Genomic DNA, 115,343 nt, shown 5'->3' with positions numbered 1-115,343 from the left:
CTTCATCGGGGTGGGACTGAGCATAGCCATCACCTAAGTAAGTAACATATTTTTGTGAATAAAATTTTGGGATATAGCTAGCAGGATAACGTTTATCAGAATCGCCAAAAAGATTTTGTCTTTCTTCAAAAGTTCTCAATTTAAAAGCATTATCGATTGCATGTCCCAACTCATGTCGAATTATTCTCAAACATTCTCTTTTGGTACTCCCTTCGGCCTTACCAATTTCTTGCTTTTCTATTTTGATTAACTCAGGTGTCAAAAGATAGAAAGGAATGCCGATACCTACAACTCCATCAGGGCAGAACCAGTCATCGCTTATCCAAAATGAAACATCTAACTCTAAATTATGAGTTTTTAATTCTGCCTTAACGATCTCAATGCACTCACCTACCCAAGAATCGTACAAAGACAGTGTCAAATCACTAATTTTTGTGTCCATATCCATGAAAAATGCCCCTCTGATTTAATGGATATTTCTACAAGATTGATACCAATTTTTGGCCTAAAAAATAAGGAAAAAGGGCACAAATTGATTAAAAGTTGTTCAGATGATGTTCGTATTGACATACCGAGCTGGGTCTTATCGATTTTTTTGTTTTTTTAACGAAGATGAAAAGTTAATAATAAAACCTATGATCTCAATGCTTTCAAATACAGATGAAACCGCTGAATGAAACCTACCCAAAACTACTCACGTAATTCTGGTGTTCATTTCCTAGTTCATCGATGCTGGTTTTATCTTTAGATAGTTTCCAAAGATCAATTGCCGTCATCTCCTTAGGCGTAAATTCCGAGGCAGCTCCCCGTATTCTATGATTAACAAAACTTTCTAAGTTAATTGCCGCGTTTAAATCTCTGTCAATATCCAATCCACAGTGGGAACACTTATACTGACCATAAACCCAAAATTTAGTCCATTCTCAGAGTGAGTCTCACTGTGTTAAAAACTAAACAAGGAGACAATAAAATGAAAGGCAAAAAATTTTCAGAAGAAGTGATTTTCAAAATTTTGAAGGAATATGAATCGGGAATACCAGCAAAAGAACTTGGACGCAAATATGGAATGGCCGAGCAAACAGTTCATAAGTGGAAGAAAAAATTTCACGGGATGCAGGTATCTGATGCTAAAAAACTAAGAAGTCTTGAAGAGGAAAATCGACGTTTAAAACGACTCGTTGCTGATTTAAGTTTAGATAACCAAATGCTCAAGGAAGTTGCCAAGGGAAACTTTTAAGGCCCAAACAAAAGAAAAATGCAGCTAAAATGCTCATTGATAAGTTTGGGGTCAGTGAGCGGCTTTCGTGCCAAGTTTTAGATATTAACAGATCAAGCTATCGATATGAATTAACTTTGATTAAGAATGACCAAATTGTTATTAATCGAATGCAACAAATTGTTCATAAACATCGAAGGTATGGATATCCACGAGTTCATGTGATTCTAAACCGAGAAGGAATAGTTCAAAATCGCAAGAGAACCCAAAGAATTTATTTTGAGCAGGGATTTTCTTTAAAATTGAAACGAAAAAAGAAAAAACAATTTTTTCCACGGATAGTAAAACCTTCGGCATCTAAAGGGGGCGAAGTTTGGTCTATGGATTTTGTTTCAGACTCACTTGCAAATTCAAGAAAGATTAGAATATTGACAGTTATAGATCATTTCACAAGGTATTCTCCAGGTTTTTATATTGATCATTCAATCTCAGGAATAATTGTAACCAAAGAACTTGATCGAATGATCAATCAACATGGAAAACCAAAAAGAATTCAAGTAGACAATGGGCCTGAATTTACATCTAAGGCCATGTTGGAGTGGAGTTACAGGAATAATATTGAAATAGATTTTACTCGTCCAGGAAAACCAACTGATAATGCTTATATTGAAAGTTTTAATGGTAGTTTTCGAGATGAATGTCTGAATCAAAATTGGTTTTCGACTTTGGCTGAAGCTCGAGTTGTAATTGAAAGCTGGAGAAAAGAATACAATGAAGAGAGAATACACAGTTCATTAAAATATTTAACACCTAAAGAATTTGTCAAAAAGGAACGAGAAGATGTACAACACAGACTCAGTGCAACTCATCTTTAGACTGGACTAGTCAATGGTTTAAGGTCACAACCCTCTTGTTTCCATCTATAAAAGGATGATTCGAGATAATGTGAAACATATAGGCCGATGCCATTGAAAAAATATCTTGATGTAAAAAGTTTCCGTCAAAGGTTGTTTCTGGTTGTGCAAGAGCTGCTAGAAGTAAACCTTTGTCTCTAACTCCAAGACTACCACCATATAACTCAATTTGGTTTTCATGTATTTCTAAAACTTCGAAGATAGTTAAAAATGCGACATCATCCATTTTTAGGCCATATTCTTGAGCGCACGACCGTATTTCTTATTTGTTTTTTCAAGTGCTTTTTGGAACTGCTTTAAACGTTTCTCATCTTTTACAGGAGATATTGTAAGTGATTCTCCGTTAGTTGAAATTTCAAGTGGTGTCCCCTCAGAGATATTGAGAAGATCTAAGATAGGCCTATCAATTATGAGGGCCATACTATTTCCATGCTTGGTTAGGTTTTTTATCATTGTGTCCTCCTATTTTTAGGGTTTACATTGTTATTACATTATATATCCATATGTATGTCGGATCAAGGTCAAAAAACTTTAAAATGCCATGTCATTACAGCTAATTCGCTACATTTACCTACAAATTTAATCTCATTTCCTTGTCTCTTGGCGTTTAGGCAGTTAATGCGTTTTTCCTCTTCATCTACTGGATCAACCTTGTTCCAGGCCTCAAAAAGCTTTTTGTTTTTGTTAGAAATAATCTTCACTCCGTATTTGTCCTCCATATAGAACATGATACGGGCAATATCGCCTTTGATTTCATTCCTAGGTTCTATTTTTTTGTCTGAAATCTCATAATGGGGTCCTACCCACTTTTTGAAAACATCAAAGGATTTGAGATGGTAAACTATTGTTAATTTTACGATTGTTTCTCTTCAAACCGTTCTCAATGCACAAAGAAGGCCATCATAAAATTCAATTTGTAGCATGGACATTCTATTGCTTAAAAGCGAATTTTAAAATGCAAGGATGCATTAATGCAAATTCTCGTTGATAAAGTACCTGACAAAAAAATCTAACCTAAATAATTTATTTAAAGACGTTTTTTAATTTCATCAAATCTATTTGAAGATACCTTCTTACCTTTTAAAGGGTATTGATTAGACATCTGCTTCATTTGCGTGACCCTATCCTCCCCTGGAGGATGAGTACTCAAAGCATCTGCAAAAGAAGCTAATAATTTGTTGTTTCCCTTGGAGTGTTTTTTTTCCATTTCATAGAGCTTTGTGTAAAAACCACCCACATAGTCTTTGTGATAACCTGCATTCCAGGCCGTTTTAAAACCAATTCGATCAGCTTCCATTTCATCTTCACGAGAATTGGCCATAAAACCAAATTTTTGAATGAGTAGACCTCCACCCGCTCCGGCCAAAGCTCCATATTTGGCCGCTCTGGCCAAACACTCTCGATCTTGTTTATTGCAAATCAGTTTTCCAAGTCCAAAACCCGCCGCTCCTCCAAGAATTGCTCCACCAAGTCCATAAAGAATTGAATTCTTAGTTTCACTTTTGGATTTTTCAATCCTCTCAGCAGTATGTCTTGCTTGTACATGGCCAATTTCATGGCCTATCACTCCAGCAAGCTCTGCCTCTGTGCTGGCCATTTTTATAAGTGGGGCCGTCACAAACACTGTTCCAGCAGGAAGAGCAAATGCATTAACTTGATTTGTTTGAACAACAGTAAAATTATACGTATAAGGATTATTATTAAGTCCACTGGAAGCTACTATTTTTTGTCCAATAGAATTGATGTAACGTTGAACTTCTTGATCGTTATGTGCAGGATATTCTTGACTCATTTTGGGTAAATATTCCTGAGTCATTTTTCTTTCATCATCATAAGTCATTTCTGTCTTTTGTCCGGTGTTATCACCTTCTCTGAGACGATGTTTTGAAGAACTAGAACAAGCAGCTATTAGCATAGGCATGGCCATCAAAAAAGCTCGCCTACCATGAGTGGTTTTCATCAGAATTCTTAATTCTTTTTCAAGAAGAATTTCTGGATCATTCATTGCAAAACTCCTCATATAATTAAGAAATATCTACAATTTCAAAAGTCTCTTATTAAATTTACCAAGAGACTTTTGAACCAATCAAATTCTAGTTTTATAGATTTGGCAGGAAACCAAAACATAGCATGGCAATGATCGTTGGTAATATAGCGGCCTTTAACAAACCAAGAGGAGTTATTCCACTTTCTCCAAAAGAACCTTTTAAGATCCCAAAACCTGCAGGGTTTGGAGCGTTAGCGATTACAGTTAAACCTCCACCACAAACAGCACCAGCAACAAGAAAATATTTTTTAGCATCAGATGCAATACCCGCAACCCTTCCAAGGTAAGTAAGAAGGGCATTATCAGTAATAGCAGTAAGTGCTGTCGTTCCTAAAAAGAGAGGTACAGTTGAGAGTGATTCAATCAGTGGTTGTATCCACCATTTTTGCATCCCACCAAGTGTCACCAAGCCTGAAAGAAAGAAACCAACAAGTAGAGATTCTTTTAATTTAATGGGATCCTGATATTCTTGAGTGACTTGAGTAAACCCAAGGAAAAAGAGAAATAATCCAAGAAAAAACTTCGGATGGTGGGCAGTCATAACAACTAAACCAAGAAACACCAAATGGATTAAAATGATCCACCAAGAAGGAACCATATAATTTTCATGTTTTTGCTTAACTTCTAAATTACCTCTAAGCTCATCTTTGAAATAAAATGCGACAATAAGGGTCCCCATAATAACAGCAAAGGCCGCTTTGTAACCAAAAAAGGCCAGCATATGCATTGTTCCCCATTTCCATGCGCCTGCAACCATCAGAACTGGAGGTGCTGCAAAGTGAGTCAGAGTTCCACCGATTGACACGTTCACAAAGAGTAAACCCAAAGTCGCATATTTAAATTTTTGTGAAATATCTGAAGAATAAAAGTAATCAAGTAAAATGAGGGCCGTAACTGTCATCGCAGCAGGTTCTGTAATGAAAGAGCCAAGTAATGGACCTAATACAAGGGTAGATACATAAAAGGCCATTTTGCTTGGTAGAGGTATTAATTTTGAAAATAACATAATACACTTTTCTGCAGTGATAATAATTGGTCTAGTTCCTGCTACACACATAATGACAAAAACAAAAGCTGGTTCAGTAAAGTCAGTTGAGTCTAAATAATGAAGGGCCCCTCCAATCACGTGATGATGTTCGGTATCCCATACTGCAAATCCTTCCAAAATCGAATAACCCAAAAGAAAGATTGAGGACCAAAGTCCGAAAACAACTTCAACTTCTCCAAGAAAGTGAAAAAGATTTTCTCCCATTGAACCTACAGGATAATGGTGCGCCATGTTTTCAAATTTCTTTGCGACGAATGTGTGAATGAGAGCGAGAGCGAAAATTACAGTCGCCAAGATTTGGATCGTAGTAGGCGCCACTGCTGCTGTTTTTACAACAGCTGCTGCTGTTTCTGAATGCATTGATAAACCTCTTTTAAAGTTATTCTTTGTTGGTATTGTCCCAAACATGGACCGACACGTAAACAATTTTTCAATATTAAAAGTAACTTAAACACTAAAAATTCAGAAATATATCTGAATATTTTACTTTGCCTCTTTTAAGATTTTAATATTTTATCTATAAGGATTGGATGAAAATGTTAAGAGTAATTATCCTAAGTTTTAAAATATTTTATTTAAGTTTTTCAGCTTACTCCAGTGAAACGAGTATAGACAGTAAAACAAAAGCACTAATTGAATTGGCCCCACAGATGGCCAAGGCACGTAATTTTCCAGATGTTGTTTACATCACTCATGCGATAGGAATTGATCAGAGTTCAATTCAAGAAATTTTAAAAAGTGATAATTCTGCTCAAACAAAGTACTTAAAAAAAATAATTTCTAGGTATCACAAACTACTTCAACCACCCTATATTGATTTAATCACTCAGCAAGAACAGAGCGTTATTAACAACGCACAACTACATCTTATTCACAATATAAGAAAACAACTTCGTCATTCGCAAAGAAGTTCCACAAAATTTGAAAAATATAAGGAATACTTACGGCGTCGAGATAATCAATTTGATTTTGAAATCAGTGACTTAATTAGATTAATGAAATATTTCAATGCTCATATGAGTGTAGCACAGTATGACAAAAAAAGAGGTTTTATTTGGGCCATAGACAACATGCTGAGCATTGGTAGAGAAGTTCATCAGGAATTTCTTTATCTCAACAATAAATCATCCCATGTCTTTGAACAAATAATTCTCTATGAGAATTCAAAGTCTAATTCTTCTGAACTTCTAAGTGATTATTTCATAACAATGTCATTGCTAGGACCTGAAAGCACTTCTCGTTTAGGACACGAATATCTTAGAGAGGCACTTGTTAAAATTGAAAATTACATTCTTAAGGAAAAACCGCTTTTAATAAATAGTGAAGAGCAAAAAAAGTTGATCTTAAAAAGACTATTTAAGTATATTAAGCAATTTGAAAACCAAACCACTTTTATCAAAAAAAACCCTCAACAAAAGCTAAGGTTCCAAAACATTTTTCTCTTCTTATCCATTTATCCTACCGAAGAATTTGTGAATTATATTCTTAGTAGTCTAAAATCCAAAAGAACAATGAAGATCTACTCACAAATGAGTGGTCTTGATAATTTATTAGCTTCTGCAATTTTGAAGATGACTGATCCTAGAGAAAATTATCTTGGTAAGTCAGAAGTTTCGAATGCTTTGAAAAGTGAAATGCACGGCCTTAGAACAAATGTGTTACAATATCTTAATGAAAACGGTGATTTCAGATATTTTGAAAAATCTAAGCAAAAAGGGATGACACTATCCGAGCTTAAGGGGAAAATCACATCCCCCCTTAAGCGTTGTCAAGAATGGTTCGAAGATAATTTTTAACCATTATCACCAATAGACGCAACCGGACAAGCTTCCATTTGCTCAACGCATAAATCAATTTCTTCCTGTGTTGTAGGCTGCTTTTTAACAAAAGCATTTCCATCATCATCTTCAGCAAAAAAATCTGGAGCTCCTGTATAACAAACATTACACGCAATGCATCCTTCTCCATTCTCATCATCTGGATCAGTGCAATAAAACTTTCCTTCAACATTTGAAGAATGTTTCATATCCTTATTGGCCATAAATTCTCCTTCTAAAACCTTTTTGTACCGACATAATAGCATGGTATTTGCCATTTTTTTACATTTTTGAGACATTGCCATTCTATTTTTTTGGAGTGTTAAGGAGAAAACAAATGAATAAAAATGCCTATGATTTAGCTCATCTTTGGGTGAATTCCTCCATTATTAGTGAAGAAGATAAGGCCGAGATACAAAAGCTCATCGACCTTAAGGATGATAAAGAAATTGAAGAAAGATTTTATAAGCAATTAGAATTTGGAACGGGTGGGCTCAGAAGTATTTTAGGTATGGGCCTTAACAGAATGAATAAATACAATGTTCGCAAGGCGACCCAAGCAATGGCAAATGTAATTAAAAGAACCTTTCCAAGTGAAGTAAACTCAGTGGCCATTTCTTACGATTCTAGAAATTACTCATTCGAGTTTGCAAAGGAAGTTTGTAGCGTACTTTCAGGTAATGGAATTGTGTCATATATATTTGAAAGGATGAATCCGGTTGCTCTTTTATCATTTTCTGTTCGTCACCACAATTCAAAGGCCGGCATCATGATCACGGCCAGCCATAACCCACCAGAATATAATGGTTTTAAAGCATTTTGGTCGGATGGTGCTCAAGTCACACCTCCTTATGACAAATACATTATTGATGAATTTAATAAAATTCAGGATTATTCAGAAATTTCATTTAAAGATTTTAATGAAGGTGTGACAGAAAAAAGCATCATTTGGGTAGGAGAAGCTGTTGAAGACGTATATTTTGCGTCCTTAGAAAAGTGGCACGTGAATCCACAACTGTGTCAAGAATTTGGGCCACAATTAAAGATCGTTTATACTCCCATTCATGGAACAGGACTCATTCCTTGTAAAAGAATACTTGAAGATTTAGGTTTTTCGAACCTTCATATAGTAGAAGAGCAGTCATTACCAGATGGAAGTTTTCCAACCGTAAAAAGTCCTAATCCAGAAAACCCCGAAGCATTAGAGCTTGCAGTAAAAAAGATGAAAGAAATTGATGCTGATATTGTGATGGGATCTGATCCAGACACCGACAGATTAGGTGTTGCTTTTAGAAATGATGGTGAAGTCATATATTTAAATGGTAATCAGATAGGTATTTTAATGATTCACTATATTCTTACTAATCTCAAAGAACAAAATAGACTGCCCTTGAATCCGTACTATGTTAAAACTATTGTTACTTCAGAATTGCAAACAACGATAGCTCAAAAATTTGGAGTAGAAGTCTATAATACACTCACTGGCTTTAAGTGGATTTGTGGAAAAATGAATGAAATAGAAAAAACAAATCCAGAAAAAAACTTCTTATTTGGGACTGAAGAGTCATTTGGTTATCTAAATCACAATAATGTGAGAGATAAGGATGGGGTGAGCTCCCTCGCTTTAATGGCCGAGATTGCTTTATGGTATAAGAGACAAAATCTGAATCTTTTGCAAGGACTTGATAAAATTTATGAAGAGTATGGATTTTCATCAGAAAAACTACTTACTTTAGATTATTTGGGTAAGGAAGGTGCGGAGAAAATCCAAAGGATCATGGAATATTTTAGAACGTTTAAATCAAATGAAATTTGTGGAGATAAGATTTCAAAATTGTCAGATTATCAGCAACAAAAATCAATAAATTTTACAAATTCAAAAAGCGAGAGTTTAGATTTACCTAAAAGTAATGTATTAGGTTTTACATTTACTTCTGGTGACAAACTTTTTCTAAGGCCTTCGGGTACAGAGCCAAAAATAAAGTTTTACCTTTTATTTCAGGATAAGGTGGGAAAACTAGAAGAGAAAAAGAAACGAACCAATCAAAAGATAGATAAGTTTCTAGCTTATTTGAAAGATACGGTGAAGGAGTTATAGGATGAAGTCAGAAGATCTCGCAATTGTTCTTGTGAGTGGAGGCATGGATTCATTGGTTAGTGCAGCTATTGCAAATGAAAATCACCGTCGTCTCGCTTTTTTACATTTAAATTATGGGCAGAACACTGAGAAAAAAGAGCTTCATTGTTTTCATTCAATTGCAGATCATTATGGCGTTCCAAAAGAATTAAGAAAAGTGATTGATATTACATTCTTAAAACAAATTGGAGGGAGTTCTTTAACTGATGACAAAATTGAGGTTAAAAATTTTAAAGGGGACTCAAAAGAGATACCTGATAGTTATGTTCCCTTTAGAAATACTCATATTATGGCCATGGCCGTCTCATGGGCAGAAGTTATTGGTGCGAAAAAGATTTATATTGGAGCAGTTGATGAAGACTCCTCTGGATATCCTGATTGTAGACCAAGTTATTTCAAGGCGTATAATAAGCTCATAAAAGAAGGTACAAAAAATGGAGATATAAGCATCATAACTCCGGTAATTGAGCTAAAAAAAGAAGAAATCGTCAAGAAGGCCATTGAGCTTAAAGCACCTTTGGAAAAAAGTTGGTCTTGCTATGCTCGAGAGGAGAAGGCGTGTGGAGTTTGTGATTCTTGTGCATTGAGATTACGTGGTTTTCAAAGGGCGAATTTGGAAGACCCAATTCCATACGAAAAAAGACCCAACTATACCTAAATGAAACTATTGCTTTTAACATTTATTTTTTTTCCAAATTTTTGCATCTTTGCGGGAAATTTTCCAGTTTTTCCTTCTCATTTTGAAGGATGTTCAAATTTTTTTAGATTAAATACCAAAGATTTTGACAATTTAAGATTGTATTTCATACTTGATAATTCTATTGATATGGGCTTGGCGATAGAAGAGGCCAAGAAAATCTCACGCGAATTAGAAAATACACTTTTATCTCGATTCAATGCTTTCAATATTTCATTTTATACATTTAATTCTGATGGATTGATGGAAGTTAATCGAAATTCATATACGAATGCTGTAGCTGAAGGTTTTCCAAATTACAAAAAATCTATGAACGATTTAAAAAAAATATTATATGAATCGAATAAAACAGAAGGTAAAATAGTTTTTGTACTTGGACAATTTAAAGACTTAAACTCCAAGACTTTGCTTCGAAACTTTGATAATGCCATAAAACTGTCGGACGCCGCCTTTTTTATCCAAATTCAAGATTCTCATAGAAAAGATGATACTTCTCGTTTTTTAAATTTATCAATTGCTCTAAGAAGTAAACACGATCATTTTAATTACATATCTCATTCAAAAAAATATTCGTTTGCTGAAAAAATTCAATCAAATATAAAGATAGTTGCCGTTCATAGAATATTGAGAGAAAAATTAAAAAAAATCATTGAGTATTATTTTTTTTAAAGCATGTATATCCGAGATATTCGGTTTATTAAAAGAATCACATGAAAATTTTCAATTAGTTAATTGACCATAAAATTTAAATATTTATAGAAAAAAATTCCTCGAGTCACTCACTCCCAAGGCCGCTAAAATATATTGATAGGATGGTAAAATATGAATCAATCTTTAAACGATTTTCTGAAATCTTTTGGACTATTGGACAAAGAAGGTAATCTTCGTTCAGATTTAACAAAAGAGAGCTTAAAAAAACTTTATGATTCCTACGCAAGTGCGACTGAACAAGTTGAGAAATTAAATACGATTTTGGATCATACTCCCTGTACTATTTCATGGATTAGTACTGATATGAAATATCTAGGTGTAAATAAAACACTTGCTGATATTGTTGATATGAAGCCTGAAGATTTCATCGGGAAAGAAGTTGGTTTTTACACTCAAAACGGAAATTTCAAAAGGTTTGTTCAAGAGGTACTAGATTCTGAGGATGTCCAACTTTCTGAAGAAGCTGATATTGAAATAAGAGGAGAATTAAGAAAATTTTGGCTTGTTGGAGTAAAATATTCTGAGCAAAACAAAATTTTAGTTATAAGTTTTGATACAACTAAATTAAAAAACTTAGAGAATTACATCACAAAATCGTCTCGTTTTGCTAGCCTTGGAGAAATGCTTGCAGACATTCTTCATCAAGTTAACAATCCACTCACAGTACTTATGAATATTACAAAATCTTTAGAGAGATCTATTAAAACAAATGAACCTCAAGATAGAACGATTTATACTCTCATGCGTATGGAAAAAACGATCAGTAGGGTTAAACAGATCGTTCAGGGTGTAAAAATATATGTTCGACCAGTAGATAACTTAGATAAAGAAGAGCATTGTATTTCTACAATATTGGAAGATTCTATTTTACTGTCAGATAGTACTCTTAAGAACAAAGATATTTCAGTTGATGCCATATTTCCGTTTGAAGAATATACTGTAAAATGTCATTATGGAGAATTTTTGCAAGTTTTTGTAAGCTTACTAGCAAACTCAATTGATTCAATATCAAAAGAACAACCCCAACGATTGATAAAAATACATTTTAATGATGAAGGTGATTTTCTTGATATGTTCTTTAGTGATACAGGTAGCGGAATTCCTGAAAAAATTCAAGACAAAATATTTGATTCCTTTTTCACGACTAAAGGAAATCGTTCAGGAAGAGGTATTGGGCTTGGTCTTTGTAAGGAAATTTTAAACAGTGCTGATAGTAAATTGTCCCTTGTTAAACCAATCGAAGGTTTCAATACAACTTTTAAAATAAGAATGCCAAAAAAATTATCGTAACTTTTGAAGAAATTCTTGAAATGAACTCACTTTATATTCTAAAATCTTGGAATCTATTCCTTTTTTGATATCACTCAATATTTTGGGCCCTTGGAAAATAAAACTAGAATAAATTTGAACAAATGTCCCACCCTCTCTCCAAAAATCATAGATTTCTTCGAAACTTGAAAAACCACCGACACCGATTAAATCTAAATTCATATTTTCAATACGTTTTAAAATATGAGAACGAATTTTTTTGCTTTTCGGAAATAAGATTTTTCCAGACATTCCTCCTGTTCCATACTCAGGCATTATCGTAGTATTAGTTGCAATAAGACCTTGAATATTAAAATCATTCACAAGATCAATTATCGAATCTAGATCTTGTAAATTTAAATCAGGAGATACTTTTACAAATAAAGCTGGATCGTCTTTTTCTCTAACATCAACGATTGATTTTAAAATATCTTCTAATCCTTTTGAAGTTTGTAGATCTCTAAGTCCCGGAGTATTTGGTGATGAAACATTCACAACAATATAATCTGCTTGGTCTTTAAGAAAAGTGTATGACTTTTGATAATCTCTCCACGCCTCTTCGCTTGAGGTCACCTTATTCTTTCCAAGATTGATTCCTAAAGCTTTGTTATTCCTATTTTGTCCAAGAATATTTTGGCGCATCTCCTCCATTCCGTTATTATTAAAACCCATTTGATTTCTAAGATTTTGCTCATCAGGGTAGCGAAATAATCTTGGCATAGGGTTTCCGGGTTGTGCAAGGGGTGTAACAGTACCAACTTCAATAGCACCAAAATAGAGTTTTGATAGGAATGAAACGGCCTTTGAGTTTTTATCAAGTCCAGCGGCCAGTCCGATTGGAAAGGGCCAGGACATATTTTTTCCGAAACATTTATACTTTTCGTCTTCTCCAATATTATTTTGGCAAAATACTTCCGATGTTTTAGGAAACTTACCCATTAAATTAATTATCAAATTATGAGCTACTTCTGGATCAATTTGAAACAAACATTTTTTTAGGAGTGAATACATTTTGGATCTCAATTATTAGTATAACATGACGTAGTCACCTTCTAATACAGATCCTCCCGAATGTAAAATAGCAACTGCGCCATCAATCCCCACATAATCTATAACTTCGACGGTTCCTTTAATTTCACCACGTGAAACTCCAATTAATGCACCTGTTTCTGGATCAAAAATATCCTGTCCTTCGGTAATGACTTTTAAAATATCAGAAACTTGAATTCCACTTTTTCTACCAGCATTAATATAAATCTTGTTGCCGACAATTTTGGCCACTCTTCCTATCCATTCTAGTTTTTTTGAAAGAGATAAAAGTTTTGGAATGGATCTTCTAACTGCGATTCTCACTGAATATCTCATTAGATTTCTGCGATTAAGAAGTTGATCTTCGCGTGCTGTTTTAAAAAACTTATAAGAAGATTCGTCAGCTAAACCTCTCAATACATCCGTGTATATTTCTTTATTACTGTTGACATCAAAAATACGTATTTCCACTTGTGACTCTGAGTATGATTTAGTTTTTCTTACAAGTCCAATTTCATCGGTTTTTTCTCTGACTCTGGCCTCAATTATTCTTCCGTAGATGACAAAGTTAATACCTGCTACCTTGGCCCTACGCGAGAGTTGAACCAGCTTAACTCCCCCACCTGAATATATTTCTTTGGAAGTTCCAAACATGTTTTGATCAACAGGGTCAAAAATGAACTCTCCTGTTCTAAAAAGTTCATTTTGCAGTTCACTGCTTGCAGTTAACGCCAAATCATCTCCACCATAAGGGGCCTCGTTGAAGAAAGGTAAAATGGAAACTTTCTTTTTTACACCACTAAAAGTTTCATTAACTGCTTCCTGAGGGGGTAATCCACCAATACCTCTTTGTTTAACTTTGGGCATTGAACATGAGGTTAGTAAAATAATAAAGATGGTAAAATGATTTAAATAATTTTTCATATCTTTTCCTTGGTCAAATCAGTTTGAACAGGAGTAGAGTTTTCAGTTATGTATTTCAAAATGAGAATTCCCATATTCTCCTTGTTAGGAAAGGCCATCAGCATATTTGTATTTAACTTTGATTGATCTATTTTCAATAAAAGTTTATTCAAATCCTCTTTCTTTCCAGTATACTGAATGGCCAGAATGCCTTTACTTCCAGAATAGGTTTTAATCATTGATTTTAAATTTAATATTACCCCTACATTAGTTAGATGGTCATTTACCTGAATTAAATCTTTGATATTTGTCAGACCATTAACTTCGAGAATAAAACGAGAAGAATTCATTGGGATTTGGGCCAATGTGGGTCTTATTTTCAACAAGTCCTGTAGAGGAAGTTGATAAGAAAAACTAGCAATGAGTGAACTTAGTTTATGATCGCTTTCAAATTTAAAAACTTTTTCAACTCTTGGATAATCTGCACTAAGTATAACTTCTGAATTGTTTAAGTCTAAATATAGAAATTTTGCGCTAATTTCAAAAGCACGTTCATCCTTTTTCTCATTATCGTCAATTCTTCTATATTTAAGTTGAATATTGAGCCAAGAGTTATTTTGAAAATCTTGTCCAATTGCACTACTTTCACCAGTCATAAGTTGAGCATTTGTAGACATCTGAAATACGTAGTCTTGAAGCATCTTTTTCCGAGACGAATCGGCAATTATAATTTCACCTAATTTTTCTTTAAAATTATCAACTAACCACTGTTGCCAATATTGTTCAAGTACAGATGTGAAATCATCAGATTTTTCAACCCCTAACTCATTCCAGCTTGTTTGTTGAAATTCATAGTTCACAGTGAGATAAGTTTTTTCAAACTGCAAACCTTGGCCTGATCTTGTGAAATATTTATAAATTTCATGAACTTGTTTTGAATCAACAAGAGCAGAGAGAATTAAAAACCTTGAAGAGGCCGATCTTGTCGCCCTGCTCTTTTTTTTGATTTCATAAGATTTGATGGCCTTACGAATATTGCCTAATTTTGCACGCATTTTTAACTTAATGAGTCGAAACTCTTTATCAAAGGCATCTTTCTTAGCTGGATCAACATCTGCTTTTTTATCTTCACTACTTTCCGGAGGGTTAATACCATATTTTTTTTGTAAGCGATCACTTATAGGATTTAAATTTTCTGCGAGTCTTTCTTCAAATTTTTGCCAGAATAAATCTGAATCAAGTCCCATCTTCTTCATCTCTTTATCTAAGACATCTTGGAACGCTGAGGAAAGAAGCTGCTGATTAATAAATTTCAATGAATCATCTTCGTATGCGTAAAATCTCCCTTCTCCATTTGTCATTTCCGCTAGTAGACTCATAGATATAAACATCAATAATAAACTAATTTTAAATTTCATCAGATCATTCCCACGTTTTCTATTTTTCCGTCGATGATGAATTTTACACTATCATCCTTCAATACGTCATTGATTTTCGCGGCCAACTGTGGCGTAGGATTCACTAAATATTCCTCGCCAAGTTTTAAGCGCCCCTTACTCAAATTATCATCAAATATGATATGAGTAGGAGCAGTACCTCTATAACTTAACAGTATTTGACGAAGTCGATTAAGCCTCGACTCATTGAAATCTTCGAGCTTTATATTAATCCTTACTCCAGTCACTCTTTCTTCTGCTTGATCTTTAAGTTTTTGAATTTTTATGGGGAAAAATTTTCTTGGATCTTCTGCCAAATTCACCTGTCCCTTCATGACCATTGGCTCATTGGAATCTAATAAATGTTCAAACTCACTAAATGTGCGCGGAAAGACAATGCATTCAATTTTACCTGAAAGGTCTTCTAATGTGGCAAAGCACATTTTATCGCCCTTTTTAGTAATGATGTTTTTCTTCCCTGTAATTAATCCGGCCAGTGTCATTTCCCTTTTATCATCTCCAACACAGTCATGAACTTCCTTAATACTCATTGACGACATCTGCGTAATTATATCAGCAAACTTATACAAAGGATGCCCAGAAACATATATTCCCATTAACTCTGCTTCATAATTCAACTTTTCCTGATCATCAAAGTCAGGTACCTCATCCAAATCAAGAAAGGCCATGGGATTAATATTGCTCTCACTCAACAAATCAAAAAGATTAACCTGCCCCATACTTTTTTCTTCTTGTTTTTTCTGGGCATACGTCACTACAAGTTCAATATTTTCAAGCAGAGTTTTTCTATTTAGATTTTCACAATTATCAAATGAACCCACTTTAATAAGAGACTCAATGACTCTCTTGTTAACGGCCTTTAAATCAACTCTTTCACAGAAATTAACAAATCCTGTGTAAGGACCATTTTCTTCACGCTCTTTTACTAATGCGTTTACAGCTGATTCTCCAACATTTTTAACTGCGCCCATACCAAATCGAATGTTTCCATCCACAACGTTAAATGTCCAAAGAGACTCATTGATATCTGGAGGAAGAACTTCAATATTGTATGATTTAACATCATTTATATAGGCCGTTACTTTGTCCATATTACTAAGCTCTGTACTAAGAAGAGCTGCAAAAAACTCGGCCGGATAATATTTTTTCAAATAGGCCGTTTGATAAGCAATTAGTCCATAGGCAACCGCATGTGATTTATTGAATCCGTAAGCCGCAAAGTTGGCCATCAACTCAAAAAGATCGACGGCCTTCTTCTCATCAAAACCATTTTTCTTGGCACCATTTCGAAAAATTTCTCGATGGCGATCCATTTCTTTAACTTTCTTTTTCCCCATGGCCCTTCTAAGCATATCTGCTTGGCCAAGAGAATAACCCGCAACAATTCGAGCAATATTCATTACTTGTTCTTGGTATACAATGACACCATATGTATCCTTTAGAACTGGTTCTAACTGCGCAAATGGAAACACCATTTCTTTGCGGCCATGTTTTATTTCAATAAAATCATCAACCATTCCAGATTCTAATGGTCCTGGTCTGTATAAAGCGTTAATTGCAGTAATATCATCCAGGGTTCCTGGCATGATTCTCTTGCATAGATCAATCATTCCTGAAGATTCAAGTTGAAATACACCTATCGTTTCACCACGAGAAATAAATTTATAGACTTCTTCATCTTCAATATCTATTTCTTCAATATCAAAATGAGGATTGTGATCTCTACGAATGAACTTACATGCGTAATCAATCACTGTGAGAGTTTTAAGTCCCAAAAAGTCAAATTTAACAAGTCCGATTGTTTCAGAAAAATCTTTATCAAATTGAACGACTTGCTCCCCTTCTCTTCCCCTAAAAAGTGGACAATAATTAACTAGTGGTAAGCTTGTGATAATGACTCCTGCTGCGTGTATGGAAGCATGCCTCAAAAGTCCTTCTAATCTTTTTGAAATATTTATTATTTGCCTAATTTTTGGATCATTATCCATGAGTTCTTGAAACTTTGGTTCAAGTTCAAGGGCCTTATTAAGAGTTATTCCAAGTTCATCTGGAACAAGTTTTGAGAGCATATCTGCTTCAGAATAGGGTAAAGCATAAACACGAGAAACATCTCTAATAACGGCCTTTGCTTGAAGTTTTCCAAAAGTTATGATTTGTCCAACTCTTTCGGAACCATATTTTTTCGTTACATATTCGATGACCTCTTGCCTTCTCTGTTGGCAGAAATCAACGTCAAAATCTGGCATTGAAATTCTTTCTGGATTAATAAATCTCTCGAAGAGTAAATTATAGGGAATTGGATTGATATTTGTTATTTCTAAAGCATAAGCAACAAGGGATCCAGCACCAGAGCCTCGTCCTGGGCCAACAGGTATTCGATTTGATTTGGACCATTGTATGAAATCAGAAACAATTAAGAAATATCCAGGAAAGCCCATTTCAATAATCATATTGATTTCGCCTTCCAGTCGCTCATAATATTTCAATTTCTCTGTTGATTCCCAATTTTCGCTAGCTACCAGTTTAGAAAAATGAGGGCCTTGAAATCTTTTCTCTAATCCTTCCCTAGAAACTCTTCTGAAATAGTCCTCTGTACTCTCACCAGAGTCGATTGGAAAGTCGGGAAGATGATAGATTTGATTACCTTTTTCATCTGTCCAAATCAGCTCAACATTACATTTATCTGCAATTTCTAGAGTGTTATCACAGGCCTGAGGAATATAAGAAAAATTATGTCGCATTTTTTCAGGCGATTTAAAATAAAACTCATTGGTAGTAAGCTTCATTCTCTTTTCATCTGCAAAAGTTTTTCCTGTTTGAACACAAAGGAGGACTTCCTGGGCCGAAGCATCCTCGGCCGTAAGGTAGTGACAATCATTGGTGGCCACGACTTTTAAATTGTGCTCTTTTGCATACGCAATGACCTTTTTATTGACCAATGACTGTTCAGGTATTCCATTTTCTTGAATTTCTAAATAGAAATCATCACCAAAAATTTCGTGTAATTTGTGAATAGCACTAATCGCTCTTTCATCTTGTTCAGTAAAAAAATTGTACCCCACCTCACCTTTCAAACAGGCCGTAGTACAAATAAGTCCTTCAGAGAATTCTTTAAGTATCTCGATATCAGCACGCGGTTTATAATAAAAACCTTCCAAATAGGCCTTTGAGAGAAGCTTACACAAGTTCTCATAGCCTTTATTGTTTTTGCACAAAAGAATTAGATGATGGATATGATGTTTGGATTCCATTTCATCTTGTGAATCAACTACTTTAGATTTTTTGGGCGCTCTCTTTTCAAAACGAGAACCTGGAGTGAAGTAAATTTCACTTCCCAAAATTGGTTTAATACCTGCGTTTTTACATTGTGAATAAAAGTCAATTGCTCCGAACATATTACCATGATCAGTTTGAGCAACGGCCCTTACACCCATTTCTTTACAAGATTTAATCAAATCGGGAATACGAATTGCGCCATCAAGTAATGAATACTGAGTATGTAAATGCAAATGGACAAAACTATCCGGGTAATCTTTTTGTAAATTAAGACAAATGTCCTCTCCAGACATGACGCCCCCCTTCATATATGGCCATTAAACCATTTGTTCACTTTTCTGTCAGGACTTCACGAGTCGACTTAGGGCAAAAATCAAACTTAACACTTTGAAACTTAAAAGTCGTTTAAAACAAGCAAAATGACACTGCGGTGTCACCACTTCAGTAGAGTTATGGTCCCAAAGTTATGCTGATTATCGTTCTTTATGCGTTAAGTGCTTAATAATATGTCTAGATTTCATTGGCATAACAAATGCAATATTGCCTATATGGCCAGGAGGGCCCTGAAGAGTGGATCACCAGCAGGGAAGCTAACCGATCCATTCTTAGATTTTAACCCCTAACTCTAAAGAAGGAGTAATATCATGGCCCAAAAAAGTTTAGAAAAATTCAGAGTTTTGTTTGAGAAAATGCTTCATGAAAATACTTTTGATGAAATCTTAAATAAACTAGAAACTCAAAAATTAAACGATGAAACAGATATTGCAGAAGTGGAAAAAACTAATCAGCTTATTTTAAAGCTTAGGGCCAGAAATTACCATATGAAGAAAAAAATAGGCTTAGCACTCATTAGAATTCATGAGGGTACTTTTGGAATTTGCCAAGAATGTGGTCAACAAATCTCGGAAGCTAGATTATTGGCCAGACCGACTGCTAGTCAATGTATTGAATGTAAAGAACAAATTGAAAATACTGAACGGCATATATTATATAAAAGAAGATCTAAAACGCTTGGAAAAACTCTACAAGCAGTCTAGTCCCCTGCTTGTGTATTTGTTCTCTTGAACATTCTCCTTTTTTGTTTGTCCAGGAAATCCCTCCATTGTGGAGGGATTTCCTGATTATCTTATTCGGATCAATTGGGTCATTTATTTTAAAAACTTTTCAAGATCATCAGAACCACCAACTTTTGTTCCATTGGCGAAAATTTGAGGGACAGAAGTCTTCCCACTAATGGCAACAAGAGTTTTGATTGTATAGTCTTTATTTAAGACATGTTCTTCAAATGCAATACCTTTGTCTTTTAAAAGTTTTTTGGCCTTAGCGCAAAAAGGACACCCTGGCCTAGAGTAGACAACATAGGATGGAGGGATCTCAATACCTGAGTACTTCAGCATTGTATCTGCATCTGATTGACCAAAAGGATCTCCTGGGCCTTCAGTTTCAATAAACATTTTTTCAATCTTCCCATCGTTTACAATCATAGAATATCGCCATGATCTTTTTCCAAAGCCAATAGCAGATTTATCAACTAAAAAACCTAGCTTTTCAGTAAACTCTCCATTTCCGTCTGGAAGCATTGTAATATTAGAAGCATTTTGCTCTTCTTGCCAACTATTCATAACAAAGGAATCATTCACTGAAAGGCAAATAATGTCATCAAATCCATTGGATTTAAATGTCTCATAAAGTTCATTATATCTAGGTAGATGAGTAGATGAACAAGTTGGTGTGAAAGCGCCAGGTAAGGCAAAAAGGGCAACTTTTTTTCCTTTAAAATAGTCATCAGTAGTTTTATCTACCCATTCATGTCCAACTCTTGTCTTAAATGTAACTTGAGGTACTTTCTCTCCTGTTTTATCGGCCAATGACATATTTCTCTCCTTAGTGAAATGTTGAATGATTAATATGATAGATTTATCAAACTAAAGAGGCCAGGTATAAATGCTAGAATAGTCAAAATCACTTATATTTTTTCGACGTTTCAACCTAATTTAAGTAATGTATTTTTCATCTCAATAGATTTTTATTTTCCCCGATAAGATATCAGAATCTAAGGAATTTTTAATGAAATTATTTTTATATTATTTGATATTAATATTTGTTTTTAGTTCATGTTCGAAAGAAAAGGAGAATGTTTTTCTCATTGGTACAAATACTTGGCCTGGATATGAAGTATTTCACTATGCAAAATATAAAAATGAATACAAAAATTCAAATATTGAAATCCGAAATTTTTTTACAGCTACAAACGTATCGAATGCTTTTAGAAATGGAATCATCGATGCAGCAACTTTAACTTTGGATGAAGTCGTTTTGCTTGCAGAGAAAAAAGTAAAATTCAAGATTGTGCTCATTATAGATTATTCTAATGGAGCAGATGTCATAATCGGCAAAGAACATATTAATTCTATGAAAGATTTAGAGGGAAAAAAAGTGGCAGTAGAACATACTGCACTTGGAGCATATTTTCTAAGTAGAGCTGCGGTAAAATCCAATATTGATTTAGATAGAGTTCAAATTATTCCAAGAAGTGAGAATGAACATCTGAATGCATTCATTTCCGAAAATATTGATGCTGTAGTTACTTTTGAACCCGTTAAAAGCCAAATTTTAGAACATGGAGGTAAGATTATATTTGATAGTTCGAAAATACCAGGTGAAGTTGTAGACGTATTAATTATCAATGAAGAGTCATATATAAAAAATAAAAGTATCGTGAAAGATATTATTCAAACTTGGTATAAAACAATGCCAAAGTTTAAACATTTGAATATTGAGACGATTGATTATCTGAAGAAAAAATTTGATATCAACGATGAGAATGCGAATAAAATGTATGATGGTTTAATTCTGGTTGATAGGAATCAAAATTTATTACATATGAAAAAAGATGGATTAATCTATCAAAATGTCAAAAACCTTATACATATCTTAAAAAAATCGAATCTCATTTTAGATGATAACATTTCGATTGAAGAATATATAACAGATGAATTTATTTAAGAAGATTGAAAATATTAAGTTTAAATATTTCATTCCATTATCAGTTGGAATATTCACTGTGATATTGTCCATCATCTTGGCCGTTTTTTTGTATAATTTTTATGTGAATGATTTTGTAAAAAAGGAACAAAATACGCTAAACACTTATTTCGCTGCAAATATTAGTCTTATTGAGGATTATATTCTAAAAGACAAAAAAAGTGATCTAAATTCCATATTAATGTCGATTATAAATATTAGAAATCTTGATGACGTGTGGATCATTGATCAGAAAGGCAAAATATTATTTGCCTTTGATAAACTTATAGAAAACCAAAACTTATATGATTTAAAAGTTATAAATAACATTAGAAGGTCTACACATGAAACAATTGTCGAGTTTAAAAATCATACATATTATCGCCAAGAAGACAAAATTATTTTAGGTATTTATCCTCTTACAATTTCTAATGACATCGGTAAATTAAGACCTTGGAAAAGAGGTGTTGTCATAGTTAAACACAATATTAGTAATAAACTTACGCGTGCCAGAAATAAAATTATAATAATTTTTTCAATAGTTATTATATGTCTTTTTATTTTCAGTACACTACTTTCGTTATATCTTAACAAATACATCACTCGTAAAACTGAAAATATTATAATGATCATAAACAGAATAAATGATAATGATCTTATATGTTTGGATTACAGTGATTGCAAAAATGAACTCTCCATTCTTTCAAATGAAATCATCAATATGGGATTAAACTTAGAGTCAAAAAATCAAAAATTGAAGGAAATTATTCAATTTCGTGAGCAATTCATATCTAATGTTTCTCATGAAATACGAACTCCACTAAATTCAATTATTGGGTTAAATGATGTACTTCTTGAAAGTCCATTGGATAGTGAACAAAAAGAATATTTAAATATCATGAAAAATTCTGGAAATAATTTACTTTCATTGATAAATAATGTTTTAGATCTATCTAAAATAGATGCTGGACAAATGGAAATTGAAAAAATTAATTTCAATATTACACATAATATTGAAGAAACAATTCAAAGTCTTAGATCACAGTTAAACGATAAAAAAATTGAAGTTAAACTTTTAAGTAATATTGACAGAAATACAATCGTTATTGGAGATCCATTGCGATATAGACAAATTGTTGTCAATATTCTATCAAATGCGATAAAATTTTCAGAAACTGAAAGCAAAATAGACCTTATTCTCGATCAATCGATAATTAATTCGGAAGAGATCATTATCAGTCTTTCAATTAAAGATTACGGAATAGGTATTCCTTTGGAAAAAAGGGAAAGTATATTTCAAAAATTTAAACAAAGCGATTTATCTATTACTCGAAAATACGGTGGATCTGGTCTCGGCTTATCTATTTCTAAAGAACTCTCACAAAAAATGCACGGAGATATATTTCTTATTTGCGAAGATAATCCCCGCTCTACAACATTTAAAATTCAAATCCCATTTAAATATTTCTTTTTAATAAAATAAGTTTCCACAACATTACAAAAGCATGAGCTAATTGAAAATATTAAAGGAAAAATACTTCTGGTTGATGATACATTTGAAAATAGAACCCTCATAAAGGCATTTTTAAGACCTTTTAAAATATCAATAGATGAAGCACAAGATGGAATGGAAGCAATTGAAAAATTTAAATCGAATCGTTATGATTTAATTTTAATGGATATTCAGATGCCAGTTTTAGACGGACTAAATGCTACCAAAAAAATCAGGGAAATTGAAACTTTAAGAAATAGTGAAAGAGTTATGATTTGGGCACTAACAGCAGATGCATATTTTTCTCAGCAAAAGAAATCCATTGAATTTGGATGTGATGAACACATATCTAAACCTATCGTAAAAAAAGATTTCATCTCTAAGATCACTAAACATTTTAATGTGTTTAAAAAGTCTGCATAAATTGTCATTTAGATTGTAACTACTTATAAACATCTACACTAAAAACGGGCACCATTATTTCTGGCAGTTTGATATAATTTCAATAGCTTAAAATTAATTATTGGTTTCTATAAGACCTTCGATTACAATACTACCTACCATTAAGCACTTGTTGTTATCTTGTACGTTTTAAGCATATTTTTTTTCATTAATATAAGGAAGTCATATGTTAATTGTACTAAGGAACACAACTTTATTTTTTTTACTCATCTCTTTAGTCTCTTGTGTAGGGGTTTCGGAAAATAGCAAAAAAAAGAAACAAACAACTCTTAATAATTTGAATTCAAATAGTCTTCGAAAAAATAAGTTTGTGACGAAGAAAGTTGCAACAGAGAAAGTCATTCGTGAAATTTTAAATATATCAAATCCAAATGAGAAAGATTATCTAAATAGTCTTCTTGTAGAATATGCAATTCATGAAGATAATGGATATTCATTTCCACAAGATTTGGCTTCTAAAGCTAATTCAATTTTACACGAACGTGATGGACTAAATTCTAATATTTATACTTCAGCAGAGTGGAAAGTGTACGAGCATTTCTTGAAAATGAAACTACCAGTTAATCCCACACTTGAAGATATAAATATACTTAAAAGTGATTTTATTCACTCATTTACAGCGAAGGAACTAGCTAAAAACACTCTTACATCGAGAGTTCGTGATTTCGCTGGATGTACAGGGGATGCAAGGTTATTTGAATACATTGCTGGTAAATATGAATTAGAAACCTATTATGTGACAACGGCAATTGTCACGGATTATAAGGCCGCCTGTCCACGCATAGGACAACCGAGAATTGATGATGTCAATGGTGATGGATCTGTACCACATCATATGAATGGGCATCAAGTTGTTGCAGTAAAGGGAGAAGATGGATTCTGGAGGCTCTTAAATACTTCTGTCACTCCAAAAGGTTCAGAAAGTCTTGATTACGCAGTTGAATACATACTGGTAAGAGATGGGAAAGTTGATATTAATAATGTTCCCTATGATAAAGTATTAAAGCACAAAGAATTAGATAAACTTATTGGTAAAATTGTGACATTTCCGGCAGCTTACAGAATGATGTTAAATGAGAAACAACGACCAAGTGATGAGCAAAATAGGATAATTCATGTAAATTTGATAACATCCATTGGTAAAGATGATGTCTTTACTCATAACAAATTAATGAATAAATATGCTAGTGGAAGTATTTCAAGTAAGATGTGTGCATTTAATCCAAGTCAAATAAAAATTCAAGAAGAAGATCCAAGCTGGTGGGCCCCTGGTTGTAAGATTGAATGTAAGGATGGAGTATGTAGTGTTTCGAATGAACCAAATGCAAAAGAGTGTAAAAAAATGTGCGAAAACAATTCTTGTGAAGAAATCCATTTCGATTGCCAAGTCTTTTGTATGGATGGAAGTTGTCAAATTTCACAAGATCCTTTTGTGAGACAATGTAAAACAGAATGCAAAAATGGATCTTGTAGTGAAGTTGAAATTTAAAATTACCTTGAATTAGAAAAAAGAAGAATTTTAGATTGTTTTAGCTCAATTTTTTTATGATCAGCTAATACATTTATTTTTACTGAAGTTGATTTTGCTTTTGTTATTAAATCTATACTAATACCAATGGTTTCGGCCTTACTAAGTCCTGAGATCAATTCAAAAAGCTCTCTTTCATCAAATTCAATTTCAATTGTTTTTCTATGCTTATCAATTGTAGTGACTACTCCCAACCACTAAGCCGCTGATGCGTCTTTAGTGGGGGCTTCTAAGATTTTTCGAGCTTCGCTCTCAAAACCTAAGCTCTGTAGCCCCAGAGCTTTTATGACAGTTGCTGCATGTTTATCTGCGTTTTCTGTATGGCCACAATTTACACAAAAAAATACTTCTTGCTTTTGTCTATTTTCCACTGAGGTATGACCACATTTTCTGCATCGTCTAGAAGTATTTTTAGCCGGAACAAGTACAAGTAATCCTCCTTGCCACTCGCTTTTATAGCGTACAAAATCTCTAAACATTCCCCAACCTTGTCTAAGTATAGAGCGGTTTAGTCCAGATTTCTGTGCTACATTTTTTCCTGGTTTTTCAAGTGTACCTTTGGCACTTTTTGACATATTTTTTACCCTAAGATCCTCAAGCACTACAATTGCGTGTTTTTTGCAAATATCATTTGAGGCCTTATGAAGAAAGTCATGTCTTATTCTAGTTATCTTACGATGTTTTTTTCCAACTATTTTTTGATAGTATTTCCAACGAGGTGAAAACTTCTTTTGCTTCGCTGCCCTTCTTTGGAGGGTCGCTATTTGTTTTTCTACTTTTTTGATTGTTTTCAAATCAAGGTTATGCTCATTATCGCTCTGAGCGTCTTCACAAATTGTTTTGGCCACGCCTAAATCAATACCAACAGATTTTTCGGGAACCAACTCACCTTTATGGGCCGAATTGATAGGAATAATTTCAGCTTTTTTTCCTAAATAGCAACTCAGAGAGATGTACCATTCACCAGTTGTTTGGCGTGTAATCGTTGCTCTTTTTATCTCTCCTTCAATTTTTCTGTGTTGAGCAATTTTTAGAGGGGTAGCTCCTTTACCTACGGTAATCTTAGGAATTCCTGTGATATATGACCATTTCTTTGATTTCTTTTTTGCGCAAGTTATAATAACTCTATTTCCTTGGGGAAAACAAATGGATTCAGTGCATTTTCCTTTTCTCTTTCTTGTCGGATATCCTGCATCGAGATTTGGATCCAGAAAGTTTTGAAAAGCTTGATCTAGGTTTCTTAGTGCCATTTGAAGTGATTGTGAAGGAACTTCTTCTAACCACTCAAAACCTTCCATAGATCGACACTCCGGAAGTTGGTTTTGCTGATATTCATACTTTAATTTTTTAACTCCGCCACTCATTTGAAAAACAAGGTTGCGTTCTTCAAGTCCGCAGTTATAGACAAACCGGCATGCTCCCATCCAGCGAGAGAGAGTTGATGTCTGTTCACTTGTCGGATAAAAACGAAAACGATAAGTTTTTATGAGCTTTGCTTTATTCTGCGCACTACGTTTTTTCTTGGCCGCCTTGGCCAGTTCTACCCGTTTCTTCTTAGAGAGAACTTTTTTTTCGGCCGTTAATTTGCTCGCAACTTTTTTTGTCATTGCGAGGAGATTATCAATGTGGCATATTGCTGTCAATGTCAAAAAGCAATCTAAAATCCCATTATCACTGTGTTTATAACCTTCAATACCACTTGGTGTTAGTTACGAAATACAGAAGAAAATGTTTCACAAAAGAAATTCTAAAAGACCTAGAAGACATCTGTCATAATGTGTGTGAAAAGTGGTCTTGTGTTCTTTCTGAGTTCGGTGGAGAAGAGGATCATATCCATCTTTTAATCCAGGCCCATCCGGCCATGGATTTGAGTAGGCTCGTCAACAACCTAAAAACTGTTACATCAAGACTCATCAAAAAAAAGCATCAAAATCACTTCAAAAAGTTTTACTGGAAACCGGCCCTATGGACAAGGGCCTACTGTTTACTCACCACAGGTGGCACCACCATAGAAACAATCAGAAGGTATATTGAAAAACAGGGACAATCCTCGCCGGAAGGCTAAAAATTCATCTCCACCCAAGGCTTCGACGCTTTGGATGGAGAATTCTTTTTAACATATGTTAAACTCAAATTTAATCTCCTTTAAAATACCTCGATCACTAGAAGATTCAAGAGGAGTAAGATCCTCAAAAGACATTGATTCTCCGTTAAATAATTTCGTACTTATTTTAACTGGACTTGCACCAATTACATTTAATTTACATCTTCTTTTTTGGATTATTTTATCAAAATAGTCTTTGGGGACGCCATTTTTATTTAGGTTCTCTAGGCCTTCCATCCCTAAAGAGTCCTCTAACATTATTTTTATATATTCTAATCTGGAGATTTTTTTATTCTTAACCACTACACTCCAATTTTGATCAACTTTTTTTGCTTTGAAATTTGCGACTTCTACCACATTTCCACTTCCAGCAAGCCAAAGTGAAAGCCCTCCTCCCGGAGCAACTCCAACCACAAAATAAGGATAAGTGTCTTTCTCGTTGGGAATACCCTCTTTAAACATTTTTTTTAATTTCTCATATGGCAACTCAAAGGTTCCTTCATAAAATTGATTTTCAGTGAAAGAAAACCAAAGGATTTCAAGTTTATTTGGAACAGGTTTTTTGTCTTCTCCTACAACGTGAACGCTGCCAACTTCCCCCCAACCATTATCAATGATAGATTTACTTGGGATGTAAATGGACTTTCCATTTGGATAATAAAGATGGCCCTTAACAATTTTCATGGGAAATTTTTTTAAAGCAGACTCCGTGGGTCTCCATTCATAAGTACTTGCATTACCAATAGATATAAAACTTAAAAATAAATCAAAATAGAGAACAAATTTATTCATTCTAAAACTAACCTTATATTAGACTCCAGTATAGAGCTTATATAATTCAGTATAAATTCACAACTCGTATTTTTTCACAAAAAATATACGCTATTAATCTATTCCCATTCTATTGTACCAGGTGGTTTAGATGTAATATCATAAACCACCCTTGTGATTCCTGGAACTTCATTAGTAATTCTATTAGATGTCTTCGATAAAAAATCAGCGGGTAAATTTGACCAAGTTGCTGTCATCCCATCTGTTGAATTGACAATCCTTAAACATATAACTTCTTCATAAGCTCTACCATCACCTTTTACTCCAACTGTTTTTACTGGAAGTAAAACTGTAAAGGCCTGCCATACATTATTGTATTGATTAAAATGATGTAGTTCCTCAAAAAGAATTTGATCTGACTTCTGAACTTTTTCAACTGAAGTTTTGAAAATTTCACCGAGAACTCTTACTCCGATTCCGGGGCCAGGAAATGGATGACGGTGCACCCATTCGTCTTGTAAACCAAGTTCCTTTCCTATTTGTCTTACTTCATCTTTAAATAAAAATCTAAGTGGTTCAAGTAACTTTAAATTCATCCTTTCTGGAAGTCCTCCAACATTGTGATGAGACTTGATTGTTACTGATTTACCACCCTTGATATGGGGAGAAATTGATTCAATAACATCTGGGTAGAGTGTTCCTTGTAAAAGATAAGTAAAATTGATTTGATGATTTTTTTCAAATTGATGGACTTTTTTCTCAAAAACTTCAATAAATGTTTTTCCTATTGCTTTTCTTTTATCCTCGGGGTCAGGTAACCCTTTTAAAGCACGATAGAATAATTCTTTGGCATCAATTATTTCAATATTTAAATCTGTTTTTTCTTTAAGTAATTGAATATGAATCAAATCTTGTGGTCTAAGAAGTCCATTATCAACAAAGAAACAGTGGAGTCTATCTCCTAACACTCTTTGCGCCAACGTTGCAGCAACGAGTGAATCGACTCCACCAGAAAATGCACAAAGAACATGTTCATTCTCTCCTATTCCTCTGATGAAATTGAGTCCTTCCTCAACCATGCAACTAGCAGTCCAATCTTTATTCATTTTTGCAATTTGTTGATAGAAATAATTCAGGATATCTTTACCATGATCAGTATGTTCAACTTCAGGATGAAACTGTAGTCCCATGATGGGAAGAGTTTTATGCTCTATTCCAGCTATTAATTTATTATTACTTTCCATAATAATGTTAAAATTTTCTGGAATTCTTGCAAGATGATCAGCATGACTCATCCATACGTTAAACTCTTTTGGGCAATTTGGTATACTGTGATCATTTGAAATTTTAATGAGAGCATGTCCATATTCACCAGTTAGTCCTTTTTCAACTTTACCATTAAAATAGTTCCCAATGAGTTGCATACCATAACATATTCCAAGAATTGGAAGATCAGTCTTTTTAAATATAAAATTGTAATCTGTATCATCTTCAAAAATTGAATTTGGCCCACCAGAAAGTACAAGAGCATTAGGAAATTCATCTCGTGAAATTCTCTTACGGGCCTGATTTATTGTAATAATCTCACTCGAAAAACCAAGCTCACGTGTTTTCCTAGTGATTAATTGAGTATACTGAGAACCAAAATCTATAATCCAAATTTGTCGAGACATAATCTACCTTATTTTAATGAGTAATTGGGGGCCTCTTTCGTAATGATAACATCGTGTGGATGGCTTTCTTTTAATGAAGAGGCCGTGATTTTAATAAAATCAGCTTTTTCGTGTAGTTCAGTTAAATTTTTGGCCCCAACATAGCCCATCCCGGCCCTAATTCCACCAACCAGCTGATAAATATTGCTTGCAAGTGAGCCTCTATAAGGGACTTGCCCTTCAATCCCCTCTGGAACAAGCTTTCCTATTTCATCTACATTTGCTTGTCCATAACGATCTTTGGAGCCTAAAGACATTGCGCCTAGTGAGCCCATTCCTCTATATACTTTATATGATCTTCCTTGATAAACAATTCTTTCCCCTGGTGTCTCGTCTGCACCTGCAAAAAGAGATCCAATCATCACACAACTAGCACCAGCAGCAAGAGCTTTGACAATATCGCCAGAAAATTTAATGCCTCCATCTGCAATAAATGGAACTTTATTTTTTATACAAACAGAAAAGCAATCTAAAAGGGCCGAAAACTGAGGAACTCCAATTCCCGCAACAACCCTGGTTGTACAAATAGAGCCTGGCCCAATTCCAACTTTTATTCCATCAACACCAGCTTCTATTAATGCTTCACAGGCCTTTGCTGTTGCAACATTTCCTGCAACAACATCGATGTCCAAAAAATCGTTTTTAATTTTTTTCACCATTTCAATAACACCCTTTGAGTGTCCATGGGCCGTATCAACGACAACAGCATCAACACCAGCAAGAACCAGCGCCTTTACTCTTTCATATTCTTTGTCACTTACACCAACGGCCGCAGAGACCCTTAATCTTCCGCGAGAATCTTTATTCGAATAAGGAAAATCAATAGTTTTTTTAATATCCCTAATTGTGATTAGACCTTTGAGAATGCCTTTATCATTGACGACAGGAAGTTTTTCAATTCGATGTTTATGTAATATGTGCTTGGCCTCTTCCATGCCAATTCTTTCTGAAGCTGTTATTAATCTACTTTTTGGAGTCATGACATCTTTAACAAGCTTGTTCATATTTTCTTCAAAGGCCATATCTCGACTTGTAATAATTCCTACTAATTCTCCATTTTTTTCGACGACTGGTACACCAGTTACGTTTTTTAACTTTCCTAAATTTGTAACTTCAAAAAGAGTCGCTTCTGGATGAATTGTAACTGGATCTAAAATCATCCCCGATTCAAACTTTTTTACTTTTTGGACTTCTTCGGCCTGTTTTTCAATCGTCAAATTTTTATGAATGACACCAATTCCACCTTGTTGGGCCATTACAATGGCCACTGCAGATTCTGTGACTGTATCCATGGCAGCAGAAACAATAGGTATAGAAACAGAAATATTTCTGGAAAACTTAGAATTTAAGACAGTGTCACTTGGAAGTGTCTCTGAGTATCCAGGTCTTAATAAAACGTCATCATATGTAAGTGAATGTTCAGATGAGATCTTAGACATATTTTTCTCCTAACATAGGGCGTGGAAATTGAGGGGATGTTAGAAAAATTTTCGTGATACGTCAAAGACTAATAATTGATTTTGTAATCTTGGTCATAGTTTTCAAGTTCTCTAATTAAACCTTGAACTTCATTGGAGTGTCTCATTTGTTGTTTATAGTGCTTCATCATACTTTTCTGAAAAGCATCATTTTCAACTGTAACTTTTTTTGGTTTAATTTTCACAGATGCGGGAGCTCTATTTCTTTTAATTATGGCCTTAGATACAGGTATTTTTACGGTATTAGTGCCATAAACTCTTATTATTGTACCAGATGGTTTATCGTAAATTGTTCTTTTACTGGCAATACTTCGCTTCATCTTGTTTAACGAGGCCTCGTAAATCTTATCAGTGTCCAAAGCAGGCATTTTATTTTTCTTAGACTTATGAATAAAGATTAGTTCACCTGAACGTTTATTCTTACTCTCTTTATCCAGCGAAGCAAGGGATCTGAGATGTCCTTCATTTTTTGAATTTGGAATGGAGACCATATTTTCTTCTACTCTATTTATACCTGGAAGTTCTGATTTGGTAAGTCCTTTCATACCTTGAAAGAGTGAATTAATTTTTTTGTAACTAGCATATCCAATAGGAGTAGACTCCCGAGCACGTCCCCCTTCATAATTAGAGTCAATATATGAAAAATTCCCATCCATGACAGCAATATCTAATTCAGGTTCAGATAGGTTTCCAAAGGCCATCGTATCTTTAACGACTAAAAGTTGAGTCTTTCCGGAAAGTTCATCGAAAGAAAGAATACCTTCCCCATTAATAAATTCAACTTTTGCATTTGCAGTATGGATTTGTGATTTTCCCTTTTTTCTGAAAGATTGAAACCACAAATAGCCACTCTTTAGCTCGACTAATTCGTTTAAAAAGTGCAGATGTCCTGAACCAGAAAGATGAAAGACATGATCATTAAAATCGGATAATGTTATCTGAGCGCCAATTTCAGTAAAAACCTCAGACATATCTTGAATGTATGTACCTTTTCTTAGTTCAAGAATTTTTCCATCCAACATGACAAATGCATTTCCTGAAACTGAATTCACTAGGGCAACAGGGCCAGCACACTGGGCCCTAAAACTTAATGCCATTAAAAGGACAAAAAGTATTTTACTGTTTATATTTGTGAACAATTTCTTCATAATGTAAACTTAGTATTTTCCATTCGGATGTATTTCTATATTTCTTTCTAAATTCTTCAACAACTTTAAAAAAGTCTTTATCTTTGCCCATTTTTAATTGAGCAAGTCCCTTCCAAAGTTTAGCGCCTCTATAGTATTTTGAATTAGGGTACTTATTGATAATTGTATCCATGGCCATGACTGTCCATTGGTTATAGTTTCCGGCCTCGTATGCCGAGATCCCGGCCTGAAAGTACAACTCGTCATCAATACTTTTGCTTTTTGGATACTGATGGATAAAAGTGTAGTAAAGTTGAGCTGCCTTTGGATAGTTCTTCTTTAACATTTCACTTTTGGCCAAAACCAGAAGCTCTTCTTCATTCCAAACATAAGTTCCAAATTTAACAAGATCGTTTTTTGGATCAAGTTTTGGAACGCTGGCCAAATTTCTTAAGTTACTTTCACTTTTTTTGAATTTTTCTAATTGAATTTTTTGAAATCCACTTTGTGCCTTTAGCGTTTGAATTTCATACTTCAGTTGGTTTATTTCGGCCTTTAGTTCTCTATTTTCTTTGGCCAAATTAAGAGCAACAATTTCATATCGATTAATTGTTTCTGCTTTTTGTTCAATTTCAGCAATAAAATCACAACCTTGTAAAAATAATGCTGTGGCCAGAAAGATAAGTAAATTAATAAGAGTTTTCATTAGTAATCCCTATAAAAACATTCATCACATAGGTATCGACAAAAAATTCTAAAAACTTAACTATCTAATTACTTAATATTTAATGGCCAAGAGAGGCAAAAATCACCTAAAATGCTCCTAATATCAGATAGTATTGGAATGTTTTTATGTTTAAATATTTAAAATTAGTTATTTCATTTTTGTTAGTCTTAAACTCAGTTTATTCAAACACTTCTCAAAATGAGGAAGTTCCTGAAATCTTGGCGGAGTTATCTCCTCAAATTATTGAAATAAATGGACTAAAATATCTTACCGTAAGTGTTAAAAATATTCCTCATTGGCATACTTATTGGAAAAACCCAGGAGACGCAGGCCTTCCTTTTAAAAATGAATTTTTTTTGAATGGGGAGCCTATAGAGTTAAATGAATCTCCTTGGCCACTTCCCAGTAGATTTATAGAACCTGGAAATCTTTGGGCCTATGGGTACGAAAACGAGTATACTTTTTTCTATTCATTGCCCAAAGATATACTTGAAAAAATCAATCAACAAAGATTTGATGTCAGGTCGACTTATTTAATTTGCAAAAATATTTGTGTTCCTAAAAGAAACCTCATTGAAGGTACAATTGAACAAGACCAATTCAGGCCAACAAATCCGTTAAGCTATGTTGCTAAAAGAGAATTTATACTAGAAAAGTTCACACAATCACCAAAATTTGGAGAAATGCCTAGAAACCTTGAACTTACTCTGACAAAATCACTAAAAGGAGAGGGTTTAACACTATACTACTCCTATGATAATCCTCCCATGCAACTACTGGCCAGTCGAAATTTACTCACGCCTTATCCTTCAAAACTATTAGACTATAAGCATGAAATGCTTTGGAAAGATAATAAAAAAACTATTTACGGAAAAATGGAAGTTGAATGGGATGGAGAATACGCGGATGTACCGATTGAACTTCCAAAGGATGGGCAGTTTAAGGATCCTGTTGAAGTCAAGTTTCTGATTCCAAATAATGGAAATGAATATTTTATTGTATCTAAAAATTTTCAGCAATTTTCGATCGAAGGTGCAAGTCGATTTGAAACACTTTATAAAACACTCTCTCCTATTTCGTTGAACAATCTTCAATTTAATAATACAAGCGAACTCAAAAATAGAGAAAACTCAGAAGTATTGAGTGGAAGTTTACTTTTTTATATTTTATTTGCCTTTATCGGGGGTCTAATTCTCAACTTAATGCCTTGTGTTCTTCCTGTGATTTCACTTAAGCTATTTGGTCTCATTGTTCACTCAGACGAAAATCGTAAAAGGATTTTCAAACATAATTTATTTTATTCGATCGGTATCTTGTTTACATTTCTTGTCCTTGCTCTTGTGATTGTCATCATTCAATCAAGTGGACAATTTGTCGGTTGGGGATTTCAGTTGCAATCACCTCTTTTTGTCTCTTTAATGATTATAGTTCTCTTTATTTTTTCTTTAAATTTATTTGATCTTTTTCATTTTGTAACTCCTGGTGGTAAGACGATAGGTAACATAGAACTAAAAGAAGGAATGGTTGGAGATTTTTTCGGAGGAGTACTGGCAACGATTCTTTCAACTCCATGTAGTGCTCCTTTTCTGGGCACAGCTTTAACTTTTGCATTCACTTCTGGCCCATTAATGATCGTGACTATATTCTTTTTTATAGGTATTGGATTAGCATTTCCGTTTATATTAACAGGTATATTTCCGGGTTTGGTTTCATTTTTACCAAGGCCTGGGGCATGGATGGAGAATTTAAAAAAGTTTCTTGGAATATCACTCATTCTTACTATCATATGGCTCTTAGATGTTTTTCTTGCACTCGTTGATACCTCCTACCCTTTTATGAAACTAATCACAGGGCTTGCTTTAACCTTCTTTGCATTTTATTTTGTTAAAGAAATATCTAAAAAAAGAATCTATCAAATTCTCGTAAGTTTACCGGCGATCGGATTATTTATCTCGTTATATACTTCTGAAAGTTTATATAATCCTCAAACTAGCTTAAACTCGAATCTCATCATCGACAAATCCATTGATGGAACAGTATGGGAAAGGTGGTCAATCGACAAAATGGAACAGATGAAGATTAATAAAGATTTAGTATTCATTGATTTTACCGCTAAATGGTGCTTTACTTGTAAAGTTAATGAAAGATTAGTTTTACATACAAATGCTTTCTCAGAACTCGTCAACGAGAAAAATATCAAACTCTTATTGGCCGATTGGACAAAACATGATCCAATTATTGGAAGTTGGCTAAAAGAGCATGGTATGGTTGGAGTACCAGCGTATTTTATTCAAAAACCAGATGGAACTTTAATTAATCTAGGAGAAACCATTACAATTAATGAAATTCGTTCTCATATTGAGTAATGATATTTTTATTGAAAAATTATCTCAAATCTTGATGGTACACGCATTAACTCTAATAATACATCTTTAGGTTTCACATTTTGATGAAGTATTGAATAAATTCCTGTAAAAATTCTGGCCCTGATATCAAATTTTTTAGTGATAAGATATGCTGCTTTTGCTGTTTTGTATCCTTCAACAACACTTCTCGATGACTGAATGATATCACTTGGTGAGCGTCCTTTCGCAATTTCTAGACCAAATTGTTTATTCCGACTTAAATCACCCGTAGTTGTGAGAATAAGATCCCCCATCCCACTCAATCCATAAAAAGTTTCAGGTCTAGCGTTATAGACATGCCCAAATCTAAGCATCTCTGCAATTCCCCTAGTCACCATCGCGGCCTTGGTATTATGGTTATGGCCCATACCTTCAATTATACCTCCACCAATGGCCAAGATATTTTTTAAAGCTCCCCCCAAAAGGACGCCCTTTATATCGTAAGTAAACATTATTTTAAAAAAGCTTGTTTCCAGCATTTTTCCCGATTTTTCCAAAATACTCTTACTCATTCCGGCCAGGGAAACCATTGTAATGTGCTCATTTACGATTTCATGGGCAAAAGATGGGCCAGAGAGGAAGACAAAATTTTCTTTAAATCTTGGAAAAATCTCAAAAAGAATGTCATCAGACATTTCTAATGTATCAGCATCTATACCTTTTGTTAGGGAGACAAAAGGCAGGTCTTTTTTAAGGTGTTTCTCAATAATCTCAAAGTTTTCAAGGTAATATTTTCTAATGGCCGATGAGGGGAGCCCATTGACGATCACTTCAATATCATCAAACTTAATCAGATGATCTAAATCCTTCCACTCAAGAAAACTTTTAATATTTTTACTTAGCTTATGTCCAGGGAGATAGACAGTATTTTCACCGCTGTTGATACCGTCTCTAACATCAACAGATCTAACTTTTATAAAAACATGTTTAAAATTATTGGCCAAAACCGCTGCTAATGACGTCCCAAAAGCTCCACCACCTACAATAATGGCCGTATTATAATTCATTTTAAAATTCCTTTTTTAATAAAGGTAAATAGAATTTTGAATGGGTCTAGATTCTATTTTCTCTTTTTACTAAGATCATACTTACTTCAAAAGATTTTGAGAAGATTCTTTTAAAAATGATTTAACTTCATTTTTAAAATCAATTGAGTCAAATGCATTTTGGGCCGAGGGATAGTAAATATTATTATTGCGTTGTAGATATAAAATAAATTGTGAATTATTATTTATAAATTTTTTTAAATCTCCATCTTCCTTATAGACAGGTATATAATAAGACTTGTAGCTTCCATATTCATGAGCATTTCTCGCGTTATTTAACAAATCATTATCGTGATAGGTAATTAAAGATATTGTATCACCTAATTTTAAGTTTTGTGATTCGCCCTTAAGAAGCTCTATTACTTTGACATTAATCTTTTCGACTTTAATTATTTCATCAAACCATCCTCTAGTATCTTTTGATTCCTTTTTTGAAAATTTCTGCTCAAAAAATTCGATCTCATTTTTTTTTATAACCTCAGCTATGATAATTTCTTCTGAACTTACAATAAGATTATGTAGACTGACTTTTTCGTTTTTAACTTTAGTCAAATGCCCCTCCCTAGGTATCAAAAAAAGGAAAATCGGTAATAGAATATAAAAAATTTTATCAGTAATCATCGAACAACTCCAAAGAATATGGATATCATTCTAACATAAATCAATTTAAATAAGGTATTAGAGTTGTATAATTCCCTCTATATTCGATACTTTTTTATATACATTTATAATTTCTTCAGAATTTTGAAATTCATTAGTAAAAGTTATGGCCACATACTTACCGGTACGAGAGGGTCTTTCCATTAGATCATGATCTGGAAGCAAGTCTTTTATATCTGAAAGGCCCTGGGAAGGGACTACAAATTTAAAAACATATTTTGAGGGCCAAGTGTTTTGGTTCTCCAATAATTGTTTAAGCCTCGAATAATTGGCATCACTCATTTTCGTTTTCCATAAAAAAAGCTCGTAACTATTTAAAATGCTCACATACTTGATTAATTCGATAAAGTATTGATCGCATCTTTCGATATGCTAACATAGGCCGAACGAATGTATTGATCAAGTATTAGAAGCTTTAAGAGAAAAAAATGCATGGAGTAAAACTGTATATGAGCTCCCAAATCTTATTTCTCCTTTTTATCTCATGTTTGTCGGTTAATTTTGTTTATGCCGAAGACGATTTAAGTATTGAAAAAACTGGTCTTTTACTTGAAAAAACAAAAATTCTGGAAAATTTTGGGAATAATTCATCACTATTTCAACTTAATAAACTGATCATGGCAACGTTACTTGGAAATTCAACTAAAGATATTTTTTCATCAGATAGTGAGTTTTCAATCTATGAAAAAATTATTGAAGAAATAGGAAGGGATTATAATAACATAGGGAAAAAAGAGGCCTATGGAATTTTATCACGTAGAGACAAATTTGATTTAGGCCAACACGACTACTCTGGAATGCAATGGCAAAAAGTTTTGGGAACTTTTGATTATGGAGTAGATCGTCAATTAGCGCCTGATTTATATGATGATGAACGGTGGATAGTTGTCGATAAGATCTATATTTCTATAAATGCTAAAACTTTTTTACAAAAATTAAAAGAAGCCAACTTTATAAAAATAAGTGAGAGCAAACTTGTCGCATTTGCTGATATTAATTTCATACGTGTCCATAAGTATGTCCATTTTGCAAATTCCTATGAACAAGGATTAATGAGTAATTTTAATAAGCTTTTTTTATCCTTTTTATATTTAAAAAATTTCAATTTTATCAATATGAATGAGTTTGAATATCTCTCTAGAGAAGATTATATAAGTTTTTCTGCTGGAGCAGCTATTGAGCTTCCATTAGGACATGGAATAAATTTTTCTATTGGTGCTTTAGAAGGAATGAATCTTATTGAAAAAATTCATATACAACGAACAGGAGAAGATGATCCTAAAATAAATGATGAAGATTTTCTCATCAGTTATGAGAAAACAAATAATCAGTATTTTGTCACGCAAACAAATTTATCTGCCGAGTTTATGAAGCTTCTTAGACTTACTTTGTTCTCCTATGAATATATTTCATTGTATAGTGAAACAGAAGAGCTTACTTTAGGTTTAAAAACAAATGTTCTAGAGGAATTAATAAATACGACTCAAGAGAAAGAGGCCTTAGATAACTTTATAAACCATAAAAAATTTGATTTAGATTATCTTATGCCTTTTATCATCGAACGAGAAAATCGTAGAATGAGTGAAAAAAAATCAAAATACTCTTTTCTACTTTATGGAGAAATTAACAAACGTTCAAACGAAAGAATTACAATTGTGAAAAAAAATGAAAGTCGAGTATTTTATAAGTACTATCAAGAAAAAATACAAATTGTGAAAATTTTTTGGAAAACGATTTTTAATAGTATATCGTTATCATTTTTTAAATCAACATTATTTAAAGATGTAAAAGCTAAAAGAAGCAGAAATATTATCGTTGAATTTGAAGATAAATCCAAAAAATTTAATGAAATCGGCTTTTCTGACCCAAAAAAATTTAAATTTTCTATTCGTAACAGTTATGACTTAATTGATACAAATAAAAAAAGAGACCTCAAATACAGAAAGTATGGTGCTTATTTCATCAATAATTTTACTGTCCTCGATAAAGATATTGCAATATCTGTTCGCAACAATCACTTAAAATCTCCAGTTTATATTAGCAGTATAGTCACTATTGATTATCAAGGAGTTCAAGAACTCATAAAAAAAACAAATGAAGAATATTTCAAAATTGCTGGCAATCTCTGTAAGTATGATTACAAAAAACATAGACAAATACATCGATTCTACAAAAGTAATATTGCTAAAAATAGTGCATACTCTAAAAGGATAAAACCTTTGAGAGAGTGCTTCTTACAATTGACAGAAAGTTTCAATAAATTAAAAAATTATTATGACAAAACAAGTCAAATAAATCTAGAAAAGTTTCGAGACCTACTTTCTACTATCAATACTAAAATAAATCATATGGACGATCTAATCGATTTTTTTGGAAAATCAAATCTCTCTCTTAATGGCGAACTTTCCGCATTCACACCTAGTGGTGGTGTATTCAAAACATATTTCAAACAAGGAAATTTCAAAGACCAAGGACCTATTCAACGATTTAAACAAACTCCTATTCGGAGAACTCTGGCCTCTGATTAAGCGCACCGTGTCTTAAAAAGATACTTCAGAGCAGTTTCAATTGTATATTTAATTAAGTATTATTAATCCACCTATTCAGTTCATTAAGAAGGATTAATATGAAACTGGCATTTTTCTTATTTTCAATTTCTCTAACGTCTATTTTATTTTCACAGAGTACAAAAGTTACGATGAATAAAATTTTCACTCATTTTGCAGCACTCATGAAATATTCAGGACAAGAATTAAAATTTACAGACCCAAAATTTAACGACGATATCCTGTCCAATTTAAAAGGTTTGCATGAATCATTTGAACAAGCAGACCATAATATGTTTTTCAAAACTAGTGCATTTTCTCCAAGTTTGAATGTGATGAAGGATCATATTAAAGATACCTATGAATCTTTTAAGGAAGGCCATAAGCACTTTGCAAGAATTCGGGCCAATGCAACACTTGGTATCTGTATGTCCTGTCACACGCAATTACCTACAGGTAAAGCATCCTCCTTTATGCATCCACTAAAATCACTTAAAATAGAGGATTTTGACAATACCCTTGAGTATGCTGAATTTTTATTCCTTACAAGATCCTATGATCAAGCTCAAGAGCAATTTAAAAAGGCCGAGGAAGAAGAAATTCTCAAACTTAACAACTTACTCAAGGCCTACACAGAAGTTCAAAAAAGAGTTGGGTTCAATGACTCAAAACTAAGACGAGCTGTTTCAAGACAACTTATGATCGCTTTGAAAGTCGAAAATAGTGTTCAGAAGGCCAAGAACATTTTAAAGAGATTAGAAAATCAGAATCAACTCCCTAAGTTCTTAATGGCCGATTTGAAAAGTTGGGAAGATCAATTGAATAAATGGAAATCCCCCAAAAAAGAATTACAGACCAAAGAAGATGTGATGAGTTTTATTCGAAATTATTTAAAACCCGCAACCATGACATCAGATTCGATCAATGACGGTTCTTTTGATATGGGACTACTGATTTCAAGTGGTCTGTTATCAAGATTTCTTTATAGAAATCCAAAAAGTAAACTTACACCTGAAATTCTCTATTGGTTAGCGCTTGCTGAAAATCAACTCAATAATAACTACTTGTATTCTCTAGGTGAAATTTATCTCAAAACTTGTGTGACAGACTATCCAAAGTCGGCAGCAGCTAGAAATTGTTTTCAAGAATATAAGGAAATGATGACAATAGGATTTAGTGGTTCAGGTGGAACAAACATCCCTGAAGATATCAAAAATGAGATTTCTAAATTAGAAAAACTGATAAAGAATTAAAAAGGATTGGGGAAGTGCTTGGCATATCTCAATATGTCGATCACTTCTCGTACTGCTCCATGTCCCCCCTCTCTTCTGGTCACAAAATCAACAGTATCTCTAATTTCTAAGCTTGCATGCGGTACAGAGACAGAAAAACCGACTCTTTTTAAAAGTGGAATATCAAAAAATTCATCACCCATATAAAGAATTTCATCTTCCTTGAAACCTTGAGTGAGGAGATCTTCAAAGGCCTCGATTTTGTCTTCATTTCCAAGATAGGAAAAATCTAAATTTAGTCCTTGAATCCTTTCGCTAAGTCCATGACTATGCCCGCCAGAAATCACCCCTGTCTTAATTCCATTTTTCATAAGGAGTTTAAGTCCATACCCGTCACTGGTATGAAAAATTCGGTTCCAACCTATTTCTTGTCCCATCCAAATGAGTTGACCATTTGTCAAAACACCATCTACGTCAAATGCTGCCACTTTAATTTTTGAAAGTTTGTCTTCGAATCTCTTGGCAATTTGTTTCAAATCATCTAACTGCATTTTCCATCCTTTGAACTATACAATCTTATAAATTTTAAGCAATGTGGATATCATCCCCTTCACACTATCTAAAGGCAAAGATGTACTCGCATCTGATAAAGCTTCATCAGGCCTAGGATGAGTCTCCATAAAAATCCCATCTGCTCCAGCAGCAATAGCAGCTTTTGCTAAAACAAAAATTTGCTCTCTCTTTCCGCCTGTTGCTTGGCCCAGACAACCTGGTCTTTGTACACAATGAGTCGCATCATGAATCGTCTTAACACCAAAAGACTTCATGATTTGAAAAGAGGCCATATCTACCACAAGGTTATTATACCCAAAGGATGTTCCTCGTTCTGTTAATAATATTTTATCTTTATCCAAAAAGCTGTTTGCTTTAGTTACGATATTTTCTGTTTCTTCAGGAGAGAGGAACTGGCCCTTTTTTATTTTTAAACGTCGTCCATACTTTTTTGCGGCCTGAGCTCCAGCAATAATCATATCTGTCTGTCGACATAAAAAGGCAGGAACTTGAAGAACATCCACAACTGAAGCAATTTCTTCGGCCTGTGAAGGTAAATGAAAATCTGTAATTGTGGGAAGGCCGTATTTACTTTTAACATTCTCTAAAAGCTTTAGACCTTTTTCAATTCCTGGACCTCTGTATGAATTAACTGATGTTCTGTTGGCCTTATCAAAACTCCCTTTAAAGGTAAAAACAATCTCATCCTTGAATTCGTCTAAATCTTCTTTAAGTTTTGAAGCGATGGTATCAACTATCAACTCACTCTCTAGAACACACGGGCCAGAAAAAAATTCAAGTTTATCTTTCATCTCAACTCCATAAGATTATTTACTCTTATTATACTCTATCGCAGCTCTTATAAATTCTTTAAAAATGGGATGGGGAGAAAATGGTCTAGATTTAAATTCTGGATGATATTGGCAACCAATAAAGAAAGGATGCCCAGGAAGCTCTATGACTTCGACCAGATTGAGTTTTTTATTTCTGCCAGAAACTTTCATTCCGGACTTTTCAATTTGATCAATATATTCATTATTAACTTCTAAACGATGTCTATGTCTTTCTGATATATGAGTGATTCCATATATTTTATGCGCTAACGTTGTTTTTTCTAGGTCACAATCGTAGGCCCCTAATCTCATCGATCCACCTTTGGCGATATCCTCAGACTGGCCTTCCATATAATGGACGATTAGATCACCTTTCTCACCAAACTCTTGAGATGTGGCCTTAGAAATATTTGCTTTATTTCTTGCGAATTCAATCATGGCCAGTTGCATTCCGAGACATATTCCAAAGTATGGAACTTGACTTTCACGGGCATACTGAATGGCCTTAATTTTACCTTCTGTTCCTCTTTGTCCAAAACCACCGGGAACAAGAATAGCATCAACTGCCTTTAAGACATCTTCATTTTTACCTTTTTCTAACTCTTCAGAGTCGATATAAGTCATATCTAACTTAACTTGATTAATAATGGCCCCATGTTTTAAGGCCTCATCTAAAGATTTATAAGACTCAATTAGGTCGGTGTACTTTCCGACAATTCCTATTTTTACTGTTTGAGTAGGATTGTCGATATTGTAAATTACCTCTTTAAGATCTTCGATCTGAGGTCTTCCAGACCATATGCCCAGAATTTCAGAAATTTTTTCATCAACCCCTTGTTTATGAAATGAAAGAGGGACTTTATAAATGCTGTTAAGGTCTATTGATTGGAAAACATTTTCTTTAGGAACATTACAAAATAAAGAAATTTTATTAATAATTTCTGAGTCAATTTCCCGATCACTTCTACAGATTATGACATTGGGAAAAAGTCCAATCGATCTTAATTCTTTAACAGAATGTTGAGCAGGTTTAGATTTTAATTCACCGGCCGCATCTAAATAGGGAACTAATACAAGGTGGACAAAACAAACATTATCAGGGCCTACGTCTTGGGCAAACTGACGAATAGATTCCATAAAAGGAAGTGACTCAATATCTCCGACAGTTCCACCAATTTCAGCAAGAAGTAAATCGCAATCTTCAGCGGCAAGGTGAATTCTTCTTTTTATTTCGTCAGTGATATGGGGAACGACTTGTACGGTTTTTCCTAGATACTTCCCCTCACGCTCATTTTCAATCACCTGGAGATAGACCTGTCCTGTAGTGAAATTACTTTTCTTGGTAAGAGTGAGTTGGGTAAATCTTTCATAATGCCCCAGATCTAAATCTGTTTCTGCTCCATCATCTGTTACAAAAACTTCTCCATGTTGAGTAGGACTCATCGTTCCAGGGTCAACATTAATATAGGGATCCATTTTAAGCATATCAATTTTAATTCCACGTCTTTCTAAAAGCGCGGCCATACTGGCCGATGCGAGTCCTTTGCCCAATGAGCTTGAAACTCCTCCGGTAATGAAGATAAACTTTTTTTGCCCCTTACTCATGGCCTAACTCCCTCAATCTTTTTTCAACTTTTTGAATATCATCAGGTTTGTCTACCCCAATTAATTCATGAGATAGTATTTGGGCCCCATATGTTAGTCCGTGGGACATCAATCTCAATTGCTCCAAGCACTCCATTTCTTCCAGTTCAGTTGTTTTATAATCTAGAAATCTATTCAGTGATTCCATAGTGTAGCAATAAACTCCGATATGTAAGTACCACTTACTTCTTTTGTTATATCGATCATAAGGTACAGGAGAACGGGAAAAATATACACATCGTCCGTTTTCACCTAATACGGCCTTAACTCTATTCCAATCTTGAAATTCATTCTTGGTATTTTTATAGGGTCTCTCGCTCACAAAAGTAGTAACTGCGAAATTGGAATTTCTATGAAACTGAATAAGATTTCTTAGATCTTTTCCTTCTAAAAGTGGCTCATCCCCTTGAACATTGATAATAAATTTATAGTTTTTATCTTTTAGAAAACGGTCTAGAGCAAGTTTAATTCTTTGAGTACCAGAAGGTACATCATCATCAACTCTTATAACTTGACCACCAAAGTCTTTTACATGTAGTTCGATTTCATCATTATCAGTAACTACATATGTTGATATCTCTGAGTTTATGCAATTTTCATAAACTCTCTGGATCATACTTTTTCCTAAAATTTTACAGAGTGGCTTACCTGGAAATCGCGTTGAAGCGTATCTAGCAGGAATTAAAATGAGTACGTCCTGATTCGATAAATCATTGGACATTAACAGACCTCTCCGTTCAATTTAAAGCACCAGCCTATCACTTTTTGCCTTATAATTTAATATCTATGTTAAACTATTTGAAGGTGATGGCCTTTTTTCTAGGGTTTTTGTTGAAATGAAACTATTAAAAATTATAGGATTATTAGTCATTTTATTTTTAAATAATGTTTATTGTCAGGAAAATGCTGATTTACTGAGACAAAACAAAATTTCAGATCCTAGTATTAGTGCAAATTGTAGAGAACTTTTAAAACAAAGAAATGATCGTTTAACATTCAAACAAAGACTGCTCGCGTTAAGGCTGAGGGCCGAAAACCTAATAAAAAAAGCACCCCCAAATAGAAAATCTGTTATTACAAAACTCAAAATCAATCGTGACGCAGTGATTCGAGAGGCCTCGCTCATGCAAATTAAAATAGCGAATCTCGAAGAGAAAATCATTCGCAAAGGTTGTCCAGGTATTACACTAGAACCAAAAAAAGAACTTATTAAATAAGTTTATTATTATTTGACTATTGGCACTTCTTTCTTTGAAAATAGACGATATGATTTGTTTGTCTTTATTTTCAATTCTTTACTTGCTGCTTTCTTCAAATATTTTGGCGCAAGATACCGATATCGATAAAACATTATCTCGAAAAGAAATTGAAATGAAATCTGATAGTGGACAATTTATTCAACAAACCTCCTCACAGACCTTTAATCCCTATTCTAAAACAATTAGACTCAAAGATGTTTTGGAAGAAGGATTAAGAGAGAGTTACGACCAAAAAATTCGTGACTGGCAAGAACGTAAGCTCGATTTAAATTGGAGAGATACGTATCTCAATTACTGGTATCCAAAGATAAGTCTCACCTTTAACACAAGTACTCATAGTGTTGGAACACTTAAACCTGGTGGAGGAGAAACGGATGATCGCTCGTCTATACCTAGTGGCTCTTTTGGTCTTGCAATAAGTGATTATACTGTTTTTAATTGGGGAAAAGATTATTTGAATTATCAAATGTCTCAATTAGAATTCTTACGTGATAAAAAAGAATACAATGAAGAAAGAAGATCTCTAAAACATGACTTATTTATAAGATATTTTGAACTCGATAAAATAAAACGAACTGAGGATCATTACAAACAAAAATTGAGACATGCAACGTATATGTATCGATTGATGAAGGAAAAAGTCACTGCTCGAAAAATTAATCGACGCTATTTTTATCAATCACGGACAGAGTATCTAAAAGCACAACGTTCTTATTATGAAGCGAAAATAGCTCGCATTCAGGCCGATGAAAGTATGGCCATATTATTGAAAGATGAAAACAATCCAAGTTATATCGTTATTGATGAGCTAGAGTTTACTAAAATTAGGCTCGCACTTTCTGAAGTTTTAGAACTAGCTAAAAATAATAATCCTGAAATCCTTGAGGCCACAAAGGATCTAAAAGTTGCAAGTAAAGGCCATGAACTTGCTTTAAAAGAAAATCTCCCTCTCCCCAAGTTTACTGTATCTCTTGGTGCTTTCAAGCACAGCTATAATGTTGGAAGTGTTGATTCCAGGTATGCAACATCAGATAGTTCCACATCGGGAACATCTAGTTTAATTAATGATATTGATATCGTCGCTACTTTAGATTCACAATGGACACTCTTTGGCGAAAATGGACTTTTAAATAAGAATCTTACAGAAAAAGCACTCATTGATAAAAAATTAGCAAAACATAAATTAGAATATGCTAATCATCGTGCGAAAACCTTATTACGTCAGATTTATAAAACCATTATCAATCTTCAAAACAGAGTTTTAATTCTAGAAGCACAAATTGCAAATGATGAAAAAAGTTTTAATCAACTTATTGATGAATTTAATGATGGAAAAGTTTCATTTCAAGATTATAGAGAAGCTTTGGACTTCTATATTGAATCTCTTATTGAATATGATGAGACTAAATTTGAACATTTCAAATATAAAATAATGCTTGCCAAAACAATAGGGATAGAGGATTTTCCAGGAGAGAATTTCGAAAATATGGCAAAATCCAAAAAGGGTTTAGATCTTAACAAATAAGTGAGGACTCATGATCCCTAGATATGAAATACCTGAAATCGCCCAAATCTGGGCAGATAAACATAAATTTGAAAAATATGTTGAAGTTGAGCTTGCAGTATTAAATTCCCTCGAAAAAAGAGGCATAATACCTCAAAACACTTATAAAACAATAAAAGAGAAGTGCATCATAAACCCAAGTCGAATTGATGAAATAGAACAAATAACGCGACATGATGTTATAGCTTTTTGCACCTCAATTACAGAAAACCTTGACCCGAAAGTAAGTAAATATTTTCATTTTGGAGTCACCTCCTCTGATATCATTGATACGGCCTTAACTTTACAATTGAAAGACTCAATTGCTTTTTACAAACCCCTGCTTAATAATCTCATCATCTCATTACAAAAACTTGCAATTGAACATAAAAACACTCTGTGTATGGGAAGATCTCATGGAATGAATGCAGAGCCTATGAGTTTTGGACAAAAATGGCTTGGATTTGCACTTGAATTGGCCAGACGTTACAAGGATCTTTGTGAATTTGAAAATAATGAACTGACTTGTCAAATTTCAGGAGCGGTAGGAAATTACACAATTCTATCCACTGATATCGAGGCCGACGTTGCCTGTGAGTTGGGACTAAAAGTTGAAGAAGTCTCTACTCAAGTCATTCCAAGAGACCGGATTGCAAAACTCATAAACATAAACTCACTCATCGCTGACGCCATAGAGAGAACCGCCCTTGAAATCAGACATCTCCATCACTCTGATATCGCTGAACTTCATGAAGGTTTTGCAAAAGGACAGAAAGGTTCTTCAACTATGCCCCATAAGAAAAATCCAATTTCTGGAGAAAACCTTTCAGGACTGGCACGAGTACTCAGATCACATCTTATTGTTGCCCATGAAAACACCTTACTTTGGCACGAAAGAGATATTTCACATTCATCTGCTGAAAGGATGATTTTACCTGATAATTTTGGATTAATTTCATATGCACTTAAACGCATGACAAATACAATTAACAATCTTGTTATCCATAAAGAATTCATAGAAAAAAAAGTAGAAAATAATTTTACATATCTATCAAGTTTTTACTTACATCAATTGATTTTACAGTCTGATTTAACCAGAGAAAAACTATACGAACTTACTCAACAAGCTGCATTCAAGGGACATGAACAAAATTCTAGAGATGTTTTTTATGATACTTTAATTCAGCTTATGTCTGATTGTGGAATAAAAATCAACCTACCTAGACCAGATTTTTCTGAAATAAAAAATATATATTTGAAAAATATTGATGATGTTTTTAAGCGCTCAGATAATTTTATAAGAAATCTTTAAAGCACTGATTGCCTTTTAAAATTTCCACGACTTCTTTCACTCTTTGAGATTTATCTTTTGGTAAGACAAGTACGTTTTTTTCATTTGAGACAATGATCAAGTTATTGATATCAACCAGTGAAACTAATTTTCCAGGTGCATAGATAATATTTCCCTGAGAATTGAGCGCAATTACATCTTTTGAGCTGGCATTAATGTTACCACCAGTCTTTTCAATCACTGATTCAAGTGCATCCCAAGATCCAAGATCATTCCAATCAAAATCTGCTTCTATTATTGAAACTTGTTGAGACTTTTCCATGATGGCATAGTCAATTGAGTCTTTTGGAATTTTATTGTAGATTTCTGCGAGATGACTTTTAGTTTTTAATGCATTCTTTAGATCAGTAAAATAGCGAAAAATTTCTGGAGCATGACGTTCAAATTCAGCAAGTAAAGTCCCTAGTTTTGACACAAACATACCAGCATTCCAATAATACTCTCCAGAAGAAACATATTCTTTGGCCGTCTCAAGATTTGGTTTTTCAACGAATTTTTCAACTTTAGCGACTTTATTTTTGTCATGAGAATCTTTTTTAATGTAGCCATAACCCGTATGTGGAAAGTTTGGCCTAATTCCTATGGTCACAATTTCACTGTTTATATTTGCATGATCAATTGCCAATTTTAGTGTTTCTTGAAATCCTTTTTTGTTCAAAATAACATGATCAGCAGGGACAATGGCAACGATGTCATTGTCCTGAGCACCACTTGTAAGTAATTGAGCAATCCCTAAAAGTATACAGGGGGCAGTATTTCTGCCACTCGGTTCAATTATTAAATTTTGAGAATTAAATATTTGTCCTGAATTTTCTAAAACGAGTTTAATCTGTTGCTCTACTGTTATGATAAAACGTTTATCAACTTCAACCAATCCTTCAAAGCGCTCAAGTGTTTGTTCAAGGAGAGACTTTTCTCCAATTAGTTTTAAATATTGTTTAGGTTTCGAGTTGACTGATTCAGGCCAAAACCTTGTCCCTTGTCCTCCGGCCATAACTGCTATATATGTACTCATTTATTCTCCGTTTTTACGATTCGCCAAAATATATCTTATACTAACACAATAGTCTATTTTCCAAACTAAGAAGTCCAAACAACTGATGGTGGTATTAGTTTATTTCGCTCTTATGTAGATTTTTTTAGATTTGGATTCTAATGAATTTTCTCTTTGGAAATTTTTTTTAAAGTTCACCATCATTAAATTCCAATTCTTTTCGTTTCAATCCAAAAAACAAATAAACCAAAACTATCCCAATATGAAAAATTATCCAAACAATTAAGTGAATTGGATAGTTTTACAATATAAGAGTTCGAAACTTAAAAACATTGAAAAAATGTCGTCATTGCTCATTCTATGCATATTTGACAAATCTATGTGGCACCTCAGCTTTAAGCATATTTCAATATTTTCAACAGGTTATATTAATATTCTTGGATATTTAGAAAAAAGTATAAAATAATAAAATGAATAGATTCCTGCTACTGATTACAATTTTAATAATTAATAGCTGCGGCATAGGCAGTATGAAGGTTAACTATAAAAATTTCTCAGATAAATTTAACGAGCAACCTTCATTGACTCAAATTGTCCAAAGTAGTTTAGCAACTACTCTAGGTGGAGAAGTTTTGGATATATTTGTCAAAAATGATTATGCATATGTGACGCATGGATCAGGTGGTTTATCTGTATTTGATGTTTCAGGTTCTGAATTTATACAAGTTTATCATCAACCCATTGACCATGATGTTCTAAGCCAAATTGAAGAGAAAGATGGATACCTCTTCATCTCATCACCTGGAAGTCATATTGCTATTTATTCAATACTTAATGATCCAAAAATTCCGGAATATATTACGAAAATAAATATTAATATTACAAGCTATAGGCCAATTTCAATTTCAGGGAATACTCTTTTTGCCCTAACAACAAATAGTTTAAGTTCTTATAATATTTCTGAAGCAATAGATCCGACATATATTGGCAATCTCATTTTTACTTCATCACATCGTTCCGTGATTGCAAGCGGAGGATATGCTTATGTCTCAAGTTCCGCAAATGGACTTGATATTATTGACGTACAAAACCCTTCATCCATGTCCTACAGTGGAAATTATACTCCAATAGCAATAGGAAATTTGACTTATATAGCAATCAGTGGTGATAAGTTATTTCTTGGATTAAATCCAATTGAAGTTGTAGACGTTGCAAATCCACTATCTCCTACATTTGTTAAAAATCTTGGAAGTAATTATGCTACTTCATTGGATGTCTATGGAGACTATTTGTATGCTTATATTTATGGACAAGGTATGAAATCTTTTCAAATTAGCAATGATACGAATAATTCCTCTTTTGAAATTTCAGATGTTAATAATGCGGCCCCCTTAAGAGTATTTGGAAGTGGAAACAAAATATTTTCTGCACATGGAAACAAGGGGATTTACATGTTAGATTTAGGGAGTGATCCTTTAACCCCTACAAAAGAAGACAGATTTCCCTCTCTAGATATTCCTGATAATTTTCACATTAAAGATAATCGATACTTAATTTTTACTGATGAAAACTTTGGAGTGGTAGTTATTGACCAAATAGATCCACAAAAACCAAAGATCATTACCAAAATTGAACTTCCTGTTTTCGTAAGGGATGCAAAAATTGTAGGAAATAACTACATTGTCATGTCCGATCAATATCTTTACAAAATCAATATTTCAAATATAGAACATATTGTTTCAACAAATATATATGATCTAGGGAGCAGAATTCACAAATCAATTAATATATTTGGAAATTATCTCTATCTTTTGAGTACAAACAATGGTTTAGAAATTTTAGATATCACTAATATAGACTCACCTATCCCCAAAGGTTCTTACAATACAATAGGTACAACAGAAGCAATTTATGTATATCAAAATATAGCTTTTATAGCAGATGGGTCAAATGGAATTGATGTATTAGATGTTTCAGATAAAGATAATATTTTACATCTAACAAATTTTCCAAGTAGTGGTTCTATTAATAAAATGTTTGGTGACGGAAGTTACTTATATGCAGTTAATAGTTATTCTTCTATAGAAATTTATGATCTGAATTCACCTTCTTATGCACAATTTATTGGATCCTATCCCTATGATGATGACATATATTCCCTATTTGTTGATGGAGATTATCTTTACTTCGGAACAGACTGGAATGGATTACATATTGTGAATGTCTCAACCAAAAGTTCGCCAGTCTTAAAAACGATATATTATTCCTATGAATCCGTTTATTATGACCTATATGTTGATTCTTCAAATAAAAAACTATATGCGCAAGATTCATCAGGATATGTCATTATCGATGTTGTAGATTTAGATAATATTTCTAGTTCTGATAATTATGAAGCCCTCTAAAGAGTACTAATTGTATATTTCGAGCCCGTAAAGAGACTTTTTTTGTCAACAATAAATTTCTTAGCTTCATTGATTGATTCAAAAGCTCCCAGAGAAACTCTAAACCAAGTTCCTTTTCCTTCAAGCTCTACTTCATTAATAATCGGAGAATAACCTAACATCTTATACGATTGAGCAAATTCTTCAGCATCTGAATAGCTCTTATATGAGGCAAGCTGAATTGTATATTTACCACTTAATTCTTTATTTTCTTTTTCCTGATTATCAACTGGACTTTGTTGATTTACATCTGAATTATTTTTGAATTTTTCAAGTGCATCTGTTACTGATGGAGTTTCAACCTCAATTTCCTCTTTCATATTATTAACTTGTGGAACTTCTTTTTCTAATCTACCCTCTCCAACTTTTTTCATCTCCTCGATTAATTTATGTTCCAATTGTGACCCAATATCGGCAGATTTCTGGATTTTTTGTTTTTCATCCTCAAGAACTTTTTCAACCCTCTCTTCTTCCTTGGATTTCATCTCTATAGTCATTCTATCTTGCTGAGTGAGCCCTGCTTGAGCGTAAGGTATTTTTTTACCAACTCTCACCCCAAACACAAATGAAGTGATTGCAATCATGATCATAAATAGAAAGATCAAGATAACTTCTACACGATCAAAAATAAATAATTTAGTTTTTTCATTCATATTAAAAATTCTAATCAGTAGTGAAATTTCTTGCAATAGGCTTTTTTTGCAATAATACCAGTAGCTTAGATTTAGTACCAAATTTCAATTATAAAATAACCACATACTTTACTTCGTTATTGGAATAAAAAATGCCATAACACCTCCAACACTAACGAAATGGGGATATCTATATGAAAAAATTGATAAAAAATTCAAGAGGTCAAGGAGTTATGGAGTATGTCATTCTTTCATCTCTGATAGGCATTTTTTGCCTATTCGCGGTTAAACAATATGGCGGAACGATCAAAAAGAAAATCGAACTGATGGAAAAAAAAATAGATAAGCAGATCCGAATTTGGTAATGATCCAGTCGGTTTTATCCTTCACCCTCTTTATGACTTTTTTTACTTTAGCTCATAAACCAGTCATAAAAACATTTTGCGGTATACAATTCGATCAAAAATGGATTTATGAAATGTCCTCTGTAATGCTTAAAGGTAAAGAGATTAAACGTTTTTCAATTTGTTCAAATAATTATGAATACTCCTTTAACAATATTTTTACATTGAAAAATAACATTGAACTTAAAGTTAATCACAAGAAAAAAATTTTATATCTTGAGGAATATAATCTTGAAGAAGAATATTCACAATAAGGGTTTCAGTACAATTTCTTATATATTAATGATTAATATTATCTTTTTACTAAGTGTACTCTGTTTAGGTATTTCGAAAAAAACACTTCTCGCTACTCGTGCTCAATATAAATTTCTACTTTGTGTTAAGTATAAAACTAAAGAATATAAGACCTATATTCACGATATTAATATTTCGAGTGATTCTTTAAAATTAGTAAAACTTGGTTTATTATCTCCACAAACTGCAACGATGACGACAAATCTCATCATAGCAATTCAAAATTTTCAAGATGCCAGACATATATTATTTTTGACAAATATCGGCTTACATAAATATTGCTCTCCACATTCAGATATTTTTGACTTAAAAAACATTCCATTCAAAGGAAGTTTAGCTCAACTTTTTCGCGATTTAGAAGGTTTACCTATAACGAACAGTTCGTTTAGATCGATTTATTTTAAATCTAGAGTGACTAATGAAAAAGTTACAGTTGAATTTAATACAAGTACAGGAGATGTATCATCAGACGTAAAGGAAATCACAATAGAGGGTATGCAATGATTGAGGCGGTATTTGCAACTTGCTTTCTCATTTATGTGATAGTTTTCCTATACAACAATCTCCTAAAACACTCTCAAATGAGACAAAAGCTACGTATGGAGTTCAATCAACAATGGAAGAAAATCTAAGTCAAGAAAACCGTTTTTTGGTTAAGGAATCAAAATTAGATAAAATTATGATGGTAAAATTTTTTATTGCTCTTCTTTTAACAAATTCGATTACTTATTTAATAGCTTTTCCACCTGCAGAGAGTAATAAAATCATTCCCGAGGGATTTAAACATATAGCACTAAAAATAAAGAACTATACAAAACTTACTGAGCAAGGAAGTGAAGTGATACTTACAGATAGAGATTTCAATATCATTTCAAAAAGGGCCGTTATCCTTGAAAAAATAAATGATGAATCAAACAAGGATGAAACTATTTTTATGGTTCAAATTAGTGATAAACATTTGATAGATGCTATTAGTAAAGAAAAAGACGGCCTACTGGCATTTCCCGTAACACGTACAGATCTCATTAAAAAAATCAAAAAACCTAAGAGGAAAATTAATTATGAAATACATCTTTAAGTGCTTGTTAATCTCAATGTGTTTTGGAGCTAAAGCTGAGATTATTGAGCTGCAAATGAATTCGAAAATGGCAAAAACGATTGGATCTATTCTTATAAAAGAATATGGCCTAAAAGCTTCTGACTTTCTTTTTAATAAGGAACAACTAAAATGTGAAAAACCAAAAAGGGCACTTATCAAGTTATGTTCGAAAAAAGGGGAAATCATTCGACAAAAAGCAACTGCAAGACTTGCAGAAGATTTAAATCAATTTTTTAATGAAATGAGGTCCATTTGAAAACTACTCAAATAAAAAAAGAGCAACTCAAGGTTGCTCAAGCAAGAAAAAATATCTACTATTTAAACTTTGCTAATTATTTTTGGTGGATTGCGAACTTGGGAGTTGTCCCTTTATTTTTATTCGCGGCCTTTCTTTTTTGCCCGGCCTTTTTCTTTTTACTTACTCTTCTATTTCTTGTCACTTTTGTTCTAGATACCATAATTCAACCCCTATTTGGACTAAGAAAACCATTCAATCTACGTATAAGACAATATCTTCTACCGGGTCTGCTATTACTTGTCAATTTCAATTCCTCTATGGCCTTGGAAAAGGATTCAAATGTGGAGGATTTAAGAGCGATAGACTACTCTAGGCGAATCATAACGCGCATAGGTGAAACAAAAATACTAAAATTACCAAACCTCCAAAATTTTTCTGTCTCACAACCTGATATCGCTAATGGGAAATACATACCAAATAAAAAAATCTTAGTACTTAAAGGTGTTAAATTAGGAATATCTCAAATCTTAGTCTGGAATCCAACTCTTACAACCTATGACTTGGTCGTAATACCCAAGAAAAAATTTGATGATTACACATTAGTCTCTCAACAAATGTCTGAATTAAATTTAAATACTGTTTATTTAAATCAAAAAATTTCTGTAAGTGGACTCATAGACAATGAGGATGTCTACAAAAAAGTTATTACTTTATCTCAAGAACACTCTTTTTCCATGGACAAACTAACCCTTGCAAAAAATTTGGCGGACGAAAAAAAACTTCAACTCATAAGACATTTGTTTGATCATCAACATTTAAATTATTCATGTCGTTTGAAGAAAATCGTATTTGAATGTTATTACCCCAAAAATGACCCCCCTCGCATAGAAGAAAAAAATGAATTGAATGAATTATATTTCATAAAATTTATAAAAATAGATAAATCGAAAAGTGAAAAAAAGAATTACATTCTCTTTGTGAAGTATCTTGAGTTTGATAATGTCGATGAGCAAAATTTTGATATTGGACTTAATAGTATAATTCTTACTTATGAAGAAATACTACATGAAAGTTTTAACCAGATTTTGGCCAAAAGAAATATCTTTATCGATGAATCCACTGTTAAGATCTCTAAAGAACATACACAACGTTTGCAAATTCTATTAGACAAGGATTCTTCTTTTTCACTTGGGCAAGATAACGAGTATAAGAGTTTCAAAGAAAATGGACAGATTTCTTCAAATTGGAAATTCTCTGGTCTAAAGATGAATTTCAAATTAAAAAAAGAGGAGGAACAATACAAATTGATATATTCTACACAGTCCACACATAAAAACGAATCTGAATCTATTTCAGGAGCAAAAGGCAAATCAGAAATATTTATCTCTCCAAAGAAACCTATTTTACTTTTTGATTTAAATCACACTTCTCTAATTAAAACTAAAATTTTTATTCCAGTTCTCGGAAATATTCCCTATCTGGGTAATTTATTCTCATATCAAAATGACCACCAAGTTATAAAGCGTTTTGTCGTTTATGCAACCCTTGAAGAGATGTTTTTATGAAATACGAGAAAATATATAGTTGTAATGAAGATTATTTGACATCAAAAACATTAGAGTGTTTAGATGTCTTTCTTAAAAAAGAAAATCTACCTCAAACAGAAGAGTTTTTGGTACACTTCGAATTTCTCTATTCTATATTACTTGATCAAAGATCAAAAGAATTTATTGCGATTTTTTTAGAAAATCTTTTGAATTTAAATGATCTCATTTTACTATTAGATCAAGAATTTGATGAAATTATTATTCATTCTGAAAATCAAATTCAGAAAATTCCAAGCTCTCCAAATTATGTTAAAATAAACTATCTGCCGTACCTTCTTGAAATCTTAGTCATCCGAGAAAAACAGGAATGGAATGCCAAACACGTTTTTGTGTCATTTCAAAGTACAATAAATTCACAAAAATACAGAATTTCACTAATACATCCTTCAATAAATAATGGAAATCCTAAAGCATTTTTTAGAAAGAACAGAACTGAACAAATTGGAATTGAACAATTTAATTTTTCTTCTGAGCAATTAGAATTTCTCAAAGGAATCATTCAAAAAAAAATGAATATCTTAATAACAGGAATGACTTCAAGTGGAAAAACAACATTGCTTAATTGTCTTACAAATTATTTTAATAATGATGAACATATTATTTGCATCGAAGATACGAGAGAAATTCAAATCGATTCTAACTATGTTACTTATTTGCTCTCTGATGAAAATAATAACCAACAACAACTGCTTTCGTATTCCCTAAGAATGTCTCCTTCACGTACGCTAATTGGTGAAATCAGAGGAAGTGAAGTTGATGGACTTATCACAAATCTAAATACTGGACAAAAAGGAGTTATCTCTACTCTCCATGCTAACAGTGCTGTGGATTCTATAAATAGATTAATAAATCTGTATGCATTTTACTCTTCGCGTCCTTTTATCCATTACGATGCCCTAAAACAGACTCTTGTTTCTCAAATTGATATTGTTATCCATATGGAAAATAAAAGAATCCTAGAAGTTATTCTTCTAAAAGGACTTGACCTTCATGGGCCTATCTATGAACATATAGAGGTCTTTAAGAATAGGAGTCTATTAAATGAAAAAAATAATCATCCTCATGGCCATGATAATCGCCAGTTGTTCCGTCTCAAAAACTAAATTAACAGCGGGAAAAAATGTTAAGGTCATGCCAACTAAAAAAAGTAATTGTGAAGTTGTCACAAAAGTTATTGGGATCAATGATAATGGGAGTTTAGATTTGGCCAAAAATCACGCCCGAAATCTAGCAGGTGATCAGGGTGCAAATGCAATTACATTTGATGAAGAATTTCGAAACGGGAAGGAATGGAAAGTACATTCAACTGCTTATCTCTGTGAATAGTTCATTCTATTTACAATAAATCACTTTTCATATTTGAATTAATCAAGGTATTTTTTTCAAAGCTCTTGTTTTTATCAGCTTTTGAATGTTTATTGTTCAAATGACTAATAATTTAACTGGAGCAATAAAATGGAAATGCCTAAATCTTTAAATATAACAATTATTCTTTTTAAAATTATGTCTTATTTTTACTCTATATTTTCAATTCTCATTATCGTATTTGGAATTTTTTCAAACAATGGCCACAATTTTAACGCATTTAATTTGATTACATTTATCGTTCTTGGAATATTCCTTTTTGCTTTTGCCATACTTTACTCAAAAGTATCACTTGCCCTAAAAGAAGGTAAATATTGGGCCTGGATAACAGGAATCATATTATCTGGATTAATGTTACCTAGCTTACTTATAGTTATCGGAATCCCTTGTTTGATTGGACTACTCGATAAAAATTCAAAAAAATATTGTGAACAAGAAGAATTACCTAAACAGGTCTTAAACGTTTAAGCTTTCCTGTCTACAAAAGAACTCCCCAACTGGTTTTCTTTGGAAAATATGAAGATGATTATAAATTACAATTAGTAGACTTAAGACAAGTTTAAAAATTAATAGCATGGACTGATATTGATTATAATGTGAAACTAATTTGGAGATCATCACATACACATTCAATAGGTCCAGATGATGTAATTTCTTGTCATCCCATTGGAATCTAAAAAAATTGAATCTCTTATATTATGACATTTAATTTTTTATGCATAAAATTCTATAGACTTTATCTCTATAAACCAGAGAGGTACTTAGTTCACCCGAAACGAAAGTACCTCTGGTTATTACTCCTTCTAAATTTTTAGGATTATAAGAAAAATTCATTAGAAAATCGTCTTCTTCATATTCAGTTAATGATGCATAAAATTTCTCAGTATCAACTACTAGTTTGACCATATCAAGATTAGAAATTTGCTTCATTTCAAATACTTTAGATTCTGTGTGATCGCGGAAGAAAAGTCTCTCTGTAACAGAACACTTGATTTGAGAATAAACGCTATGAGATAAAACGATTAATATGAATACATAATTAAATTTATTTAACATACTTCACTCTGTAACAAAATTTGGTAAGTTCACAGCAAACTGCTCATAACCACCCACCGTTAGAACTGAAGGGTGCCTATAATTAAACAGTTTTCCGGTTGTAACATCATACGTTCCAACAAATTGTGAATCACTAATACCATATACATTTCCCGTTTCTTTAATCTTCCTTCTAAAATCATCTAAGAATCCAGATGTTGAATCAAGTTTTACTGCATTTGGAAAACTATCTATCGAATAATTTCCAACTTCTAAAAAATCTCGGACTGGTGTTTTATCAGAAAGGACAACTTCGGCATCAGCTTTTTGTCCATCTGTCCTCACCCCATTTTTAGTCAAAATATAATTCCAAATTTTTCTAGGTTTAGAGTAATCATTCACATATTTATCACTGGCAAATTCTTTGGCATACACCTTGAATACAAGTGTACCGACAGGGACAAAACTATTAATATAAGCGATAGTTTCATTATCTGTTCTTGAACAACCATGACTTCTCGGAGAAGCAAATATATTTGCTAACATTTCTTTTGTTTCAAAAATATATTTTCGTTTCTCCTCTCCCCAACCTATTGTGCCATGAATCCATTGTGAACTGGCCCTAGGTGCTACTTTAGCTGTAAACCAACCAAACGCTCCTCTCATACTGGCCCCATCTGTATATTTATCACTAAACCAAGCTCTCCAACCAAGACCTGGAAGTGGTGGTAGTATTTCATTCATATCTGGATCATACCAACTAGGGTATCTCCCCAGGTTATCCCTGTAGAATTTGTGCCAACTTACAATTTTAAATGTTCCTAAAATCGATCTTGAAGTTTTGTCATCTTCTCCGACTGCAAGCTCTGATTCTAAAATTATCCGGTGAGGGCCACCGTTGAAATTTCTTTCATATAATCTAATTCTTTCAGTTGCAATATTTTGTATAATAAAATATTTGTTTGAATCTTCTGAAAATTTCACTGGTGCTGTAGATGGAGTTTTTTCCAAATATCTAAAACTTACAAAACCAATTTCTGAAATATTCGATTTTGAGATTACTTCTACTTCAACAAAATTTTCAGCTAAATTCAAGTTTAAGTTTCTCACCTTTACTTTTTCATTTCTTGAAAGAACTCGAATAATGTTCTCATCATCTTCAGTTGAGTCAGTAGATCTTAGTCTCAGCCCATCTGCATGGACATAATAAACTTCACCAACTTTTACCTCTTCTGCGTTTTCTAAAGAGGAAACGTAAAATGGGTTAAAATCATTATCAGTGTGTTTATTGAAGTTCTGTCTAGAATCACCGCAGGATACAAACAATCCGGCCATAAGAAAGAATAGACCATAATGCATTACACGCTCCCTGTTTCAGCATTTGCTGAATATGAAAACATGAATGCATTAAAGCGACAAAATGAATCAAATAAAAAAACCTTACTTCTTTAATCTCTCTTAAGTTTTTTATAAGACATTCTATGAGGTTCTAGGGCCTTCTCACCAAGTCTTCGGCGTTTGTCATCCTCATAATCAGAGAAATTTCCTTCAAACCAAACAACTTGTGAATCACCTTCAAAAGCAAGAATATGAGTTGCTAATCGATCTATGAAGTACCTATCGTGCGATATTACAACTGCGCAACCTGGATATTCCATTAAGGCCTCTTCTAATGCTCTTAGAGTGTTTACATCCAAATCGTTTGTAGGCTCATCCAACAAAAGTACGTTTCCACCACTTTTTAACATATTGGCCAAATGGACTCGATTTCTCTCTCCACCAGAAAGTAAGCTTACTTTCTTCCCATGTTGATCACCTGAAAAGTTAAATTTTGAAATATATGCTCTTGCATTAATTTGCTTATCACCGACGTCAATGAATTCATTTTCTCCAGCTATAACTTCAAGTACAGTTTGCTCTGGATCCATTTCTCTAGACTGATCAACGTAGGCGAGTTTTACTGTATCTCCAACACTAAATTCACCTGAATCTGGTTTTTCTTGTCCAGTGATCATTTTGAATAAAGTTGTTTTCCCTGCTCCGTTTGGCCCAATAATCCCTACGATACCCCCTGGAGGTAGTTTGAAGCTAAGATTTTCATAAAGTAACTTGTCACCAAATGCTTTTGAAACATTTTTAGCTTCAATTACATTATTTCCAAGCCTTGGGCCTGAAGGAATTGGTATTTCAGAAGTTTCATTACGATTTTCTTTGCTCTGTTTTAGTCTTTGTTCATATTGAGTAATACGCGCTTTACTTTTTGCTTGTCTGGCCTTTGGATTTGAACGAATCCATTCAAGCTCTTCTTTTAATGATTTTTGTCTTTTTGACTCTTGTTTTTCTTCGACGGCCAGTCTCTTGGCCTTTTGATCTAACCAAGAAGAATAATTTCCTTCAAATGGGATTCCTTTTCCCCTGTCTAATTCTAAAATCCATCCAGCTACATTATCAAGAAAATATCTATCGTGTGTAACTGCTATAACTGTTCCCTTATATTGCTGTAAGTGCCTCTCGAGCCACCATACAGTTTCAGCATCAAGATGGTTAGTTGGTTCGTCTAATAATAAGATGTCCGGTTCTTGCAGCAGTAGTCTACACAATGCAACTCTTCTCTTTTCTCCTCCAGATAGAACTCCAACTTTTTGATCAGCTGGAGGACAACGTAGAGAATCCATAGCAAGATCAAGACGACTATCTATGTCCCAAGCGTTACAAGCATCAAGCTGGTCTTGTAATGTTGCTTGTTTTGAGAGTAATTTATTCATTTCATCATCACTCATAGGTTCAGCAAACTTTGCATTGAGTTCGTCAAACTCAGTTAAGAGATCCATAACTTCTTGAACACCTTCAGAAACTATTTCTCTTACAGTTTTTTCTCCATCTAATTTTGGTTCTTGCTCTAGAAAACCGACAGAGTATCCCTTTGATTTTGAAATTTCGCCAATATAGTTTTCATCCTGGCCGGCCATGATTCTAAGGAGTGAAGATTTACCAGCTCCATTTAGACCAAGGACACCTATTTTAGCTCCATAGAAAAAAGACAGAGAGATATCTTTGAGAACATGCTTTGTCCCATGAACCTTTCCACACTTATGCATAGAGTAAATTATTTGTTTATCATTCATTAATGCCTCGCGTTTGTAAAAATAGAATTGTTACTAAACTAATACGAAGCTTAGATTTCAGCAACTCCAATCTGACCAAAGAGCTGTAAAATGTTGAACAAATAAGAAGTAAAGAAAAAAACACATAAAACAAAGAATCTCAAGGCCTGAACTTTTTTATTGAGTTGATCTAATTTCTCTTCTTGAATCATATTCAGTTCTCGAGAAATTATTTTTAATTCGTGCTCATTACATTGCCCGACTTTCACATACTGGTGAATAACTTCTAAAAACTTTTCTGTAAGCAAGTCTTTATGTGTGTATAGATTTTTTAACGAACACATTTCGAGTTTATCTTGAATTGATAACGGTAGAGGTCTAAGGGAAAGAAATGAGTAAAAACTGGCCTTAAATTGTAAACTTTGATTCAATATTTTTTTGTCCATACTCCTCACTAATGTGTAATAGACAAAAATCCCAACCCCTTGCCAGAGAAGTGACAAGAAAAGAGGTCTTACTTCAATTTTTATATCCAGAATATGAATAGTCATGAGTATCACAATAAAAGAAAAAACTGAGATAATAAAAAATTGAATAAAGGAAGATCTGTGGATACTTTCTAATTTAGTTTGATTTTTGAGTTCAACGAGTAGTTTTTCTTTTAGTTCTTGCAAGATTTCGGTGATTTCAGCGCCAAGTTTAAATTTGGCCTGAATTAAAAATTCAAGTAAATTTGTATAAAAACTATACTGTGGTATTGGACGTTGTATTTGTAGTTGTATATTTTGCATTTCATAATATGAAATCATTTTCATAATTTCTCTAATTTTGTGAGTTTTTGAAAATTTTAAATATATATTTTTAATAGAAATAACAATGAATTTTATTTTATCTAGAACTTTATCTCCACTATTTAAGACGAAGGCACCAATCATGAAACTAATAAAAATGATAATCATAAATTTTAAAAACAAGATACCCTCAATACTAGAAATTGACATCCTGCTCTATTTATGCCAAATTTCACCCTCATGAGCGAGATTAAAGAAAGAGAAATTCATAAACGAAATAAAAGTCAGAAAATAAACCACGATTCGACGTATCTTGAAAGAATTTCAAAACTTTGTAATGAAATAGATCCCTATCAACCACTTTCAAATGAAGTACTAAGAGAACTAAACGATTTGGGAATCAAGGATACTCAGAACCCATTTAGTATTACTAATCAGCTTTTGCAGATACTTGATAAACTTCAACACAGAAATATTCAATGAAAACAGATTTAAGATACCAAGAAAATACACTCCTTCATCCGATGTCTTATAAAGCTTTAAAAAATGGACATTATTGGATAACTAAAGATAGTTTTAGTGATAAATTTGATAGAACTTGTGATCTCCTTTGGACAACTGATAAAAACAAAGCTCCCATGACTTTACTTCATGACCCTGAACATCCAAAAGTAAAAGCTAGATTATGGAAAAAAGGAGCACATCAAAGGCCTAGAGAATTAATTAGCGAACTCTTAAATCGACTAAAAGAATCTATCAATAGAAATTTACGTTTTTGTAGTTCAAGAGACAATGTGTATCTAGTGTTTGGTGAAAAAGACTTTTTGCCAGGATTGAATATTTTAAAACTGAAAGACCATATTTTAATCCAATCAAATTGTTTTTTTTGGAATAAACAAAGACCTCTCTTAGAGTTGAATATAAAAAAGGCCCTTAAGGAAAATAGAATTAAATTCTCAAAGATTCATTTTCAAATAAGAGAACATGAAAAACGTGAAAGTTTTTCGAGCAATGATCAACAAAAAACTGAATTCGTCATCAAAGAATTTGATATTTTTTATAAGGTTAAACTTTCACAATTTTACGATATAGGTATCTATACTGATATGGCCTCTATTAGAATGCAATTGGATCCATACTTGGAAAATTGCAGCAGTCTATTAAATCTTTATTCTTATACAGGCGCTTTTTCGTTGTATGCCTTGAAAAAAGGTGTCAAGGAAGTTGTATCTGTAGACTTGTCATCAAAATATATGAACTGGCTTGAAGATAATCTTGCACTTAATAAAGATCTTGAAGGTACACATACTTCAATCATTTTGGACACAAATAAGGCATTAGAGCTCTTAAAAAGCGAAAAGAAATCATTTGATTTTGTCGTTTGTGATCCTCCAAGTTTTTCTTCAAATGGAAAAAACTCTGCGCAGGCATTTAGGCAATACCCTGAGACTCTTTTGAAGGTTGGCGATATTCTCACAAAAAATGGGAAAGTCTTATGTGTCTTAAATACACATCATATACCTATGAAAAAGTTTAGAAATATGGTTGAGGAAACAAAAATTTTTAAAATCATAAAATCCTTAAAACCTTCTCAAGATTGTACTCCAGTTAAAAATATTTCTGAATCTCAGTATTTAAAAGTCCTTCTTATCGAAAAGGTACATAAATGAAACTGAGTTTTCTATTACCTGTCTTTATAGGAATCATTGGTATGCTCCAAGGTGGACTTAATAGACAAATCTCAAATTATGTAGGAGTTGCTCAGGCAACTCTAATTTCAAGTGTAGTAAGTACATTGTTTTGTTTTGTTTTTTTTGTGTATGTACAGAGAAATCCTCAATTTTTTCCCAGTTTTTTTCATATTAAATCCGGCATCTTTACTTATAAATGGTGGTTTGTCTTACCGGCCCTTTTTGGCTTTTTGATCGTTGCAGGGTTTCCCTATACCCTAGCAAAAGTTGGCGCAGTTAATCTAACTATTGGATTAATAGCTTCCCAAGCGATTGTCAGTGTTATTTGGGATATTTTTGTGGAAGGGATTCCCATAAATACGCCAAAAATTATTGGCATCTTACTATCCCTATCAGGTATCGCACTTACATCTCTATCCTCAAGATAATTTTTATCCCCTTTTTTACTTAAAAAGACCTCATAAAACACCGATAAATCTACTAAGGTAAAATATGGAAAAAGGTCTCACTTTTAAATCGATTTTAGAAACCATACCTTTTGGTGTGTTGGTTATTGATAACCATTCTAAGATTCATTTCACAAATGAAGAGTTTGATTTCAATTTCGGAAAAATATCCGGACAATTATATTTAGCTCATATAGGCCTATATAAACAAGATCAAACAGAAATAAATATTGAAGAGCTAAAAGAAAAAACGAGAACGTGGATTACTTTTCAATTTTTGGATAAAAACGGTGTTAAGCGATATGGACAACTCTATTCAATTAACCATAAATATGGCCTTATCATCCTTGTCAAAACTTCATTTAAAAAACAATTAGAACATCTCGAATCAGATCTTCTCAAAGAGCTTGTCGAAAATGCCAATGAACCGATGTTTATTATAGACATTAATGGGAGATTTATCGAATGGAACTCGGCAACAATAAGTCTATTTAAATACGATCTACTAGAACTGAAAAAGATTAATATGTTCAACCTCTTGCGAGACGAGCAACGAAATGAACTTGATGAACTTTTAATGATTGCTCAATCAGGACAATACATAAGTTCAGAATTTGAGATTATCACAAAGCAAGCGCAAGTTCTTTCAACTTCTTTTTCCATGAAAGGTATTCAAAATAATAAATACTTTGCAGTAGTTGTGACGGATCTTTCAGATATCAAATCTATGGAAGCTGAACTTACCCAAGAAAGAGAAAGATCAGCACACTCTTTAAAAATGGCAGCACTTGGAGAGATGGCCGGGGGTATCTCTCATGAAATTAAAAACCCATTATCAATCATTGCAGGATATTCCCAAAACCTTAGAAGAATTATTGAAAACAATAAAATAGAAGAAAATAAAGAGAAGTTTTTAGAAACCTTAGAGAGAATAGAATACACTGTTGAGAGAATTGAGAAAGTTGTCAATGCACTCAAAAGTTTTTCAAGAGAAGGAGTCGATGATCCATTTCAAAAAACACTTCTTTCTGAAATCATTCAAGAAACTATTGATTTTTCACAAGAGAAACTTAAAGTTCATGGCGTGGAAATTGAATACAAAATTGAACCTGAATCGATCACTCTAGATTGCCGCCCTGTTCAAGTCTCTCAAGTTATATTAAACTTAGTAAATAATGCTGTTGATGCTATTGAGTACATTGAAGACAAATGGGTACGTGTAGAGGCCACGACTGATAATGAATACGTGACTGTCAAAGTCATTAACTCAGGGCCTAGAATTCCAGATGATATTGCAGAGAAAATATTCAATGCTTTCTTTACTACTAAAGTTAGAGGTAAGGGAACAGGTCTTGGTCTTAGTATTTCACAACAAATTGCAGAAGATCATAAGGGATCACTCTCAATTGATCTAACTCAAGAACACACTACATTTGTTTTTAAACTGAAATCTAATCTAATAGATGGAAAACTAAATGCTGCGTAAAAATAAATTTCGCTTAGAAAATGTAAAATACCTCTGTTATTCGATAATTTTACTTGCTCCAAAACTCTACTTTGAGTAAATAAGTTTTACTCTTATTCACGCGTATATTTGTTGGAGCTCCAAGATGTTAAAGCGAATTTTGCTAAGTCTATTAATCCCATTTTCACTTCTAGCGAACGAAAACAAGCAAGAAATCCAAATTATTAATCGTCACTTACCGGCATATAATGAAGTCTATTCGAATGCTCAATATAGAAAACCTTATCAAAATTTTGTTGATCGCAGTGGAATAGATATTAATAGAATTGATCCAATTTTTGCCCAAAAGCTGACAACATTTCCAATGAACGACAAAATAAAAATATATCCTGTCCCCTTGATTTTATCAAAGGCCGAATACAGTAAAATGATTCAGGCCACTCAACAAAGGGCCAGGGCATTGAGAGAGTTTTTTTATGATGTTATTATCGGAGAAGGTAAAATTTTTGGTCATTTAAATATGACAACTGATTTATATGAACCTCTTACTGAAGAGTTTGTAGAATCTCTTTTTAAGCAAATTTGGAATAGAAATTCACTGAAACGAATCCGCCATAAATGGAAAAATAAGAAAAAAGAAGATATTAATTTTCTCTATGGCCCTGATGCAATTCGTGCACCAAATGGTGAATGGGTTTTTATTGAAGATAATATAGGATATCTTGGTGGACTCATTGATGCTCAAAATATTGAAGAGTTTTATTTTAGGCACCATCCTAGTGGCCAAGTATCAGAACTTAGAAATCTTATGCTTAATAGAAATAGATTTCTAGAAGATGTCATTTCAGAGTTTGCGAGTAAAAAAGGTATTGATCTAAAAAACAATGCGGCTTCTTTATTCGCTAAAAAATGGCTCTCGGAAAAAATTGAAAGTGACGATATTCCAGGGTACGCTTATACCTTAAATAATTCATGGTTAACACAAGCTGACCATGAATATAATCGACTCGCAAATGTCTTTAGGAACTTAGAAATCCCCATTTGGCATGATTCTGACTCTCTCACAAGTGATAATGGAAAAATGGAACAACTTTCAGAAAACATCAAGTTTTTCTTTATGCGTTCAATATATAGCAAGTGGGATGATACATCAGTCTTTGAAAATTTATTTCGAAAAACTGAAGACTTAGCAATTCTCCCCGCTCCAGACACCGAAGTACTTTCAAACAAAGCTCTCATGCCTTATATGAATGAATTTATCAGTTTTTATCTTGGTGAAAAGCCAATTTTAAGACAAGCTGAAACAAAACTTTTTTATTCAACAAAACATTCTGTTGATCTGCATCAACAATTTATTGAAACGATAGATAAGTTAGATTCTGACAAAACACTAAATTATGTCGTAAAACATCCTGATGGATCACAAGGAAGTGATGTTACAATTTTAAATAAATTAAACAAAAAACAACTTCAAACCTTCTCAGATATTTTAGGATATCAGACATTTTTTTCTGATGTATTAGGAGAATCTGGATATGGCCCAACTTCAGTACTGCAAGAATATATTGAACCTTCATTTATTCCTGTTGACGGAAATAATGGTTGGCTCAATCTAGCTGTTGATATTAGACCTATAACAGTAGTACTTGGAGATCAAATAACAACGAGAGAACGACCTTGGGGAAGAGGATCTTTTAAACTTGGACATAATCTCAATAACGTTTCTCAAGGGGCCTTTGAAATTGTCGTATTGGTTGAAGATACTTGTCAATCTTATCTTATTTCTAAATAGTATTTGGGCCATAGAAGTTACATATGGCCCTGAGTTTGAGTTTAGACATAAAGGACAATTGAGCATTCATGCTTTCAATGCACTTTACAATCTTCCGCTCTATCTTCTTTATTATCCAATTCATCTAAAAAAACATCCTGGTCAAATTCTGAATTTTTCTCGGGCTTTTGATATTCAAAAAACCCAGGATTACATTAGTTATCTAAGAGATAACTATTGTGATGACACACAATGTACATTAGTTGAAGAAAATTATAGGCCACATTTATCTCCGAAGAGAAATACTTTTTTATTTGAATCTGGATTGCATTACTCAGTTGTTGCAGATTTTATGGCCACAGAAATATCTATGGGCAAGCTTACTTTAAATCAGATTCTTGATCATAAAATGGAAATTGACGAGTTTATTTTTAAACGAACAAAATCTTATGGACTCTCCCCTGTTAAAGGTTTAGAAATTTTCAGTACGTTTCAGATTAATATCGGCTTTGCTGATGTGTTTGAAAAAAATCCTCTTTTATTTCTAAATTTTCTGATTGATCTAGCAAATTTTTCATCTTTATCTAATGGAACATTGGGAAAAGACACCTATAATGCAAAAAATATTTATCATAGAGTAAACTCTCCTCGAAATTTAAAAATCATTGTAAACGATGCTCGTAAAGCTCTAGATGAGAATCAATTTCCTTCATCAATGGAAATTGCAAATGACTATTATAAATATATTCAAGGTTCTAATAGAGGTAAGGGTGATTCAGTTAATGTGTGGAGTATTATTGATCCAGATACTCCAATCTCTGAAAAAAGAATTGAGATCCGTTTTTTAAGAATGGTAAATTCTATGGAAAAATACATTTCTCTGATCAAAATTTTTCAGCAAAGAATTGAATCTTTGTCCAATGAATCTGATGTTCTTGAATTTTACAATATTGGACAGACTACAAATAAACTAGACCAAGTTGAAGATTTTTTAAGGTATGTGGGAGGTGATTTTTCTTTTTTGAGTATACTCCCTAAAAAATACGAGAAATATGTGAAAAAAATTGAATCTCTTCATTGCGAAAAATCATTTGAACAAAAAAAAGGCCCTCAAATTTGAGGGCCATTAAAAAAATGTTTAAAATCATTTTCAATTGCGGTCTTTGAGAATTCTCTCTCTCCAAGCACGCACTTCTGGATCAATGTAATTGTACTTCATTTGATCTAGAGTGAAGGTCGCAAATTCATAATCTGTTGTGTGTTGAATACTTTGCGTTGGACAAACAGTTGTACACAGTCCGCAATAACAGCAAAGTGCGGTATCAATTGTATATTGTGTAAGTTCTCTTCGAATGGGAGTACCATTTGATGTCTTTATTTTTTCAGCATCTTTAGGTCGAGGTTTTGAAGCAATATAGATACAATCAACTGGACAAGCTACAGCACACTGATCACAGGCAATACAGTCTTCAACATCGTTAAACAAACGCGATCGTGAATTTTTTGGAAGTATTTCACGAACTTCAGGATATTCGATTGTTACAGGCCTAACAGATGTAACATATTTAATAGTAATACTTAGACCTTTAAAAGTAGAAGAAACTGCATTCCAAATATTTTTAAAATATTGTTTAAAGGTTAATTCTGGTTCGTTAACTAAGCTATTCATCTGTCTACCTCTCCAAGAACAATATCAATACTACCAATAGTTGCAACAAAATCGGCAACCATTTGCCCAGGTGCTAAATGCGGAAGGAGGCCAACATGAGTAAAGCAAGAAGACTTTACTTTTAACCTGTAAGGAATTTTTCCTCCATCAGAAACTAAGTGATATCCTAACTCTCCTCTAGGACATTCTGTCCTAAGAAAAACTTCACCTTTGGGAACTTTGAGAACTTTGGGGACCTTACCTTGTACAGGGCCTTCTTCAATTCCATCTAAGCATTGTCTTATAATTTTTATAGACTCATTCATTTCCCGCATTCGGACAATGTAGCGATCGTAGCAGTCTCCAAGGGTTCCTTTTTCACCTGAACCTACAGGTATATCAAAATCGAATTCACCATAAATACCATATGGCCTATCTTTTCTCAGATCCCATTTAACGCCTGAACCTCTGAGTACAGGGCCAGTGGCACCATATTGAAAGGCATCTTCTTTTTTCAAGACACCAACATTGGCCGTCCTACCGATAAATATTTCGTTTTGACTAACGAGGGTATTATACTTTTCGAGTTCTGATTCGATACTATTAATAATTCTTTCAACTTCTTTTAGCTGACTATCAGAGTAATCATTCCATACTCCACCAATCCAGATATAATTGTAAAGAAGTCTTGCACCAGAGAGTTCTTCAAAAAGTCTTAAGATTGCTTCTCTTTCTTGAAAAGCATAGAGAAATGGGGAGAAAGCTCCAAGGTCTATGGCATAAGTTCCAAAGAACATTAAATGAGAGGCAATCCTTTGCAATTCAGCGTTTATGACTCTTATGTATTCAGCTCTTCTTGGGATTTCTGTGCCGAGCATTTTTTCTACGGCCAAACAATAGCCCCACTCCATGCTCATGGCCGCTAAATAGTCCATCCTATCAACAAATGGAATAACTCCTCTATAATCTAAGTTTTCACAGTGTTTTTCCATACATCTGTGTAGGTAACCAATGTGTGGAATGGCGTCTGCGACAATCTCTGAATCAGTTTTTATTTCTACACGTAGAACTCCGTGTGTTGCCGGGTGTTGCGGTCCCATATTTACAGTGAGGAGATCTGATTTCAGGGTTTCTTCATTTTGTTCCATATCTGTCCTATATTTATTATTGAATCAGTTCAGTTTTCTTCTTTAGAAGATTTTTCATTTTCTTTCGCAGCTTTATTTTCTTCTTCTTGCTTAACAATAAATTGTCTCTCTTCGTTATTAACTTTATCTTGTGGGTTGACTATCATCCCACGATATTTTTCTACGACGACATAATCTTTTCTTAGAGGGTAACCTTCCCAATCGTCAGGACAAAGAATTCTTCTAAGATCTGGATGTCCAGTAAAATTTACTCCTAGCATGTCATAACATTCTCTTTCTTGAAAATTAGCAGATGCCCAAACATCAGAAACTGAACTCAACTCAGGAAGATCTTCAGATGATTTTCGATCGACTTTAGTTTTAAGTATAAGTTCAAAGTTTTTGCCTTCTCCCATACTCGCAAGAATATAATTAACTTCTATTTTGCTTTCCTCTGGAAAATCTACCCCTGATATAAGCTGTAGAACATTAAACTTATAGTCATCACTATCTCTAAGAGCGAGGCACACATCTTTAATATGTGCAGAGTTTACAGACACAGACGAATCACCGACTTCAGCGATATGTGCATTTGCCTCACAACCACTGACCTTAGAATTGAGAAAACTAACAACTTCATTATGCATTTTTTACCCACTTATCTCGAAGCAATCTTTCATTTGCAATTTTTCTTTGTAGGGTCATAAGGCCTTCAATAAGTGCTTCTGGTCTAGGAGGACATCCAGGAACATAAACATCAACAGGAATGACTTCATCTACTCCCTTAAGAACATGATATCCATGTTGCCAATATGGCCCACCTTTATTTGCACAAGATCCCATTGAAATGACATATTTCGGTTCAGGCATTTGTTCATAGAGAGTTTTTATTCTCGTTGCCATTTTTAAAGTCACCGTTCCGGCCACAATCATGAGATCAGCTCGTCTTGGAGTTGCCATGAATGCTCCACAGCCAAATCTCTCTAAATCGTATTTAGAAGCTCCTGTGGCCATCATTTCAATCGCACAACAGGCGAGCCCAAAGGTCATTGGCCATAAGGAATTCTTCCTTCCCCAATTGAGAAAATCATCTAGTTTTGCTAGCACGATGCCATCTTGCATTAGAACCTACTTTGCTTATAAATTCATGTCATTTTTTTACTATTTTTATCGAAAGACAGCGTCTTCGTCAATTGTATTAGGAGTTCATTTATTCGATGAGTGGATGAGCTTTATTGATAGACGGAACATCTTTTTCTAAAATTTTGAAAAAATTCTGAATACTGCTTTGAGTTACTTTGGGGGGGACCTCTTAATAGAGATGCTTTTAAAAGAGAAACTCTTTTAGAGTCGTTCTGGCAGACTCTTTTTTGAATTTCAACATATTCCTTTATGGCCGCAATCGGGTAAGGCACTGCATGAACTGAAGAGACAGGCCCTCCTTCTTCACGAGAGACATACTTAAATTGGTTGAATTCCCCACCGAGTTGTTTAATTAGGTCTTTAAATTCATCAAAATACATACCAATTTGATAAAAAATTTGTTTGGCCTTTACTTTCGAAAATTTGCCAACTTCTTGGGAATAAATATCGTAACACCCTGACTGGCCAATTGAGTCACCATAAATAAGTTCTTTTCCGACCTGACACTCTACGAGGTAGGCCTCAACCTCTCCACCTTTGCCCTCTATTGTAGATTTAATAAAAGAGACAACTTCAAATTCATCCTTATATGGATTAAATACCTCTCTAAAACCAAAGTGAGTCAACTCGTGTATAAGATCTAAAAGTGCATTTTTTACGTTGAGGTTTCTATTTAAATTTATTTTTGACTTCGATATATAATCAATTTTTCCTGGTGTATGTGGTGAAAATTTTCTAACAAGTGTTGAGTCTAAAAAAGAGCCTTCTCCTGCAACAATGAGAGATTCTATATCTTGATCAACTTCTTGTGCCTTTTTTCTTGCGGCCTCGATGACAAACTTACCTGTTTTAGATTTTTCTAGGTGCTCGATGAGAAGGTGAATTGCCTGTTGTTCAGATTTGGCAATTTGAATCCATTTCTCAGATAAAGAATAATTTCGTCCAACTTCGAATGCACGCGCTCTTTTAAAAGCGAAAAGTTGATTCGTATACGTTATGAAAAAAAATATAATAAAAACTATCCGTTTCATTTAAAGCTAAACGGATAATTGGATTGAATATTTAATTAAAGTCTCAAAATAATTGCTTATAGAGTTTTATACCTGACTAGAACAATCTGAATGAATGAAGAAGATGATCATTTTTGTCGACAGAAATTTGTCCTAAATTATCCCATTGATTATTTTTATCACTTATTATACGAATTTTAATAAAGTAACTCCCAGGAGGAAGATATGATTCAGAAAATGAAATTTCTCCAGGCAAAGTACTCCAATATCTGGTATCTGCTTTTTCCGATACTTCGATGGCCTTTGCTGAGGCCAAATAGGTTGCCATGGCTGCGGCCTTGGCAAAAAACTCACTCTTTTTTTCTAATCCTTTATAAGTTGCATACGCAGCTGCGATGGCCGTGGCATGTTTAGTGGCCAATCGGATTGCCAGTCTAGTGTATCTGGCAATTGATTCAGCAGCGACTGCTTCTTCGGCCATATCGCCAATGGGATCCATCAATGTTGATTGAAAGACTTTAACCATTTTATTTTTGTCATCAAAAGCAGCGACTTCAAATTCATTAAATTTTGGAGGTTTTGAAATTTTTGGTAATTCGAAACCAATTGCTGCTCCAGTTAAAGCTGCGTGAGTAAATCGGTATCCAAGTTCAGCACCAGCAACAGACCAATTATTTGCAGGTGGAGTTAGCCCAAGTTTATGAGCAGCAAAAATAGATATCGCTGCTGCACCAATTGAAGCGACGGCCTTTGAGCCTGTTGATTGTTCAAGTGCAGACTGCAAATCTGCATAAACTTTCTCTCCGACCTTTTTGGGGATTAATTTTCTTTGCAAAACAATCGAAACGTTAGATCGTTCTTTTTGTTGTTTAACTAAATTTAGTATTTCCTGACTTGGTTTTTGAATACGAACTTGATTATTAAAATCATTTTTTCGGATAATATTTGTCAGACTAATAATTTTAAAGTCTAGAAAATCTTTGAGTGCATTTTGCGCAGAAGTTGGTTCAACGTAATTTTTTTCTACAGATTCAATTGGCATTGAGGGAAATTTATCATAGTCAGAGATAAATTTTTTGTAAGATTTATTTAAAGTTTTATACGCATTATAATTTTTTAGGAGTATATCCTTTGCATCTTTGTATAGTTGAAGAGCAATTTGATCTTCATTAAATTTGCGAAAACTTTCATGAATGGCCCCTCCGATGAGTTTAGCGGCCAGATCTCTTTTGAAAACCCCTCTACCAACATTAGCTTGTTTCATTTTATCTTGAGTGACATCCCAATCAATAACTTCAGCTCTGGCCATACGAAGATAATTAAGTTTATCTTGTGGGTTCAGATCTGATACTTTTCCATCCGGCATTATTTTTTTTCCGGTTTTGTAAAGCATGTAGAAATTCATCATTTGATAAAAATGTAACAGTGAATGTTCGTAGTTTACCCCGTAATACACATCAAAATTATCATTTGTAAAAAGAGTTTTTGCTTTTTGAGAGATTCTCACGGTGTAATTTTTATGAATAATTTCTTTGGCCTTTCGAAACTCTTCACTAGATTGATAATAATCCCCCTTTTGATGAAGAATTGTACCTTTTTCAAGTGCGAGAATGAGTTGATTATTAGGGTCTTTAAATTCTGCAATTTCACCTAATTTTAACAGGGCCTTATCGAACTGTTGCGTTTTAAAAAGAGTGCGAAGCTCACTTCTTTCTTTTTTACTTGTTGTAGCACATGAGAAGAGAGTTAAACTTATAAAAAGAATTAGAATTGGCCTCGCAAATTTTTTCATTACCAGCTACTTCCACTTTGTTCAGAATATTTAAATAGTTTTGCTCTTGTTCTTAAAACTTCAACACCTTTTTGAATATTTGTCATATGGATGTTGATAGCGTATTCTTTGATTGTTTTTCCATCACGAGTTTGAGGTCTCATAAAGACATTACCAAATATCATCACATCAGCACCTGTTTGTTTACCAACTTTAGCAACTGTGGACGGATCAACCATACCATCATGTTGATAAGTAATTTCTTTTAGGATTTTCTCTCTGGCCTTAGCATCAACGAGGATAAAGTCTCCTGAAGCAGATAATTCATTTAAAAATTCATCATTTATATCATTGATTGGAAAATAGGCCTCACTAGTAAGATTTTGAACCTCGCTAATAAAAACCCTTGGAGCATCGCCACTTTGTCGTAAGTACTTTTGAAATCCTCTATGTTCTCTGATTTGTTTGACAACATCTTGTACCACTTTAGTAGTGTCGGCAGATACCCATTTGTCTGTGATTTCTAGTGCCTTTTCATCTGATTCTCCCGAATCAACTCTCTTGGCCTTAAAACTTCCACATGAAGTGAGAGTTATTGCAATTAAAGAAACAATAATGGCCTTCCAGTTTTTTTTCATATATCTATCCTCCAAATTAAATTTCACCACGTTTTGCTTTCAAAAAATTGTCAGAAGCATCTGATAATGCTTTTTTAACGTTTGCTTTCGTTTCAGGGTCATCAGCTTTTTCAACAACAAAATTTGCGGCCTCATCTACAGCTGCGGCCAATCTTTTGGCCTCAACTCTAATTAAAGCGGCACATGTATAAGCGTTATAGTCTTTTTTGGCCCCAAGATCTTTTTGATAGGCCCTTTTTTCCCAATATGTTTTGATTACTGCGGCACCATGGATAAGAGCTTGGATTTTTTCTGCGAGAGTATTTTCTACAAATTCACGTATGGGTTGAAGTTGTGGATTATTTTCATCAATAGAGGCATTACCTTCTTGTGAAACGGCCAAACTTTTATCAATAAATGTGGCAATTTCTCCTGCAATATCAGCTCTTGCGTTTGCTTTTGCAAGATCGCAACTCATTTGTCTATTGACTTTTGGATCAGTTTCGAAAGAAAAAAATCTGTATGTTTTTACGTCTTCATTCATAGCATGGGCCCAAACTTCAGCATCTTCAACCCAGCCTGGTCTTGTCTTAGAACTTGCATCTTTAACAACATAATCTCTTTCAATATCACTATGCTCTCGTTCTTCAAGTTCTGGTAATTTTCTCTCATTACTTGAGCAACCTACGAAGATGGCCCCTATTCCCAATAGCAACATTAATTTTTTCATATTTTACTCCTAGTCTATGTTCAAATCTGTGATGTTACTCTTTAAATGATCCATTATTTTAACAAATGCATCTTGATAAGATTGCTTTAAGCTTCTCCCAATTGATATGGTTTCAAATTGGGTTCCACCTTTTTTTACGCCGTCATCGGTGTGTGAATTCACTTCTAAAATAAACTTGTTTTTTTCAAATCCTCTGACATTCATTTCTTGTGGTTTTACTTTCAATGTTACTTTAATTCTCTGGTCTACTTTCTGTGCTTTATTTTCTACTATTCTGTAGTTCATTTCTAGAAGCAGTCCAGAAAGTCCATGAAAAAGGTCTTCGTATTTTTCTTTTTCATCAAAATCAATATAAAGAGTGACACCTTTTTTTAAATACTGAGTTTGTTTTTGTTTAATTTCACTAAAGGATATCTTTGGAGCAAGTTTCATATCAGAAACAAACTGATATCTTTTGGCCAGTCCATCTCTTATCGCTGAAATTTTAATAAGTTTGTAAAATGAGGAACGACTTCCTTCATCATTTAATGCAATAATTTGTTCATCCAATTTGTTAATTTCTGTGCGTAATTCTCTGGCCATCTTTTGTTTGTCGAGTCTCGCTAAAACAAAAATACTTTCCTTGTCTTCATAAACTTTATCAATCACAACTCCTTCAAGACTTTGATCAACTGCTTCTGAAATTTCATTATCAACAAACTGTTTAGACTCACCAGAAATAATTCCCTCACCATCACTTAGTTGAGTCATTTCTTTCGAGCTTTTTGTGATTCCAGAGATTTTTGTTTCAAAATAGCTGGCCAAAGATTTTTTTGCAGCTACTTCTGCGGACATTCTCCCATAAGATTCACCGACTCCACAAACTTCAGTTTTTATATCGCATACAGAATAAGGTGATTCAATCCATTCTGGACGTTCACTAGAGAAAATGATTGTAGAAATACCGAGTGAAATAATTAAGAAAAGCTTATTCAAATTCCATCCTTTGCTTGAATAACAAAATTATCAGTATTATCTTTATAAAATATGAAGGGGGTGTAAACCAATTTTTCAGCTATTGCATGAAGTATGTAAGGATCAAATACAATCTTAAAGTAAGACTAACTTAAGATTTTAGCGGTAGAGCTTGTTCCTATACGACTTGCACCGTTGTCTAAAAACTGTAACGCAGTTTCTCGGTCACGAATTCCACCACTGGCCTTTACTCCTAAATGCAGACCTACACATCTTCTCATTAATCTGACATGGTCAAGTTTTGCACCTTCGCCTATAAATCCAGATGAAGTTTTGACGTAATCAGCTCCGGATATGCGTACCAACAATGATGCTATTGCTATCTCTAAATTAGAAAGTAATGATGTTTCAATGATGACTTTAATCACAGGATGATTAAATTGCTTTTTGGTTGAAAATTCTATGGCACCTTCACAAACTTTTTGTAAATCTTGAAGATAACCTTCATAATCCTTATTTTTTAAATATGTATGACAAGCAACAATATCTATTTCATCTGCGCCATTTTCTAGGGCCCACTGTGTTTGCTGATTTCTAAGTTCACTTGAAGATTGACCAAATGGAAAATCGATAACGACACAAACTTTTTGCTCACTTCCTTTTAAATGATTTTTTACAACCTTTAATTGTGATGTATTTACACAGACAGAAAAAACATCAAATTTCAAAGCATCATTACAATGTTCTATGACTTCAGAGCTTGTGACATCTGGCCTTAAGAGAGTATGATCGATGGCCCTGGGTAGATTATCCAGGATAAAGGGTTTAAATTCGCCTTCCTTTACATAATCAAAATTTTTAATCTGTGGAAAAACAGGCGTTAATTCATTAAACGCCTGTTCGATAATGTCTAACATATTCCAATCCTAGGTTGATATTTATAACCTAGTCTATCAGAACATTTTAGCTATTTCTTCTTTAATTTTATTAACATAATCTTCAAAATTATTTTGAAAATCATTTGCGGTAAGAGAATATTCAACGTCAGGAGTGACTCCCAGATTTTCGATTGGATTTCCATCTACTCTTTCAGCAATAGAGCCTGTCAAAGAGAATCTTTCAACTCCAAACATATTGGGAGATTCAAAGGAAAGAACATAACCACCAGCTCCGGCAGTCCTTGTTCCTAATATTTTGACCATCTTGTTATCTTGTAAAGTAGCAGGGAAAAAATCTCCTCCAGAAAAGTCAAGTTCATTCACTAATAAAAGTATTGGTTTAGAATAATTGACTTCAGGGTGAGGATTGATTTTATCAACTCCCCATATATGATAAGGTCTAGTTAAAATTCTACCTTCTTCAAACTCATTTATTAGAAATTCATAGTAGGCAATCATAAATTTAACAAATGTGACACTAACGGGATATCCTCCGACAGTATCTGTTCCAAGTACTTTTTTTGCTTCTTCATCACTTGAGACATTTCTAAGTGCAGGAAGATTCATTTTGGCATCTAAAACATCATTAGGAAGAACTGTCATTTTGTGCTTAGGAGTGGAAACTGCTTTGTCGGTAAGCATTGAAACTAAGGAGTAAAGATAAAAAACTGAACCACCTGGGTTGTTGACTTGATCAATGACTAAAGCATCAGTTGTTTGCTCGAATTTTTTTATTATTTCTTCGAATTCTTTAGATTCTTTTTCATCAGCACTGTAGCTTGGAATCCTTAGATAACCAATTAGTTTTTTGTCTTCATTTTGATAAATATATGCTGAAAATGAATTTTCCCTATCAGCTTCCCAAATAGGTGTTCCAAGTTTAGGGATAAAACTATTCTTTCCGCCTATTTGATGTGGATTATCTAATTGCTCAAATGCTTTTGCATCATCAACAACGTCATATGAAATCATGTTGGTTGATTCAAGTTTATTTTTAAGGCTTCTATCTTCAAAAGTGAAATTATTAAAAGCTGTATTTGGATGTAGACCACCTCTTTTGAAAACATTTTCCACAACGCTATAATTAACTTTTTCCTCAGTGTAGTCCCAGACCAATTGGTGTTCGACAGTCTTATCTTCGCCAAATCTTTTTATTTCTAAACTTACTGGCCCTTTGGGAACAGTGATACCACGAGATGCCCTTCTTCTAGTCAAAGTATATTCAGCAAGGGCCTGATCTGTTTGCGAAACATTTTTGTCAATTTCAGTTTTAATTTCAGAAATCTTTTCATTTATTGGCATTCCTGCAAATGAAATAACTTCATCACCAACTTCAAAAGGAAAGGATTCTAACGATAGTTTTATTCTATCAATGTATGCAATGAAATATCTCCCTTCAGCTCCACGAATAGTCAGTGGAAGAGATGCTTTTTCAGTTGAATAAAACGAAAAACCGACGTGATAATCTTTTGTTGAATGAAAAAAATCTCTAAGAATAAATTGGTAATCCTTAACGGTGATATCTTCCTTTTCATCAATAATTGAATAAACTCTTTCTTTTTCTTCGAGAAGTGACCAGCCAGAAAATTCTTTTTTCCATGAAGTTGGTGCATACATGTCACGAAAATAATCAGAAATTGAAGTAAAATGACTTTTCATGGCAGTCTTTAAAGGGGCAATGTCGGCCCTTACACCACTAATAGTCAATGAAAGCATAGATAATGTTAATAATTTTTTCAAAATCGCCTCCTTGGACCAAATCCTACAAAGTTTTATACTAAAAAAATGAAAATGAAAAAAAAAGGAGAAGCAAAAATTCTTACATCTTATAACTTGTTAAAGAGTTATAAAGTCCTTCACATGAATCTGTGACAATATCGAGAACCAATTCAAAACCATCTTCTCCACCGTAATAAGGGTCTGGTACTTCATTAAATTCCATTTTTTGTTTGTAGTCTGTAAGTAGACTTACTTTATACGAGTAATCTTCGAAATTGCTTAGTTTTGAAATATTCACTATATTACTCTTGTCCATTGCAATAATTTTATCAAATGCAAAAAGATCATTCTCTGATAATTTCCTAGAAATACTTGTAATATTAATGCCACGCTTTTTTGCTATTTCTCTCATTCGTGCGTCAGCTTTTTCTCCAGTATGTAATCCTGAAGTTCCTGCTGAATCAACACTAAATTTATCATCAGAATTTTTATCAGATACAATTTTTGAAAATACTGCCTCTGCTGCAGGAGAACGACAGATATTTCCCAAACAGACAAATAATACTTTTATCATCACTTTTTCCAATATTAAATTGAAAGTGATTTTAAGCGGCCTTTGAAAGTTCGTCAACTAATGATAAAGAAGTCACCTTAGGAATTTCTAAGACAAATGAAGTATGCCCTTCAAATAGTTCATAGTAGAGCTCACCTTTTTGTGAAAAAGCGAGATTCTTTGAAATTGAAACGCCCAAACCTGTTCCTCTACCAACTTCTTTAGTGGTAAAAAAAGGATTGTAAATTTTGTTTAATATATCTTCTTTGATTCCAAATCCAGGATCAATAACCCTCATCGCAATCATTTTATCTTTTTCCTCTACAACAATTCTAATCCATTTTTCATCTTTTTCATGACAAATATCTTTTGCATTACTAATCAAGTTTAAAAGAATTTGACAAACTTGAGATATTTGACAATTGGCTTTTAAGTTTAATGGAGAAGAAACTTTTAACTCTATGTCTTCATTCTGTAACTTTTTCTGACACAGTTGTTTAGTTTGTTTAATAATTTCATCAACTGTGTAGTTCGAAAAATCACTTTCTTTGGATTCATATGAAAATTTTTGAAAATTTCTGACAACTTCAGCGGCCCTGAATGTAGTATTTGAAATCTTTGATACCAATTCACTCAATCGCTGTTGGTCTAAATTATCATATTTTAACATTCTATTAATCTTACTTGCACATGCTCCAATAATTGCTAAGGGATTATTCAACTCATGAGATATCCCATCACTCATCTCACCGAGAGCAACAAGTTTAGATGTTTGTGTTGCATTAACCAAATCGTTTTGCAATCTTCTTTCTTCAACTTTTCTTTTTGAAATATCTCTAACCACGACTTGAATAAACGAAACTTCTCCCACCTTTATTCTATTCATTATGACATCTGATTCAAAATAAGTTCCATCTTGCTTTCTAAACATCCATTCAAAATTTGAACAATTATTTGCAAATACCTCTGCGTATTTTTTTCTTCCTTCAATTGTAGAAGACTCACCCGAAGGCTGAATATTTGGAGACATTTCATAAAGATGTCTACCAACTATTGTTTTTCTTCTTTTATGGCCAAATAAATCTAATGCCGCTTTATTACAATCAAATATTCCCAAACTATTAATTAGAAAAACACTGTCACTAGAGCCCATAAAAAGATTTCTAAACTTAGCTTCACTAAGTTTCATTTTTTCATGCGTCATCAAATAATCAAAAACAGTTCCTAAAAATGGGACGAGGTAAATAATAATTTCAGTGAATTGACTCATATTAAAAAAAGCATCATATCTTTCATGTGATCCAAGTCCCATATAGATATGTGTAAACATTGATGGCAAAATGGACAGCAGTATTGAAAATGTAAAATGAGTTTGCTCTTCCTTATAGATTTTATAATAAATAGGAATTGCAATAATAAGTAATACAATTGGAAACAACTCCAATGGGCCAGTGATTCTACTGTTAATAGATAAGATTTTTAAAATATTTGTAGGATTTGATATATTAGAAAGTATTACTCCCCCACCTATCGCAATAAATAAACAAATTCCTATAAAAAATAATGTTCTTAGTTTTATTCCATTATATGTTACATTTGATAAACTTCTATAGTTGTAGAGATAAAGTGCGCACGTCAAAAGAATAATTGAATTATAAATCCGACAGGTCGACCAAGACAATGAAAGCGTTTCTTCAGTAATGTTTGGTATAGCTAATAATTTTGTAGATACAAGTAAATGGTAGGCATCTAAACAACCAGAAATAAGAAATACCGTCCCCATAATCGGAACAACAGGATTTCCATTGGCCTTGTAATGGACAAAAGACATGAAAGCAATCATAAGACTCAGTGAAAAGGCCGACCATTCAAACAAGGAGTGAATAAACGCACCTCTTAAAAAATAATATGCGTTTTCTTCAAAACTTAGAAATGACTTATTTAAAAAAAAATGGCCCGATTCTAACGCAGTGGATGATACAAGATTTGTAGAAAAATCCACTCCCATAAAATGAAGAACAAATGGTCCAAGCACAAGTGACATCACTCCTACGAATAATAGTGGAATAAATCTTGTATCATTTGTTTTTTCGTCAAGTATCACCAATAAAACTCCTTACAGATTCATCGGGAAAATACTATCTAAAAAGTAGGTCAATTTTTGTACCGGAATTTATTACCTATTAAGTAATATTCACATATTAATATAAAAAATTCTTTCAAATTATCCCAAGACTACTAGACCGAAACGTTTGGTTAATATAGTAGATTTAATATTCTCTTAAAAATTGTCGAAATGGGACAAATTGAGGATTACTATGATAACTAAAAAATCTGATCGCAAAGAAGATCTGCAAGAAATTTTGCACGAATGGGAGCAAGACAAACGGATTCAATCAGTTCTTATTTTGAGTACATTTCAATCTGATTTTTATAATGATTTTGTTTTATATCATCTGGCCAATTATAAAAAAGAAATTTGGGGAGGTTTTTTTCCCATGATTTTCTCTGGAATCGAAGTTTCTAAGAATTCAACTCTGTGTATTGGTTTTGAGAGTGAGTTTAAAATAGATAAAATTGAAAGACTTTCACAAAAAAATGAAAGTCTAGAAAAAGAAATTGAATCATTAGAACTAGACATTAATAAGACAAACACTGTTATGATTCTCATTGATGCTCTCAGTGAAGGAAAAGAAGAACTTATAATGGGACTTTATGAAAATTACGGTCTTGAATTTAATTATATTGCTGGAGGTTGTGGAGATCTTGATTTTCAAAAACGTCCATGTATGTTCCATAAAGGAGAATTGCTAGAAGATTGTGCCATCATGGCCAGTTCATCAATTGAATGTAATATTGGTGTAAAACACGGTTGGCAGATATTTGAAGGACCTTTTAGAGTAACTAAATCAGATGGTAAAATTGTTAAAGAAATTGACTTCAGACCAGCTTTTGAAGTTTATAAAGAATTTATAGATAAGCACTCGCCAACTCCAATTTCGAAAGATAATTTTTTTGACATTGCAAAATCCTACCCTTTTGGAATCCCAAAACTCGGGCAGGAAGTCATTATAAGAGATCCTATTCAAGTTGACGGAAATGATATTATTTGTGTTGCAAATGTTTATGAAAACTCTTTTATCTATATTATGTCTGGAACAAAAGATACATTAATTCGCTCAGCATCTCAAGCAAATCATGAAACTTTAAACAAAGATTCAAATAATAACCATGTCATCGTTATGGATTGTATTTCAAGGACATTATTTTTAGAAGACGACTATTTAAAAGAATTAGAGCAAATAAACAATCAGCAAACGACACCAGTTGGTGCTTTAGTATTAGGAGAAATTGCTAATCAAGGAAAAGAATACTTAGATATTTTTAATAAAACGATAGTTGTTTGCAGGTTAAAAGATGTTAGCAACAAATAAACTGGCCATCCTTTTAGAACTTTCTTTGTCACTTATTAATATTGGTGTTGAAGAAATAGACTATAAAAAAACACTAAAAACTTTGCTACGAATACTTAATTGTAGTAGTGCTAGAATTTATTTTTTTATAGATGCAAATGAAAAATATCAATTTGAGTTGATTTCATCTCTTCCTAAAATAGATAAAGAAATGGATCAATTTTTGAAGGATAATTTCTTTTTAGAATTAGGCTTTCCAAAAACATTGTTTGAAAGTCTGATTCATGAATTTCCAAAAAGCTATCAACAAGGACACTCACAATTTCACATCTTTCACATGTATCAAGTAGGTCTTATCGTTTTAAAAACAGTTAACAATAATGAATTTGATATTTTATTTTTAAAAACACTTAATCAAATTTTTGAAAAACTATCTTTGGCCATTGAAAAAAACAGAGCTCAAAACCAAATCCGTCAAACAGAACATTTTGTCAACATTGGCCAGGTCACATCTGGAATTGCTCACGAAATCAATAACCCTGTAACAATTATTCTTGGTATAAATCAAATCATGAATAAAGTCATAAGTGAAAAAGACTTTGAAAAAATTCAAGAATTGAATACCAAGATAAATAGAGCTGCACAAAGAGTTGGAGATATCGTTAAAGGTCTAAAATCTTTATCCCGGGATGAAAGTGAGCTTCCCCTTGAAATAGTTCCAATTGGGGAAATTTTGAGTGATTCTGAGTTTTTTATTCAGAGTATTGCAGAAGGAAGTCCTGTTAAAATCATTTTTCCAGAAAATTTCGAACAAAATGATTTCAACGTACTTGGCAGGCCTGTTCAATTATCTCAAGTAGTAATCAATTTAATTAAAAATTCAATTGAGGCCATCTATGCTGAAGCTGATCCATGGGTGAAAATTAGTCTTTTTGAAGAAAATGACTTTGTCTGTCTCAGAGTCACTGATTGTGGCCAGGGTATTTCAAAAGAACTCCAAAAAAGTATCCTTACACCTTTTTTTACAACTAAGAAAAAAGGTGTAGGAACTGGACTTGGACTTAGCCTTTCTAAAAAAATTCTAGAGTCGCAAGGTGGAACCCTTTTTTATGACAGTGAATGTGAAAACACATCTTTCGTAATTAAAATAAAAAAGTATAAAGCATAAAAAGGCCCTTCTAAAAGGGCCTTGACGTTTATTTAATTTCCCAAGTGTCTCCACTTTGAAGCAACTTATCCATATTTGCTTCAGGTAAGCGTTTTTTTACTTGTTCAGCTTGTCCTTTCATGAGTTCATTGTAAGGAATTGATTCTTTGTCTTGATAAAGAACTCCCAGGGCCAATGGAAAATTCTCCTCATCTTTCTTGTGGGCCTCAATCAACATATTTGCTAGAACTTTTGAACTCGTATCATAAACAAGTAAATCCTTTTCTTCAAATCCCTGTCCAAGAGTAACTACCTTTAAATCAAGTCTATCAAGAACAATCCCTTTCTCATTTTCTGCTCCAAAAATGAGTGGTTTGCCATCTTCTACTGTCACCGTCCTGGCCGCTCGGTTTTGTCTCAAAGTGAATTCATCGTGAGTCTTATCGTTGAAAATAACACAATTTTGTAGGACTTCTAAAAAAGATGTCCCTTTGTGAGCATGAGATAGAAGCATAAGATCTGTAATCGACTTTGGATCTTTATCGACGGTTCGAGCAATAAAGGTACACGCGCTACCAAGAGCAAATTGGGCCGGGATAAGAGGATTGTCAATTGAACCAAATGGAGAAGTTTTTGTTTTAACACCCTTGTCTGAAGTAGGAGAAAACTGCCCCTTTGTGAGTCCATAAATTTCATTATTAAAGAGAATAATATTCAAATCAACATTTCTTCTCATTGCATGTAGAGTGTGGTTTCCACCAATTGAGAGACCATCTCCATCTCCTGTTATGACCCAAACATCTAAGTTTGGATTGGCCAGCTTTATACCAGTTGCAACTGCTGGCGCACGGCCATGAATAGTATGGTATCCATAGGTGTCCAAATAGTACGGAAACCTTGAAGAACATCCAATCCCAGACACACATACTATATCTTCTTTTTTCGTGCCTGTTTTAGTGAGAGCATTTTGCATGCAAGACAAAATCGCATAGTCTCCACAGCCTGGACACCATCTTACTTCTTGATCACTAACGAAATCTTTCTTTTTATACATCGTTGTCATTTTACACTTCCTATAGTTCTTCTTTAAATCTGTTTACGAGTTCTTCTATTTTGAACGGTTGCCCTTGAACCTTATTATATTGTATGGTCTTCACTCCATAACGACTTCTAAGGATTGGGGCCAGTTGTCCAAGGTTCAACTCTGGAACAATTATCTTTTTAAATCCGGCCAGAATATCTGAAACATTTTTTGGCATTGGGTTTAAATATTTCAAATGCATTAAAGAAACACTCCGCCCATCTTTTTGCAATTGTCTTACGGCCATTCTGGTAGCTCCGTAAGTTCCTCCCCAAGATACAACAAGAAGATCCCCCGTTGCTTCCCCTTCTACGACTTGTAAAGGTATATTGTCGGCAACTTTTTGAACCTTTTGGGCCCTTAGCTCACACATTTTTTGGTGATTAATTGGTTCAGCTGAAATATTTCCGGTTACAAAATCTTTTTCAAGTCCACCCATTCTGTGAACTTTTCCATCCATTCCAGGAGTAATCCAAGTTCTGGCCAGAGAGTGTTCATTTCTGGTCATAAAAGTTATATCTGTTTTCAAATCTGATTCAGAAGGCTTTCTATGGTTAATTTTTTCAAAATCTGTAGACTTTGGTATTTTCCAAGGTTCAGAACCATTTGCAATATATCCATCAGTTAGGAGCATGACTGGAGTCATATGTTCAAGAGTTAATCTAGCAGCTTCGTAGGCCATTTCGTAACAATCATTCGGGCGAGATGCTGCTAAAACGATCAACGGAGCTTCTCCATTTCTTCCAATTAAGGCCTGGTTAAGATCGGATTGTTCTGTTTTTGTAGGTAGACCAGTTGAGGGCCCTCCTCTTTGAACATTGATGATAATAAGGGGAGTTTCATACATTATGGCCAGACCTATGGCCTCTGTTTTTAGAGCAATCCCAGGGCCAGATGATGTTGTAACGGCCAAGCTTCCAGCAATTGAGGCCCCGATCGCAGAACAAATTCCAGCAATCTCATCTTCGGCCTGAAACGTAGTGACATTCATGTGCTTAAACTTAGAGAGCTCATGAAGTATATCTGTGGCCGGTGTTATGGGATAACTTCCAAGAAATAGTGGAAGGTTTGCTGATTCAGCTGCCTGCATAAGTCCCCAAGCAGTGGATACGTTTCCACTCATTTGTCTGTAAGTACCTGGTTCAATTTTGGCAGAGGGAACAGAGTAACTAATTACAATTTCCTCAGTTGTTTCAGCATAATTATATCCGGCCTTAAGAGCAAGTTGGTTGGCCTTCATAATTTCAGGTTTCTTACCAAATTTATCTTCAATCCACTTGAGTGTTTGATCAGTTTTTCTATTGTAGTAATAATAAGTCATACCAAGTGTATAGAAATTTTTACAACGTTCTTTTTCTTTTTTAGATAAATCTACTTCTTCTAAGGCACTAAGAGTAAGTGTTCCAATTGGGGCCTTTATAACTTTGTAACTATCTAAGGTATGGTCTTTAAGAGGATCTACAGTGTAACCGGCCTTAGCAAGATTAGCTTCATTAAATTCATCGGAATTTAAAATGATAGCTCCTCCCAATTTCAAGGAATTTAGGTTTGATTTCAATGCAGCAGGATTCATTGCCACAAGCATGTCCGACTCGTCTCCTGGAGTATTAGTGTCACTAGAACCTATATGGACTTGAAATCCTGAGACACCAGCAATAGTTCCTTGTGGGGCCCTTATTTCAGATGGGAAATCGGGGAATGTAGAAATATCGTTTCCCATTATTGCTGAAGTATTAGAAAATTGTGTACCAGTGAGCTGCATGCCATCACCAGAGTCGCCGCAGAATCTGATGACTACACTTTCAAGTGTCTCTTGTGTCTTCATTTTTGAATCCTTAATGTTGAATTGAGATAACAACCAATTGTAAACCAAAATTGTGAGAAATTTATGATTTAAATTAGGTGTTTTCCTAAAAATATATTTATTTTAACTTTAGATTTGAATTCCTGCAAATACGGGATATTCCTGACGCAACATCCTGAATCAAGTTTTAATCTTAAGATTTCTTAGAGTGAAGTATCTTAAAATACCTTAGTTTTTCGGTTTAATTAATCTAATAAGTACTCAAAAGTTTTTTAATATTGCCTAAATGTAAGCAATAAACTTTTAAACTACTTGTCATCGAAAATATTTGTTGTCCAAATAGATTTGGATTTTTCTCTAAAAGATCCATTAGATTTTCCCTGTCATTGTTTTCAAGATAAGTTACGATTGAGTAAATCTCTTTTTTAATTTGATCTTGATCTGTTTTTTTGGGAAATGAAAATAATTTATCATTGACTGTGTCTAAACAACTACGTTTATTTTTGCCTTCAAGAAAATATATCAATGCTTTAGTTTTCTCAATCACCCAATGTACAGTTTCATTATAATCAAAAAATTTTTTTATATTATTTTTTTCAACTTTCTCTAAAATTTTAACGATATTTTCAGGCACTTTGATAATACCAGTCAACTTTTGAGAAAAAGTGTTATTGAACATATTAATACGATCTATTTTTTCATAGAAATCATAGATTAATATTTTTTTTAAACCATTCTTCAAATTAGCAGTACTATGAAACTGGAATTTTTCAGAATTCATTAAATTGTATTTCTCAAGATATTTTTTTAACTCGTTTGAAATGCTAAAATAACCAATTGTTGAAATAAACTCTGAGTTACATTTATAATATAAATTTTGTATTTTATTTAAACGAAGAAGTGTCTCTAAGGAGAGGTTTTTATTTTTTTGTCTTTTTTCAAAATCTAAGATAATTAGTCCCTTAGATAGACTTAGTTTATCAACGAAATCCAGCCCATTCAAGGCGTGTTCTTTACATGTTTTCTTCTCTTCTTTTTCTAATACAATCTTAATTTTAGAAGCTACTGATTGAGAAAATTCAATAAATTCCTTATCCCTTTTTAATTTCCCATCTAATATTTGCGACATAAATTCATCTGATTTTCCATTTTCATCTAGGCCTTCAAATTCTCGAGGAGAACTTATTTTTTTATCTCTATCAATATTTCTCTTTTGAATAATTTCAGTAAATTTATTCTTTAAATTTAGAGTCTCCCATTCCTTTGGAATTTCTGAAGAAAAAATGCTCATTGACAATAAACCAAATAATATTAACACTTTTAAAAACATTTATTATCTCCTACTCAAATATAATCAGAAGATTACATTGAAATACATCCAACTTCTTTTAAGCAACACATAGTAGTGTGTCACTTATAAAATGACAAAATCTTACTACTAGATCAAATTATCTTGAATAATTAACGAATTCTAAATATCTTCTCTTGACTTAAATCTATTTTCAAAATAGGTGTTTGCTAGCAAGAGGTCCATATGAAGTCTTTTATTTTATTATATCTCATCTCTTTTTCAATTCACTCAAACGACATCCCCATATATGATCCTATCGTGGGAACAACTGGTGAATTCTTCAAGAGACTTTATTCTAAGGCAACAGATTCATTAGAGAGAGTAAAAGTATTTGGACTTAGGTTTGCGGGAAATATTGCTCTAGACAATTACATAAGAGATCTACCTGTTTCTGAAAAAGTAAAAGAAGAAGTTCTAGAAAAAATTAAAGATCCAGAATATGAATTAAAACTTTACTATTTTATTAGTTTTATGAAGGAGCAGTATGATCTTAGCTCTGAAGATGTGACTTATTTCAATGACTACATCAAGAATAAATTTACTGAAGATCAAATACCAGGACTTAAACATTCTCTTTTTGATTGGGAAAATGATAATAATTCAAAATCAAATACTTTCAAATTTGATAATGAAACAATCGCTATAGGGGTTGAACTTTTTCATACATTATTTGTAAAATCCAAAACAGCTTTGGATGAAAAATTTATACCTGAAAAATATACTCCTCTTTCCCCAGAGAATAAAGATGATCTTGAAGTAGTGAAGAGAACGCTCCCCTTTGTTATTAAATTCTTGCAAAAAATTGAATCAATTTTAGATGAGGGCGATATAAAAGATATGCTTGGACATATAATTGAAGATGGTACTGCCCAAGACCCTTTCAAAATAAAAAACAATAAGGCCATCGCTGCAACGATAACCTTAATTGACTTTATAAAAATGAATCTACTTAAAAATTACAGGATGTTTGCCTATAAGGATTCGCGAGAAAAGGCACTTCGAACATTTTTAAGACATAATATTGATCAAGAAATTCAATCAGAAAATGATGGCCCTGTCCTAAATGTTTTAAAAGCTTTATCGCAAAGAAGATACGCAGTCCATATAACTGTTGATGGTCTACAGGGGAGTCTTTTAAGATCTCTCAGTAATGGGAATGAAAATACATTTAAAAAACAAGTACAATTTAACCATAAAAATAAAGAAATGTTTGCCCCCTCAAACTCCAATGCCAAAATATCTGACTTTGAATTTCAAATGGACTTTTTAGACTACTACATCGACAATCCGATTTTTAAAAGTGATGAATACTACCTTCCTTTTTTTAAATATCTATTTCGAGTTCACGAAAAGAACATTGCAAGACAAGGTATTTCGACAACGCCAACAATATCAGTAAGAAATTTACCAATAGTTAAAACTGGAGCAAATGTTGCAGGGGAAATGTCTACGGGAATTCCTAACTTTCATTTTGTTGACCGCAAAAAAGACAGGGCATACTATTTTTTTGGAAACGATGCTCTACAGTTAGATCAGTTAACCTCTGAAAATAACCTCAAAACTATGTTTGAGCGGCTTAAGTATTTTAAAACCCTGAACTGTAGCGCTCAATATGATTGGGATTCAAAATTTTCCTATGATCCTTTTGTTTCTTTGGGAGTTGGAGAAAAAATGAGGGACTTTGGAGAATTTCTGTGTTTGAAAAATCTAAAAGAAAGGTCCAGAAATGAAATCAATCTTCGTTCCTTAAGAAAAGAACTTATAGATCATATCATTCTATATAAGAAGAAAGGAGCTGTGAGGAAATTCATTAACAAACCATACTTTTCATTAAGATATAAAAATCTGGTTGATGAAATTATAAGACTTGAAGAAAATGCACTTCCAGAATACACATCAATTTATATTCCATGGCCCGATCATTTTGCCCATTTCAAAGGCCCATTTTCCGATGAAATTATCTCTCCAACAGGTGAGCTTAATCGATTAGATTATTGGCTTAAAGAAATTACAAATGTTTATATTCGCTCCGGAGTATTTGACAACACTTTATTTGCCATGGCCGGGGATCATGGATTAGCTTCGATTTTTTATTATCTAAATCCTGAAATAGTTGTTTTTGAAGAATTGCAAAAAGAATTAGGTCGTGAAGTTATTATAAAAAAAATTTCATCTGATGAGGGCGAAGGCCCCAAATTAACTAACAATTTTGATCCTCCGACCAATAAAGGAATAGATGTTATCGTAGCTTCAACGGCCGGAGGTAACTTTATGATAGATCTTTTCAATGGGCAAGAAAAGGAATGGCCAAGACAGCCTCTGTATGGAGAGCTTTTAAATTGGAAGACGATTTCGCCTGGAGATCCTATCAATATCGTCTCTTATATTGCAAAAAAACTTGAATCAACTCTGGAGTACCTTGCAGTTAGGGAAAGTAAAAGTTCACTTGAGTCAGCTGAGATTAGACTTGTTTCACATCGCAATGGAAAAAGAATTGATGAGATCATCAAACGACATGGAAACAAAATTTTTTATCATTCTGTAAATAATGATAATGATCCTGAGCTTTTACAAATAAAAACCTTAAATCCTTATAAAGATAAACCATCAGAAGATGAACTTTTCATTTGGCGAGAACTTATTAAAGAGTGCCTTGCTAATGCAAATGAAGAAGATGATCAAACATGGTGTACTGAAGAGCAATGGCGTGAAATCTCTTACTACACTCCCAAACCTGATTCTGTGGTTCAAATTTCTCATCTCTATGACCTAGATAATCCTGGAACGATTAATCTTTTTCCAAAATCTGGCATCGGCTATAACACCTTAGTTCCAGGAAGACATGCTGGTGAACATTTTCATGAAAAAGATGCTTTTGTTGGTTTTTGGGGAAAAAATATTGTACGTAAGACTCAACTACGAAGTGCTGTAAACGGATCTATTGCTCCAACTATATTTGAGTATTTAACTTTGGAAAAAGTACAAGTTGGTAAAAATGGGTGGGGCTTTCCTTCATTACTTGACTAGTTAGACTAAGTAATAATTTATATTTCTGAATTATTTTAGAAACTCTCACAAAAACCGAAATAATTATCGGGATTTAATGAAGAGAGAGAACTATGAAATTTTTCAGATTTTTTATTTTATGCGGTTTAATTGTGAGCGCAACACTCTCAATTGCTTTTGGAAGTGAGAAGAAAAACCAGTTTTTGCCAATATATTCGCAAAAGCAAATCGCAACAATGCCATATGTGCAATTAAAATCATTGCATCAACAGTACGCTCGTTTCTTTTTGAGTTATGAAAGAAGAAATCAAGATCTCTTCAACAAAAAAAATAGTTTCAAAGGGTCGTTTAATTTTCCTAAATTTCTAATGAATACTCTTGCACCTGAAGCTCATGCTGATCTCATCGGTATGTGGTGTTTTATAGGTGGTTATAGATCAGAGGTGAATGGTGGGTTATGCTCAAGACCAAAAGGTACAAGTTGTTCAAATGGGAAATTCAAATGTCGTGAATCATTTTTCGGTGAAAATGTTTGTGTTGATTCAAATAGGAATCAGAATTACGCATGGATTACAAAAAAATGTTACGAAAATAGAAATATAACAGATGAAAGTTTAAGAAATAATCTTCAATCAATGGACTTTCAAACTTTGCAGTCTGAAGTTAATGAGTTTTGCTCTGATAATCCAAGCTATGATGCTTGTGAAACTTTGAAAACAATACTTGCAAAATATAACTCAAATGAAACTCCTTCTGGAGATGATGCAATTATTCCTGAGGTTATTGATGTTGTAGATAATACAAATGATACTGGTGGTATTATACCTGGCCCAGGTGGTTCAGGAAGTGATGATCAAATTACCTGTCACACTCAAATACAGTTTGTTGGAAATTCTTGTCCGGAAACAATTCAAAATATTTCAGAGAGGCCCTACAGTATTGGTGGAATTGTCAGAGGTAGTTTAGATTTACTCTCAGATTATTTTGATGGTACAAATCGTTCTACTGCAAGAAAACTATGCTCTTATCAAGCGCAAGAGCTTTCCAAAGTAAAAGCTTCATTAATTGAATTAGATAAAGATTTCACACAAGCTTCAGATAACACTGATCATGTATCTCTATCTCATGTACCTTCTCGTTGCTATCAAATAAAAGAAGCGGTTGAGAAAGGTGTTGGAGAAATGAATGTCTCTGACACTTATACTGCTTTTAAAATTGAAAATGATAATAATCGACTCAGAAATGGGCATCTTCTACTTCAAGAGACACTTGCACACATGAATATGACTTTGGGAGTTGTTGGAGAGAAACCAGCTCAAATTGATTGTAAATCTCTTGTGAGTACAAATCTCATTGAAAAATGTGAGAGTTTAAATGCTTGTTCTTCGCAAACAGACCAATCTCTGATCGATGATAAAGTTGAAAATACTATAGTGGCCCTAAAAGCAATTTCTGAAATTGAAAAAAAGAAATCCACTGGTGACTGGCTTTCGAAAGAAGGTTTGGAGAAAAGAGATGAGTTGAATCAAATAATTGAATCATATCGTCAAAGTAACCCATGGCTTAAGGGTGAGAATTTTAATGGAGATGAAGATAGTTTTTTTGACAGAGATGGAAATCCACAAACAGGAAAAATTAAAAACGCTTTGATTTCACAATTTAAAATCGATCGAAAAAAAGTAATTCAAAATTTAAATGACTACAACAAAGCTCTAAAATGTATCACCAGTGATATCAATGGATGTGATGACTACAATGAAGTAATCGCTAAAACACCAGAGTTTAGTTTCCCCACACTTCCAAAGGCGAGTGAACAGTATAAAAAAGGTGAACAATATTTTTCATGTGTTAAAAATCATATTCAAAATCAAGATGAAGCTGATACTGTACTAAATGATGCAGGACTGAGTTTTGCTGCGACTTTAGTAACTTTGGGAACAACTGGGTTTGGTGGTGGTGTAGTGGCCAGTACCTCTGTTGGAGCTTCGGCAGCAAGAACGGCCTCAACATTAATGAATAGTGCAAAAAATTTAGTTTTGGCAAAACAGGCCACTTTCTTAGGGACAACAACCGCCTTCACTATTCATGAATGGAACAAAGTAAGTAAAGTTTGTAATTCATTTACTGATAGCAACGGAGCATTATCTAATTCTCTAAGCTGTAGTGAAATGAAAAATAAAATTTTATCTTATTCAAGTGCAAATACTTGTAAGTCTGAAGCACTTACTGCTGCAGCATTTGTCGCTGTTCCTTGGCTTGCACCTCAGTTCGCAAAGATAACCAAAAAAGGATTTAATAAACTCCAACTGGCAATTGCAAAAGGTACTTCTAAAAATCCTACGGTTGCTTCAGGCCCACAAAATATTTCTCAAGAACAACTTATTGATGGAATCTATCAAAGAGAACAACAAGCGAAATTTTATGCTAATACATATAATAATAAACAACCTACAAGTTTGAAAGGTGAAGTATCTACGACTACAAGTAGTCACTCAAGTGCCTCACCTAAACTTGAAAGTGAAACATTATCTGGCAAATACATACCGGCCGAAGGTACAAAACAAAATATTAAAATACCAGAGCGTCAAGGTGAAACAATTGAGGGTGAATTTCAAAAATTAGCAACACAAGAAAAAGTTATTGATGGTATACATGCGCAACAACAATCAGCAAAGCAAATTGCAGATCTTGTTAGTCAAAAACCCAAAGTAGCTGATACTCCTGAGAGTAAAGAATTATTCAAACTCAATCCTGATAAAGTTGTCAGAGGTAGACTTCCTGAAAAACAACCTCGCTTAGTTGAAACTAACACAAGACTTCCTCAACCTAACGGGAAAAACCAACCTGCACCACAGTCTATCAAAGATAAAATTACTCGTGTAAAAGAAATGAATAAAAGTACCTCTAGTGTGTCTTCAAAAGTTAAAGATGGTACAATTAAAGGAGATCCTCGAAAACTTCCAACTCAAGAAGAAGTTATCGATGGTATACATGCCCAACAGCGATCAGCGAAACAAACTGCAGAACTTGTTGGGCAAAAACCAAAAGTATCTGATACTCCAAAGAGTAAAGAGCTATTCAAACTCAATCCTGATAAAGTTGTCAGAGGTAGACTTCCTGAAAAACAACCTCGATTAGTTGAAACTAACACAAGGCTTCCTCAACCTAACGGGAAAAACCAACCTGCTCCACAGTCTATTAAAGACAAAATTGCTCGTACTAAAGAAATGAATAAGAGTACCTCTGTTTTGTCAGAATCTAAGTTAAATGAAAACATTTCAGGTGACGCACAGAAATTATCCAAAAGTACTAAACGAAAATTAAAAAAAGAAGAACAAAAACTTAAAGAAGAGGCCCAAGGTTTCAAAGACCCTACGAGAACTGAAAAAAAAGCAAATACTAAATCAAAGGCCTCTACAAAAACATCAGGAACAAATGCAAGACAGGAAGCAAAAGTTAATGAATTATCTAAGACAGTGAGTCCTGAGTTTAGAAACTTAGGCAAGACTCTTGATGAAAATAGAAATATTTATAATTATATGAATGCCATGGGAAAAGAAACATTTGCTTCCAAAAAAGATTTGTTGAAGGCCCATGATAAACTCATAAAAAATCTAACTGCTTCTGAGAGAAAATCAAAGTTAGAAAAATACGAAGAGGCCTTCAGAATTATTAGGGCAAACAAAGGTTGGGATAGAAATTAATTGCATTAATTTCTATCTTTTATGGAGTTATATTAGGAGAAATAAAAAATCTATTTCATAATTAATAACATTTCTGGTTGTAACATAACTTTTCCTGAATAAAATTAATGTTAAATTGATAACAATATTCGGATTTATTTTTTCTAAAGTTCAATATTAAAATAGATCTTCATAAGTCTTTTTATATTTTCATGCTGGAGATTGACGTTTGGAACTGTATTAGTTTTAAAATAATTTACTTTTTTAAAAAACCAATTCATGGGTATATTAAACTACTAGAATTAAATAAAAATATTTAATTTTATTTTTTGTTTTCTTTCTCTGAAAGATTTTTTCTTTCTTTTAGTTTCTCTAAAGGGGCCTCCATATTTTTGAGCGTGTCATTAAGATCGATTTGCTCTTCTAAAACCATGTATGAAATCGCAAGAGTCTCAAGGTATTTAGAAAATGTAATCATATTGTTTGAAAAATCAGAGAAAATTTGCTCAAAAACCCCTTTATTCTTATCACTTAAAAAACCTAGTTTTTTAAAGAACATTGGCACTGATTGTTCTTGATAAACATATTCAGATCCATCTACTGGATTTTTCTTGATTTTAACTTTATCCATAGATTGTTCCAAACTTTGGATAACAACACTAAAAAGTTCTACTGAGGTAACATTCTTAATATCCATTCTTTCAAGAATGTTATTTATTTCTAATTCATAAAAATCATATTGCAATTTTTCAATATCATTTCCAATTGAACCTTTTTTAAACATTAAATAAATTACAGGAACCGCAAATAAACCTGCAATTACACCATACTTATATACACTTATTCTCAATTTTCTTTCTTTCCATAAATCATCTTCAATCAACTGAACAGTTCTAAGAAGTGAAAAACCACCAAATGAAACAGTAAATAGAGAAAGAAACAATAATTGCATATTTGCCGATGAAATTTCCTTGGCCATTCCTTCAACAATATTTTTCTCAAACACTTTAGTAAATTCAATTTCCAAATTTACTAAGAAATATTCTAGTGCATCCTGAGATTTTGGAACAAAATGTTTACCTATTACTTTACAATTTAATGTAAAAACTTTCCCCTCAAAATAAGGACAAATACCAAAATTTACAGAATCATTTTTTTCTAAAAGTACTATTGCTTTTTCTAGATCTTCAGAGACAAATAAAGGTCTCGTTATTGGTCTATTCGAATAATATAAATATTGGGAGTTGGGATCTCGAGGAACTTCTTGCTTCTCATCCACTTCTTTTTGAACAACTGCGTCTTGTACTGATTCCTGTCCATATAACAGACTAGAATTCAGTAGAATAATAAAACTTGATAAAATACTTATAAATTTTGAGTACATAATAAACCTAACCGATTTTTTTTATAGGCATTCTAGCATAAGATTTAATAGCGATATTCTTCATTGCATTTTTTTCACAACTCTGTATAAAAAAAGTACATATATACTGTTCCAAAAACTGTATCAATTCTTAAACATCTGATTATATAAGGGAAAAAATCTAAAAAAAGATGTGGCCAAAAGAAATCTATAAAATGTTTGGGCATAAAAACTATAAAAAATACATATTTATTGCTACGTAAAAAATCTTGTAAGCATATTTTTGCAATTTTACTCCTCCTCTTTAACTTCGCAGAGAATTTCTAAATCTACGTAAGTATAAAGGAAAAATATTGTCATACTATTGCCTCTCTAACAAAAAAGTTGAAGTTATTGAAAATTCATTGGTACCCACTTAGAGTTCAAAAATCCGCATACTTGGAGGATTTTAAGCTTAAAATACTGCATATTCCTATAACCATAAGCTCTTTTCTTTATTGTTTTGATGACGTTGTTTATTCCTTCTGAAAGTGATGAGGTAACAGGGTATTTGAAGTAGTTTCTGAATGTATCCCATCCATCATCAAACGTTTTCCACCATTTTTTTAGTTCATAGAAGATCCCTGCTTGATTTATCCATTCCCCCATCTCTTCAAACTTTGCTCTTGCTTCCGGAGCTGAAGCAGATTCAAATATCTGGTGCATACCTTCTTTAATGAGTTCTAGGTAAACAAAATATTCATTATCTCTCATGACTTCCCGAATATGCCGGTTCTCAGCTTTTGTTCTTCGATCAGATTTTTTAGTGAATAACTGTTTAAATTTGCCACGAGTCAGTCTCTTTTGTTCTCCTTTGCACATGTGCTCATTTAACCACTGTCTCTCACTATTAATATAGTTTTGAAACGTCTGCATGATATGAAAACGATCCCATACAAAAATAGCGTTGGGACAGTTCTCTTTCACGCTAAGTTTATATCCATCAAACTGATCTGCCGCTACAACTTCAATCTCTTCACAGCGCTCTTTTCCCATGACATGAAAAAACTCATTAAGTGCTTCTTTAGAGCGGCTTTCAGACACCCAAATAACCCTCCTAGTGTCCAAGTCACAGATTATCGTGAAAAAGCGTTTATCCCTGGACTCTTTGGCATGATACTTTTTCTTTCTGGCATAGACTTCGTCTACACAAATCCTCCTGACCTTTGGGATCTTGTAGTGTTGAAACATCCGCTTCATTCTTTTAAAATCAAACCGCCACATACTCATAGGATCATTGCCAGTGAACTCAGCGGCCCGAGAGACTGGAGTAATCTCACAAAGACGTCCTAACCACCAAGCATATTCCTCGGTTACGTGCGGAGTCTCCTCAGAGATCCAGTCAATTTTAGAAGTTCTAATTTTTTTACAATTACCGCATCGATGCTTAGTTCTTTTAAAGATGTAGTATCCCTTAAAACCATGAATATCCATTGTGCGAACTTTGACTTTATGCTCGCTAACTTTGGCTGCATCAAGCTCATGACAACACCTGGAACACTGTTTAACTTCACGTCCATCTTTGATAAATATCTCAATAAAGCCTTTATCTAACCACTCTTTAGTGTCTGTCACGTCAAAACCAGGGATGCAGTAACGGTGAATACGTCGTAAACTCATAGTTCAATCCTTTGAAAAATTAAGTATAAAGAGAGGATAACAATGAAGTTTAAATCGTATAAGAGAAAAGAAGGCCCATGTAGAATAGGGTCTATTGAGATGCCCAAATTAAGATTGAAACATTCAGATTTTTTTGAAGAAATAAGGGATCAAATTCCTGATAAAGATTATAAGGAATGGGAAGAAGATGCATTATTCTTTTTGTTTTTAAAACCTGAGATGGACCTGGACAACTTAAGACCTGAAAATATTGACGAGTATGCTGAGTCAATTATTGGTTTCCCTAAAATCAACTTTTTTGATTAAGATCCCATACTATTTGGCTTTGTTAAACTAGTTTCTCCAATAACTATTCTAAGGAGAATATTATGTTAAAGAAAATCGTATTATCTATGATTCTTTCTATGGGTTCTATTGCTGCATTCGCACAGTCTTACGGTATGGCCGGATGTGGACTTGGTTCAGTCGTTTTCGGTGATCAAAAAGGTTTTATTCAAATTGCAGCTGCGACAACAAATGGAACTTTTGGAACTCAAACTTTTGGAATTACAAGTGGTACATCAAACTGCGTTGAAGGAGAAGGCGACGTTTCTTATTTCATCGAAACGAATAGACCTGCTCTTAAAAATGATATTGCTAAAGGTCATGGTGAAACACTAACTTCTTTGGCACAACTCTATAAATGTGGATCTACTGAGTCTTTCTATTCTGCTTTAAAAACTAATTATTCTTCAATTTTCAGCACAAATAACTCTGCTGAAATTCAAAGCAAAATTGAAGTCCTAAGATCTTCTTGCGGAGCTTAATATTTCAAATAGAAAATTGATGAGATGGGGAACGCTTGTTCCCCTTTTTATATTTTTATTATTTATTGAAAAAAATATTTTTGCGTTTGATGCATTGTCTGATGTAAAAAAAACTGCCATTTCAAAAAAACTATGGGAGTCAAAACGATGGCATCGACTTTTACATTATCGGAGAAATATTCTTTCTGGAGTTGAAAGTGAAGCGGATGGGCCAGGTTTTTTCGTCCATAAAAATGGCAAAACACAACCCAAAAATGAATTGCTTGCACTCATAGATTCCCTAGGAAATCTAAATATCAGCAAGGATCATCCACTTTGTAAATTTCCGGCCAGATTTAAATGGCTTAAAGAACAGACAAATCTACCAATTGATCTTTTGGGTTTTGAAAAATGTCAAGAATATCAAAATTATTTGAAAAGACATAACTCACAAAAATTACACCTAGTTTTTTCTTCTTATTATTTAGAATCACCTGCTTCAACATTTGGTCATACACTTTTTCGTCTTTCAAAATCCGAAAATCTCACTGATGGGAAATACAGTGAGTTACTCGATACGGCCATAAGTTATGGCGCAAACATGACTACTGATAATCCTATTCTCTACTCACTTCTTGGAACGATGGGTGGATTTCAAGGTTCTCTTGTTTCACTTCCTTATTTTTATAAAATTCGTGAATACAATGATCATGAATCTAGAGACTTGTGGTCCTATGAATTGAATTTAAGTAAAAAGGAGATTGCGACAGTCGTTGATCATATTTGGGAGTTGGGTCAAACTGTGTTTGACTACTATTATTTTGATGAGAACTGTGCATATTACTTACTTACAATTCTTGAAGCGGCCAAAGAAGATTTAGAACTTATTAATAAATTGCCAATCTATGTTATCCCTGTGGATACAATACATATCGTCTATAATGTTCCTCATTTAGTTAAAAAAGTTCACTATCGTCCAAGCATAAGGAAAAAAACTAATTTTTTTGCTCAACAACTGAGTGATATTGAAAAAGAAACGCTTCATAAAGTCATTGATTCACAAAATGAGGATCTTATATTTAATGAATTTAAAAATGAAAAATCTCAAAGTTATATCCTTGATACTTTAATTAATTATATTGACCTTAAATTTTCAAATGAAATTCTTACTGAAAAAGGGCATCACTATGATTGGAAAATGAGAGTTTTGGAAAAACGTAGTAAAGTCAACAATCCTGGAATTTTAAAAACAACTGACATTCCACTCGATGAACAACCTCACAAGGGCCATGGAAGTGCAAGAGCTAGATTTATACACAACTATCACTCCATTGAGAAAAATTCCACTCAAATAGAATATCGATTTGCAATGCATGAAATCTTAGATCCCTTTGAGGGACAACCAAAAACATCTTCCATAGAGTTTTTAAACACCCAAATACGTTATTACCATGAGCTTGAAAAGTTAAGACTTCATCGTTTAAAAATTGTCCAAATCCAAAATCTTCATCCTTGGAGTGAATTTCAAAAGCTACCAACATTATTTCTAAATTTTGGGTTTAAAAAAGCTAATGACTTACTTTGTTATCTTTGCACAGTTCCTAATTTTACAATGTCTTGGGGATCAACCCATCAAATTGGTACTCATTCAACATTAAGTTTGCTCATTAATACTGACCTCACCTATAGTTCTCAATATATAAAAAATAGTATCTCAGTTGGTATTGGCCCTGAAATTAATCTTTTTCACTGGTGGGGATCATTTGCAACTACTAAATTGTCATCAAAAATTGATTATTATTTTACTCAAGATAAAACTGATTTTGACATCTCCCATGAAAGTTCTTTTCACATATTAAAAAACATTGATATAGTCCTTCAAAATGAATTCAAAGAATCAAGATCCTCTCATTCTTTGGGAATTTCATTTTTTCATTAGGGAGTCTATGATGAAAAACTTATTAATACTTTTGGTATTAAGTTCGTGTGCAAACCTTAAACATGCAACTAACACAAATATGAAGAACGTTGGATTGTTTCACCGATCTCCAGAATATGCAAAAAAAATTGAAACAAGTGTTTCAATAAAAAAAGACAGCGAAGTAAGTAATTGCAAAAAACTTGGTCAATATTTGGGTATTGATAATGTTTTGGAAACAGGAGAAAATTTTGCAAAGCTGTATCTTTTAAAAGCAGTAAGAGATGCTGGTGGAGATAGCGTAGTCATCCTCAATCATTATAAAGTAGGTGACTATGGTTATAAATATGAGGGTATTGGCCTTAAATGTGGAAAATAGTTTTATGCACACTACTCTTATGTAGTTGTAGTTCCTTTTACTACCACCCATCTAAGAATATATTTGCAACTCCTAAACAATTTAATAAAGACTTTAAAGAAAATATTATTTCAACTCCAACAGGAGTGCAGTTATCATCATGGACAATTTATGGAAAAAACGATCAGAAGAAAAACCTCATCGTCCAATTTCATGGAAATGCCGAAAATATGTCTTCACATATGTTATCGCTTCTATGGATTACAGATTACAATTATGATTTAATAACGTTTGATTATCGAGGATACGGAAAAAACGAAGGTTCTCCCTCTCCTTTAGGTCTACGTGAAGATGCACTTACATTTTTAAAATATGTTGAAAATGAATTTGAGAAAGGAAATTACCAAAAGCTTATCGTTGTTGGGCAAAGTCTTGGTGGTGCAGTTTTACTTGATGCTTTAAGATTTTATCCTACTAAAGATAAGATTCATCTGCTTGTACTTGACTCCACCTTTAGTTCATATAGAAGAATGGCCATGAAAGTTTTACAGAAAAGTTGGATAACTTTTCTATTTTCTCCTTTAGGATATCTCGTTGCTTCAGGGGAAACATCTCCGCAAGGTTATATTTCAGAATTTAAGATGCCGAAATTAGTTATTCATTCCAAGGGTGATTTTATAGTTGATTACTCTGAGGGTGAAGCTGTTTACGAGGAATTGATATCACCAAAAAACATGTGGAGTTTTGGACAAAAATCTCATATTGGTGTCTTTTTTGTAGAAAATAATAAATATCGTCAAGAATTTTTGAAATATATTGAATCTTTATAAAAAGTTTAACACTATTATCATTTAAGCTTTTTTGCATACCCATATTAATATAAATATTATCTTCTCATTCAAAGATTTGTTTCAAAATCTGATGAAAAAATATCCATTTGAGAATTGTATATACTCGTTTGGACTTCCATCAAACCTAATACTGAATGAAAAAGATTATCATGAGAGACGGTAGTTTTTGATCGTTTTCTAAGATTTTCAAGATTACTATCATCTTTATTACTTTCTCCCATCCATACTATCAATGCAGAATTCTTTTGAGCTTCTGGTGCGAAATGATAGGGCATTCCATGTAGGTAAACACCATTTTCACCTAAAGATTCGCCATGATCACTATTGTAAATCATTGCAGTTTTAAATTTTTCTGAATTTTGTTTTAAAAGTTTAATAATTTCTGAAAGAAAATAATCAGTATAAAAGATCGTATTATCATAGGTATTAGTTATTTCTTCTACGGTACAGTTTTCAAGTTGATCACTTTGACATGTTGGTAAAAATTTCTCGAATTTCTTAGGATACCTTTTATAATAAGCTGGCCCGTGACTTCCCATTTGATGGAGGACAATAAAAATATTTTTTGATTTTTGCTCATCGATGTATTCTTGTAATCCTCCTAACATTCCGACATCTCTGCATTCAATGTCACATACTTTATTTAATTTAGGACTTTTAAAATCTTGGTAATCGATTCTCGCTGCGACTCCCTTTGAATCAGAATTATTATCTCGCCAAAGAACACTAATTTCACCTGTGTGTTTTAGAATATCGAGGAGATTATCTTGGGAATTTGCTTTTGCGTATGAAAATTCTGATCGCTGTAAATATGAAAACATACAAGGTACTGATATGGCCGTTGACGTTCCACAGCTCGAATGATCATCAAAACTTACTATATTTTTCTCTTGTTCTAAAAGTGGATTTGTTTTTCTCTCATAACCATTCAATGAAAAGTGATCCCCACGTGCAGTTTCTCCGATAATTAAGATGGCCAGATTACGTTTATTATCCTTTTGTAAAACCTTAGCATCTCTTCCTATTTCAACAAATACATGATTTTTTTTGAATACATTTTTTTTTGAGTATTTATACACTGAGTAATATGAAAAAGTTGGATTGACATAGGAACGCAATGGTTTGTGTTGTCTGAAGAATGAAGCAAAAGTTTTACTTGTTGTAGCAATCATGGCCAAAGCAATAACAATAGAAAATACAACACTAATTGCTTTAAGCGTCACTTCCTTCCCAATTGATATCTTTTTCAATTTAATCTTAGAAATAACATATGAAGGTATTAAACCTAGAAAAAAAAAATAGAATAAAAATTTGAGATTAAATAAATCAAGTGCCTCTTTAATATTTGTACTGAGCACATTTAGTATCATTGTATCATCTATGACAATTCCATAATTTGAAGTAACGTAGCAGATGATAGAAGCTATTAAAAAATTAATAATCAGAATGATTTTTGTTGCTTTCCTAAAACTAATTAAATTAAGAACAATATTTGAAGTAGCTATTAAAACGATCATTACGGATAATAAGAAAAATGAATATTTCCATGAAATTGGATAAATATCGATAACTTTTTCATAAAACTTCAAATTATAAATTAATCCAATAAGAACAGAAGCAATAAATATTAATCGAGTAGAAGTCATTTCGATATTTAAGATATTATTTATATGTTTCTTTATAGAATTTATAAACATATTACAACCTCGGGCCGTTTTTAAGTTCTTTTTTAATCATATACCAATCGCAAATAATTTTGGCCATTATTGCCATTCCTCCGGTGATAATCCAACACAAAAATAATGTTGCGATATCATGAGAAAAGAAATGGGCCCCTCTAATTTGTTGATCAAATCCATATACAAAACCCAAGATAAGACCAGGTAAAAGCCATTTATAATTTTTCTTTCCAGTAATAAGTTGAGAAGCAAAATAGAATGATATCCAAGCGTAGGCCGCAGATGAATGCCCTGCTGGAAAACATTTAGGAAAAGAAAGATTTGTATCAAAAAACTGATAGAGAGAAACAAAACGATCCTTGCCTGAAAAAAAATCTAAATTCCATGGACATTGTATTGGATTTGATTTTTTTAGTAGGTAAATGACTTCAATCGAAAGTGCTGATGCTAAAATAGAGAAACAGATAAAAAATTGATGGAGTTTGTTTTTTTTTATTTTTCCATTCAAAAAACATATTCCAAGTAATGAAACTGTAAATAAAATAATAAATTTAACTCCACCCTTATGGATAATTTTTTCTGTAACAAAAGAATTTCTCCATGGCCAATGAGGTGGAATTTTAGAATAAAATGGAGATATGAGTAGGCGATCTAAAGTGGATTCATGAAATACAAAAACTAAAATTGCTAGAACGATCGAAACAATAATATATTGAGTAACATGGATCTGTTTTAAATTGAAAGTCATTTTAAATTTCCTGTATTACAAAGTTAGAAAGTATAGCAGACTCATAATATAAAGTGAAATACGCTGCGGCTTAACATTTCTCTTTTTGTGTGGAAATGAATCTTATGAAATAATATCTGGTCTTTTTTTAACATATAACGCTTAAAGTTACTCTCCTCCAAATCTTGCAATGGATTAAGAAAAAAGACAATCTTAAAATTTTCAATGATCATGACACAGTTAAACTACGATGAGAATATCTACTGTGTACAATTAAGCAAGTTTTCTAATTGTACTAAGGGACAATGGCAAAGCGGATTCAGACGTTGGAGCTTTTAGAGTTGAGACTTATTCTTGGGTAGATAAATCTGGTGTTTACGGACTATCAACGAACTCTCTATCAACATATTCTGCCGCAGATGATGGCTTTAGATGTGTGTACAAACCTTAGAAAATTTACTTTCTGCCCTTTCTCTTTTTTATAAATTTATATGAATAGTATATAGTCGCACCAAATAAGGTAACCGCAAGACCAGAAAAACGATACATTTGCAATGTTGTTGGACCTCTTTCAATACCGTAGAGATAATTTATAGGCCATCCTTTTGATAAAATGTAAAAAATTGCTAAATCAACCAAGAATATAAAAATTAAAAATATGTGAAATATGCCAAAGTATTTTTCATTTTTACCAATTTTCACCAAATCTGAAATATCTGTATTTGTCTCAAAATAATGCGAAAGCCTATTTCTGTTATTTTTTTTGCTAAAATCGTTAAATACGAATAGTGTTATATATCCAAAGAATCTGTGATTTACTTTAAATTTAGTAAAAAACCCTCCTGTCGTATTATATATAAAGTTATCTTTAATCTTCGGGTATTTTTTATCTAAATAAAACCATGTAAGCAATGGTACAACTAAAGCAAAATATATTATTATTAACCCAAAAATTTTTAGAGAAATATCTGCTGCATTCAACTTAGAACTCCTTCTATTTTATCGTACAACTTGCCTCCAAGTAATGATCCACTATAACTTCCGGCAGTAGCAGTTATAGGTATAAACTCAAAAAATCATTTACTGAAGAGCTTTTTGATGAACTTGTATACCCAACGGATCAAAAAGAATGCAATGAATATAAAAAGTGCACCAAAGCTTTTTTGCTGTTGCAAGCTCATTTTTCTTTCGATTCCATAGAAAAGGTTAATAGGCCAACCGTTGGTTAAAATATAAGCAATTATCATATCAACAATGATAATAATTCCAATTGAAAGGTTAATAATTCCGAACACACGTTCCCAAGTACCAAATTTTGCAAGTTTGCTCACGTTTATTTCTGGTTTAAAATATTGAGCGAGTAGATTCTTATACCTTTGTTTATTTTTATCGTGCAGAAGGAAAACCGTTATATAAGCACAAAAACGATGAAAGGACCTGTCGTCAGAGTGAGGCACATTCGGCAAATCATATATGACATTTCTTTTAATTTTAGGATACTTTTTGTCCAGATAAAATTTATTAATTAGTGGTATTGAAAAAACATACAATACGCCTACACCAAAAATAATTAATGATATATTCTCTGCCGTCAAAACATATTCCCTTTATTACCTCTTACAAGATTTTCACCTTCTTTATAGAGTAGCTTCCCTCCTTCCTCTGCAGAGTCATATAAAATCTTACCACTAGTTTCTCCAAGCCAATTTGATAAACCAGCAGCAGCAATTTCAACTACGACATTGCATGCAATCATTCCCATTGTAAAGGTGGCCGTGCCTACAATTAAACTGCAAGCGACTTTTATAGAAAGTCTCGAAACGGCTTTTTCGGCCAGGAATCCACCTATCTCTCTAACTATAGCTTTAGTATAATTCCCATCGTTATCCGTATAAACATCAATAATGCCTAAACCTATATCCAACCATTGAGAGCCCACAACTCCTTTGACGTACTTTAATTTCTTGACGTCCTTCAGAGCTCTTTGCACCCACGCTGATGCTTCTTTTCGACTAAGCGTATCCGGTATAATGAACGATTTTGAAAGTGGATTAATGTAATCTTGCCAATTTGCTCCCGTTATCCTCCCTTTAATAAATCTAGTCATTGCATTTAATTCTGCTTTAACTGGAGCAGTCTTTAATGCTTGCTTGATTCTCAAATTTTTTGGTGCTTTCTTACTCCATCTTCTAAAATCATGGTTCTTTATACTATTAACCATCTTTCCAAGACCTTGCATTGATTGATCTGCTAATTCCCCCGTGCCTGCTAAGATACCAGTTCTATAAAATTCGCTATCTACTACTTCTCCAGTGTTATTTGCCAAAAACTGAAATAATGCTTGATTGCGATTTATTGTATTTCGTTCATCTTGAGTCGATTGATTGAATGACTGCCGCATCAGTATACGATCAACGCGACTGTAGATCTCGTAATGCTTTTTCTTATAAGGTGCTAGGTCTATTATTTGCCAAGGGTTAATTCTGTTTGGATCTGTGATTTCTGGATTATTGTGCATAATAATGTTAATGAATTCTTGCAGCCCATTCCAACTAATGTCCGGCCTATATGGACTTTTAACATATTCAAAATGATCTAAGATTATCTGAGAAAGAGTATCTCCTGGTTGAACCTCATAAACTATATAGAAACCCATAGGTCTTCCGCTACTCACTCTACACTCCAGTTAGAATATTTTTAACGTTAATATCATATTTAAGTGTCCAATCGAGAGAATATTGCGAATTTTTCATACTTGAAATTTGTAAATGATTAACTATCAGTTGGTTATCTGAACTTAATAATGATCTTATTCCTATTTTATTTAGTCTAAGTATATTTCAATGAACTGAATATTGCATAGATTTTTAATTTTACACTATCTTGTGCAGCCAGGACTTTAACTAGTCCATCAGTCTTTAGAGTGACAAAAAATGACCACAAATAAATTAACCTACTGACCTTAAACCATTGACTAATCCAGGAGGGAGTTCTGGAAGTGAATCAGCTGGTTATAATCCTGAATATAATGGGTTTGCTCCAGAACAGAATAAAAAAAGAAGGCACAGAATCCAATAAAAAACCTGTCAAATCAAGAAAAAGAGAAATTGCTTCTGTTGACAATAAGAAAGAAGAATCTAAAAGCAGGCGTACTTGATTATCGCTATTTACAAAAGAGGAGAAGAAGATTTCACCAATTGCCCAAATTAGAGAAATTATCAAATAACGATGAGCATAAACAGCGCTAGCGCTTTCTTTATCAAGTAAATTAAACCAGCTTTTTTCAAAAGACAAAAGAGCGATTGGATAAGAAATAAAAATTAATGCGAATCCAACGACAAGAATGATGGTAGACTTTGAAAAAAGAAATAATAGAAAACCAATTACAATACCAAATGAGGAGTATTTCATTATTTGAAAATTAAATCTCTTGATCAATGCATAATTAGCAGTCATAACTTGACCTCCCAAAAAGTAGAATCCAGCATATATCAACAATGTAGTTCCATAACTTCCAAACTTAGAGAAATAGTTTTCACCATATTCAACTAAGAGATAGTTCGTACCACTTAAAGAGAATGCCAATAACATATCTGCAAGCAAAAGAGTGAACAGTCTCTTTTCCTTAAAGTGATTTTGAAACAATTTGACTGGCACAGATTTTACATTTGGAGAAATTGCATCCAACTTGAAAAACAATATAGACCCAATAAGTGATATTACAGCATCGAAAAAAGATAAGAGATATAAAAATATAAGTTGATTGCTTTTTATATGTTAATAGGATTATTAAGGATACAATAAATCAGAGAAACTCGCACATTCCAGAAACCACATGAGGTTTTTTCTGATTTAATAAAATTAGTAAAAAAACTCCCACAATCATACCAAGCCAAACATAAAAGAACGATGTCCCCAAAAGGGAAGTGCCATTATCAAATTTTTTGAGAAATGTTGGAAAAAAAAAGCGACAGCAAGAATTCCAGGACAACATAAAATGAAAGCTTGTAAATATAAACCATTCTTATGATTTAACATAAAATATTCCGTTTTAAGTATAAAGTGAATTATAACTTCGTTACTTGCCAAAAAAAGGACATTAATTATTTTTTTTCAAGATCGCAGTACATGTAGAAATTTTCATATTTGAACAACAGATGTAGCGATGAGACACATTGTCGCTCATTTGTAAATAGAAAACATTTTTTTTACTGCTGTAAATAAATACAAATACTATTTTTAAACTTAACTTAATAAGTGATTTGTCATATTCAATTGAGATGTATAGATTAATCGCAAATGATCCATTTTTTTCCGGACAAATACTAGGGCGTGTCCTCATTTCATTTTGACGACTTAGTTTCAATCACTTACGGCCCTGCGACTAGGCCTTTTGAAAAATTTAGATGATTATTTCTTCTTTATTTTATAAGGAGAAATCATTATGGCAAGACGTGCTCTTACTGACTTACATTGGGAAGAAGTGAAATGGACTCTTAAGAATAAGGGATGCTACATAACTTCCAATACTCGAGATATCATAGAAGGTATCATTTGGAAGATCCGAGTAGGGTCACCATGGAGAGATATCCCTCCAGAATTTGGTCCTTGGCAAACAATTTTTAATCGGTTTAACCGTTGGGCCAAGAATGGACTTTGGGACGATTTTTTTTTGCTGTACGAGGAGAAATTGACGAAGAAGAAATATACGGAGACGGAAGTTATGTTACAGCTCACCAGCATGCGAGTGGAGCTCGGGTTGGAGAAGAGCGCTCCATCGGTCGATCTAGAGGGGGACTTACAACAAAGGTACATGCCGCCGCCGACGCGTGTGGAAACCCGATTGATTTTGAAATCACTGGGGGTGAGGTCCACTACAGCAAAATTGCTAAAAAGTTAATTGATATGGGTTGCGAAGAAAGTGGTAATTTTTGGGGATTATTCAATTAAAATTTACAAAAGAGAAGGGAAAAATTCCGATCATTCCCAGGAGATCAAATAGTAAAAAGGAAAACTCTGAATTTGATTCTCACATCTACAAAGGCCGTCACTTAGTAGAAAACCTCTTCGCCAGAGTCAAGCATTATAGGGGGGTCGCAACTAGATTTGATAAGTTAGCAAGAAATTATAAGGCAGTTCTGAGGATCGTTTTTTCTTTGATTTGGATCAGACTTGGGAAATGAGGACACGCCCTAACAAATGCGAGGTTAGAGGGCTTTAATAACAAAGCTTCCCTTGTAAGAAGAAGAGCTTACGGATATAAGAAACCAAATAACTATCGGTTACGTCTCTTAAGTGTCTGTGGTTGAAGGGCTTTGGATGGTTTACCCACCATCGATCGGGAAGAATCAAAATTCAAGGGAAAGGGTCTCCCTGGTAAGATATAAAAATCCAAATTATGGCGGGGTGTGAGGGATTCGAACCCCCGACCAACAGGTTCGAAGCCTGCTACTCTATCCAGCTGAGCTAACACCCCGTTTAAAAATGTAGACCGAATATACTTCGTTATTCTTTGACTGGCAATTCATTTAGTCCTACAAACTTTTTTAATGATTTCATATATTCAAGTTTGGTTCTACCTAAATAACGTGGAGTTGTGGTTGCAAGGTCTTCTCTTACAATGAATTTCACTAATAAATCAAATGGATGAATTAATTTATTAGAAAAAAGATTAATAAATGCTCCAAATTCATTAACTCCTTCAATTCGTTCCCTAAAAAAAAGCTCATAAACTTGATCTCTTTTAACTAATCGTTCATACGATTCTGGAACAAGATCATAAATGACCTTCTCAAACTCATATAAATATTCATATTGTTTTTTAAAATGTGGGCCTATATATCCATTTTGAATTCTAATTTTATACTCATCTAAAAATCTTCTTTGAAATTGTATCCACCCATAATAATGCGGATCTATTTCTGTTAGAAGATAATCATAGATCTTTTTCCCATAGTCATATGCCATGACAAGATTCAAGTTACCAATTTTTTTCGTTTCTGTTTCTTTTTTTACTTTCCAAATATGCCCAAAAAAGTATGTCTCCCTTTCGACAATACCAACAAAATTACTTTGAACGAGTAGTTCAATTTTAGGCCCCTTACATCTTTCAAATTTTTGCATCTCTGTACTGTATTGGCAGCTATAAACAAGATCTCTGAGAGCATCCATATAGAGATAACTCCTTAGATTTTTTTCTTTTTTTACAATGATGTTACATGCTTTATCCAGAAATTCTAAAAACTCTTCGACACCCTCTAAAGGCCTTAGATATTTTTTTTTCTCGTATCTTTCTTCTGCTTCATTGTAAGTAGACTGACAACTTTCTACAATTTGCATTTCCTGAATTGAGCTTGGTAAATTTGCAAAAGTCTTAAAAGATAATATGAGAAATATTGTGAAAATATTCATACTAAATCCGTGTATTTTCAATCATCTTTTTAGTCTTTCAATCTGATTCCTTAGAATAAAAAAAGACAAAAATTATGATGAATGAGTCATTGAATCTTTTTTTCGAGTCATACTATCTAAAAAAAGAACAAATATAATTCCAACTAACATCAAAACAAACGCTGAAATATCAATTGAATCAAAGTTATTGGGCAGTATATTTATTTCTTTTAGGATATAAGTTTTACCTCTAATCACTGTAGAATCAACAATCTGACGCCATGGCCATACTTTTTGTAACGCCCCTATCATTATTCCAGTTAAGTATGCCATGGTTATCTTTTCATACTTTGTGAGAAAATAACTTAAAACTCTAGAAAAGGAAGTTAGTCCTATGAATGCCCCACATGCAAAAACAATAATGATTTTTATATTTTCTAGTATGAATGGGTTTTTTACAGCACCAGTTACAAATTCATATTTTCCTAAAATAAGAAGAAGAAAAGAACCTGAAATCCCAGGTAAGATCATGGCCATTATGGCGATTATTCCACATAAGAAAATGAACCACATTTCTTCAGGGGTTTGTACAGGAATGAGGTTAACGATAAAATGAGCAGACAAGACTCCAAATACCAACCAAACAATTCTTTTGAAATCTCTCCAAATTTCACCATGTCTGCCTACGATAATGATTGAGGCCAAAATGAGGCCAAAAAACATTCCCCAAGTTGGGATCGCTTGTTCGCGCATGAGGTAATGCATAATTCTAGCTAGTCCAACGATTGAACAAAAGATTCCGGCCATTAAGGGTATGAGAAAGCCTAAATGTATTTGAGATAGGGCATCTTTTATCTGAAATTTCAGAAGTTTTGTTATAACCTCTTTATTTATTGATGTGATGGCATTTACTAGATTAGTATAGATTCCAGTGATAAAGGCAACTGTCCCACCTGAAACACCTGGGATAAGATCAGCGGCCCCCATACAGAGTCCTTTGGCCATAAGAATAAAAAATTCTTTTTTATTCTGTGGAGCCGGACCTCCGCTTAGGGTCTCTTTCCAAGATAATTCACTCATTGGGCACCTTGATCTTCATCTTTAAATGGCGTGTCTTCTATATCAACACTATGTTTGCATTTTGGACATTGTAATTGGTGTCCCCAACGTTTTGTAATTCTATCGACCATTAAAGGGTAACCACAACCTTCACAGTCATAAAGTCTTGGGGCACTCCATAATGCATTTTCGCAATTGGGATAGTTTGTACAACCGTAAAAGATTTTTCCATAACGGCTTTTCTTTTCAGCAAATTTGCCTTTATTACATTCCGGGCAAGTAACATTAATTGTGTATGGTAGTGTTGTATCGCATTTAGGATAATCCTCACATCGTACAAATCGTCCAAATTTTCCAGTTTTAACTTCTAATTTATTGCCACATGTAGGACATGGATCTCTAAAATATTCCTTAGGAATGATTGTAATTTTTCCATCAAGTTGTTTTTTGAAATCTTGAGTTGAGGTACAATCGGGATAATTAGAGCAGGCCAGGAATTGCCCGTTTCTTCCCCAGCGTATATGATATTCTCCATCCACACACTTTACGCATTTGACTCCGGTAGGGATTAATGTTTTTTTGAGGTTTTTCATTTCCTCTTTAGCTTTTTCTAATGTGATCTCAAAATCTTTCCAAAATTCTCTAAGAACTTTTTTATAGGCGATAGTCCCATCCTCAATCTTATCAAGGAGCTCTTCAACTCTTGCAGTAAAAGCGACATCCATGACTTCAGGAAAGCTTTCAACAAGCATTTTACAGACTACTATTCCGAGTTCTGTTGGAAGAAATCTATTCTCCGTTTTTTCGACATAACCTCTATCTTGAATATTTGATATAATTGAAGCGTAGGTAGATGGTCTTCCTATTCCTTTTTCTTCGAGAGTTTTAACGAGCGAAGCTTCATTGAATCTTGGAGGTGGACTTGTCCAATGTTCCTCTTCTTTAGGATCCTGTTTGGCCTTTAGTTTTTCCCCTTTTGAAATTTCAGGGAGAATGCCAGAATCTGATTTAGAATCGTCATTATCATCATCTTCATTCTTTTTCTTTTGTTTTTCAGCGGCAGCTTCCAAATAAATCGTTCTAAAACCTGGAAACTTAATAATAGAACCATTTGCTTTAAAAAAGTGATTATTGCAATTAAGAAGTACAGTTGTTTGATCGATAATTGCTTGAGACATCTGAGATGATATAAATTTATTCCAAATGAGTTCATAGAGTTTTTGCTGCTCTGGTTCTAAATCGCCTCGTACTTCGTCAGGTGTAAACATTAGGTTAGTAGGTCTAATGGCCTCGTGGGCATCTTGTACTTTATTAGAACCTTTCTTTTTGTAGTGAATAGGTTCATGGGATAAGAATTTAGGTCCGTATTTTTCCTTGATATACTCTCTTACTTTTCCTAAAGTTTCCGGTTCTGTCCTTACAGAATCGGTACGCATATAGGTGATAAGACCTTGTAGACCGTGATCACGAAGCTGTATACCCTCATACAGTTTTTGAGCAATCATCATTGTACGTTTTGCAGTAAACCCTAGTTTATTAGCGGCCTCTTGTTGCAATTTAGATGTTGTAAATGGTGGAGTAGGATTTTGCTTCCTTTCTTTTTTTATGACATCTTGGACATTATACATTTGTCCTTTTACGTTTTTTACTATCTCTAGAGCATCTTCTAATGTATTCAGATCTCTTTTTTTCTTTTCATCATCTCCAAAATATTTAATTTCAAACTGTTGTCCATTTTTTTCCATTTGGCCATGAATAGAAAACCATTGTTCGGCAATAAAAGCTTTAATTTCATCTTCTCTTTCAACAATAATTCTAAGAGCAACAGATTGGACGCGGCCAGCAGAAATCCCTCTTTGGATTTTATCCCAAAGAATTGGTGAAATTTTATAACCAACAAGTCTATCGAGAACTCTTCTTGTTTTTTGAGAGTCATACATTGGAAGGTTTAATTTTGTGGGATGTTCAATTGCATTTATTACAGCATTTTTTGTAACTGCATTAAAAACAACTCTGTAGATGTTTTTCTTTCTTCCAATTTCTTCGGCAATATGAAAAGCTATGGCCTCTCCCTCGCGGTCCATATCAGGAGCGAGGTAGATATTTGTAGCATCTCCGGCCAGTTCTTGGATCCTTTTAATCTTATCCCCTTTTCCAGAGATTGGAACAAGATCGATTTCAAAGTCATTTTTGATATCTACACCTAGCTTAGATTTGGGGAGATCTTTAATGTGACCATTGGATGCGACGACTTGATAGTCTCTACCTAGATATTTTTTAATTGTCTTGGCCTTCGAAGGGGACTCAACAACAACTAGGTCATATTTTCCTAAGGAACTTATGCTGGAGCTTTTTTTAACAGCTTTCTTAGTAGTTTTCTTAATAGCTTTTTTGGTAATTTTTTTCTTCTTAGCAACTTTCTTTGCGGACATTATCAACCTTTTAAGACATTAAATTCATCTTTTTACCCAACTCGCAACACAAATTCTTTGCGATTATGCGCCTGGGCGGAAATTTCGTGGAGATCTTAGATCATTGTTGATTAGTATTCAATAGCTCATCTATTTTTTCAATATCAAACTCTGTTAAACCGTAAGGATTTTCTTTTGAGTTGAGATTTTCATCAAGATATTTTTTTCCGATGTCTTTTTCTAAATCGTTCATTGACTCGAATGCGTTAGGATCTGACTTTGAGAGACCGCCTTCAAGATTATTAAGGTCTTGCTGTTCAAGTAATTTATCTTCATCAACCTGATAAGCGTCTAGTTGCTGCTCTGCAAGTTCAATTTGGTTCTCGATTTTTTCTAACGCGCGTAAATCTTTATCTTGATCACGAATAACTGATTTCTCTCTTTCTTGACGCTCAAGTTCATCTAATTCATCATCAGTAAGCTTCACCGAGTCAATCTTTTCGAGCAGATCGTTGTTGATATTATCTATATTGAGCTCGATATCAAGATCTTCTTGAGCTTTATTTTCGAGAGTTTTTATATCACTTAAAATAACCCCATTTCGGTTTCTATCAGATCTAATAGCTTCTTCTTTAGATTTAGATATTGATAAAGAACCAATTTCAATTTCATGGCGAGAATGGGTGACTAAGGCCGTTGCAAAATTATCCGTTAAGCTAACGATTGTAAGTTCACCAATTTTATAAGTAGGATCAACTGTAATTTTTCTGCCATTACTTCTATCTTCAAATGAATAAACATCAAAAACGTTTCCAATTTCAACTCCATCGGCCCGTCCCCTATCAAGGTAGAGTACATCTCCAAATGAACTCACATCCAAACCGGCCCGATAAGCGCCGACAATGGCCGCTTCAATTTTTTTACGATTAAAAGTTTTAAAGACTTTGTTAATTTTTGGAGTGTAAATCGTTACTCTGTCACCCCTTTGAATGACACCATTAACTTCAAAAAG

104 protein-coding genes, 1 tRNA gene and 3 pseudogenes (2 of these 108 cut by a window edge) are annotated in these 115,343 nt (G+C 33.3%); 46 read left to right on the top strand and 62 right to left on the bottom strand.

Going from position 1 to position 115,343, the window contains the following annotated elements:
• Together H6622_15055 and H6622_15050 are read right to left on the bottom strand one after the other, a co-directional pair.
• Nucleotides 1–448, bottom strand: the 5' end (the start) of a protein-coding gene (locus H6622_15055; GenBank protein ID MCB9062838.1) for a putative zinc-binding metallopeptidase. 524 nt of this gene lie to the left of the window's left edge; 448 of the gene's 972 nt are visible here — the first part of the coding sequence; the start codon lies at nucleotides 446–448; its stop codon lies beyond the left edge, outside the window.
• A gap of 232 nt (nucleotides 449–680) precedes the next feature.
• Nucleotides 681–896, bottom strand: a pseudogene (locus tag H6622_15050) (hypothetical protein).
• A gap of 74 nt (nucleotides 897–970) precedes the next feature.
• On the opposite strand from H6622_15050, the gene H6622_15045 reads away from it, so the two are divergent.
• Nucleotides 971–1,237 (top strand): transposase, encoded by a 267-nt coding sequence (locus H6622_15045; protein MCB9062837.1) that lies wholly within the window; start codon nucleotides 971–973, stop codon nucleotides 1,235–1,237.
• 29 nt (nucleotides 1,238–1,266) lie between these two features.
• Nucleotides 1,267–2,091: an IS3 family transposase gene (locus H6622_15040; GenBank protein MCB9062836.1), complete on the top strand. Its 825-nt coding sequence runs from the start codon at nucleotides 1,267–1,269 to the stop codon at nucleotides 2,089–2,091.
• A 10-nt stretch (nucleotides 2,092–2,101) separates the two neighbouring features.
• On the opposite strand, the gene H6622_15035 is transcribed toward H6622_15040, so the two are convergent.
• From H6622_15035 to H6622_15015, 5 genes are all read right to left on the bottom strand, one after another.
• Nucleotides 2,102–2,356, bottom strand: a complete 255-nt coding sequence (locus H6622_15035; GenBank protein ID MCB9062835.1) for a Fic family protein — start codon at nucleotides 2,354–2,356, stop codon at nucleotides 2,102–2,104.
• Between the two features lie 2 nt (nucleotides 2,357–2,358).
• The gene (locus H6622_15030; GenBank protein MCB9062834.1) at nucleotides 2,359–2,583 is read right to left on the bottom strand and encodes an AbrB/MazE/SpoVT family DNA-binding domain-containing protein; all 225 of its coding nucleotides are present in this window, start codon (nucleotides 2,581–2,583) and stop codon (nucleotides 2,359–2,361) included.
• A 68-nt stretch (nucleotides 2,584–2,651) separates the two neighbouring features.
• A complete protein-coding gene (locus H6622_15025) occupies nucleotides 2,652–2,990 on the bottom strand; it encodes an endonuclease (GenBank protein MCB9062833.1) in 339 nt (112 codons plus the stop codon).
• A 167-nt stretch (nucleotides 2,991–3,157) separates the two neighbouring features.
• Entirely contained in the window at nucleotides 3,158–4,135 is a 978-nt protein-coding gene (locus H6622_15020) for a M48 family metalloprotease (GenBank protein ID MCB9062832.1), read from the bottom strand.
• Nucleotides 4,136–4,229: 94 nt separating this feature from the next.
• On the bottom strand, nucleotides 4,230–5,543 hold the full coding sequence (locus H6622_15015; protein MCB9062831.1) for a putative Na+/H+ antiporter: 1,314 nt from the start codon (nucleotides 5,541–5,543) through the stop codon (nucleotides 4,230–4,232).
• 212 nt (nucleotides 5,544–5,755) lie between these two features.
• Here H6622_15015 and H6622_15010 point away from each other — a divergent pair, with 212 nt between their 5' ends.
• On the top strand, nucleotides 5,756–7,021 hold the full coding sequence (locus H6622_15010) for a hypothetical protein (protein ID MCB9062830.1): 1,266 nt from the start codon (nucleotides 5,756–5,758) through the stop codon (nucleotides 7,019–7,021).
• Here the strand turns inward: H6622_15010 and H6622_15005 are convergent.
• Nucleotides 7,018–7,266, bottom strand: coding sequence for a ferredoxin (locus H6622_15005; GenBank protein MCB9062829.1), 249 nt, complete (start codon nucleotides 7,264–7,266; stop codon nucleotides 7,018–7,020). The genes H6622_15010 and H6622_15005 overlap by 4 nt on opposite strands.
• Nucleotides 7,267–7,379: 113 nt before the next feature.
• Here H6622_15005 and H6622_15000 point away from each other — a divergent pair, with 113 nt between their 5' ends.
• The 4 genes from H6622_15000 (at nucleotide 7,380) to H6622_14985 (ending at nucleotide 11,877) form a co-directional block, all read left to right on the top strand.
• Entirely contained in the window at nucleotides 7,380–9,140 is a 1,761-nt protein-coding gene (locus H6622_15000) for a phospho-sugar mutase (protein ID MCB9062828.1), read from the top strand.
• Between the two features lies 1 nt (nucleotide 9,141).
• A complete protein-coding gene (gene queC / locus H6622_14995; GenBank protein MCB9062827.1) occupies nucleotides 9,142–9,837 on the top strand; it encodes a 7-cyano-7-deazaguanine synthase QueC in 696 nt (231 codons plus the stop codon).
• Nucleotides 9,838–10,545: a hypothetical protein gene (locus tag H6622_14990; GenBank protein ID MCB9062826.1), complete on the top strand. Its 708-nt coding sequence runs from the start codon at nucleotides 9,838–9,840 to the stop codon at nucleotides 10,543–10,545.
• A gap of 153 nt (nucleotides 10,546–10,698) precedes the next feature.
• A complete protein-coding gene (locus tag H6622_14985; protein ID MCB9062825.1) occupies nucleotides 10,699–11,877 on the top strand; it encodes a HAMP domain-containing histidine kinase in 1,179 nt (392 codons plus the stop codon).
• Here the strand turns inward: H6622_14985 and H6622_14980 are convergent.
• The 4 genes from H6622_14980 to dnaE are packed head-to-tail and all read right to left on the bottom strand — an operon-like array spanning nucleotide 11,869 to nucleotide 18,853.
• Nucleotides 11,869–12,906 (bottom strand): quinone-dependent dihydroorotate dehydrogenase, encoded by a 1,038-nt coding sequence (locus tag H6622_14980; protein MCB9062824.1) that lies wholly within the window; start codon nucleotides 12,904–12,906, stop codon nucleotides 11,869–11,871. The two genes, H6622_14985 and H6622_14980, sit on opposite strands and share 9 nt — an antisense overlap.
• Before the next feature lie 15 nt (nucleotides 12,907–12,921).
• Complete coding sequence (locus tag H6622_14975) at nucleotides 12,922–13,848, bottom strand: hypothetical protein (protein MCB9062823.1); 927 nt, start codon at nucleotides 13,846–13,848, stop codon at nucleotides 12,922–12,924.
• A complete protein-coding gene (locus tag H6622_14970; GenBank protein MCB9062822.1) occupies nucleotides 13,845–15,206 on the bottom strand; it encodes a hypothetical protein in 1,362 nt (453 codons plus the stop codon). Before H6622_14970 ends, H6622_14975 begins: the two co-directional genes overlap by 4 nt.
• A gap of 38 nt (nucleotides 15,207–15,244) precedes the next feature.
• A complete protein-coding gene (gene dnaE, locus H6622_14965; GenBank protein MCB9062821.1) occupies nucleotides 15,245–18,853 on the bottom strand; it encodes a DNA polymerase III subunit alpha in 3,609 nt (1,202 codons plus the stop codon).
• 351 nt (nucleotides 18,854–19,204) lie between these two features.
• Between dnaE and H6622_14960 the strand changes: the two genes are divergently transcribed.
• On the top strand, nucleotides 19,205–19,597 hold the full coding sequence (locus H6622_14960) for a TraR/DksA C4-type zinc finger protein (protein MCB9062820.1): 393 nt from the start codon (nucleotides 19,205–19,207) through the stop codon (nucleotides 19,595–19,597).
• A gap of 111 nt (nucleotides 19,598–19,708) precedes the next feature.
• Here H6622_14960 and H6622_14955 read toward each other — a convergent pair whose 3' ends face one another.
• A complete protein-coding gene (locus tag H6622_14955; GenBank protein MCB9062819.1) occupies nucleotides 19,709–20,434 on the bottom strand; it encodes a glutathione peroxidase in 726 nt (241 codons plus the stop codon).
• Between the two features lie 193 nt (nucleotides 20,435–20,627).
• Between H6622_14955 and H6622_14950 the strand changes: the two genes are divergently transcribed.
• From H6622_14950 to H6622_14935, 4 genes are all read left to right on the top strand, one after another.
• On the top strand, nucleotides 20,628–21,566 hold the full coding sequence (locus H6622_14950) for an ABC transporter substrate-binding protein (GenBank protein MCB9062818.1): 939 nt from the start codon (nucleotides 20,628–20,630) through the stop codon (nucleotides 21,564–21,566).
• Entirely contained in the window at nucleotides 21,553–23,067 is a 1,515-nt protein-coding gene (locus H6622_14945) for a hypothetical protein (protein ID MCB9062817.1), read from the top strand. The genes H6622_14950 and H6622_14945 overlap by 14 nt, the downstream gene beginning before the upstream one ends.
• Before the next feature lie 30 nt (nucleotides 23,068–23,097).
• On the top strand, nucleotides 23,098–23,499 hold the full coding sequence (locus H6622_14940; GenBank protein ID MCB9062816.1) for a response regulator: 402 nt from the start codon (nucleotides 23,098–23,100) through the stop codon (nucleotides 23,497–23,499).
• A 205-nt stretch (nucleotides 23,500–23,704) separates the two neighbouring features.
• Nucleotides 23,705–25,027, top strand: coding sequence for a hypothetical protein (locus H6622_14935; protein MCB9062815.1), 1,323 nt, complete (start codon nucleotides 23,705–23,707; stop codon nucleotides 25,025–25,027).
• A gap of 2 nt (nucleotides 25,028–25,029) precedes the next feature.
• On the opposite strand, the gene H6622_14930 is transcribed toward H6622_14935, so the two are convergent.
• Both H6622_14930 and H6622_14925 read right to left on the bottom strand, forming a co-directional pair.
• Nucleotides 25,030–25,260, bottom strand: a complete 231-nt coding sequence (locus tag H6622_14930) for a hypothetical protein (GenBank protein MCB9062814.1) — start codon at nucleotides 25,258–25,260, stop codon at nucleotides 25,030–25,032.
• A gap of 3 nt (nucleotides 25,261–25,263) precedes the next feature.
• Nucleotides 25,264–26,673, bottom strand: coding sequence for a transposase (locus H6622_14925; GenBank protein ID MCB9062813.1), 1,410 nt, complete (start codon nucleotides 26,671–26,673; stop codon nucleotides 25,264–25,266).
• Nucleotides 26,674–26,708: 35 nt separating this feature from the next.
• Here H6622_14925 and tnpA point away from each other — a divergent pair, with 35 nt between their 5' ends.
• Nucleotides 26,709–27,131, top strand: coding sequence for an IS200/IS605 family transposase (gene tnpA / locus H6622_14920; protein ID MCB9062812.1), 423 nt, complete (start codon nucleotides 26,709–26,711; stop codon nucleotides 27,129–27,131).
• 48 nt (nucleotides 27,132–27,179) lie between these two features.
• Here tnpA and H6622_14915 read toward each other — a convergent pair whose 3' ends face one another.
• The 5 genes from H6622_14915 to bamD form a co-directional block, all read right to left on the bottom strand.
• Nucleotides 27,180–27,962, bottom strand: coding sequence for a DUF2931 family protein (locus tag H6622_14915; GenBank protein ID MCB9062811.1), 783 nt, complete (start codon nucleotides 27,960–27,962; stop codon nucleotides 27,180–27,182).
• Nucleotides 27,963–28,060: 98 nt separating this feature from the next.
• The gene (guaA, locus tag H6622_14910; protein MCB9062810.1) at nucleotides 28,061–29,614 is read right to left on the bottom strand and encodes a glutamine-hydrolyzing GMP synthase; all 1,554 of its coding nucleotides are present in this window, start codon (nucleotides 29,612–29,614) and stop codon (nucleotides 28,061–28,063) included.
• 8 nt (nucleotides 29,615–29,622) lie between these two features.
• Nucleotides 29,623–31,092, bottom strand: a complete 1,470-nt coding sequence (gene guaB / locus H6622_14905) for an IMP dehydrogenase (protein MCB9062809.1) — start codon at nucleotides 31,090–31,092, stop codon at nucleotides 29,623–29,625.
• Nucleotides 31,093–31,160: 68 nt separating this feature from the next.
• Nucleotides 31,161–32,279, bottom strand: coding sequence for a hypothetical protein (locus H6622_14900; GenBank protein ID MCB9062808.1), 1,119 nt, complete (start codon nucleotides 32,277–32,279; stop codon nucleotides 31,161–31,163).
• Nucleotides 32,248–32,964: an outer membrane protein assembly factor BamD gene (gene bamD / locus H6622_14895; GenBank protein MCB9062807.1), complete on the bottom strand. Its 717-nt coding sequence runs from the start codon at nucleotides 32,962–32,964 to the stop codon at nucleotides 32,248–32,250. The genes H6622_14900 and bamD overlap by 32 nt, the downstream gene beginning before the upstream one ends.
• A gap of 146 nt (nucleotides 32,965–33,110) precedes the next feature.
• On the opposite strand from bamD, the gene H6622_14890 reads away from it, so the two are divergent.
• Entirely contained in the window at nucleotides 33,111–35,351 is a 2,241-nt protein-coding gene (locus H6622_14890; protein MCB9062806.1) for a thioredoxin family protein, read from the top strand.
• An 8-nt stretch (nucleotides 35,352–35,359) separates the two neighbouring features.
• Here the strand turns inward: H6622_14890 and H6622_14885 are convergent, their stop codons facing one another.
• The 3 genes from H6622_14885 to H6622_14875 all read right to left on the bottom strand — a co-directional run bounded on the left by H6622_14885 (nucleotide 35,360) and on the right by H6622_14875 (nucleotide 37,378).
• On the bottom strand, nucleotides 35,360–36,397 hold the full coding sequence (locus H6622_14885) for an NAD(P)H-dependent glycerol-3-phosphate dehydrogenase (protein ID MCB9062805.1): 1,038 nt from the start codon (nucleotides 36,395–36,397) through the stop codon (nucleotides 35,360–35,362).
• 81 nt (nucleotides 36,398–36,478) lie between these two features.
• On the bottom strand, nucleotides 36,479–36,988 hold the full coding sequence (locus H6622_14880) for a hypothetical protein (protein ID MCB9062804.1): 510 nt from the start codon (nucleotides 36,986–36,988) through the stop codon (nucleotides 36,479–36,481).
• Nucleotides 36,989–37,114: 126 nt separating this feature from the next.
• The gene (locus H6622_14875; protein MCB9062803.1) at nucleotides 37,115–37,378 is read right to left on the bottom strand and encodes a DUF493 family protein; all 264 of its coding nucleotides are present in this window, start codon (nucleotides 37,376–37,378) and stop codon (nucleotides 37,115–37,117) included.
• A gap of 146 nt (nucleotides 37,379–37,524) precedes the next feature.
• Between H6622_14875 and H6622_14870 the strand changes: the two genes are divergently transcribed.
• Entirely contained in the window at nucleotides 37,525–39,624 is a 2,100-nt protein-coding gene (locus H6622_14870; GenBank protein ID MCB9062802.1) for a hypothetical protein, read from the top strand.
• A 98-nt stretch (nucleotides 39,625–39,722) separates the two neighbouring features.
• Nucleotides 39,723–40,895 (top strand): hypothetical protein, encoded by a 1,173-nt coding sequence (locus H6622_14865; GenBank protein MCB9062801.1) that lies wholly within the window; start codon nucleotides 39,723–39,725, stop codon nucleotides 40,893–40,895.
• Here H6622_14865 and H6622_14860 read toward each other — a convergent pair.
• From H6622_14860 to kdsB, 4 genes are read right to left on the bottom strand one after another with little or no spacing between them, the layout of a single operon-like run.
• The gene (locus tag H6622_14860; protein ID MCB9062800.1) at nucleotides 40,892–41,425 is read right to left on the bottom strand and encodes an HAD hydrolase family protein; all 534 of its coding nucleotides are present in this window, start codon (nucleotides 41,423–41,425) and stop codon (nucleotides 40,892–40,894) included. The genes H6622_14865 and H6622_14860 overlap by 4 nt on opposite strands.
• A gap of 15 nt (nucleotides 41,426–41,440) precedes the next feature.
• On the bottom strand, nucleotides 41,441–42,238 hold the full coding sequence (gene kdsA, locus H6622_14855; protein MCB9062799.1) for a 3-deoxy-8-phosphooctulonate synthase: 798 nt from the start codon (nucleotides 42,236–42,238) through the stop codon (nucleotides 41,441–41,443).
• 15 nt (nucleotides 42,239–42,253) lie between these two features.
• Nucleotides 42,254–43,864 carry a CTP synthase gene (locus H6622_14850; GenBank protein MCB9062798.1) on the bottom strand — a complete coding sequence of 537 codons (1,611 nt, stop codon included), beginning with the start codon at nucleotides 43,862–43,864 and terminating at the stop codon, nucleotides 42,254–42,256.
• Complete coding sequence (gene kdsB / locus H6622_14845) at nucleotides 43,857–44,624, bottom strand: 3-deoxy-manno-octulosonate cytidylyltransferase (protein MCB9062797.1); 768 nt, start codon at nucleotides 44,622–44,624, stop codon at nucleotides 43,857–43,859. The genes H6622_14850 and kdsB overlap by 8 nt, the downstream gene beginning before the upstream one ends.
• A gap of 115 nt (nucleotides 44,625–44,739) precedes the next feature.
• On the opposite strand from kdsB, the gene H6622_14840 reads away from it, so the two are divergent.
• The 3 genes from H6622_14840 to H6622_14830 are packed head-to-tail and all read left to right on the top strand — an operon-like array spanning nucleotide 44,740 to nucleotide 48,017.
• Nucleotides 44,740–45,120, top strand: coding sequence for a hypothetical protein (locus H6622_14840; protein ID MCB9062796.1), 381 nt, complete (start codon nucleotides 44,740–44,742; stop codon nucleotides 45,118–45,120).
• A 49-nt stretch (nucleotides 45,121–45,169) separates the two neighbouring features.
• Nucleotides 45,170–46,687 (top strand): TolC family protein, encoded by a 1,518-nt coding sequence (locus H6622_14835; GenBank protein MCB9062795.1) that lies wholly within the window; start codon nucleotides 45,170–45,172, stop codon nucleotides 46,685–46,687.
• Nucleotides 46,688–46,697: 10 nt separating this feature from the next.
• On the top strand, nucleotides 46,698–48,017 hold the full coding sequence (locus H6622_14830) for an adenylosuccinate lyase (GenBank protein MCB9062794.1): 1,320 nt from the start codon (nucleotides 46,698–46,700) through the stop codon (nucleotides 48,015–48,017).
• On the opposite strand, the gene H6622_14825 is transcribed toward H6622_14830, so the two are convergent.
• Nucleotides 48,001–49,071, bottom strand: coding sequence for a mannose-1-phosphate guanylyltransferase (locus H6622_14825; GenBank protein MCB9062793.1), 1,071 nt, complete (start codon nucleotides 49,069–49,071; stop codon nucleotides 48,001–48,003). The genes H6622_14830 and H6622_14825 overlap by 17 nt on opposite strands.
• Before the next feature lie 449 nt (nucleotides 49,072–49,520).
• On the opposite strand from H6622_14825, the gene H6622_14820 reads away from it, so the two are divergent.
• Nucleotides 49,521–51,455 (top strand): hypothetical protein, encoded by a 1,935-nt coding sequence (locus H6622_14820; GenBank protein ID MCB9062792.1) that lies wholly within the window; start codon nucleotides 49,521–49,523, stop codon nucleotides 51,453–51,455.
• On the opposite strand, the gene H6622_14815 is transcribed toward H6622_14820, so the two are convergent.
• Nucleotides 51,452–52,147, bottom strand: a complete 696-nt coding sequence (locus H6622_14815) for an SPOR domain-containing protein (GenBank protein MCB9062791.1) — start codon at nucleotides 52,145–52,147, stop codon at nucleotides 51,452–51,454. The genes H6622_14820 and H6622_14815 overlap by 4 nt on opposite strands.
• 173 nt (nucleotides 52,148–52,320) lie before the next feature.
• On the opposite strand from H6622_14815, the gene H6622_14810 reads away from it, so the two are divergent.
• From H6622_14810 to H6622_14770, 9 genes are all read left to right on the top strand, one after another.
• Nucleotides 52,321–52,491, top strand: a complete 171-nt coding sequence (locus H6622_14810; protein ID MCB9062790.1) for a hypothetical protein — start codon at nucleotides 52,321–52,323, stop codon at nucleotides 52,489–52,491.
• Complete coding sequence (locus H6622_14805; protein ID MCB9062789.1) at nucleotides 52,491–52,784, top strand: hypothetical protein; 294 nt, start codon at nucleotides 52,491–52,493, stop codon at nucleotides 52,782–52,784. Before H6622_14810 ends, H6622_14805 begins: the two co-directional genes overlap by 1 nt.
• Nucleotides 52,762–53,328: a hypothetical protein gene (locus H6622_14800; protein MCB9062788.1), complete on the top strand. Its 567-nt coding sequence runs from the start codon at nucleotides 52,762–52,764 to the stop codon at nucleotides 53,326–53,328. Before H6622_14805 ends, H6622_14800 begins: the two co-directional genes overlap by 23 nt.
• A gap of 112 nt (nucleotides 53,329–53,440) precedes the next feature.
• Nucleotides 53,441–53,902 (top strand): hypothetical protein, encoded by a 462-nt coding sequence (locus tag H6622_14795; protein MCB9062787.1) that lies wholly within the window; start codon nucleotides 53,441–53,443, stop codon nucleotides 53,900–53,902.
• Nucleotides 53,886–54,179, top strand: coding sequence for a hypothetical protein (locus H6622_14790; GenBank protein ID MCB9062786.1), 294 nt, complete (start codon nucleotides 53,886–53,888; stop codon nucleotides 54,177–54,179). Before H6622_14795 ends, H6622_14790 begins: the two co-directional genes overlap by 17 nt.
• Nucleotides 54,176–55,726: a hypothetical protein gene (locus H6622_14785; protein MCB9062785.1), complete on the top strand. Its 1,551-nt coding sequence runs from the start codon at nucleotides 54,176–54,178 to the stop codon at nucleotides 55,724–55,726. The genes H6622_14790 and H6622_14785 overlap by 4 nt, the downstream gene beginning before the upstream one ends.
• Nucleotides 55,723–56,871 (top strand): Flp pilus assembly complex ATPase component TadA, encoded by a 1,149-nt coding sequence (gene tadA / locus H6622_14780; GenBank protein ID MCB9062784.1) that lies wholly within the window; start codon nucleotides 55,723–55,725, stop codon nucleotides 56,869–56,871. The genes H6622_14785 and tadA overlap by 4 nt, the downstream gene beginning before the upstream one ends.
• The gene (locus H6622_14775; GenBank protein MCB9062783.1) at nucleotides 56,810–57,094 is read left to right on the top strand and encodes a hypothetical protein; all 285 of its coding nucleotides are present in this window, start codon (nucleotides 56,810–56,812) and stop codon (nucleotides 57,092–57,094) included. Before tadA ends, H6622_14775 begins: the two co-directional genes overlap by 62 nt.
• Nucleotides 57,095–57,223: 129 nt before the next feature.
• The gene (locus H6622_14770; GenBank protein MCB9062782.1) at nucleotides 57,224–57,601 is read left to right on the top strand and encodes a hypothetical protein; all 378 of its coding nucleotides are present in this window, start codon (nucleotides 57,224–57,226) and stop codon (nucleotides 57,599–57,601) included.
• Between the two features lie 237 nt (nucleotides 57,602–57,838).
• Here the strand turns inward: H6622_14770 and H6622_14765 are convergent, their stop codons facing one another.
• The 4 genes from H6622_14765 to H6622_14750 form a co-directional block, all read right to left on the bottom strand.
• Nucleotides 57,839–58,063 carry a hypothetical protein gene (locus H6622_14765; GenBank protein MCB9062781.1) on the bottom strand — a complete coding sequence of 75 codons (225 nt, stop codon included), beginning with the start codon at nucleotides 58,061–58,063 and terminating at the stop codon, nucleotides 57,839–57,841.
• A 129-nt stretch (nucleotides 58,064–58,192) separates the two neighbouring features.
• Complete coding sequence (locus H6622_14760; protein ID MCB9062780.1) at nucleotides 58,193–59,527, bottom strand: L,D-transpeptidase; 1,335 nt, start codon at nucleotides 59,525–59,527, stop codon at nucleotides 58,193–58,195.
• Nucleotides 59,528–59,616: 89 nt separating this feature from the next.
• Nucleotides 59,617–61,293, bottom strand: a complete 1,677-nt coding sequence (ettA, locus tag H6622_14755) for an energy-dependent translational throttle protein EttA (protein MCB9062779.1) — start codon at nucleotides 61,291–61,293, stop codon at nucleotides 59,617–59,619.
• A 50-nt stretch (nucleotides 61,294–61,343) separates the two neighbouring features.
• Nucleotides 61,344–62,273: a hypothetical protein gene (locus H6622_14750; GenBank protein MCB9062778.1), complete on the bottom strand. Its 930-nt coding sequence runs from the start codon at nucleotides 62,271–62,273 to the stop codon at nucleotides 61,344–61,346.
• Between the two features lie 30 nt (nucleotides 62,274–62,303).
• On the opposite strand from H6622_14750, the gene H6622_14745 reads away from it, so the two are divergent.
• From H6622_14745 to H6622_14720, 6 genes are all read left to right on the top strand, one after another.
• Complete coding sequence (locus tag H6622_14745) at nucleotides 62,304–62,546, top strand: hypothetical protein (GenBank protein MCB9062777.1); 243 nt, start codon at nucleotides 62,304–62,306, stop codon at nucleotides 62,544–62,546.
• The gene (locus tag H6622_14740; GenBank protein ID MCB9062776.1) at nucleotides 62,543–63,733 is read left to right on the top strand and encodes a class I SAM-dependent methyltransferase; all 1,191 of its coding nucleotides are present in this window, start codon (nucleotides 62,543–62,545) and stop codon (nucleotides 63,731–63,733) included. Before H6622_14745 ends, H6622_14740 begins: the two co-directional genes overlap by 4 nt.
• Nucleotides 63,730–64,182: a DMT family transporter gene (locus H6622_14735; protein MCB9062775.1), complete on the top strand. Its 453-nt coding sequence runs from the start codon at nucleotides 63,730–63,732 to the stop codon at nucleotides 64,180–64,182. The genes H6622_14740 and H6622_14735 overlap by 4 nt, the downstream gene beginning before the upstream one ends.
• A gap of 64 nt (nucleotides 64,183–64,246) precedes the next feature.
• The gene (locus H6622_14730; protein ID MCB9062774.1) at nucleotides 64,247–65,686 is read left to right on the top strand and encodes a PAS domain S-box protein; all 1,440 of its coding nucleotides are present in this window, start codon (nucleotides 64,247–64,249) and stop codon (nucleotides 65,684–65,686) included.
• A 124-nt stretch (nucleotides 65,687–65,810) separates the two neighbouring features.
• A complete protein-coding gene (locus H6622_14725; GenBank protein ID MCB9062773.1) occupies nucleotides 65,811–67,457 on the top strand; it encodes a circularly permuted type 2 ATP-grasp protein in 1,647 nt (548 codons plus the stop codon).
• Nucleotides 67,408–68,556: a hypothetical protein gene (locus H6622_14720; protein MCB9062772.1), complete on the top strand. Its 1,149-nt coding sequence runs from the start codon at nucleotides 67,408–67,410 to the stop codon at nucleotides 68,554–68,556. Before H6622_14725 ends, H6622_14720 begins: the two co-directional genes overlap by 50 nt.
• Nucleotides 68,557–68,586: 30 nt before the next feature.
• On the opposite strand, the gene H6622_14715 is transcribed toward H6622_14720, so the two are convergent.
• The 13 genes from H6622_14715 to H6622_14655 all read right to left on the bottom strand — a co-directional run bounded on the left by H6622_14715 (nucleotide 68,587) and on the right by H6622_14655 (nucleotide 81,753).
• On the bottom strand, nucleotides 68,587–69,105 hold the full coding sequence (locus H6622_14715) for an NADH-quinone oxidoreductase subunit I (protein MCB9062771.1): 519 nt from the start codon (nucleotides 69,103–69,105) through the stop codon (nucleotides 68,587–68,589).
• A complete protein-coding gene (locus tag H6622_14710) occupies nucleotides 69,102–70,232 on the bottom strand; it encodes an NADH-quinone oxidoreductase subunit D (GenBank protein MCB9062770.1) in 1,131 nt (376 codons plus the stop codon). The genes H6622_14715 and H6622_14710 overlap by 4 nt, the downstream gene beginning before the upstream one ends.
• A gap of 29 nt (nucleotides 70,233–70,261) precedes the next feature.
• Nucleotides 70,262–70,858: an NADH-quinone oxidoreductase subunit C gene (locus H6622_14705; protein MCB9062769.1), complete on the bottom strand. Its 597-nt coding sequence runs from the start codon at nucleotides 70,856–70,858 to the stop codon at nucleotides 70,262–70,264.
• Entirely contained in the window at nucleotides 70,851–71,333 is a 483-nt protein-coding gene (nuoB, locus tag H6622_14700) for an NADH-quinone oxidoreductase subunit NuoB (GenBank protein ID MCB9062768.1), read from the bottom strand. Before nuoB ends, H6622_14705 begins: the two co-directional genes overlap by 8 nt.
• Nucleotides 71,334–71,443: 110 nt before the next feature.
• The gene (locus H6622_14695) at nucleotides 71,444–72,385 is read right to left on the bottom strand and encodes a hypothetical protein (GenBank protein MCB9062767.1); all 942 of its coding nucleotides are present in this window, start codon (nucleotides 72,383–72,385) and stop codon (nucleotides 71,444–71,446) included.
• A gap of 76 nt (nucleotides 72,386–72,461) precedes the next feature.
• Complete coding sequence (locus tag H6622_14690) at nucleotides 72,462–74,156, bottom strand: hypothetical protein (protein MCB9062766.1); 1,695 nt, start codon at nucleotides 74,154–74,156, stop codon at nucleotides 72,462–72,464.
• Nucleotides 74,156–74,773, bottom strand: coding sequence for a hypothetical protein (locus tag H6622_14685; GenBank protein MCB9062765.1), 618 nt, complete (start codon nucleotides 74,771–74,773; stop codon nucleotides 74,156–74,158). The genes H6622_14690 and H6622_14685 overlap by 1 nt, the downstream gene beginning before the upstream one ends.
• Nucleotides 74,774–74,789: 16 nt before the next feature.
• Nucleotides 74,790–75,482, bottom strand: coding sequence for a hypothetical protein (locus H6622_14680; GenBank protein MCB9062764.1), 693 nt, complete (start codon nucleotides 75,480–75,482; stop codon nucleotides 74,790–74,792).
• A 9-nt stretch (nucleotides 75,483–75,491) separates the two neighbouring features.
• Nucleotides 75,492–76,457 carry a hypothetical protein gene (locus H6622_14675; GenBank protein MCB9062763.1) on the bottom strand — a complete coding sequence of 322 codons (966 nt, stop codon included), beginning with the start codon at nucleotides 76,455–76,457 and terminating at the stop codon, nucleotides 75,492–75,494.
• A 125-nt stretch (nucleotides 76,458–76,582) separates the two neighbouring features.
• The gene (gene deoC, locus H6622_14670; GenBank protein MCB9062762.1) at nucleotides 76,583–77,353 is read right to left on the bottom strand and encodes a deoxyribose-phosphate aldolase; all 771 of its coding nucleotides are present in this window, start codon (nucleotides 77,351–77,353) and stop codon (nucleotides 76,583–76,585) included.
• 36 nt (nucleotides 77,354–77,389) lie between these two features.
• Nucleotides 77,390–79,114, bottom strand: coding sequence for a protease-like activity factor CPAF (locus tag H6622_14665; protein ID MCB9062761.1), 1,725 nt, complete (start codon nucleotides 79,112–79,114; stop codon nucleotides 77,390–77,392).
• Between the two features lie 79 nt (nucleotides 79,115–79,193).
• The gene (locus H6622_14660; GenBank protein MCB9062760.1) at nucleotides 79,194–79,667 is read right to left on the bottom strand and encodes a low molecular weight phosphotyrosine protein phosphatase; all 474 of its coding nucleotides are present in this window, start codon (nucleotides 79,665–79,667) and stop codon (nucleotides 79,194–79,196) included.
• 31 nt (nucleotides 79,668–79,698) lie between these two features.
• Complete coding sequence (locus tag H6622_14655) at nucleotides 79,699–81,753, bottom strand: PAS domain-containing protein (protein ID MCB9062759.1); 2,055 nt, start codon at nucleotides 81,751–81,753, stop codon at nucleotides 79,699–79,701.
• Between the two features lie 211 nt (nucleotides 81,754–81,964).
• Between H6622_14655 and H6622_14650 the strand changes: the two genes are divergently transcribed.
• Together H6622_14650 and H6622_14645 are read left to right on the top strand one after the other, a co-directional pair.
• Nucleotides 81,965–83,080 carry an FIST C-terminal domain-containing protein gene (locus H6622_14650; protein ID MCB9062758.1) on the top strand — a complete coding sequence of 372 codons (1,116 nt, stop codon included), beginning with the start codon at nucleotides 81,965–81,967 and terminating at the stop codon, nucleotides 83,078–83,080.
• Complete coding sequence (locus H6622_14645; protein MCB9062757.1) at nucleotides 83,064–84,227, top strand: HAMP domain-containing histidine kinase; 1,164 nt, start codon at nucleotides 83,064–83,066, stop codon at nucleotides 84,225–84,227. The genes H6622_14650 and H6622_14645 overlap by 17 nt, the downstream gene beginning before the upstream one ends.
• Before the next feature lie 28 nt (nucleotides 84,228–84,255).
• Here the strand turns inward: H6622_14645 and H6622_14640 are convergent, their stop codons facing one another.
• From H6622_14640 to H6622_14630, 3 genes are all read right to left on the bottom strand, one after another.
• Nucleotides 84,256–85,269, bottom strand: a complete 1,014-nt coding sequence (locus H6622_14640; GenBank protein ID MCB9062756.1) for a 2-oxoacid:ferredoxin oxidoreductase subunit beta — start codon at nucleotides 85,267–85,269, stop codon at nucleotides 84,256–84,258.
• 10 nt (nucleotides 85,270–85,279) lie between these two features.
• On the bottom strand, nucleotides 85,280–87,112 hold the full coding sequence (locus H6622_14635; protein ID MCB9062755.1) for a 2-oxoacid:acceptor oxidoreductase subunit alpha: 1,833 nt from the start codon (nucleotides 87,110–87,112) through the stop codon (nucleotides 85,280–85,282).
• A 229-nt stretch (nucleotides 87,113–87,341) separates the two neighbouring features.
• A complete protein-coding gene (locus tag H6622_14630; GenBank protein ID MCB9062754.1) occupies nucleotides 87,342–88,421 on the bottom strand; it encodes a hypothetical protein in 1,080 nt (359 codons plus the stop codon).
• A 204-nt stretch (nucleotides 88,422–88,625) separates the two neighbouring features.
• Between H6622_14630 and H6622_14625 the strand changes: the two genes are divergently transcribed.
• Nucleotides 88,626–91,469, top strand: coding sequence for an alkaline phosphatase family protein (locus tag H6622_14625; GenBank protein MCB9062753.1), 2,844 nt, complete (start codon nucleotides 88,626–88,628; stop codon nucleotides 91,467–91,469).
• 92 nt (nucleotides 91,470–91,561) lie between these two features.
• Nucleotides 91,562–95,152 carry a hypothetical protein gene (locus H6622_14620; GenBank protein ID MCB9062752.1) on the top strand — a complete coding sequence of 1,197 codons (3,591 nt, stop codon included), beginning with the start codon at nucleotides 91,562–91,564 and terminating at the stop codon, nucleotides 95,150–95,152.
• Between the two features lie 301 nt (nucleotides 95,153–95,453).
• On the opposite strand, the gene H6622_14615 is transcribed toward H6622_14620, so the two are convergent.
• Both H6622_14615 and H6622_14610 read right to left on the bottom strand, forming a co-directional pair.
• Entirely contained in the window at nucleotides 95,454–96,515 is a 1,062-nt protein-coding gene (locus tag H6622_14615; GenBank protein ID MCB9062751.1) for a hypothetical protein, read from the bottom strand.
• A 369-nt stretch (nucleotides 96,516–96,884) separates the two neighbouring features.
• Entirely contained in the window at nucleotides 96,885–98,153 is a 1,269-nt protein-coding gene (locus H6622_14610; protein ID MCB9062750.1) for an ISL3 family transposase, read from the bottom strand.
• Between the two features lie 42 nt (nucleotides 98,154–98,195).
• Between H6622_14610 and H6622_14605 the strand changes: the two genes are divergently transcribed.
• From H6622_14605 to H6622_14585, 5 genes are all read left to right on the top strand, one after another.
• Complete coding sequence (locus H6622_14605) at nucleotides 98,196–98,459, top strand: hypothetical protein (GenBank protein ID MCB9062749.1); 264 nt, start codon at nucleotides 98,196–98,198, stop codon at nucleotides 98,457–98,459.
• A 62-nt stretch (nucleotides 98,460–98,521) separates the two neighbouring features.
• On the top strand, nucleotides 98,522–98,959 hold the full coding sequence (locus H6622_14600; GenBank protein ID MCB9062748.1) for a DUF3015 family protein: 438 nt from the start codon (nucleotides 98,522–98,524) through the stop codon (nucleotides 98,957–98,959).
• A gap of 19 nt (nucleotides 98,960–98,978) precedes the next feature.
• Nucleotides 98,979–100,877, top strand: coding sequence for a DUF4105 domain-containing protein (locus tag H6622_14595; protein MCB9062747.1), 1,899 nt, complete (start codon nucleotides 98,979–98,981; stop codon nucleotides 100,875–100,877).
• A 10-nt stretch (nucleotides 100,878–100,887) separates the two neighbouring features.
• Nucleotides 100,888–101,235, top strand: coding sequence for a hypothetical protein (locus tag H6622_14590; GenBank protein ID MCB9062746.1), 348 nt, complete (start codon nucleotides 100,888–100,890; stop codon nucleotides 101,233–101,235).
• Entirely contained in the window at nucleotides 101,223–102,044 is an 822-nt protein-coding gene (locus H6622_14585; protein MCB9062745.1) for an alpha/beta hydrolase, read from the top strand. The genes H6622_14590 and H6622_14585 overlap by 13 nt, the downstream gene beginning before the upstream one ends.
• 68 nt (nucleotides 102,045–102,112) lie before the next feature.
• Here H6622_14585 and H6622_14580 read toward each other — a convergent pair whose 3' ends face one another.
• The 6 genes from H6622_14580 to H6622_14555 all read right to left on the bottom strand — a co-directional run bounded on the left by H6622_14580 (nucleotide 102,113) and on the right by H6622_14555 (nucleotide 107,927).
• Nucleotides 102,113–103,762 (bottom strand): phosphoethanolamine--lipid A transferase, encoded by a 1,650-nt coding sequence (locus H6622_14580; protein ID MCB9062744.1) that lies wholly within the window; start codon nucleotides 103,760–103,762, stop codon nucleotides 102,113–102,115.
• A 1-nt stretch (nucleotide 103,763) separates the two neighbouring features.
• Nucleotides 103,764–104,492, bottom strand: coding sequence for a phosphatase PAP2 family protein (locus H6622_14575; GenBank protein MCB9062743.1), 729 nt, complete (start codon nucleotides 104,490–104,492; stop codon nucleotides 103,764–103,766).
• A gap of 435 nt (nucleotides 104,493–104,927) precedes the next feature.
• Nucleotides 104,928–105,452: a hypothetical protein gene (locus H6622_14570; GenBank protein ID MCB9062742.1), complete on the bottom strand. Its 525-nt coding sequence runs from the start codon at nucleotides 105,450–105,452 to the stop codon at nucleotides 104,928–104,930.
• Nucleotides 105,453–105,547: 95 nt separating this feature from the next.
• A complete protein-coding gene (locus H6622_14565) occupies nucleotides 105,548–106,066 on the bottom strand; it encodes a hypothetical protein (GenBank protein ID MCB9062741.1) in 519 nt (172 codons plus the stop codon).
• Entirely contained in the window at nucleotides 106,063–107,127 is a 1,065-nt protein-coding gene (locus H6622_14560) for a LysM peptidoglycan-binding domain-containing protein (protein ID MCB9062740.1), read from the bottom strand. The genes H6622_14565 and H6622_14560 overlap by 4 nt, the downstream gene beginning before the upstream one ends.
• Nucleotides 107,128–107,474: 347 nt before the next feature.
• Nucleotides 107,475–107,927, bottom strand: a complete 453-nt coding sequence (locus tag H6622_14555; protein ID MCB9062739.1) for a hypothetical protein — start codon at nucleotides 107,925–107,927, stop codon at nucleotides 107,475–107,477.
• Between the two features lie 988 nt (nucleotides 107,928–108,915).
• Between H6622_14555 and H6622_14550 the strand changes: the two are divergent.
• Both H6622_14550 and H6622_14545 read left to right on the top strand, forming a co-directional pair.
• A pseudogene (locus H6622_14550) lies at nucleotides 108,916–109,654 on the top strand (IS5 family transposase).
• Between the two features lie 6 nt (nucleotides 109,655–109,660).
• Nucleotides 109,661–109,780 (top strand): annotated as a pseudogene (locus H6622_14545) (transposase).
• A gap of 90 nt (nucleotides 109,781–109,870) precedes the next feature.
• Here the strand turns inward: H6622_14545 and H6622_14540 are convergent.
• The 5 genes from H6622_14540 to H6622_14520 all read right to left on the bottom strand — a co-directional run.
• Nucleotides 109,871–109,947: transfer RNA gene (locus H6622_14540), tRNA-Arg, on the bottom strand.
• Nucleotides 109,948–109,976: 29 nt separating this feature from the next.
• On the bottom strand, nucleotides 109,977–110,882 hold the full coding sequence (locus H6622_14535) for a hypothetical protein (protein MCB9062738.1): 906 nt from the start codon (nucleotides 110,880–110,882) through the stop codon (nucleotides 109,977–109,979).
• A gap of 72 nt (nucleotides 110,883–110,954) precedes the next feature.
• Nucleotides 110,955–111,941: a DUF368 domain-containing protein gene (locus H6622_14530; protein MCB9062737.1), complete on the bottom strand. Its 987-nt coding sequence runs from the start codon at nucleotides 111,939–111,941 to the stop codon at nucleotides 110,955–110,957.
• Nucleotides 111,938–114,352, bottom strand: coding sequence for a type I DNA topoisomerase (topA, locus tag H6622_14525; protein ID MCB9062736.1), 2,415 nt, complete (start codon nucleotides 114,350–114,352; stop codon nucleotides 111,938–111,940). Before topA ends, H6622_14530 begins: the two co-directional genes overlap by 4 nt.
• A gap of 100 nt (nucleotides 114,353–114,452) precedes the next feature.
• Nucleotides 114,453–115,343 carry the end of a LysM peptidoglycan-binding domain-containing protein gene (locus H6622_14520; GenBank protein ID MCB9062735.1) on the bottom strand. It continues 1,221 nt past the right edge of the window, so the window shows 891 of its 2,112 coding nt (coding positions 1,222–2,112); its start codon lies beyond the right edge, outside the window — the gene reads right to left on this strand; its stop codon occupies nucleotides 114,453–114,455.

Source organism: Halobacteriovoraceae bacterium, from assembly GCA_020635115.1.
Classification (GTDB): domain Bacteria; phylum Bdellovibrionota; class Bacteriovoracia; order Bacteriovoracales; family Bacteriovoracaceae; genus JACKAK01.
This window is presented reverse-complemented; position numbering and strand designations above follow the sequence as displayed.

What these genes read in the sequence shown, in the direction of transcription:
- H6622_15045 (MCB9062837.1), top strand. Translation starts at nt 971, where the DNA reads ATGAAAGGCAAAAAATTTTCAGAAGAAGTGATTTTCAAAATTTTGAAG.
- H6622_15040 (MCB9062836.1), top strand. Translation starts at nt 1,267, where the DNA reads ATGCTCATTGATAAGTTTGGGGTCAGTGAGCGGCTTTCGTGCCAAGTT.
- H6622_15035 (MCB9062835.1), bottom strand. Translation starts at nt 2,356, where the DNA reads ATGGATGATGTCGCATTTTTAACTATCTTCGAAGTTTTAGAAATACAT.
- H6622_15030 (MCB9062834.1), bottom strand. Translation starts at nt 2,583, where the DNA reads ATGATAAAAAACCTAACCAAGCATGGAAATAGTATGGCCCTCATAATT.
- H6622_15020 (MCB9062832.1), bottom strand. Translation starts at nt 4,135, where the DNA reads ATGAATGATCCAGAAATTCTTCTTGAAAAAGAATTAAGAATTCTGATG.
- H6622_15010 (MCB9062830.1), top strand. Translation starts at nt 5,756, where the DNA reads ATGAAAATGTTAAGAGTAATTATCCTAAGTTTTAAAATATTTTATTTA.
- H6622_15005 (MCB9062829.1), bottom strand. Translation starts at nt 7,266, where the DNA reads ATGGCCAATAAGGATATGAAACATTCTTCAAATGTTGAAGGAAAGTTT.
- H6622_15000 (MCB9062828.1), top strand. Translation starts at nt 7,380, where the DNA reads ATGAATAAAAATGCCTATGATTTAGCTCATCTTTGGGTGAATTCCTCC.
- queC (MCB9062827.1), top strand. Translation starts at nt 9,142, where the DNA reads ATGAAGTCAGAAGATCTCGCAATTGTTCTTGTGAGTGGAGGCATGGAT.
- H6622_14990 (MCB9062826.1), top strand. Translation starts at nt 9,838, where the DNA reads ATGAAACTATTGCTTTTAACATTTATTTTTTTTCCAAATTTTTGCATC.
- H6622_14985 (MCB9062825.1), top strand. Translation starts at nt 10,699, where the DNA reads ATGAATCAATCTTTAAACGATTTTCTGAAATCTTTTGGACTATTGGAC.
- H6622_14980 (MCB9062824.1), bottom strand. Translation starts at nt 12,906, where the DNA reads ATGTATTCACTCCTAAAAAAATGTTTGTTTCAAATTGATCCAGAAGTA.
- H6622_14975 (MCB9062823.1), bottom strand. Translation starts at nt 13,848, where the DNA reads ATGAAAAATTATTTAAATCATTTTACCATCTTTATTATTTTACTAACC.
- H6622_14970 (MCB9062822.1), bottom strand. Translation starts at nt 15,206, where the DNA reads ATGAGTCTACTAGCGGAAATGACAAATGGAGAAGGGAGATTTTACGCA.
- dnaE (MCB9062821.1), bottom strand. Translation starts at nt 18,853, where the DNA reads ATGTCTGGAGAGGACATTTGTCTTAATTTACAAAAAGATTACCCGGAT.
- H6622_14960 (MCB9062820.1), top strand. Translation starts at nt 19,205, where the DNA reads ATGGCCCAAAAAAGTTTAGAAAAATTCAGAGTTTTGTTTGAGAAAATG.
- H6622_14955 (MCB9062819.1), bottom strand. Translation starts at nt 20,434, where the DNA reads ATGTCATTGGCCGATAAAACAGGAGAGAAAGTACCTCAAGTTACATTT.
- H6622_14950 (MCB9062818.1), top strand. Translation starts at nt 20,628, where the DNA reads ATGAAATTATTTTTATATTATTTGATATTAATATTTGTTTTTAGTTCA.
- H6622_14945 (MCB9062817.1), top strand. Translation starts at nt 21,553, where the DNA reads ATGAATTTATTTAAGAAGATTGAAAATATTAAGTTTAAATATTTCATT.
- H6622_14935 (MCB9062815.1), top strand. Translation starts at nt 23,705, where the DNA reads ATGTTAATTGTACTAAGGAACACAACTTTATTTTTTTTACTCATCTCT.
- H6622_14925 (MCB9062813.1), bottom strand. Translation starts at nt 26,673, where the DNA reads ATGACAAAAAAAGTTGCGAGCAAATTAACGGCCGAAAAAAAAGTTCTC.
- tnpA (MCB9062812.1), top strand. Translation starts at nt 26,709, where the DNA reads ATGTCAAAAAGCAATCTAAAATCCCATTATCACTGTGTTTATAACCTT.
- H6622_14915 (MCB9062811.1), bottom strand. Translation starts at nt 27,962, where the DNA reads ATGAATAAATTTGTTCTCTATTTTGATTTATTTTTAAGTTTTATATCT.
- guaA (MCB9062810.1), bottom strand. Translation starts at nt 29,614, where the DNA reads ATGTCTCGACAAATTTGGATTATAGATTTTGGTTCTCAGTATACTCAA.
- guaB (MCB9062809.1), bottom strand. Translation starts at nt 31,092, where the DNA reads ATGTCTAAGATCTCATCTGAACATTCACTTACATATGATGACGTTTTA.
- H6622_14900 (MCB9062808.1), bottom strand. Translation starts at nt 32,279, where the DNA reads ATGAAGAAATTGTTCACAAATATAAACAGTAAAATACTTTTTGTCCTT.
- bamD (MCB9062807.1), bottom strand. Translation starts at nt 32,964, where the DNA reads ATGAAAACTCTTATTAATTTACTTATCTTTCTGGCCACAGCATTATTT.
- H6622_14890 (MCB9062806.1), top strand. Translation starts at nt 33,111, where the DNA reads ATGTTTAAATATTTAAAATTAGTTATTTCATTTTTGTTAGTCTTAAAC.
- H6622_14885 (MCB9062805.1), bottom strand. Translation starts at nt 36,397, where the DNA reads ATGAATTATAATACGGCCATTATTGTAGGTGGTGGAGCTTTTGGGACG.
- H6622_14875 (MCB9062803.1), bottom strand. Translation starts at nt 37,378, where the DNA reads ATGAGTGATGCCAATTATTCGAGGCTTAAACAATTATTGGAGAACCAA.
- H6622_14870 (MCB9062802.1), top strand. Translation starts at nt 37,525, where the DNA reads ATGCATGGAGTAAAACTGTATATGAGCTCCCAAATCTTATTTCTCCTT.
- H6622_14865 (MCB9062801.1), top strand. Translation starts at nt 39,723, where the DNA reads ATGAAACTGGCATTTTTCTTATTTTCAATTTCTCTAACGTCTATTTTA.
- H6622_14860 (MCB9062800.1), bottom strand. Translation starts at nt 41,425, where the DNA reads ATGCAGTTAGATGATTTGAAACAAATTGCCAAGAGATTCGAAGACAAA.
- kdsA (MCB9062799.1), bottom strand. Translation starts at nt 42,238, where the DNA reads ATGAAAGATAAACTTGAATTTTTTTCTGGCCCGTGTGTTCTAGAGAGT.
- H6622_14850 (MCB9062798.1), bottom strand. Translation starts at nt 43,864, where the DNA reads ATGAGTAAGGGGCAAAAAAAGTTTATCTTCATTACCGGAGGAGTTTCA.
- kdsB (MCB9062797.1), bottom strand. Translation starts at nt 44,624, where the DNA reads ATGTCCAATGATTTATCGAATCAGGACGTACTCATTTTAATTCCTGCT.
- H6622_14840 (MCB9062796.1), top strand. Translation starts at nt 44,740, where the DNA reads ATGAAACTATTAAAAATTATAGGATTATTAGTCATTTTATTTTTAAAT.
- H6622_14835 (MCB9062795.1), top strand. Translation starts at nt 45,170, where the DNA reads ATGATTTGTTTGTCTTTATTTTCAATTCTTTACTTGCTGCTTTCTTCA.
- H6622_14830 (MCB9062794.1), top strand. Translation starts at nt 46,698, where the DNA reads ATGATCCCTAGATATGAAATACCTGAAATCGCCCAAATCTGGGCAGAT.
- H6622_14825 (MCB9062793.1), bottom strand. Translation starts at nt 49,071, where the DNA reads ATGAGTACATATATAGCAGTTATGGCCGGAGGACAAGGGACAAGGTTT.
- H6622_14820 (MCB9062792.1), top strand. Translation starts at nt 49,521, where the DNA reads ATGAATAGATTCCTGCTACTGATTACAATTTTAATAATTAATAGCTGC.
- H6622_14815 (MCB9062791.1), bottom strand. Translation starts at nt 52,147, where the DNA reads ATGAATGAAAAAACTAAATTATTTATTTTTGATCGTGTAGAAGTTATC.
- H6622_14810 (MCB9062790.1), top strand. Translation starts at nt 52,321, where the DNA reads ATGAAAAAATTGATAAAAAATTCAAGAGGTCAAGGAGTTATGGAGTAT.
- H6622_14805 (MCB9062789.1), top strand. Translation starts at nt 52,491, where the DNA reads ATGATCCAGTCGGTTTTATCCTTCACCCTCTTTATGACTTTTTTTACT.
- H6622_14795 (MCB9062787.1), top strand. Translation starts at nt 53,441, where the DNA reads ATGGAAGAAAATCTAAGTCAAGAAAACCGTTTTTTGGTTAAGGAATCA.
- H6622_14790 (MCB9062786.1), top strand. Translation starts at nt 53,886, where the DNA reads ATGAAATACATCTTTAAGTGCTTGTTAATCTCAATGTGTTTTGGAGCT.
- tadA (MCB9062784.1), top strand. Translation starts at nt 55,723, where the DNA reads ATGAAATACGAGAAAATATATAGTTGTAATGAAGATTATTTGACATCA.
- H6622_14775 (MCB9062783.1), top strand. Translation starts at nt 56,810, where the DNA reads ATGAAAAAAATAATCATCCTCATGGCCATGATAATCGCCAGTTGTTCC.
- H6622_14770 (MCB9062782.1), top strand. Translation starts at nt 57,224, where the DNA reads ATGGAAATGCCTAAATCTTTAAATATAACAATTATTCTTTTTAAAATT.
- H6622_14765 (MCB9062781.1), bottom strand. Translation starts at nt 58,063, where the DNA reads ATGAAGCAAATTTCTAATCTTGATATGGTCAAACTAGTAGTTGATACT.
- H6622_14760 (MCB9062780.1), bottom strand. Translation starts at nt 59,527, where the DNA reads ATGCATTATGGTCTATTCTTTCTTATGGCCGGATTGTTTGTATCCTGC.
- ettA (MCB9062779.1), bottom strand. Translation starts at nt 61,293, where the DNA reads ATGAATGATAAACAAATAATTTACTCTATGCATAAGTGTGGAAAGGTT.
- H6622_14750 (MCB9062778.1), bottom strand. Translation starts at nt 62,273, where the DNA reads ATGTCAATTTCTAGTATTGAGGGTATCTTGTTTTTAAAATTTATGATT.
- H6622_14745 (MCB9062777.1), top strand. Translation starts at nt 62,304, where the DNA reads ATGAGCGAGATTAAAGAAAGAGAAATTCATAAACGAAATAAAAGTCAG.
- H6622_14740 (MCB9062776.1), top strand. Translation starts at nt 62,543, where the DNA reads ATGAAAACAGATTTAAGATACCAAGAAAATACACTCCTTCATCCGATG.
- H6622_14735 (MCB9062775.1), top strand. Translation starts at nt 63,730, where the DNA reads ATGAAACTGAGTTTTCTATTACCTGTCTTTATAGGAATCATTGGTATG.
- H6622_14730 (MCB9062774.1), top strand. Translation starts at nt 64,247, where the DNA reads ATGGAAAAAGGTCTCACTTTTAAATCGATTTTAGAAACCATACCTTTT.
- H6622_14725 (MCB9062773.1), top strand. Translation starts at nt 65,811, where the DNA reads ATGTTAAAGCGAATTTTGCTAAGTCTATTAATCCCATTTTCACTTCTA.
- H6622_14715 (MCB9062771.1), bottom strand. Translation starts at nt 69,105, where the DNA reads ATGAATAGCTTAGTTAACGAACCAGAATTAACCTTTAAACAATATTTT.
- H6622_14710 (MCB9062770.1), bottom strand. Translation starts at nt 70,232, where the DNA reads ATGGAACAAAATGAAGAAACCCTGAAATCAGATCTCCTCACTGTAAAT.
- H6622_14705 (MCB9062769.1), bottom strand. Translation starts at nt 70,858, where the DNA reads ATGCATAATGAAGTTGTTAGTTTTCTCAATTCTAAGGTCAGTGGTTGT.
- nuoB (MCB9062768.1), bottom strand. Translation starts at nt 71,333, where the DNA reads ATGCAAGATGGCATCGTGCTAGCAAAACTAGATGATTTTCTCAATTGG.
- H6622_14695 (MCB9062767.1), bottom strand. Translation starts at nt 72,385, where the DNA reads ATGAAACGGATAGTTTTTATTATATTTTTTTTCATAACGTATACGAAT.
- H6622_14690 (MCB9062766.1), bottom strand. Translation starts at nt 74,156, where the DNA reads ATGAAAAAATTTGCGAGGCCAATTCTAATTCTTTTTATAAGTTTAACT.
- H6622_14685 (MCB9062765.1), bottom strand. Translation starts at nt 74,773, where the DNA reads ATGAAAAAAAACTGGAAGGCCATTATTGTTTCTTTAATTGCAATAACT.
- H6622_14680 (MCB9062764.1), bottom strand. Translation starts at nt 75,482, where the DNA reads ATGAAAAAATTAATGTTGCTATTGGGAATAGGGGCCATCTTCGTAGGT.
- deoC (MCB9062762.1), bottom strand. Translation starts at nt 77,353, where the DNA reads ATGTTAGACATTATCGAACAGGCGTTTAATGAATTAACGCCTGTTTTT.
- H6622_14660 (MCB9062760.1), bottom strand. Translation starts at nt 79,667, where the DNA reads ATGATAAAAGTATTATTTGTCTGTTTGGGAAATATCTGTCGTTCTCCT.
- H6622_14650 (MCB9062758.1), top strand. Translation starts at nt 81,965, where the DNA reads ATGATAACTAAAAAATCTGATCGCAAAGAAGATCTGCAAGAAATTTTG.
- H6622_14645 (MCB9062757.1), top strand. Translation starts at nt 83,064, where the DNA reads ATGTTAGCAACAAATAAACTGGCCATCCTTTTAGAACTTTCTTTGTCA.
- H6622_14640 (MCB9062756.1), bottom strand. Translation starts at nt 85,269, where the DNA reads ATGACAACGATGTATAAAAAGAAAGATTTCGTTAGTGATCAAGAAGTA.
- H6622_14635 (MCB9062755.1), bottom strand. Translation starts at nt 87,112, where the DNA reads ATGAAGACACAAGAGACACTTGAAAGTGTAGTCATCAGATTCTGCGGC.
- H6622_14630 (MCB9062754.1), bottom strand. Translation starts at nt 88,421, where the DNA reads ATGTTTTTAAAAGTGTTAATATTATTTGGTTTATTGTCAATGAGCATT.
- H6622_14625 (MCB9062753.1), top strand. Translation starts at nt 88,626, where the DNA reads ATGAAGTCTTTTATTTTATTATATCTCATCTCTTTTTCAATTCACTCA.
- H6622_14620 (MCB9062752.1), top strand. Translation starts at nt 91,562, where the DNA reads ATGAAATTTTTCAGATTTTTTATTTTATGCGGTTTAATTGTGAGCGCA.
- H6622_14615 (MCB9062751.1), bottom strand. Translation starts at nt 96,515, where the DNA reads ATGTACTCAAAATTTATAAGTATTTTATCAAGTTTTATTATTCTACTG.
- H6622_14610 (MCB9062750.1), bottom strand. Translation starts at nt 98,153, where the DNA reads ATGAGTTTACGACGTATTCACCGTTACTGCATCCCTGGTTTTGACGTG.
- H6622_14605 (MCB9062749.1), top strand. Translation starts at nt 98,196, where the DNA reads ATGAAGTTTAAATCGTATAAGAGAAAAGAAGGCCCATGTAGAATAGGG.
- H6622_14600 (MCB9062748.1), top strand. Translation starts at nt 98,522, where the DNA reads ATGTTAAAGAAAATCGTATTATCTATGATTCTTTCTATGGGTTCTATT.
- H6622_14595 (MCB9062747.1), top strand. Translation starts at nt 98,979, where the DNA reads ATGAGATGGGGAACGCTTGTTCCCCTTTTTATATTTTTATTATTTATT.
- H6622_14590 (MCB9062746.1), top strand. Translation starts at nt 100,888, where the DNA reads ATGAAAAACTTATTAATACTTTTGGTATTAAGTTCGTGTGCAAACCTT.
- H6622_14585 (MCB9062745.1), top strand. Translation starts at nt 101,223, where the DNA reads ATGTGGAAAATAGTTTTATGCACACTACTCTTATGTAGTTGTAGTTCC.
- H6622_14580 (MCB9062744.1), bottom strand. Translation starts at nt 103,762, where the DNA reads ATGTTTATAAATTCTATAAAGAAACATATAAATAATATCTTAAATATC.
- H6622_14575 (MCB9062743.1), bottom strand. Translation starts at nt 104,492, where the DNA reads ATGACTTTCAATTTAAAACAGATCCATGTTACTCAATATATTATTGTT.
- H6622_14560 (MCB9062740.1), bottom strand. Translation starts at nt 107,127, where the DNA reads ATGGGTTTCTATATAGTTTATGAGGTTCAACCAGGAGATACTCTTTCT.
- H6622_14555 (MCB9062739.1), bottom strand. Translation starts at nt 107,927, where the DNA reads ATGACTGCTAATTATGCATTGATCAAGAGATTTAATTTTCAAATAATG.
- H6622_14535 (MCB9062738.1), bottom strand. Translation starts at nt 110,882, where the DNA reads ATGAATATTTTCACAATATTTCTCATATTATCTTTTAAGACTTTTGCA.
- H6622_14530 (MCB9062737.1), bottom strand. Translation starts at nt 111,941, where the DNA reads ATGAGTGAATTATCTTGGAAAGAGACCCTAAGCGGAGGTCCGGCTCCA.
- topA (MCB9062736.1), bottom strand. Translation starts at nt 114,352, where the DNA reads ATGTCCGCAAAGAAAGTTGCTAAGAAGAAAAAAATTACCAAAAAAGCT.